General features: G+C 47.3%; 79 protein-coding genes (1 of these 79 running past the window's edge). 34 read left to right on the forward strand and 45 right to left on the reverse strand.

Features of this window, described 5'->3' with window-relative positions:
- Window positions 1-101: 101 nt before the first annotated feature.
- The 8 genes from BLV62_RS01610 to BLV62_RS01645 form a co-directional block, all read right to left on the reverse strand.
- Complete coding sequence (locus tag BLV62_RS01610) at window positions 102-530, reverse strand: SRPBCC family protein (RefSeq protein ID WP_089757968.1); 429 nt, start codon at window positions 528-530, stop codon at window positions 102-104.
- A gap of 60 nt (window positions 531-590) precedes the next feature.
- A complete protein-coding gene (locus BLV62_RS01615; protein WP_089757970.1) occupies window positions 591-1,472 on the reverse strand; it encodes a helix-turn-helix transcriptional regulator in 882 nt (293 codons plus the stop codon).
- Window positions 1,473-1,508: 36 nt separating this feature from the next.
- A complete protein-coding gene (locus tag BLV62_RS01620) occupies window positions 1,509-2,942 on the reverse strand; it encodes an arylsulfatase (RefSeq protein WP_089757971.1) in 1,434 nt (477 codons plus the stop codon).
- Between the two features lie 115 nt (window positions 2,943-3,057).
- Window positions 3,058-4,422: a Gfo/Idh/MocA family protein gene (locus tag BLV62_RS01625; protein WP_089757973.1), complete on the reverse strand. Its 1,365-nt coding sequence runs from the start codon at window positions 4,420-4,422 to the stop codon at window positions 3,058-3,060.
- Window positions 4,423-4,441: 19 nt separating this feature from the next.
- The gene (locus BLV62_RS01630; protein WP_089757975.1) at window positions 4,442-5,302 is read right to left on the reverse strand and encodes a sugar phosphate isomerase/epimerase family protein; all 861 of its coding nucleotides are present in this window, start codon (window positions 5,300-5,302) and stop codon (window positions 4,442-4,444) included.
- Between the two features lie 139 nt (window positions 5,303-5,441).
- Window positions 5,442-6,695, reverse strand: coding sequence for a YeiH family protein (locus BLV62_RS01635; protein WP_089757977.1), 1,254 nt, complete (start codon window positions 6,693-6,695; stop codon window positions 5,442-5,444).
- Window positions 6,696-6,720: 25 nt separating this feature from the next.
- Entirely contained in the window at window positions 6,721-8,139 is a 1,419-nt protein-coding gene (locus tag BLV62_RS01640) for a phytoene desaturase family protein (RefSeq protein ID WP_089757979.1), read from the reverse strand.
- Window positions 8,140-8,228: 89 nt separating this feature from the next.
- Entirely contained in the window at window positions 8,229-10,559 is a 2,331-nt protein-coding gene (locus BLV62_RS01645; protein ID WP_089757981.1) for a GAF domain-containing protein, read from the reverse strand.
- Window positions 10,560-10,697: 138 nt separating this feature from the next.
- Between BLV62_RS01645 and BLV62_RS01650 the strand changes: the two genes are divergently transcribed.
- Entirely contained in the window at window positions 10,698-11,264 is a 567-nt protein-coding gene (locus BLV62_RS01650; RefSeq protein ID WP_089757984.1) for a DUF1579 domain-containing protein, read from the forward strand.
- Window position 11,265: 1 nt separating this feature from the next.
- Here BLV62_RS01650 and BLV62_RS01655 read toward each other — a convergent pair whose 3' ends face one another.
- Window positions 11,266-12,129, reverse strand: a complete 864-nt coding sequence (locus BLV62_RS01655; protein WP_089757986.1) for a carbohydrate kinase family protein — start codon at window positions 12,127-12,129, stop codon at window positions 11,266-11,268.
- Window positions 12,130-12,197: 68 nt separating this feature from the next.
- Here BLV62_RS01655 and BLV62_RS01660 point away from each other — a divergent pair, with 68 nt between their 5' ends.
- The 3 genes from BLV62_RS01660 to BLV62_RS01670 all read left to right on the forward strand — a co-directional run bounded on the left by BLV62_RS01660 (window position 12,198) and on the right by BLV62_RS01670 (window position 17,786).
- Window positions 12,198-12,881, forward strand: a complete 684-nt coding sequence (locus BLV62_RS01660) for a VIT1/CCC1 transporter family protein (protein WP_089757988.1) — start codon at window positions 12,198-12,200, stop codon at window positions 12,879-12,881.
- Between the two features lie 47 nt (window positions 12,882-12,928).
- Entirely contained in the window at window positions 12,929-15,043 is a 2,115-nt protein-coding gene (locus tag BLV62_RS01665) for a type IA DNA topoisomerase (protein WP_089758170.1), read from the forward strand.
- Window positions 15,044-15,113: 70 nt separating this feature from the next.
- Window positions 15,114-17,786, forward strand: coding sequence for an alpha-L-rhamnosidase (locus BLV62_RS01670; RefSeq protein ID WP_089757991.1), 2,673 nt, complete (start codon window positions 15,114-15,116; stop codon window positions 17,784-17,786).
- Between the two features lie 63 nt (window positions 17,787-17,849).
- Here the strand turns inward: BLV62_RS01670 and BLV62_RS01675 are convergent, their stop codons facing one another.
- The 4 genes from BLV62_RS01675 to BLV62_RS01690 are packed head-to-tail and all read right to left on the reverse strand — an operon-like array spanning window position 17,850 to window position 23,854.
- A complete protein-coding gene (locus BLV62_RS01675) occupies window positions 17,850-20,303 on the reverse strand; it encodes a glycoside hydrolase family 95 protein (protein ID WP_211118319.1) in 2,454 nt (817 codons plus the stop codon).
- Window positions 20,304-20,332: 29 nt separating this feature from the next.
- The gene (locus BLV62_RS01680) at window positions 20,333-21,517 is read right to left on the reverse strand and encodes an AGE family epimerase/isomerase (RefSeq protein WP_089757994.1); all 1,185 of its coding nucleotides are present in this window, start codon (window positions 21,515-21,517) and stop codon (window positions 20,333-20,335) included.
- On the reverse strand, window positions 21,514-22,878 hold the full coding sequence (locus BLV62_RS01685; protein ID WP_089757997.1) for an MFS transporter: 1,365 nt from the start codon (window positions 22,876-22,878) through the stop codon (window positions 21,514-21,516). The genes BLV62_RS01680 and BLV62_RS01685 overlap by 4 nt, the downstream gene beginning before the upstream one ends.
- 49 nt (window positions 22,879-22,927) lie before the next feature.
- A complete protein-coding gene (locus tag BLV62_RS01690) occupies window positions 22,928-23,854 on the reverse strand; it encodes a YihY/virulence factor BrkB family protein (RefSeq protein WP_089757998.1) in 927 nt (308 codons plus the stop codon).
- A 60-nt stretch (window positions 23,855-23,914) separates the two neighbouring features.
- Here BLV62_RS01690 and BLV62_RS01695 point away from each other — a divergent pair, with 60 nt between their 5' ends.
- Window positions 23,915-24,727: a helix-turn-helix domain-containing protein gene (locus BLV62_RS01695; protein ID WP_089758001.1), complete on the forward strand. Its 813-nt coding sequence runs from the start codon at window positions 23,915-23,917 to the stop codon at window positions 24,725-24,727.
- Between the two features lie 58 nt (window positions 24,728-24,785).
- A complete protein-coding gene (locus BLV62_RS01700) occupies window positions 24,786-25,328 on the forward strand; it encodes a dihydrofolate reductase family protein (RefSeq protein WP_089758003.1) in 543 nt (180 codons plus the stop codon).
- 113 nt (window positions 25,329-25,441) lie between these two features.
- Here BLV62_RS01700 and BLV62_RS01705 read toward each other — a convergent pair whose 3' ends face one another.
- The 5 genes from BLV62_RS01705 to BLV62_RS01725 all read right to left on the reverse strand — a co-directional run bounded on the left by BLV62_RS01705 (window position 25,442) and on the right by BLV62_RS01725 (window position 34,309).
- Window positions 25,442-26,140, reverse strand: coding sequence for a DUF3823 domain-containing protein (locus BLV62_RS01705; RefSeq protein ID WP_089758005.1), 699 nt, complete (start codon window positions 26,138-26,140; stop codon window positions 25,442-25,444).
- Between the two features lie 11 nt (window positions 26,141-26,151).
- Window positions 26,152-28,023, reverse strand: coding sequence for a RagB/SusD family nutrient uptake outer membrane protein (locus tag BLV62_RS01710; protein ID WP_089758008.1), 1,872 nt, complete (start codon window positions 28,021-28,023; stop codon window positions 26,152-26,154).
- 20 nt (window positions 28,024-28,043) lie between these two features.
- Window positions 28,044-31,199, reverse strand: a complete 3,156-nt coding sequence (locus BLV62_RS01715; RefSeq protein ID WP_089758010.1) for a SusC/RagA family TonB-linked outer membrane protein — start codon at window positions 31,197-31,199, stop codon at window positions 28,044-28,046.
- 208 nt (window positions 31,200-31,407) lie between these two features.
- Window positions 31,408-33,252, reverse strand: coding sequence for a glycoside hydrolase family 2 protein (locus tag BLV62_RS01720; RefSeq protein ID WP_089758175.1), 1,845 nt, complete (start codon window positions 33,250-33,252; stop codon window positions 31,408-31,410).
- 19 nt (window positions 33,253-33,271) lie between these two features.
- Window positions 33,272-34,309 (reverse strand): glycoside hydrolase family 43 protein, encoded by a 1,038-nt coding sequence (locus tag BLV62_RS01725; protein WP_089758012.1) that lies wholly within the window; start codon window positions 34,307-34,309, stop codon window positions 33,272-33,274.
- Window positions 34,310-34,530: 221 nt separating this feature from the next.
- On the opposite strand from BLV62_RS01725, the gene BLV62_RS01730 reads away from it, so the two are divergent.
- The 3 genes from BLV62_RS01730 (at window position 34,531) to BLV62_RS01740 (ending at window position 40,822) form a co-directional block, all read left to right on the forward strand.
- The gene (locus BLV62_RS01730) at window positions 34,531-37,698 is read left to right on the forward strand and encodes a ligand-binding sensor domain-containing protein (RefSeq protein WP_089758014.1); all 3,168 of its coding nucleotides are present in this window, start codon (window positions 34,531-34,533) and stop codon (window positions 37,696-37,698) included.
- Complete coding sequence (locus tag BLV62_RS01735; protein ID WP_089758017.1) at window positions 37,680-38,459, forward strand: response regulator transcription factor; 780 nt, start codon at window positions 37,680-37,682, stop codon at window positions 38,457-38,459. The genes BLV62_RS01730 and BLV62_RS01735 overlap by 19 nt, the downstream gene beginning before the upstream one ends.
- A 134-nt stretch (window positions 38,460-38,593) precedes the next feature.
- On the forward strand, window positions 38,594-40,822 hold the full coding sequence (locus BLV62_RS01740; RefSeq protein ID WP_089758020.1) for a cation:proton antiporter: 2,229 nt from the start codon (window positions 38,594-38,596) through the stop codon (window positions 40,820-40,822).
- 170 nt (window positions 40,823-40,992) lie between these two features.
- Here BLV62_RS01740 and acnA read toward each other — a convergent pair whose 3' ends face one another.
- The gene (gene acnA / locus BLV62_RS01745) at window positions 40,993-43,752 is read right to left on the reverse strand and encodes an aconitate hydratase AcnA (protein WP_089758022.1); all 2,760 of its coding nucleotides are present in this window, start codon (window positions 43,750-43,752) and stop codon (window positions 40,993-40,995) included.
- 119 nt (window positions 43,753-43,871) lie between these two features.
- Here acnA and BLV62_RS01750 point away from each other — a divergent pair, with 119 nt between their 5' ends.
- Window positions 43,872-44,705 carry a class I SAM-dependent methyltransferase gene (locus tag BLV62_RS01750; protein ID WP_089758024.1) on the forward strand — a complete coding sequence of 278 codons (834 nt, stop codon included), beginning with the start codon at window positions 43,872-43,874 and terminating at the stop codon, window positions 44,703-44,705.
- On the opposite strand, the gene BLV62_RS01755 is transcribed toward BLV62_RS01750, so the two are convergent.
- From BLV62_RS01755 to cobA, 3 genes are read right to left on the reverse strand one after another with little or no spacing between them, the layout of a single operon-like run.
- Window positions 44,696-45,703 (reverse strand): MBL fold metallo-hydrolase, encoded by a 1,008-nt coding sequence (locus BLV62_RS01755; RefSeq protein WP_089758027.1) that lies wholly within the window; start codon window positions 45,701-45,703, stop codon window positions 44,696-44,698. The two genes, BLV62_RS01750 and BLV62_RS01755, sit on opposite strands and share 10 nt — an antisense overlap.
- Window positions 45,704-45,760: 57 nt before the next feature.
- The gene (locus tag BLV62_RS01760) at window positions 45,761-46,450 is read right to left on the reverse strand and encodes a Crp/Fnr family transcriptional regulator (RefSeq protein WP_089758029.1); all 690 of its coding nucleotides are present in this window, start codon (window positions 46,448-46,450) and stop codon (window positions 45,761-45,763) included.
- Entirely contained in the window at window positions 46,437-47,198 is a 762-nt protein-coding gene (gene cobA / locus BLV62_RS01765; protein WP_089758032.1) for a uroporphyrinogen-III C-methyltransferase, read from the reverse strand. Before cobA ends, BLV62_RS01760 begins: the two co-directional genes overlap by 14 nt.
- 187 nt (window positions 47,199-47,385) lie before the next feature.
- Here cobA and nirB point away from each other — a divergent pair, with 187 nt between their 5' ends.
- The 7 genes from nirB to BLV62_RS01800 all read left to right on the forward strand — a co-directional run bounded on the left by nirB (window position 47,386) and on the right by BLV62_RS01800 (window position 59,077).
- The gene (gene nirB / locus BLV62_RS01770) at window positions 47,386-49,878 is read left to right on the forward strand and encodes a nitrite reductase large subunit NirB (RefSeq protein ID WP_089758034.1); all 2,493 of its coding nucleotides are present in this window, start codon (window positions 47,386-47,388) and stop codon (window positions 49,876-49,878) included.
- A 21-nt stretch (window positions 49,879-49,899) separates the two neighbouring features.
- Window positions 49,900-50,265, forward strand: coding sequence for a nitrite reductase small subunit NirD (gene nirD, locus BLV62_RS01775; protein WP_089758036.1), 366 nt, complete (start codon window positions 49,900-49,902; stop codon window positions 50,263-50,265).
- A 79-nt stretch (window positions 50,266-50,344) separates the two neighbouring features.
- Complete coding sequence (locus BLV62_RS01780) at window positions 50,345-51,655, forward strand: alginate export family protein (RefSeq protein ID WP_089758039.1); 1,311 nt, start codon at window positions 50,345-50,347, stop codon at window positions 51,653-51,655.
- An 18-nt stretch (window positions 51,656-51,673) separates the two neighbouring features.
- Complete coding sequence (locus BLV62_RS01785) at window positions 51,674-52,960, forward strand: NarK family nitrate/nitrite MFS transporter (RefSeq protein WP_089758042.1); 1,287 nt, start codon at window positions 51,674-51,676, stop codon at window positions 52,958-52,960.
- An 11-nt stretch (window positions 52,961-52,971) separates the two neighbouring features.
- Window positions 52,972-56,445, forward strand: a complete 3,474-nt coding sequence (locus tag BLV62_RS01790) for a nitrate reductase (RefSeq protein WP_089758046.1) — start codon at window positions 52,972-52,974, stop codon at window positions 56,443-56,445.
- Window positions 56,446-56,448: 3 nt separating this feature from the next.
- Window positions 56,449-57,879, forward strand: coding sequence for a rubredoxin (locus BLV62_RS01795; RefSeq protein WP_089758049.1), 1,431 nt, complete (start codon window positions 56,449-56,451; stop codon window positions 57,877-57,879).
- A gap of 34 nt (window positions 57,880-57,913) precedes the next feature.
- Window positions 57,914-59,077 carry an MFS transporter gene (locus BLV62_RS01800; RefSeq protein ID WP_089758051.1) on the forward strand — a complete coding sequence of 388 codons (1,164 nt, stop codon included), beginning with the start codon at window positions 57,914-57,916 and terminating at the stop codon, window positions 59,075-59,077.
- Between the two features lie 128 nt (window positions 59,078-59,205).
- Here BLV62_RS01800 and BLV62_RS01805 read toward each other — a convergent pair whose 3' ends face one another.
- The 11 genes from BLV62_RS01805 to BLV62_RS01855 all read right to left on the reverse strand — a co-directional run bounded on the left by BLV62_RS01805 (window position 59,206) and on the right by BLV62_RS01855 (window position 77,919).
- On the reverse strand, window positions 59,206-60,510 hold the full coding sequence (locus tag BLV62_RS01805; protein WP_089758053.1) for an NHL domain-containing protein: 1,305 nt from the start codon (window positions 60,508-60,510) through the stop codon (window positions 59,206-59,208).
- Between the two features lie 30 nt (window positions 60,511-60,540).
- Window positions 60,541-62,376, reverse strand: a complete 1,836-nt coding sequence (locus BLV62_RS01810) for a RagB/SusD family nutrient uptake outer membrane protein (RefSeq protein ID WP_225889564.1) — start codon at window positions 62,374-62,376, stop codon at window positions 60,541-60,543.
- Window positions 62,377-62,393: 17 nt separating this feature from the next.
- A complete protein-coding gene (locus BLV62_RS01815) occupies window positions 62,394-65,819 on the reverse strand; it encodes a TonB-dependent receptor (RefSeq protein ID WP_089758058.1) in 3,426 nt (1,141 codons plus the stop codon).
- A gap of 111 nt (window positions 65,820-65,930) precedes the next feature.
- Complete coding sequence (locus tag BLV62_RS01820) at window positions 65,931-67,040, reverse strand: FecR family protein (protein WP_089758060.1); 1,110 nt, start codon at window positions 67,038-67,040, stop codon at window positions 65,931-65,933.
- Between the two features lie 10 nt (window positions 67,041-67,050).
- The gene (locus BLV62_RS01825) at window positions 67,051-67,590 is read right to left on the reverse strand and encodes an RNA polymerase sigma factor (protein ID WP_089758063.1); all 540 of its coding nucleotides are present in this window, start codon (window positions 67,588-67,590) and stop codon (window positions 67,051-67,053) included.
- Between the two features lie 315 nt (window positions 67,591-67,905).
- Window positions 67,906-68,265 (reverse strand): hypothetical protein, encoded by a 360-nt coding sequence (locus BLV62_RS01830; RefSeq protein WP_089758066.1) that lies wholly within the window; start codon window positions 68,263-68,265, stop codon window positions 67,906-67,908.
- A 259-nt stretch (window positions 68,266-68,524) separates the two neighbouring features.
- On the reverse strand, window positions 68,525-69,634 hold the full coding sequence (locus BLV62_RS01835) for an acyltransferase family protein (RefSeq protein WP_089758068.1): 1,110 nt from the start codon (window positions 69,632-69,634) through the stop codon (window positions 68,525-68,527).
- Between the two features lie 71 nt (window positions 69,635-69,705).
- Window positions 69,706-71,886: a GH92 family glycosyl hydrolase gene (locus tag BLV62_RS01840; RefSeq protein ID WP_089758070.1), complete on the reverse strand. Its 2,181-nt coding sequence runs from the start codon at window positions 71,884-71,886 to the stop codon at window positions 69,706-69,708.
- A 60-nt stretch (window positions 71,887-71,946) separates the two neighbouring features.
- On the reverse strand, window positions 71,947-72,876 hold the full coding sequence (locus BLV62_RS01845) for an endonuclease/exonuclease/phosphatase family protein (RefSeq protein WP_089758177.1): 930 nt from the start codon (window positions 72,874-72,876) through the stop codon (window positions 71,947-71,949).
- A 15-nt stretch (window positions 72,877-72,891) separates the two neighbouring features.
- Window positions 72,892-74,706, reverse strand: a complete 1,815-nt coding sequence (locus BLV62_RS01850) for a RagB/SusD family nutrient uptake outer membrane protein (RefSeq protein WP_089758072.1) — start codon at window positions 74,704-74,706, stop codon at window positions 72,892-72,894.
- A 15-nt stretch (window positions 74,707-74,721) separates the two neighbouring features.
- Entirely contained in the window at window positions 74,722-77,919 is a 3,198-nt protein-coding gene (locus tag BLV62_RS01855) for a SusC/RagA family TonB-linked outer membrane protein (protein WP_089758074.1), read from the reverse strand.
- A 277-nt stretch (window positions 77,920-78,196) separates the two neighbouring features.
- On the opposite strand from BLV62_RS01855, the gene BLV62_RS01860 reads away from it, so the two are divergent.
- Window positions 78,197-80,719, forward strand: coding sequence for a Kelch repeat-containing protein (locus BLV62_RS01860; protein WP_089758076.1), 2,523 nt, complete (start codon window positions 78,197-78,199; stop codon window positions 80,717-80,719).
- Here BLV62_RS01860 and prfH read toward each other — a convergent pair.
- Together prfH and BLV62_RS01870 are read right to left on the reverse strand one after the other, a co-directional pair.
- Entirely contained in the window at window positions 80,703-81,317 is a 615-nt protein-coding gene (gene prfH, locus BLV62_RS01865) for a peptide chain release factor H (RefSeq protein ID WP_089758078.1), read from the reverse strand. The genes BLV62_RS01860 and prfH overlap by 17 nt on opposite strands.
- A gap of 4 nt (window positions 81,318-81,321) precedes the next feature.
- Window positions 81,322-82,722, reverse strand: coding sequence for an RtcB family protein (locus tag BLV62_RS01870; protein ID WP_089758081.1), 1,401 nt, complete (start codon window positions 82,720-82,722; stop codon window positions 81,322-81,324).
- A gap of 433 nt (window positions 82,723-83,155) precedes the next feature.
- On the opposite strand from BLV62_RS01870, the gene BLV62_RS01875 reads away from it, so the two are divergent.
- The 5 genes from BLV62_RS01875 to BLV62_RS01895 all read left to right on the forward strand — a co-directional run bounded on the left by BLV62_RS01875 (window position 83,156) and on the right by BLV62_RS01895 (window position 89,576).
- The gene (locus BLV62_RS01875; RefSeq protein ID WP_089758083.1) at window positions 83,156-83,782 is read left to right on the forward strand and encodes a TetR/AcrR family transcriptional regulator; all 627 of its coding nucleotides are present in this window, start codon (window positions 83,156-83,158) and stop codon (window positions 83,780-83,782) included.
- 5 nt (window positions 83,783-83,787) lie between these two features.
- Window positions 83,788-85,104: an ABC1 kinase family protein gene (locus BLV62_RS01880; protein WP_089758085.1), complete on the forward strand. Its 1,317-nt coding sequence runs from the start codon at window positions 83,788-83,790 to the stop codon at window positions 85,102-85,104.
- Between the two features lie 72 nt (window positions 85,105-85,176).
- Complete coding sequence (locus BLV62_RS01885) at window positions 85,177-86,217, forward strand: sensor histidine kinase (RefSeq protein WP_089758088.1); 1,041 nt, start codon at window positions 85,177-85,179, stop codon at window positions 86,215-86,217.
- Between the two features lie 3 nt (window positions 86,218-86,220).
- Window positions 86,221-86,928 (forward strand): LytR/AlgR family response regulator transcription factor, encoded by a 708-nt coding sequence (locus BLV62_RS01890; RefSeq protein ID WP_089758090.1) that lies wholly within the window; start codon window positions 86,221-86,223, stop codon window positions 86,926-86,928.
- A 98-nt stretch (window positions 86,929-87,026) separates the two neighbouring features.
- Window positions 87,027-89,576 (forward strand): TonB-dependent receptor, encoded by a 2,550-nt coding sequence (locus BLV62_RS01895; protein ID WP_089758092.1) that lies wholly within the window; start codon window positions 87,027-87,029, stop codon window positions 89,574-89,576.
- Window positions 89,577-89,621: 45 nt separating this feature from the next.
- Here BLV62_RS01895 and BLV62_RS01900 read toward each other — a convergent pair whose 3' ends face one another.
- The gene (locus BLV62_RS01900) at window positions 89,622-90,353 is read right to left on the reverse strand and encodes a metallophosphoesterase family protein (RefSeq protein WP_089758094.1); all 732 of its coding nucleotides are present in this window, start codon (window positions 90,351-90,353) and stop codon (window positions 89,622-89,624) included.
- A 39-nt stretch (window positions 90,354-90,392) separates the two neighbouring features.
- Complete coding sequence (locus BLV62_RS01905; protein WP_089758096.1) at window positions 90,393-91,082, reverse strand: NUDIX hydrolase; 690 nt, start codon at window positions 91,080-91,082, stop codon at window positions 90,393-90,395.
- A 302-nt stretch (window positions 91,083-91,384) separates the two neighbouring features.
- Here BLV62_RS01905 and BLV62_RS01910 point away from each other — a divergent pair, with 302 nt between their 5' ends.
- The 5 genes from BLV62_RS01910 to BLV62_RS01935 all read left to right on the forward strand — a co-directional run bounded on the left by BLV62_RS01910 (window position 91,385) and on the right by BLV62_RS01935 (window position 95,125).
- Window positions 91,385-92,269, forward strand: coding sequence for a helix-turn-helix domain-containing protein (locus BLV62_RS01910; RefSeq protein WP_089758098.1), 885 nt, complete (start codon window positions 91,385-91,387; stop codon window positions 92,267-92,269).
- A 43-nt stretch (window positions 92,270-92,312) separates the two neighbouring features.
- A complete protein-coding gene (locus BLV62_RS01915; protein WP_089758100.1) occupies window positions 92,313-93,311 on the forward strand; it encodes an AraC family transcriptional regulator in 999 nt (332 codons plus the stop codon).
- Between the two features lie 76 nt (window positions 93,312-93,387).
- A complete protein-coding gene (locus BLV62_RS01920) occupies window positions 93,388-93,696 on the forward strand; it encodes a DUF1493 family protein (RefSeq protein WP_089758102.1) in 309 nt (102 codons plus the stop codon).
- A gap of 741 nt (window positions 93,697-94,437) precedes the next feature.
- On the forward strand, window positions 94,438-94,695 hold the full coding sequence (locus BLV62_RS01930; protein ID WP_089758105.1) for a hypothetical protein: 258 nt from the start codon (window positions 94,438-94,440) through the stop codon (window positions 94,693-94,695).
- 16 nt (window positions 94,696-94,711) lie between these two features.
- On the forward strand, window positions 94,712-95,125 hold the full coding sequence (locus BLV62_RS01935; protein WP_089758107.1) for a hypothetical protein: 414 nt from the start codon (window positions 94,712-94,714) through the stop codon (window positions 95,123-95,125).
- A gap of 834 nt (window positions 95,126-95,959) precedes the next feature.
- Here the strand turns inward: BLV62_RS01935 and BLV62_RS01940 are convergent.
- The 4 genes from BLV62_RS01940 to BLV62_RS01955 form a co-directional block, all read right to left on the reverse strand.
- The gene (locus BLV62_RS01940; protein WP_089758109.1) at window positions 95,960-97,093 is read right to left on the reverse strand and encodes an efflux RND transporter periplasmic adaptor subunit; all 1,134 of its coding nucleotides are present in this window, start codon (window positions 97,091-97,093) and stop codon (window positions 95,960-95,962) included.
- 8 nt (window positions 97,094-97,101) lie between these two features.
- The gene (locus BLV62_RS01945) at window positions 97,102-101,460 is read right to left on the reverse strand and encodes a CusA/CzcA family heavy metal efflux RND transporter (protein WP_089758111.1); all 4,359 of its coding nucleotides are present in this window, start codon (window positions 101,458-101,460) and stop codon (window positions 97,102-97,104) included.
- Window positions 101,461-101,533: 73 nt separating this feature from the next.
- The gene (locus BLV62_RS01950; protein ID WP_089758113.1) at window positions 101,534-101,923 is read right to left on the reverse strand and encodes a hypothetical protein; all 390 of its coding nucleotides are present in this window, start codon (window positions 101,921-101,923) and stop codon (window positions 101,534-101,536) included.
- 58 nt (window positions 101,924-101,981) lie between these two features.
- On the reverse strand, window positions 101,982-102,647 hold the full coding sequence (locus BLV62_RS01955) for a Rossmann-fold NAD(P)-binding domain-containing protein (protein ID WP_089758116.1): 666 nt from the start codon (window positions 102,645-102,647) through the stop codon (window positions 101,982-101,984).
- A gap of 153 nt (window positions 102,648-102,800) precedes the next feature.
- Here BLV62_RS01955 and BLV62_RS01960 point away from each other — a divergent pair, with 153 nt between their 5' ends.
- The 3 genes from BLV62_RS01960 to BLV62_RS01970 all read left to right on the forward strand — a co-directional run bounded on the left by BLV62_RS01960 (window position 102,801) and on the right by BLV62_RS01970 (window position 106,171).
- Window positions 102,801-103,514, forward strand: coding sequence for a pirin family protein (locus tag BLV62_RS01960; RefSeq protein WP_089758118.1), 714 nt, complete (start codon window positions 102,801-102,803; stop codon window positions 103,512-103,514).
- Between the two features lie 78 nt (window positions 103,515-103,592).
- Entirely contained in the window at window positions 103,593-105,107 is a 1,515-nt protein-coding gene (locus BLV62_RS01965) for a sensor histidine kinase (protein ID WP_089758120.1), read from the forward strand.
- 5 nt (window positions 105,108-105,112) lie between these two features.
- Entirely contained in the window at window positions 105,113-106,171 is a 1,059-nt protein-coding gene (locus tag BLV62_RS01970; RefSeq protein WP_089758122.1) for a response regulator, read from the forward strand.
- Here BLV62_RS01970 and BLV62_RS01975 read toward each other — a convergent pair.
- Both BLV62_RS01975 and BLV62_RS01980 read right to left on the reverse strand, forming a co-directional pair.
- Entirely contained in the window at window positions 106,168-106,551 is a 384-nt protein-coding gene (locus tag BLV62_RS01975) for a hypothetical protein (RefSeq protein WP_089758124.1), read from the reverse strand. The two genes, BLV62_RS01970 and BLV62_RS01975, sit on opposite strands and share 4 nt — an antisense overlap.
- Window positions 106,552-106,555: 4 nt before the next feature.
- Window positions 106,556-107,212, reverse strand: a complete 657-nt coding sequence (locus BLV62_RS01980; RefSeq protein ID WP_089758126.1) for a hypothetical protein — start codon at window positions 107,210-107,212, stop codon at window positions 106,556-106,558.
- A 277-nt stretch (window positions 107,213-107,489) separates the two neighbouring features.
- Between BLV62_RS01980 and BLV62_RS01985 the strand changes: the two genes are divergently transcribed.
- Window positions 107,490-108,053 (forward strand): HPP family protein, encoded by a 564-nt coding sequence (locus BLV62_RS01985; protein WP_089758128.1) that lies wholly within the window; start codon window positions 107,490-107,492, stop codon window positions 108,051-108,053.
- Here the strand turns inward: BLV62_RS01985 and BLV62_RS01990 are convergent, their stop codons facing one another.
- Window positions 108,054-109,433 carry a glycosyltransferase family 39 protein gene (locus BLV62_RS01990; RefSeq protein WP_168927807.1) on the reverse strand — a complete coding sequence of 460 codons (1,380 nt, stop codon included), beginning with the start codon at window positions 109,431-109,433 and terminating at the stop codon, window positions 108,054-108,056.
- Between the two features lie 412 nt (window positions 109,434-109,845).
- Between BLV62_RS01990 and BLV62_RS01995 the strand changes: the two genes are divergently transcribed.
- Both BLV62_RS01995 and BLV62_RS02000 read left to right on the forward strand, forming a co-directional pair.
- Complete coding sequence (locus BLV62_RS01995; RefSeq protein ID WP_089758132.1) at window positions 109,846-112,353, forward strand: cation-translocating P-type ATPase; 2,508 nt, start codon at window positions 109,846-109,848, stop codon at window positions 112,351-112,353.
- A 6-nt stretch (window positions 112,354-112,359) separates the two neighbouring features.
- Window positions 112,360-113,334, forward strand: a complete 975-nt coding sequence (locus BLV62_RS02000) for a 2-hydroxyacid dehydrogenase (protein WP_089758134.1) — start codon at window positions 112,360-112,362, stop codon at window positions 113,332-113,334.
- Here the strand turns inward: BLV62_RS02000 and BLV62_RS02005 are convergent, their stop codons facing one another.
- Window positions 113,335-115,343, reverse strand: partial view of an ABC transporter permease gene (locus tag BLV62_RS02005; RefSeq protein ID WP_089758137.1) — the 3' portion only. It continues 370 nt past the right edge of the window; 2,009 of the gene's 2,379 nt are visible here — the last part of the coding sequence; the start codon falls outside the window, past its right edge — the gene reads right to left on this strand; it ends in the stop codon at window positions 113,335-113,337.

The raw sequence follows: 115,343 nt of genomic DNA on the forward strand, positions 1-115,343 counted from the left end.
GAGGCGACCGGGAAAGGGATTACATATTCGTCTAAAAAAAGAGTACATAAAATTTCTGCAAAAAGAAATCCTATGTACTCATCAACAATAAAAATATCATTTTATGCTTCGGCCACTTTCTTCAGGCCTTCCAACACCATTTTCCAGTTATCAACACAGTGATCCGCGGTTTGCTGATCGCGGATATTGGATTGAGTGACCTTCAGGTTCGTGTAACCATTACCTTCGTCTTCCAGTTCATAAACAATGGTATTGTAGTTGTCGGGCTTATCTTCCCATCCTGAAGCCAGGTAACTGTATGAAAGCATTTTCTCTTTTTCTACCTGCAGGATAACGCCTTTTTCTTCATATCGTTTCCCTTCATATTCCCCTGAAAAAGTGATAGGACTGCCAGGTTCCCAGGTAGTGGTTACATCTGTACCAAAAAAGTATTGTTTAATTTCATCTTTATCTGTGGCCGCTTTCCAGACCCTGGATACAGGCGCATGAATGCTTGCATCCACAGACATTGACAAGTGTTGATTTTCCATGATCTTAATATTTTGATTCCGGTACAATAATACTTTAACGCCCCCGGTACCGATTGCATTTTAAGGATTTAATCTAACAGAATTGGGAGTAACGCCGAAACGTTTTTTGAATGCGTTGTTGAAGTGCTGGGGAGAAGTATATCCCAATTCATAGGCTATTTCAGCGGAAGTTTTACTGGTATCCTGTAAATACCGGTTTGCCAGTTGCAGACGTTGCCCTGTAAGGTAGTCGAAGATGGTTGTCTGGAATATTTCCTTAAAACCACGCTTCAGTTTATACTCATTCAACTGAACTATTTTTGCTATTTCTGTAAGGCCCGGCGGATCAGACAACCGGCTGTTGATCAGGTCCCGCACCGCGATGATCTTTTCTTTGTCGGCGCTGGTTTTAATGAAAGGGCTGGCAACCTGCGATTCGTAAGCGCTGGCCGACAGCACCAGCAGTTCAAGGCTTTTGGACAGCAGGAACAATTTGCGCAACGGGTCCTCATATTTGCAGCTTCTTATATCGTTGATCACTTCCTGTATCCTTATGGTAAGCCCGCTCCACCTGTCGGCCAGCATCACGCTTTTCCCCGCAAGTATCGCGTCCGCGAAGCGCTGCAACTGCTCGCTTCCATTTTGTGTATAAGCGATAAATTGCTCTACAGGGAACTGTATGCCGAATGTTTCTATCACTTTGCTTTTGGGGATGATCTCAATATCAAAACCTTTGGAGTACATCAGGTTATGATGACCGCCAATTAGATCATAATGCTGCCCCAGTTGTTTGTAGTTGAATGCATAATTCCCCTGAAGTCCGAAATGCAGCCGCACCACGTCGTTATCTGCGCTGGCAGTGAAAGGTTGCAGGTGGTCAAAAGACGTATGCGTATGGGTGAGCCTGATGTTATCGGTCCACCAATCAGTCATTTGAATTACCGGTCTTTCTTCTTTCTGCATAACTGCAAGATTACAAGATGTTTGCCAAAGCAGGAATTATTTTGTTGTGAAGAAAGGGAAAGCGGGCGACTCTTCATGCGCAGCTTTCATATAAGCTGCCATGCGTGCGGCGATTGCAGGATAGGCAGCAGCAAGGTCCTTTGTTTCTTTGGGATCTGCAACCAGGTCGTATAGTTCCACTGCTCCATCCGGGTTGCCTTTCGCCTGCAGCCTGACAGCCTTCCATTTCCCTTGCCTAACCGCCTGGCGCCCCCCGTTTTCATGGAATTCCCAGTACAGGTAAGGATGTTCCTTTTGCTTCCCTGCACCTGTCAGCGCTGGAACCAACGAAACGCCATCCGACGCTACCAGCATAGGACTGCGGCTTACCTGCGCCAATGTAGGCACCAGGTCGTAGAATGCGCCGGTATAAAGATTGGTGGTATTAGCCCTGATCTTTCCGGGCCATCTTGCGATGAATGGCACCCTGATACCTCCTTCGTAAAGATCTCTTTTAACGCCTCTCAGTCCTCCCGCGCTGTTGAAGAATCCAGGATCGGCCCCGCCTTCGGTATGCGGGCCATTATCGCTGGTAAAGATCACGATGGTATTCTTTTCCAAACCCTGCTTTTTCAACTCGGCCATTACCTCTCCCACATAGTTATCCAACCGGGTAACCATTGCGGCAAATGCGGCGCGGGGATACCGCTGCGAGGCATAGCCGGCTACCAAAGCGCCCGGTCCATAGTCGTCTCCTTTGTATGGCTGTTCCCCGAACATTGATTTGAATTGCTGGAAATCATCGTCGTCTTCCGGCAGCTGCAATTCCGCATGGGGCAGCGTATAGGTAAGCATCAGGAAAAAGGGCCTGTTCTTGTTTGCTTCCAGGAAATTGAGCGCGCTAACCTGGATCAGGTCAGGCGCATAAACTGCCATCGTATCCAGTTGCCCGTTCTCTTCCAGCACTACTTTCTCATCGTTATCCCATAAATGAGTAGGGAAATAACGGTGCGACTGCCGCTGGCAATTATAGCCAAAGAATTTATCGACGCCCTGCTTCAACGGGTCGCCGCTTGATCCAACTGGGCCTAAACCCCACTTCCCGAATACGCCGGTTACATAACCCGCCCGTTTCAGGACCTCCGGAAGGGTAATAGTATGCTCGGGCAGCGGTTCCTGTCCTTCCGGTTCCAATTCCTTGTTTCCCCTGATATAGGTATGGCCGGTATGCTTGCCGGTCAGCAGGGAAGCCCTGGAAGGCGCGCAAACAGAGGTGCCCGCATAAAACTGGGTGAAACGCATTCCCTGTTTTGCCAGCAGGTCGATGTTTGGTGTTTTGAATTTTTGCTGGCCGTAGCAGCTCAGGTCTCCATAGCCCAGGTCGTCGGCCACGATAAAAACTATGTTGGGTGTATTTGAATGCTGCTGTGCAAAAACTTCAAATGAAAACAGGCAGCTGCAAATGATTGCGATTATTGTCTTATTATTCATTGTCCGGGAAATAACGCCGAATATAGCCTTTTGAAAGGAAGAACGCAACCCGAGAAATAAAAAAACCGTCCCTACGGAGTAGAGACGGCCTGTTGTTTTAGTTGTGCCGGAGAAATTACATTGTGAATACTTTGCCCCCTACCATTACTTCCTGTGTTGTTTCATCAAAAGTTGCTTTCATACCGGTGCGGTAAGCGGCATTTCCCATGATCAGGGCAATGGAGTGAGAATAAGCTGCCTCGATAGGCGCGTTAGGTTGTTTGCGTTCGCGAACGCAGGACATCCAGTTATGTACATGTGCATTTGTTAACGAATCTACGCCGGTGTTGGCGCTGGTTACCGCTGCACCTTCCGAACTTAGGGTCATGCTGGGCAAAAGATTGGCATGCATTCCCATTTCCTGCGCTTCTTTTTCTGTAAGCCCGCCGGTTGGCGAGATCTTGTTGGTAGACATATCGATGGTACCGCCGTTGGAGTAATAGATCTCTTTGGTACCGCCGGCAGAGTTGTGGAAACGGCTGCTGTACATTACCTGGAACCCGCTGGTCGGATCGTTCTCAGGGCCATACTCGAACACGGCGGTGAGAGTATCCGGGTTTTTACGTCCATCTTTCCACATATAGATACCGCCGTTGGCTACCGCGCTGCGCGGATGTTTCAGACCGCTGAACCAGTGAACGGTATCGATCTGGTGGGTCATCCACTGGCCGAAAATGCCGGAAGAATAAGGCCAGAATAGACGGTATTCCAGGTATTTGCGCGGGTCCCATTTATCGGCAGGCCGGCCGGCCAGGAAACGTTTCCAGTCAGTATCCGATTCGCGGATGGAGTTTACCAGTTCCGGTCTGCGCCAGCGTCCCGGCTGGTTTACGTTCCAGGTCATTTCAACCATGGTGATAGGACCGAACTTACCTTCTTTGATGAAGTTGGCGGCAGAATGGTAGCTCGGGCCGCTTCTGCGTTGGGTACCTACCTGCATGATCTTACCGGATTCCTTTACCGCTTTCAATGCCTTGCGGGCATCTTCCATGGTTTCGGCAAACGGTTTTTCGCTGTATACATCGCATTTGTTCTTTACTGCTTCAATAGTATGGTAAGCATGCTGGAAATCAGCAGAAGCAATAAATACAGCGTCAAGATCCTTGATCTTATATAATTCATCATTATTCACACAAGCCTGCACACTATGTCCTGTCTTCTGTTCCAGGAATGCCTTACCTTCTTCCCTGCGCCTGTTCCAGATATCAGATACGGCGATAAGATCGAAGTTCAGCGCCTTGTTATTATTGAAGAAGGCAGGAAGCAAAGCCTGGCGCGCACGGTCTGAGAAGCCTACCAGGCCAACGTTCACGCGGTCGTTGGCTCCCAGGATCCTGGCGTAACTGCTGGCGGGCATCCCCATTGCACTGAGCGTCAGTCCCGCACCCGCGAGCAACGACTGCTGGAGGAATTCTCTTCTTGTTTTAGTTGATTCAGCCATATACGAAGTTTAGAAAGATTTATAAATTATATGCGGTTTTGAGTTGTTTATACAGGTAGTCGTACGCCGGTTTATACTGGGTTGCAGGATCTGTCCACCTGCATTCCATCATAATGCAGCCCTGGAAACCTATCTTATGCAATGCGGCAAAGTAAGGAGTGAAATCATCGCCCTCTACGCCGGGAGGCGTTCTTTTATCCCGTTCGGCAATATGGCAATGCACCAGTACATGGCGTGCCGCTATGATGCTTTCAGGCGATTCATTCTCTTTCAGCATATGATAGATATCGGCCGTCAGCCTGAAATTAGGATGGTTGATAGCAGTGACCACGGCATTTCCCTGGGCTAGTGTATTTATAAAATTGGTTTCACCGGAGTTGAGGTTTTCCATAGCAATGGTACGGCCGTATTTAGCCGCTACTACAGCCATTTTCCGGCAAAGCGTGATAAACTGCTTTACAGCCGCAACGCTGTCGGTACCCGGAGGGATCTTCCTGGCCTCTCCGCTGCCCAGTACAATGATCCTGATACCGGCAATGCGGGCCCGTTGCATAACAGTATCCACATAGCCCAGTACTCTTGCTTCGTTTACATCGGGACCAACCAGCTTCATTTCGCCGGGAATAAACACGTTACAGCTCTGTACTTTGCATTTGGTATGTTGCAGGGCTTTTACCAGTTCATTGAATTGAATAATAGTATTGTTGGGAGATAACACCCGCCTTACCGTTTCTTCCAGGTAAGTGAATCCGCTGGCGGCTGCAAGGCTGTCGCTGCTCAGGGATGCAGTAATTCCTATGGCTGGCAGTTTTGTTTGTGCATTCGATTGCAAATAAACGCCGCAACATAGACATAGGATCCATAACCGCCAATTTTTCATAACGTTTCAATATTTAAAATGGAAAAGTTGGATGCAGTTAAGATAATATCAATTGTGGAGAATTCAAAATCCCTTATTTGAACGCGAAGAGAAGAAGATGAAAGGTGGCGACATCGTTGTTATGTCGCCACCTTAGGATTTATGAGAAAAGCAGGTAAGCTAAAACCAAAGTTATCAACACATTGAATGTCTGGGCTATCAGGAACGCATATACCGGTTTCCGGCTTTCCACGGAGGCCAGGTCTTTAAAATTGGTTTCCAGGCCTATGCAGGTAAATGCCAGCGCAAACCAAAGTCCCTGCAGGTTTTTCAATGGCGCTTTCACTGCCGCCCTTGCGCCGCTGTCCAGGAAAAAAGAAAACACCAGGGAAGCGATCATAAAGCCTATCACGAACTTGGGGAAGCGCTCCCAGATCACTTTCAAAGTAGGCTTGGTGTCGGGATCGCTGGCATTGGGATTCTTGGTATAAGTCCAGTACACGGAGATGGCAAAAGCCGCGATACCCAATAATACGTTCTGGCTGAATTTCACAATAGTGCTCACTTTCAGGGCTGTTTCGCCCACCAGGGAACCCGATGCTGCAACAGCGCCTGTAGTATCGATACTTCCACCCAGCCACGCGCCTGTCACCGCTTCTGGGAACCGGAAATAATTAGCGATCATCGGCATGAATATCATCATCGGGATAGCTGTGATCAATACCAACGAAATAACCAGTGAAAGTTTTCTGGAATCTCCCTTGATCGCGCCCGAGGTAGCGATAGCCGCGGAAACGCCGCAAATAGACACAGCGCTGGATAGCATCATCGTCAGTTCATTATCTATCTTCAGTTTCTTGCATACCCAGAAAGAGAAATACCATACAGAAAAAACCACTACCAAAGCCTGTATCAGGCCCAGTTTTCCATCTTTCAGCATATCAGTGAACACGACTGTAGTGCCCAGCAATACCAGACCTATTTTTACAAAGAACTCAGAGGTCAGCGATTCCCTGAACCAGCCTGGAAGTTTGAAAAGATTTCCAACGAGCAACCCGATCACCAGGCTGAAGATCACTGCTTCAATCCCGTATTCGTTCACGGTAGCGTTGCCTGCGGCTATCAGTGCAATTGTGGTAAGTGCAAACACGGCAGGGAAGACGATCAGCATAGGTTTAACCGGCTTTCCGATCAACAGGGCGCCCAGTATGGCCACAACAAAAGAGAAGGCAAAAAGGACCACCATCTTCAAAAGATTGGCCGCTGTCAGCACCTTGCCAAAAAGATCGGCGCTGTCAGCCCATTTGTACTCCGGCACGGCGATCACAACGCCGGCCAGCGACAGGATAATGATTAAAAAACCAAGCGTAACGATCGCCCAGTCTTCTGGTAAATAAGACTTAACTGTAGGCATAAATAACAATTAAAATAAAGCGTAATCAGAAAATATCTTTTAATACGACGTTGGCTGCATGATACCCGCATAACCCGTGTACTCCCCCTCCCGGAGGCGTTGCGGAAGAACAGATGTAAATTCCTGTGGCGGCGGTGCGATAAGGCGTTAAGCTCAATGTTGGCCTGGTATATAGTTGTCCCAGGTCGCTTATTCCGCCATTGATATCCCCTCCCACGTAGTTCGGGTTATAGTTTTCCATTTCCACTGCGTTCATGGTATGCCGGGCCAGGATCAGGTCCCGGAACCCCGGTGCAAAACGTTCTATTTGTTTTTCGATGATCTCTGTCATATCCTTTGTACTGCCGTTGGGAACATGGCAATATGCCCATCCCGTGTGCTTTCCGTCCGGCGCCCGCTTATCTGCAATGCTTTGCTGTGAGAACAGTACAAAGGGCGCTTCACTGTGTTTCCCGCTGGCTGCCAGTTGTTCGGAAAGGGCAATTTCCTCGAAAGTGCCGCCCAGGTGTACGGTGATCGCTTTCCTGCATTCAGGGGCGGTGAACGGCACAGGGCCATCCAGTGCAAAATCTATCTTGAACACACCCGGGCCATACCTGTATTTTTCCAGCTGGCGGCGGTATCCGGCAGGGAACCTGTCGCCCGCTATCTGCAGCAGCTGTTTAGGCGTCAGGTCAAATACCACGGCTTTATGAGAGGGCAGTTGTTCCAGTGAAGTAACATGAAAACCGGTCTGTATTTCTCCGCCCAGCTGCCTGAAATAAGCTGCTAAAGCGTTGCCTATGGCCTGCGAACCTCCCACTGGTACCGGCCATCCGAACCGGTGCCCCGCTGCCGATAAAACCATCCCGATAGCTGCAGAGGCTATATTGGTGAGCGGCTGTATGGAATGCGCCGCCATCCCCGCCCATAAAGCCCTCGCTTCCGGCGTAACAAAACGCTTTGCCACCATGGATGCTGAGCGCAGGGCGTTCCAGCCGAAACGCGCCATCAGCAAGGGATGACCGGGAAACGAAAATGGCCCCAGCGCATCGGATGCAATCTCGTTCCAGTGATCTGCCACCGGCTTTATCAACTGCGTATAGGCGCCGCCGTCTGCTCCCAACCCCAGGGCTGTATCCTGTATCGACCGCGCTAACACAGCCGCTTTGCCGTTATCCAGCGGATGCGCCGCCTCGTACTCAGACCAGGCAAAACGCAACCCGAATTGTTCCAGTGGCAGCCGCGCAAAAAAAGGCGATCCCATAGCCATCGGATGCACGGCCGAACAGATGTCGTGCAGGAAACCAGGTAAGGTTACTTCGCTGGTCCGCATACCTCCGCCGATCTGCGGGCGCGACTCCACCATCAATACGCGGGCGCCCGACCTCTGCAGGGTAATGGCTGCGGCGAGGCCATTGGGCCCCGACCCTACTACAATTACATCATAATCTGTTGTTGCCATGGCTGATCTTTCCGTGCTTATTAGTCTACAAACTTAGTATACTAATCACGGTAATGCAAATTATTTTTAAGAAAGATAATATTTTTAAGCTACAACGAAGGTAATGCTACTCCTACTCTCAATGCTTTAAGCCCTGTAAGCCCCTGCAGATCTTCCAGTTCCAGTTCTTCCAGTTCAGGCAACAGGTCTCCCGATTCCTGGAGGTAGTGTATAAAGGGGATAAAATCAACCACATCATCGGCATCTGTATAGATCAGGGCAATTTTTCCCGGTTGGGTAAGCCGTTCTTCCGTATTGCGGATATGCACTTTATCTATCCGTTTTTTGATCATCTGGTAGCGGATATTATATGCGCCTTCCACATCAAAACGGCGTTCATCCGTACGGAAACTGATCTCGATAGGGTGATTATGTACGAATATTAACTGCGTGGTATGTAATTCCCTGGGCATTTCAGTCAACAGTGAATGGGTTAACCTGGCTATGGCAGCCATCGATGATAATTGCCACAGGCGGAGATCTTTCAGATGAAAGTGATTGAATTCTTTTGTTGGGGTGATGGATTGTCCTATATAAATATCGTATTCCACGCCATCTGTTTTGAATTTTTCGAAGTAACAGGGATACGATTCCTGCAACCTGTATTTATTGGTTTCCAGGTAATCGTTGATGGCATTGTTGATAAGCTGCATGGATAATTCCAGCTCGTTCTTGTTCACATGGCTATCCAGTTGCTGAAGGCAGGTATTGATCAACTGCCGGGAACCGGGCGCCTGCGAGGCAACGTGGTTCAGGTAAGCCACTGCTTCTTCTTCCAGGAACTGGTCTATATCGTTCTCTATCGATGTACTTAGCTGGTCCTGCTGCGCCATCTGCTGCCATTGCCGGGTATGATAGATCATTTCCCTCAACAGGTTATTATCCTGGTATGCCTGCAAAGCATCGAGGGTTTCAGCCAGTATGTGCAGGTGATTGTTGATATCTGCAACGATCGCTTTATTTCTTTCGGCTGTTGAGTTCCGGATGTCAATTGCGCCGTACAAGGGGTACACATCTTTGAAATGGATATTCCCCAATACCACAGGCAGGTTCCTTTTAGTGTGGTAGATATAGTTCCAGGCAACTTCATTGAATTTCCACTGCACGGATGGTTGTATGGAGGTGAACTTCTCCTTGATCACATTTTGTATCTCCATATTAAATACATCTACGTATATCCGTAGCAGTTGTCCAACCGGCGAAATGGCGGGTTCCAGCAGCGCCAGTACTTTTTCGTCAAATGTATGCCCACCGAACGTATGCACCGCCATCACTCCTACCGGTTCATGCAAATGAAAGATAGGCATCAGCGCCAGTGATTTTACTCCCAGCCTGCGGAAATGTTCCAGGAACGAGTAGGCTTTGCCGGTTTCCTGGTAAATATCTGAAGAGAAGAAGAAGATGGGTTTAGCGGCAAATGATTTAGCCTGCCGCTTAAACTCTTCCGGCGATAAACGGTGCTCACCCCATACTTCGAACAATACGCCGGTTCCGGCTTTCGCGAATCCGAACACCGGCTCGTCGTTCACCTTCAGGAAAGGGAACAGGTCAAATTCTATCTTGTTGTCGCGGACCAGCGATTTCAATGACTGGATCACCTGTTGATAACTCTGTTCATCCGTTATCCCTTTAGGAGATAACCTTACTTTCCGGATGTTGTTGATCGCTTCCTCTGCTGTTACATCCGTCAGCGTTATAATACACAAGCCCCTGAACATGAAAAGCGATAAAGGCAGCGTTTCTTCCAGTATTTCAAACCCGCCTCCTTCGCTGAGATGGGTATATAATTGAACGAAATCTATCACCGGGAGCGCCGACTTGGCAGTCACTTCCACCAGGTCTGTATTAATGTCTATCTTATAACACTGCATCAGGCCAGTGGTCTTGTTGATCCCCACATGGTACTGTTCTTTTTTAACAGGCGCCTGGAAGTTATAAAGTCGTTTCAGGATAAAAGAATAGATAAGTTGCAGGCGATCCCGGTAGTAATCGGCCGGGGTGCGCGACTCATCATCATAATTCTGCTCCCGCCTGTCGAGCAGGTCGTACAGCAGGTCTGTTCCATAGAAAACAACAGGCAGGAAAGGGAAGCTCAATCCCCAGGCCAACCTGCCTTCGCCTTCATCAACAGGCGATAAACAGGCGTAAACATGTTCCAGCAGGTTCCCATACTTCTCTATATCCTCTAATTCAATATCCCCGCTCCGTATCGACGCATCGTTGAACCTGGCCAGCGCTTCTTTATAAAGAAGCGATTTGACAGTCTTTTCTTCCGCCAGCCTTTTCTCCAGGTAATGGACAAAAGGTTTAAAAGAAATCGCTGCATCTATAGCCAACGGTTGCCCTTTGCTTGCAGAAACGTCCAGGATCGTTAATTGCATAATAGTTTGCTTTCCTTTTCAAAGTTAGAGAATCCCCGATAATTCATATAAACGTAAGAACCGGCTTTAACGATTCTTTTTATAAAAATCTTACATTGCAGAAAAACCCCTTTTCAAACAATCAAAAACATTACTCTTATGCGTAGAAAACTGCTTTTCTTCCTGGCAGTATCAGCCGTTCTTACCTGTCAAACCCTGAAAGCTCAAAACACCGGGGCTCCTGACCAGAACTGGATGGCCGCTATCACTCCAGGCCCGTTCCATCAGAAACTGGCCCAGCTGGAAGGTGATTTTACCTCCGAAACAACCGTTTGGATGATGCCGGATAATCCAATGAAAGCATCCGGCGACTGCACCAATAAAATGATCATGAGCGGGCGTTACCTCGAAAGCAAATATAACGGCAATATGATGGGTATGCCATTCGAAGGATTGGGCACACTGGGATACGATAATATATCCAAGTCGTTCGTCAACACCTGGATCGACAACCTAGGTACCGGTATCATGGTGTTGACGGGAAAAATGACAAGCGACGATGTATTGGAATTAAAAGGACAGATCACTGATCCTATGTCGGGCAAGGTGCAATCGATCAGGCAAACACTCAAATGGGTAGATGCCACCCATCATATCATTGAAATGTTTGCAGACATCAACGGGAAAGAAATGAAAACAATGGAAATTAAGTTGACTAAAAAATAAGTTATAACGGCAGCTGCCTGGTATCATATTCCGGGCAGCCTCCGTGGTAAGTAGCCACAAGAGCGCCTAAAGCATTTGCCAGCCGCAAACTGTCTTCAGGCGTTTTTTGTTGCCGCCGGGCATGCAGGAAACCCGCCAGGAAAGCATCTCCGCTACCAATTGTATCCGCCACTTTCACAGGCTTTCCCTGCTCCCTGAACAATGATCCATGCTGCAACAACATAGTTCCATCGCTGCCCATCGTTACCACGATCACAGGGATATTGAATTTATCTGCCAGCAAACGAAGCGCCGCTTCCGTTCCTTCAAAAGGCCGGTACCAGGAACTGATGTATACCAGTTCGTCGAGATTTAATTTCAGTATATCGCAATGCTGCAGCAACCAGGTGATAAATTCAGTGGTATAATGCGGCGCCCTCAGGTTAATATCCAGTACCCGGGCGCCGGCCTCCAGGATGAATTTTTCAAGCGTAGCGCGCGACACCTTATCCCTGGCGCATAAACTGCCGAAAACGAAATAATCGTTCCCTTTCATCACCGAAGAAGAATATTCAATAAAATCCCAGGCCACGGGGTATACGATATCGTATTTTACAGCGCTGGGATCTGTCATATCCGCATGTACAATACCTGTCTGGCGCTCCGCATCCACCTGCACATATTCCGTTGGTAACCCGTACCCGGAAAGTATCTCCAGCAACTGTTTGCCCCTTTCGTCATTTCCTACTTTTGAAACCAGCTTTACCGGTTCTCCCAGCTTATGCAGATGATAGGCTACATTCATTACAGCGCCGCCAGGCAAGGATTTGCCAGGTAACAGGTCCCATAACATTTCTCCGAAACAGACTACTGAAGTTTCTTGCATGCGATGATAATTTATCTGGCAAAATACAATAAAGCGACTATATTTATCCACCTATTTAAATCCAGTTTATGCACCAGGAAGAACATTTGAAGAGTTCTGATTTTATTACCGATATGGTGATCGGGATGAGCGATGGATTAACTGTTCCGTTTGCCCTCGCGGCAGGTTTGAGCGGCGCAGTATCAGACAATAGTATAATCCTTACGGCAGGTATTGCCGAAATAGTAGCCGGTTGCATTGCTATGGGCCTTGGAGGGTACCTGGCCGGCAAAACGGAGATAGAACATTACCAGAGTGAATTGAGCAGGGAATACCAGGAAGTGGATACCGTTCCGGAAAAGGAGATGGAAGAAGTGAAAGAGATCTTTGCTGAATATGGTCTTAGCACCCAGGCGCAGGAACTGATCGCAACAGAACTGGCCAAAGACAAAACCAAGTGGGTGAATTTCATGATGAAGTTTGAACTTGGCCTGGAAGCGCCTAACCCGGCCCGCGCCCGGAACAGCGCCCTTACCATCGGCGCTTCGTATTTTGTCGGGGGCCTGCTCCCTTTATCCGCCTATCTTTTTACCAATACACCTGAACAGGGATTGATAGGTTCTACCATCCTGACTGTTATCTGCCTCTTTGTTTTCGGGTATTTCAAGAGTAAGGTCACCGGTCAGCCGCCTGTAAAAGGCGCGTTTAAAGTAACCCTGATAGGGTTGCTGGCAGCAGCGGCGGCATTTGGTATCGCCAAACTGGTGTCGTAGCATTTCAGGTATTTATCCGACATTTGTTACCCAATTTTTTGATGAATATGAAAGTTTGTATTGCTGAAAAACCAAGTGTTGCAAGAGATATAGCAGAAGTGATCGGCGCGAAGGAACGTAAAGACGGCTACTACGAAGGGAACGGGTTTCAGGTAACCTGGACTTTCGGGCATTTCTGCACACTGAAGGAACCGCACGACTACTACGAGCAATGGAAATTCTGGAGGCTGGAAGATCTTCCGATGATCCCTCCCAGTTTCGGCATAAAACTTATAGAGAACAACGGCGTCCAGAAACAATTCCAGGTAATAGAGAAACTGGTACAGCAATGTGAAGAAGTGATCAACTGCGGGGATGCCGGCCAGGAAGGAGAACTGATCCAGCGATGGGTACTGCTGAAAGCCAAATGTACTGCGCCCATTAAAAGATTGTGGATATCTTCCCTTACTACTGAAGCCATCAAAGAAGGTTTCCAGAACCTGAAACCTGCAGAACAATACAATAACCTTTATGCAGCAGGCAGCGCAAGGGCCATCGGCGACTGGCTGCTGGGCATGAATGCCACCCGCCTGTTCACCAAAAAATTTGCAACAGGAAAAGTAGTACTATCAATAGGCCGCGTACAAACCCCTACCCTGGCTATGATCGTGCAGCGACAAAAAGAGATCAACGCTTTCGTATCGGAAGATTACTGGGAATTAAAAACTATTTACAGGGAAACAGAATTCACTGCAACCATCGACAGGCTTAAAAGCCAGGAAAAGGCGGCCAAAGGACTGGCTTACCTGAAAGAACATCCTTTCGAGATCACGTCTTTCGAGAAAAAGGATGGAAAAGAAGGGAACCCGCGCCTGTTCGACCTTACCTCCCTGCAGGTAGAAGCCAATAAAAAATTTGCCTTTACAGCCGACGATACGCTGAAATACATACAGAACCTGTATGAAAAGAAACTGGTCACCTACCCGAGGGTAGATACCACTTACCTGTCGGAAGACCTGCATCCCAAGATCGCGGGCATCCTGCAAGACATGACGCCTTACAGCGCGCTGACGGCGCCTATCCTCGCACAGCCGATACCGAAACTAAAAACGGTGTTCGATGATAAAAAGGTAACAGATCACCATGCCATCATCCCTACCGGCATGCATCCCGGCGGTTTGCCATTGGAAGAAAAACGGATCTACGACCTGGTAGCAAGGCGTTTCATTGCCGCCTTCTATCCTGAATGTAAGATCTCCAATACTACCGTACTCGGCAAAGTTGGCCAGGTGCCTTTCAAAGCTTCCGGTAAACAGATCCTGGAACCGGGATGGAAAGAAGTTTATGCCAATGATGTGAAAGAGAAGAAAGAAGGAGAAGAAGAAGAAAAGATACTTCCCATTTTTGAACCCGGGGAAAGTGGTCCGCATACGCCGAGGATACACCAGGGCAAAACTACTCCGCCTAAAGCCTTTACAGAAGCTACCTTGCTTCGGGCCATGGAAACAGCCGGCAAACAGGTGGACGATGAGGAAATGAGGGAGTTGCTTAAAGACAATGGAATAGGCCGCCCCTCTACAAGGGCCAACATTATAGAAACATTGTTCAAAAGGAAGTATATAGAGAAAAGAAAGAAGAATATATACGCCACCCAAACAGGTATAGACCTTATAGATACCATCCAATCAGAACTCCTGAAGAGTGCAGAGTTAACAGGCCAGTGGGAAAGAAAACTACGCCTGATAGAGAAAGGGGAATATGCCTCCGAAACTTTCAAAGAAGAACTGATCCAGATGGTTGTTGACCTGACGAAAGAAGTAAAGACCGCGCAGTATAAAACCATTACGATAGCGCCGGAAGCGCCGCCGGAACCAGAGAAACCAGTTAAGGAAAAAGCTAAGAGAGCGCCCAAACAACCGGTTTCACCGGAAGAACTGAATTGCCCGAAGTGCAAACAGCATCCGCTGAAAAAAGGCAATTCTGCATGGGGTTGCAGCAACTTCAATCAATGCGGTTTTAAAGTGCCTTTTGAAGTGGCAGGAAAAAAACTTTCCGATAAACAATTCAGCGACCTGGTGACTAAAGGAAAAACAGGAAAGATAAAAGGATTACAGATCCCGGGAGCCGGCGAAAAAGATGGTAAACTGGTATTGCAGGCCGATTTCAATGTAGGTATTGAGTAATGCCTTCCATCCAAAAATCATAAAAGTACAGGTAGAATCTATTATCTTGTTCAGCTAATTTTAGTTGAACATGCTTTCGCGATTCCAAATTTTGTTACTGGGCTGGTTGATATTCGTTGCCGGCACAACAACGGTAAAGGGAGCCGATACCTGCCTCCCCGCAGCGCTGAAATGCGAATACCTGCAAACACCGCTGGGAGTGGATGCAGCACATCCCCGACTCTCGTGGCTCCAGGCCGATAGCCGCAACGGCGCCCGCCAGACGGCTTATATCGTAAAGGTTGCCGCTGATCCTGCTGCGTTGCAAAGCAAACCGCTATGGACCAGCGGAAAGGTTAACAGCAGCGACAGGTTGATCAAATATGCCGGCAAACCCTTACAGCCATTTACCCGCTATTACTGGAGTGTAGAAATATGGGACCAGGACGGCAAGAAAACACCGGCCGTCACTTCCTGGTTTGAAACGGGAGTAGGCAAACAAGAGAACTGGAAAGGCGCCTGGATCAGCGATAATACCGACATTGCCATGAAACCGGCTGCGTACTACCGGAAAACATTTGGCGCAGAAAAGCAAATACTTTCGGCCCGCGCTTATATTGCCGCTGCCGGGCTATACGAACTGTTCATCAACGGGCAGAAAGCCGGCAACCACCGCCTCGATCCAATGTATACACGGTTCGACAGGCGCAACTTCTATGTTACCTACGATGTAACTTCTCTGCTGCAAACAGGCAAAAACGCCATCGGCGTGGTATTGGGAAACGGGTGGTATAATCACCAGTCTACCGCCGTATGGTTCTTCGATAAAGCGCCCTGGCGAAACAGGCCCGCTTTCTGCCTCGATCTGTATATCACCTACACAGATGGCAGCAAAGCTGTGATCAGTTCGGGCAAAGATTGGAAAACCTCCACAGGCCCTATCGTTTTCAACAGTATCTATACCGCCGAACATTACGATGCAAGAAAAGAAATACCGGGATGGAACACCACGCAATTTGACGACAGTAAATGGCATGATGTCATTTACCGCTCGGCGCCCTCACAGCATATCGTTTCCCAGCAACTTCACCCTATCGAAAACGTGGAAGAAATAGCAGCGCAGAGCATCAGGCAACTGAACGACACCACCTGGGTGTACGACCTGGGCAGGAATATTTCAGGCGTCAGCAAATTCACAGTCCAGGGTCCGGAAGGCACAGTGATCCGGCTGAAACACGGCGAGCAGCTGAATAAGAACGGTACGGTAGATCTTTCCAATATTGATGTACATTACCGGCCGACCGATAATACAGATCCCTTCCAGACAGATATCTTTATCCTGGGCGGTAAAGGACAGGAAACCTTTATGCCCAGCTTTAACTACAAAGGGTTCCAGTATGTAGAAGTAACCAGCAGCAAACCTTTAAAGCTGAAGAAAGAAGACCTGACAGGTTACTTCATGCACAGCAACGTACCTCCTGTTGGCAATATCAACAGTTCTGATACGATCTTAAACAAACTGTGGTGGGCAACCAATAATGCCTATTTGTCTAACCTTTTCGGCTACCCCACAGATTGCCCGCAGCGTGAAAAGAACGGCTGGACAGGCGATGCACAGATCGCCGTTGAAACAGGATTGTATAACTTCGACGGCATCACCATCTACGAAAAATGGCTGGCCGATCACCGGGACGAGCAACAACCAAACGGCGTTCTGCCAAGTATTATTCCGACAGGCGGCTGGGGCTACGAATGGGGGAACGGGCCGGATTGGACCAGCACCATTGCTATTATACCATGGAACATATACCTGTTCTATGGCGATACTACATTGCTCTCTGCATCTTATGAGCATATGCGCAGGTATGTGGATTATATCACCAGCATCAGTCCTACCGGTATAACCAGCTGGGGGTTGGGCGACTGGGTGCCTGTTAAATCCAAATCGCCGGTTCCTTTCACATCAACCGCTTACTACTACGCCGATGCGCTGATCCTGGCGAAAACTGCGAAACTGCTGGGCAAACAGGAAGATCATAAAACCTATATGGCGTTGGCCAATAAGATAAAAGACGCATTCAACAAAACCTACCTGGATGCTAATACCGGCGTGTATGCGGAAGGGTTACAAACTGAACAGAGCGCAGCCCTATATTGGGGACTGGTGCCTGATAACCTGAAAGCCAAGGCGGCAAAGGTATTGGCTCAAAGCGTGATCAATAACAATTATCACCTGGATGTTGGATTATTGGGAACCAAAAGCATCCTTAATGCACTGAGCGAAAACGGCTATGCAGATGTAGCGTACAAGCTGGCCGCACAACGATCTTTCCCGTCGTGGGGCTATTGGATAGTGAACGGTGCAACCACGTTGTTTGAGAACTGGGATATCAACAGGTCGTCTGATCTTTCCCGCAACCATATTATGTTTGGGGAGATAGGCGCCTGGATGTATAAAGGTATCGGGGGCATTTACCCGGATGAAAATGCCCCAGGCTTCAGGAATGTGAACCTCTCGCCCGCTTTCCCGGCAGAACTGGACCATTTCAGCGCCAGCCACGATGGTCCTTATGGCAGGATCATCTCTTCGTGGAAGCGGGAGGGTAAGAACATTGTTTATACCGTTACCATTCCGGCCAACAGTAAAGCGGTGATCAGGTTCCCTCAACAGGCGAAGGTATCTGAGAATGGAAAGGCTGTACCATTGCAGGCGGAGCGTTTAACCGTTGCTGCGGGCGTGCATACGTTTACCATTCAATCATAATTGCATAAAAGAAGGAAGGAAGATCAAAAAAATCTTCCTTCCTTCTTTTTTATGCAATTGTTGTTATCCCTTCACAATAGTATACCTCCCGCCTTTCTTAGTACTAAAGGTTAAGACGCCGTTGTTATAAGTATGCTTTACCACCTTGCCCTGCTGGTCTTTTACCACGCTGCCTTCAGGCAAGCTTATTTTGCAAACAGCCCCACTGGTAGATAAAATGGATAACTGATCTACCTGCCTGTTCTTCCAGGAGAAATCGAGTTGGAAACCATTCACTGCGCAGATACCTTTTATATTTCCGCTGGCAAACTGCCCGTCAGAAGGCAAAGCAGGAAGCAGGCGGATGACATTTTCCTTGCCATGGCTTTGCAGCAGCATTTCGGCAATACCGGCTACTGCGCCAAAGTTGCCATCTATCTGGAAAGGCGGGTGAGCGCAGAACAAGTTGGCATAAGTACCGGCGCCGGAGTTCATACTGATCTCGCTTCCTGCAACCGCTGGCGCCCATAATTCTTTCAGCATTTTATAGGCATGGTCGCCATCGCCCAGCCGCGACCAAAAAGCAATTTTCCAGGCCCTTGACCAACCGGTGCCTGCATCTCCCCTTCTTTCCAGGGTTTTACGGGCGGCAGCGGCCATTTCAGGCGTATCCCACGGCGTGATCTCATCGTAAGGATATAAGCCATATAACGGTGAAACATGGCGGTGATGAGGATCTGCTTCTTTATAATCTACCAGCCATTCCTGTACGCCTCCAAAAGAAGGACTTACCTGGTTAGGCGCTAAACGTGACACTACTGTTTTTACAGAATCGGCCCAGGCTTTATCCACATTGAGGATGGCAGCCGCTTCTGCACCGGCGCTTAACAGCTCCCTCCCTATCTGCATATCCATAGTCGGGCCCATACAGGTTTGTCCTTCACGGCCATCCGGCAATATATAGGCGTTTTCCGGCGAATTGGAAGGCGCTGTTACCAGCCAGTTATGAGAAGGCTCTGTGATCAGGATATCCCTGTAAAAATCTGCCGCTCCTTTCAGTAACGGGTATACGGAGCGCAGAAAAGCCTGGTCGTTCGTGTATTGGTAATGACGCCATAAGTGAGTGGCTACCCAGGCCCCGCCGGTTAAAGCGGAACCCCAGCTGGCGCCCTCGCCCGGCGCTGTAAAGCCCCATGGATTATAGATCACATGGGCCATCCATCCGCGTGCGTTATAATAAGTACGGGCAGTTTCTGCACCGAACCTGGCCATCTGTTTGGTTAAGGTGAACATGGGCTGATGACAGGCCGATAAATTGGTTACTTCTGCCGGCCAGTAGTTCATCTGCACATTGATATCGAGATGGTAATCGCCGTTCCATGGCGTCTGGTATTCTTCCGCCCAAAGGCCCTGCAAGTTGGCCGGCATCCCGCCTTCTCTCGAAGAACTGATAAGCAGGTACCTCCCGAAATTGAAGTACAGCGGTACCATGGCTGCATCTTTTCCTCCCTGTTGCAAACGTTGCAAACGCTCCATCACCGACAGGTTTTCAACAGCTTTATAGCTCCCGTCGTTTAAAGTGAGCTGGCATCTTTTGAACAATGCGCTGAAGTCCTTCACATGTGCGCTCAACATAGTGGCATAGCTTTTTGATGCCGCTTTGTTAACATCGGCCTTTGTTGCGGGCAACGGGTCAGGGCCCGGGGTTTCCACATCCGGCCAGTTAAGGTTGGTATGCGCTCCTATCACCAAAAGGCATTCATCTGCGTTCTGTATTTCCAGCTCATTGCCTGTAACTCGCTGCTTCCCGTTTTTATTGATCACTTTCAATACGGAAGCATATTTCACTCCTGCATCATCATTACCTCCATTCAGCGCGCCTGTTAATTCTACCATTCCGTCACGGGTTTTGATCTCCGCGCGTTCGCGGCGGAATAACCCGGTTCTGAAATTCAGGGCTCCCGGCCGGCTGGCCGATAAGCGCACCAGTATCACCTGTTGAGGAGCCGATACAAGCACTTCTTCCTTAAATGTAACGCCATTTTTCACCCAGGTAGTCCGGGTAATAGCGCTGTCCAGTTGCAGGATGCGCTGGTATTGCTGTGCAGCAACGGCGCTGTCCTGCCAGCGGATAAACAGGTCGCCCAGGGTCTGGTAACAACCGAACTTTACATTGGCCCCGGCTCCGAACCCGGAACCCGGACCTTTGCATACAAAGTATTTCTGCAGTACTTCCTGCGCTTCGATGTTTTTACCCGCCAACAGGAGTTCCCGTATCTGTGGCAGGTATTTGATCGCTTCCTTGCTGTTGGCGTCTTCAACGCCGCCAGACCACATCGAGATCTCGTTTAACACGATCCGCTCGGCGCCGGGGTTGCCAAATACCATAGCGCCCAACCGGCCATTCCCCACCGGAGAAGAAGCCGTAAAATGTTTTGCCGGTTCGTTAAAACGAAGCGTCAGATCAGATTGCGCAGATACCGAAGTAAAGCAGGCAATCATTATCGTTTGTAAAATGCTGTATTTCATGGAGATCATAGAGAGTCAAGATACCTAAAAAAGTGAAATTATGCCAATCGTTGCATCACATTGATACATGCCCTGCTGTTATGGTATGGACATTTCCAGGGCCCTACCTTGTGTTCGGGTATGAAAGTATAGTCATCACACCGTCCCCAATACCATTCTCCCCTTTCGTGGTCTGCCAGGTATTGGTCAATGAACTGCCAGACATCTGTTGCCGCCTGCCAGTATTTGTCATCCTTTTGCAGTTGCCAGGCATTGATAAATCCTACCAGCGCCTCCGCCTGCACCCACCAGTGTTTTTCTTTCACCAGTTCCCGGGATGCCGGCCGGTATTCGTACCACAGGCCTCCGTCTTTGTCAACTGCCTCCCTGATGGTAACATCGGCTATCTTCAACGCGAGGCGCTCATATTGCGCTACCAGCATGGGGTCGTTGATCTGCTTTGCTGAGTCAAGGAGCAGCCAGGCGGCCTCAATGTCGTGGCCGTACGAAATGGTATCTGAACGCCTTTCCCACTTCTCGTTAAAGAATAAATGAAGATGCCCGGTGTCCGGATCAATGATGCTTTGAAGAAAACGGTGCAGGAGCTTACGTATTTGTGCTGCCAGGTAATCTGATTTCCAGGCCGTGTATAAATTCGTATATGCTTCAACGATATGGAGGTGAGTATTCATTGTCTTTTGCTCGTTGGCGTCTTTATCGCTAAGGCGAAAATCCTCGGGCACCCGCCAGTCGGCGGTAAAGGCTTCAAAATAGCCGTCGTCTTTGTTGTCGTACCCCTGTTGTTCGATGGTATGAAACAACCGGATAGCCAAATCCAACGCCCTGTTATCTTTACCGGCCTTGTAATATTCGCTGCAGGCGTAAATCGCAAAAGCTATTGCATACAATTGTTTACGTGTTTCTGCCGGTTGCCCCAGGTAATTGACAGACCAGTAAACGCCGCCATTTTCTTTATCAATAAAATGCTTTTCGAAATAGTTGAAAGCCCGTTCCGCCATTTTCAAATCCCCCTCCCGCCCTGTAAAATTATAAGCGGCGGAAAAAGTCCATAATATTCTCGCATTTAACACCGCGCTTTTATCGGCTGTTGGAAATGGCTGGTTATCGTTACTTACCGCGCCATAAAAGCCGCCATGTTCTTCATCTGTTACCGTATCGGCCCAGAAGTCGAGTATCCCGTTCAAAGCGTGGGATAAGGATGTTATCAATGCTGTTGTTGTCATTTCCTGTTAGCCTGCAATTCAGATGTAATTGTATGAATCTTGTTTTCAGATAAAGGATAAACTGCTATCAGCAATGCAGATATGAATGCGCCGGCTGCGGGTAAAAAGCTCATCATATATACGATGCCCTGCATAGCTCCAGGCTCCTGCGCTTCGTTGGCCTTAAAGCCGAATGCGCCCAGCAGCCAGCCGGTAAGGGCGCCGCCGATGGTCCATCCGAATTTCTGCGACATAGAGGAAGAAGAAAAGATGAGGCCCGTTGCCCTGCGCCCGTTCTTCCATTCAGAATAATCCGCAATATCGGCATACATCGACCATAAGAGCGGGAATATAATGCCGGCGCAAACGCTTATCAGGAACTGGAAAACAAAGATCAGCATCAACTGTTGTTTATCCAGCCAGTAAAAAAATATACTCAGCAGGCCCGCGCCAAGCATGGCCAGCAGGTAGATGGTCTTCTTCCCCCATTTATTTCCTACTGCCGCCGCCAGTATTACCCCAATGATATTCGCAGCTTGCCCGGTAATAAGATAAAGTGTGGACCAGCTAATGTGTATATTGCCTGTTTCGAAGGCGATTGACTGCCCGACGAAATATTTGAAGTAGTAAATGGTAGCCCCATCTCTTACAGAATTAAAGACCAGGGCTGCAATACCTGCGCCCAGTAAGATCCACCAGGGGCGGTTTGCCAGCAGGTCTTTCAGGTCGTCTTTCAATGCGGGTTTAACTCCCGGGGTGGGAACCACTCTTTCTTTTACCCAACTGAAACAGGTAAGGAAAAGGATTACACAGATGAGCGCGATCGCTGACACTGCCCGCTGCCAGCCTGCAACTTCGGTACTCCGGCCGCTGAAATAATGTACCAGCGGCTCGATCAGCGCCAGCGCCACCAGGCTGCCTATAAACGCAAATGCCATCCTGAAGGCGGCTAATGTATTCCGTTCCCTGGCATCGTCGGATATTACGCCCAGTAAAGAAGCATACGGCACATTAATGAGGGAATAGACCATCATCATCAGCGAATAGGTAATGTAGGCATACACCAGGCTGGCCTGGGGGCCGAGAGAAGGAACTGTAAATGTGAGAATGCCTGTTAACCCGAACGGGATAGCCAGGTACAGCAGGTAAGGCCTGAACCTGCCGTAACGGGAAGTAGTACGATCTGCCAGTACCCCAACCACGGGATCAAACAAAGTGTCCCAGATGCGGGTGACCAGGAAAAGCGTACCTACAGCAGATGCTGCCAGTCCCATAATATCCGTGTAAAAGAATAGCAGGTATGTTCCGAAGAGCTTCCAGAACATTGAAGATGCCATATCGCCTAAGCCATATCCAACCTTTTCTTTTAACGAAATTCTCATGAACGTTGATTACAAAGCGGTCCCTATAATACTCATTTTTTTACAAGTATCATATTTCTGCATTTTGTAATTCATACCTGCTGGCATGCGGCCGGGGTTCTATAGGCCTGCCGGTCCTGTCGGCCCAGGCAAAAGTAAAACAGGCGCCGAAATAGAAAATAAGTGAAGAATAGAACATGAAAAGCAGCAACAGGACGGTAGACGCAGAGGCGCCGTAAATGCTGTTGATACTGCTGTAGGTAAGCATCACTTTAAGTACCGCTTTCCCTATGTTGAACAATATACTTGTTACAAACGCTCCTGTAACATTCACTTTCCACTTAGGCCGGCCATCGGGCAGGAAATGAAAAACGAGGAAGAACCAGATGGTCACTATGGCAACAGAAATTACATAATTGAGCGCACTGTTGTAATAACTGGCGATGGCTGGCAGGTATTGGTCAATATATTTGCCCAGGAAAGTACGGGCTGTTTCTGCGATAATGTCTATCAGGAAAAGTATGCCTGCAAAAACAATCACCAGTACGCCTTTCAACCGGGCCACCATGATCTGGCCAAAGGTTTGTTTTTGAGCGGGCCGCACTCTCCAGAGTTCGTTAAGCGATCCTTTTATTATTTTGAATAAAGTTGTGGCTACAAAAAGCAGGAAAATAAATCCGGCGATCGCGATGATCCAGTTCTGCGCAATACTTCTGAATGCTTTTAAAGTATTCAGGATGGCTTCCGAGGTCTCTTCCCCGAAATAATTTTCCAGCTGTATCATCAACCGTTGCCCTACATGCTGCACTCTGAATATCATCCTCAGTAACTGTATGATAATGATCAGGATGGCTGGCAAGGCAAAAGTGGTAAAGAAAGCAGTAGCGCCGGCCATACGCAGGGGGTCATTGGCCTGCAGTTGTTTATAGGCGTCCCTGAACGACAACAGGAACTGTTGCCATCTTGGTATCTGAGTATGAATTGTTTTGGTTTTCATTCGTTAAGGGCCCAATTTACTACTTAATTTCTTTATAGCACATTGATTATCTTTGTACTAATGAATGCAATAATTAAATATCCACACCCGGATCTGCAGGAAGCGGTAGACTATTACTGGTTCCATGAATTACCGCATTCAACACTTCAAACCTATAATATCCCGTTTTTACACCAGGAACTGATCATTAATTATGGCGATGGTTTTTCTCTCAGCAACGCCACTCACCAGTACCGGTATACGGAACAGGGAGAGCTTTCAGGATTGCTGCACAGTCCAACCATCACTTTGATCAAAGGAACCTACAAAGCGTTGGGTATTATGTTCAAACCTTTTGGACTGTACCGGCTGTTCGGCATATCTGCAACACAATTAATACGCCAACCTTTAACCCTGCAAAGCATCTGGGGACCAGCCGCTGCACTGCTTCTCAGGAAACTGTCTGACAGCCCTGCACCCGCAGAAAAACTGGATACCCTGGAAGATTTCCTGTTGCAAAGGATCAATCCCTTGCCTGTGCCTGACGAATTGCTGCAGTTGCAGCAACAGCCATCCACGAATAAAGGGTATATCCAGTCGTGCTTGTCGGCAGCCTTGCCAACCGCAAAGAAATATATTCACTATTGCAGGGAAACAGTAGGTTTTACCCCTAAACGCTTCAGCCATTTATGCCTGGTCAATGCCAGCCTGCAACAGATCGCCAGTCAACCTGCCATGTCGCTGACCGAGGTAGCATACGACAACGGTTTTTACGATCAATCGCATTTCGTCCGGGTATTCAGATCCATTACCGGTATTACCCCATCAGCCTACCGCAAGGCGGTAAGAGCCCAAAAAGTAAATTCCAGTTTTCCTAACACCATTTTCCTGTAAGCGGAAATTTTGTACAATTTTCTGCCGTCCCGATCCTTCAACTTTGCGAAAAAAAAGGATGAAGAAGGTAAAAGTTTACATCGCCACCAGCCTGGATGGCTGGATTGCCGACAAAGAAGGGAAAATTGAATGGTTAACCGGTTTCCCCAACCCAGAAGGTACAGATTACGGGTACAGCGAGTTCCTCGCCACTATCGACACCACCCTTATCGGGAATAGTACATACAAAGATATCCTTATCCTGAGCGAAGAATTCCCGTACCCCGACAAAACCAATTATGTATTCACCCGGAATCCGTCGCTGCAGGATACGAAGTATGTGCAATTCGTTCATACGCCGGCAGCCGAATTTGTGCGGGAGTTAAAACAGGGAGCAGGGGCTGATATATGGCTGGTAGGCGGCGGGTTGCTCAACGGCAGTTTGCTGGAAGCGGGGTTGATAGATGAGATGATCATTCATGTGATGCCGGTGATATTGGGAGATGGAATACCGCTTTTTGGAGGCGTTAATGTTAACATCGCGTTTGAGTTGTTGCGGCACAAAGTTTATAGTTCCGGTGTACTCGAACTTCATTACAAAAAAATAGGGCAACAGGTGTAGCGATTCCTGTTGCCCCGATGCAATTACAATCCATTCACTCCGGTTGCAAAGTATCCTGCAGTTGTAGTAGCGTTAGATGCTGCCTGATACCAATGCTTCCATGGCGAACTTCATTACTGCAACTGCACCTTTTCAACGGGAGTGAAGATCATATCTTCCACCCCACTGATCTTAACGCCAATCCTGGCATATACATAGTTCTGGGCAGGTACAATATCCGGCACATCCGCCTGCAGGCTGATGTTATTCGGATCGGTGATATCGCCACCGTTTACAACTGCATCCCTGATGTTGTTCTTTTTATCGGCGAACTGTGTTTTCGCCAGGTACAGCACCACCTGTTCTACATCCCTCGCATCCGTTCCTTTCAAGATCTGCTCCAGCTTGCAGGTAGCAGTTATCTTTTTGCCTGCGGCAGTGAACTTAGGCGTTCTGATCATGTAGTAAGGCAATACTTCGATATCCATTGTTTGGTTGCCTGTAATATTTACCTGGATGGTATCGGTGTGGGTAGTACCATCCTGCTTGGATTTGAAAGGCCCTTGCGACGCAGGGATCACCAGCTTGTAAGCGGCAGGGAAAAGCAGGGAAGAAAAACTTCCGTCCTGGTTTACCGCCACGTTAATAGGCACTTTGGTAGCCCATCCCGGTTCCCAGAGTTCAAAATATACATCCTGTTGGCTGACCCCGATCGCTTCACCATTGTAAACAATACGACCATTAAAAGTGCATGAAGGCGCAGGATAGTTATCTTTTTTACACGCACCAACCAAGATAACCAGCAACAACAGATAATAAGATTTAATACGCATACAATTACTTTTTACTGATTAGGATTTTTAACGATCAACGGGTTATTATTACGGATGTTATCATCGATAAAGGAGTAATAATTCCCTAACCTGAACTCGTGCGGCTCGGTCACTTCAGCAGGTTTAATTTTCCTGAACACCCATTTGCCGTTTGTCGGATCGCCGGGGTTGTAAACCTTGTAAGGAACCAGGCCAAACACCCTGGTACTGCTGGCGGTTGCATTTCCTATATCGGTTGTCAGATCGCCTGCCTGCCCGTTCCATACTTTATGTGCGATGCGCCAGCGTTTGTAATCCCACAGCTCATGTCCTTCGAACGCCAGTTCCACTTTTCTTTCATGCACTATCCTGTTGAAATTGATCTCTCCCGGTTGCAATGCTTTTACCAGTCCGGCCCTTGCCCTCACCTGGTTCATATAAGTAGCTGCCGTTCCTGTATTGCCCAGTTCAAACGCCGCTTCTGCTGCGTTCAGCAATACTTCCGCATAACGGTAACGGATCCACCAGACATCGCTTTGCGTACCGATCTGGCCTGAACCGGTTGTCGGGTCCATGTATTTACGTACGAAGAAACCTGTTTGTGCGCCAAATTCCAGCCTGTCTACAGGTCCGTCTACTCCTATTACCTGTACCCTTGCCCCGTCTACATCCACCACTTTACCAAAAGCGTCGCCACTTACAATACTGCCGTCTTTCTTTACAATTCCGCCATAGATATCTACTTTCTTGTTTTTAAACTCGGTGCCCGGTAAGATAACAGTGCCTGCCAGGCGGGCGTCGCGGCCTGCAAAAATATCAACAGGAGAAGTGTAGTATACATAATTGCCGTCTGTTGTATTGGTAACAAATGGCGCAAATGTATTGTCCAGCAACTCGAACGACTGTACGAGGTTCAGGGAAGGATTCAACCTTCCGCCCTGTTGTTCCTCTGCTGAAGTACGAGGCTGGTTCGCGAGCGTCCATCCCTGTACCTTACCGCTTTGTAATTTGAAATCCTTCACGAAAATGGCTTCAGGGTTGCTGTTCTTATCTGTAAAGAGAGAAGAAAAGTTTTCTGAAAGATTAGCTTTTCTCTGGTACAGGCTATAAGCGTTGCTCTTGATGATCTCTTCTGCCGCGGCCAGCGCTTTGGTATAATAGCCCGTGGCCATGGCAGCGGGGATGCCTACTTCGCCGCCGGGCAGGGATACCTGCGGCAACGTTGCGCCGTATTTCGCAATAGAGCCTGCATACAGCGCTGCACGGGCCTGTACGGCCAGTACAGCCCATTTTGTAGCGCGCGACTTGATATTTACCGCATCCGGTAACAGGTTCTTTATTTCATCCAGCTCCTTGATCACAAAATCATAGATCTCTGATTCCTTGGCGCGTGGTCTGCGCAGGTAAGTTGGGTCGTTTTTATAATCGTAGGTCATTGACTCCAGGATCAATGGAACGCCGCCCATTCTTTTCACCATATCGAAATACGCCACTGCTCTCAGGAAGCGGACTTCGGAAGAAAGACGCGTTTTAGCGGTTTCAGTGAGTTTATCTGCTTTCGCACACTTTTCCAGGAAGAGGTTTAATTCGCGTACATAGCCATAGTTCCAGGAGCCCCAGCTTCCATAACCGTAATAACGGTCGTGGTGCCGCCAGTATGACCCTGCTTCTGAAGCAAACCCTTCATCGAAGGCGGTGAAATCGCCCCAGTTTTCGATGGTCTGGAAATCAGGGTACCTGTCATACATATCTGCCACCACTGCCAGCACAATGGTACTGTCTTTCCATACCTGGTCGTCCAGCAGGATGTCGGTCGGGTCTTTACTGAGGAAATTATCATCCTTGGTACAACCCACCACACCAAGCAGCGCTGTAAGTAATATAAAGAGAAGGTTCTTCTTCATAATGTTTCTCATTTAGCATTTTAGAACGTAAGATTCGCGCCCACATTCACAAATTTGTTTTGCGGATACTGCAAACCGTTTGGATCAATAACTTCTGGTTCTACGCCCAGTTTATGCACATTGTCGATAGAGAACAGGTTATAGGTGTTCAGGTATAACCTTACTTTTTTAATTCTCGCACGGTCTAACCAGGCCTGCGGCAAGGTATAACCTACTTCCAGCGTTCTCAGTCTCAGGTATCGTACGTTCCTGATCCAGAATGAAGATGGTTTATTGTAGTTGTTATGGTCTCCTTTATTGAAACGCAATGCAGGATATTTACCAATCACCCACGGGCTGTTGATATCAAATGGGTCGGTACGGTAAGAACGCTCATCAAAGAATTGTTTCAGCAGGTTACCGCCGTTCTGGTAAGGCCATCTCATTTCCCAGTTCTGTTCGTAGGTGTACATAGAAGCACCGGAGAAGTCGGCAGCGAAATCGATGCCTTTCCACCTGAGGCCGAGGTTAATTCCATAGCTCACCGTAGGGTTCTGGCCTGTTGCATAACCGATAGGACGCATATCATAATCGTTTATCACGCCATCTCCATTCACATCTTTATAGATCAGGTCACCCGGCAATTGGGTACGGTTACCTTGGCCGTCGTTGTCTACTTTGTAGTTGTTGATCTCGTCGACCGACTGGAATTGCCCTACTACTTCATATCCCCAGTAAATGCCATTCCACCTGTTTTCGCCGGAGTTCCGGTAATGATCCCAGGAGTTGCCGAACCTTGGTTTGTATGAGTTCAAGAATTTCTTACGGGCATAAGAGAAGTTAGCGCCAACGGTGTAATCCAGTTTGCCTGCTTTTCCATTGTAAGCGGCGGAAATTTCACCTCCCACAACGGCGTCGCTGTTTACGTTTTCGTTTGGCAAACTGTAACCGATCTCGTTTGGTACCAGTACATCGTATTTGCTTCCCAATAAGCCGGAACGTTTACGGTAGAAATAGTCGATAGACCCTGTGATCTTTGAATTCAGCAAAGCGTAATCGATACCTACGTCGCCAATTTTGCTGGTGAACCAGGATACGCGGCTGTTAGGTACGCCTTTGTCTCTTGCGCCCCTGATAATGGTTCCGTCAGAAATAAAAGTAGAGGTACCATATTTATAACCTGCCAGGTAATCGAATGCGCCGATCCCTACATCATCATCTCCCAGTTCCCCGTATGATCCGCGGATCTTCAGGTCTGTCAGGAAGCTGCTGTTGCCGAGGAGATTTTTGGCAAATTGCTCTTCTGTGATCCTCCAGCCTCCGGAGATGCTTGGGAAGAAACCCCATCTTTTACCGGGAGCAAATTTCCAGGAACCGTCGTAACGGCCTGCCAGCTCCAGGTAGTATTTGTTGGCATAATTGTAATTCACCCTGCCGATGTAACCGATACGTGCTTCTACCCAGTCGGCATCGTTATAGGTATCCATATCGGCAAACTGCAGTAATGGCAAGCTGTTGTTCTTGGGCACGCTGTGTACCCAAACATCCAGTTCCCGCCTGGTGATCCTTTCTGTGATGAAGTTTGCACCAATTGTATGTTTGCCAAAGGTGTTGTTGTAGTTAACCTGGCCCTGTACCACGTTTTCCAGCACCTTGTGCGTACCGCGTTCGCGCCATGGGTTGGTGCTGCCGCCGCTGCGCCTGTAGCTGCTGTCGGCGTCGTTGTAAGTATACACGTCGTATGTATACTCATGGCCGTTCATCAGTTTATCTGCATAGTAGTAAGAATATCTTCCCTGCAGGGTCAAACCTTTCAGCGGTGTTTGATATTCTCCTGTAAAGTTGGTCTGCAATACTCTCCAATCTTCTGTCCAGTAACCGGAAATGGATTTGGTTTGTACCGCCCAGTTCTCCGTATTGTGTCCTATATCGTTAGGGTAGTTAGGATTATCGTTGGCATACGGGCGTTCGGTAGGCCGGTTGCGGAACAATGCAAAGCGCGGCGCCCAGTAGTCGTCGCCTCCCGGAACACCGGGGTTATCCCGTTCTTCGATACGGCCATTGATCTGTACCCCAACTTTAAAACGTTTGGCCACTTTGGCATCTACGTTACTCTGGATATTGGTACGATTGAAGCTGAATTCACGGCCCAGCACTGATTTCTGATCCAGGCGGGTTACAGAGAAGTAATAGTTGATATTTTCTGATCCGCCACTGGCACTGATATTGGCTGAAGTCTGAGGCGCATTTTTCTTGATGATGAAATCATACCAGTCGAAGCTCTGGAAACCTTTCTGCGTTCCGTCTTTCCATTTCTGCAATTCTTCCGGTTTGATGTCTGTTTTATGGTCCACGTTGATCTCAGATTCAACTTTACCCAACATCCATTCGTAAGCATTCACTGTTTTAGGGAAGCGCGACCAGTTCTGCCATCCCGTATAGGCGTCGACGTTAATGGTGTTCGGGCTGCCCAGTTTACCGCGTTTAGTGGTCACCACTACCACCCCGTTTGCAGCGCGTACGCCGTAAATAGCTGCGGAAGCGTCTTTCAGTACGGAGATGGATTCAATGTCATTGGGCGAAATGTTATTGAACTGACCTGCGTCTTTTTGTACTCCGTCAATTACATAGAGCGGGTTACCGAGGTTACGTATCTGGATATTTGCGCTGGCGCCGGGGCGGCCATCAGGCATCCTGAAAGATACGCCGGGCATTTTACCTGCCAGGGTAGCGCTTACAGTAGAAGCATGCACCCTTTCCAGGTCTTTGGATGTTACACCTGAAATAGCGCCGGTGATGGATTCTTTCTTTTGGGTACCATAACCTACAACAAGCACCTCTCCCAGTCCTTTACTGTCTTCGCTCAATTGCGGGTTGATGGATCTTTTGTTGCCAACTTTTAATTCCTGTTTATTGTAACCAATGAACGTGAATACCAGGACGGCATTTTCATCGGGCACAGTTACAGAATAGGCTCCTTTAGCATCTGTGGTCGTTCCTTTTGTGGTTCCTTTCACCGAGACTGTTACTCCTACCAATGGTTCATTTTTCTCGTCCGTTACCTTACCTGTAACGGTGATGCTTCCATTTGTTTGCGCTACCGAAACGCCAGGAAACAAACTTATCAGTAATAGCAGGCAACAGAAAGCCGCTATCACGCTCCGTATTACACTACGGACACGTAAATGTGATTTCATAACTGAATTTTTCTTGTCAATAAATCTTTAGAACTACATCGGGTTATAGACTGAGCTGATCTTCATTTCATTCGTAACGCGGAACACAGCCTATCTATTTACAGCGATTTTAATTTTGGTTGCATTGGTATCCGGCGGGCCACATCCCGCCGGAATTAAAAAAGACTCGATTCATCGATTGTAAGTGTTGGGGCACTTACTTATTCTACTATGGGTTCAAGGTTACCAATGCCGGATTGTATAATTTGCTTGCTACCTGTTTTAGTTTTTCAACTGCTACTTTCTGTACTTTCCTGTCATATGTCATCAACCCGTTCACTTCAACTTCCACGTCGGTTGTTTGCGTATAAACCGCTGCCGACAATCCCAGTTTGATCAACTGCTCCAGGCGGTCTGTAAACTGGCTGTATCTTTTGAACAGGTCGTTTTCATTTTTGAAGCTCTGGTAACCCCAGTTATCTTTCTGCTGCCAGCTATGCTCATTGATCGGCAAACCCAGTCCTCCGTATTCGCCCAGCACGATAGCGCGTTTATCGCCATAAACAGCCGGATCGGGCATCGCAGGTTCAGGATAGTTATGCAGGTCGATGATCTGTCCTACCGGGTAGAAGTTACCGCCGCTGGCTGTATTCACTAAACGGGAAGGATCTTTTTTCATGGTCCATTCAGCGATTTCAACTGTCTTGAACTGCCCCCATGCTTCGTTGAACGGCGTCCATACTACGATAGAAGGATAGTTATGCAATGCTTCCATGATCGCATTCCATTCTTTTCTATAATAGCCTTCTGATTCAGGAGTACGGTTCTTGTCTGTTGCCCTGTCGATAACGCCAGGCCTGTTTTCCCAGCCATTACCCAGGTCGCCGCTTGGCATATCCTGCCATACCAGCATTCCTAATTTATCGCAGTAGTAGTACCAGCGGGCAGGTTCTACTTTAATATGTTTCCTGATCATATTAAAGCCCATTGCCTTGGTTTGAACGATATCAAATTTCAGCGCTTCATCTGTTGGCGCGGTGTACAAGCCGTCGGGCCACCAGCCCTGGTCCAGCGGTCCGAACTGGAACACGAAACGGTTGTTCAGCAACATGCGTTGAACGCCGTTGGCATCTTTACCGATCGATGATTTACGCATTGCGAAATAGCTCTTCACTTCGTCGATCACTTTTCCTTTACGGCTTACTGTTACTTTCAGATCGTAGAGGAAAGGAGCGTCGGGCGACCATAATTTAGGTGAAGCGATCTTCAGGTTAGCGCTTTCGCCATTCACCTGGCTTTCGGCCACTTTATTGCCGCCGTCGAAAGCTGCAACTGTCACCACATCGCCCGGCTGGATGTTTTCCACCTGCGGAGCTACGGTCAGTGTTTGCTGATCAATATCCGGCGTTTGTTTGGTAGCCGCGATGTACGTGTTATTCACCGCTTCCGCCCAAACGGTTTGCCAGATACCGGTAACAGGGGTATACCAGATACCTTCAGGTTTATTCACCTGTTTACCCCTGGGTTGAGGACCATCGTCGGTCGGGTCCCATACTCTCACTACTATGTCTTGCGCCCCGCCCTTTTTCAGGAAGGAAGTGATGTCGATAGTAAAGGGATCGAAACCGCCTTCGTGCGAACCGGCTTCTTTACCATTCACGTAAACGGTAGTACGCCAATCCACTGCGCCGAAGTGCAATAAGATCTTTTTTCCTTTCATGGAAGATGGTATGGTCCAGGTAGTGTTGTACCACAGTTCCTGGTCCTTTCCCACAGTTTTGCCTACGCCGGAAAGCGCTGATTCTGCTGCAAAAGGCACCAGTATCTTACCATCCCAGCTGGCAGGCTGTTGCTGATCTTTAGGCCTGATGGCGTAGTTCCACAGCCCGTTCAGGTTTTTCCAGTTGTTATCACGCACCAGTTGGGGGCGCGGATACTCAGGCAATGTTGCAGTTGGCTTTACTTGCTCACTCCAGGTAGTGGTGATCTTACCCGGGACTATCTTCCAGTCCTGTGCATTTGCATTTAAAAACAACGCAAACGACAAGGCAGAAATCAGGTAGGCTTTTTTCATATTTGTACTTATCATTTTTCTATTCTCCCGAAGGTTTTCTAATTGGTTGATTAATGCTTACAGGTACTCCGAAATCAGGCATTCCATCGGGCTGCCAGTTGATCTTCTGGATACGTGGATTGCGATGTCCTCCGCACCCTTGTCCGGCTTTGGAATTGGCATGGTAAATAATCCAGTCTTCCTTTCCGTCGGGCGATTTAAAAAACCCGTTATGACCGGGACCAAATGCCCCGTTCTCTTTGTTGGTTGTCAGGTAAGGAGTTGGCATCTTGGTCCAATTGGCAGGATCAAGAGGATCGGCTCCTTTCTTTAGTTTTATAATGCCCAGTGCATAACTTTCTGTCCAGCAGGCACTGGCCGAATAAACCAGGAATATATCCCCTTTCGGGCTTTCGAGGATCTCAGGCCCTTCGTTCACGGGTATGCCATCTTTTTCCCAATCATAAATGGGGGCAGCTATTTCTACCCGGTGCGTTGCCATGGTCCAGGGGTTTTGCATACGTGCAATGTAAAGCCGCTGCAGGTTGTCTTTCCCGTTATGACCGCTCCAGATAAAATAATGCTGTCCTTTGTATTTGAAAACCGTTGCGTCCAACGCGAAATTATCGGCCGCCGGGTCTTTTAACTGTCCTTTATCCACCCATGTACCGGTGGTAGGATCATCTGCCTTGTTCTCCATCACAAACAGGTGTTGCGGATGTATGCTGTCAGACGACCCGGCTGTATAATAGATATACCAGGTATTATTGATCCGGTGCAATTCAGGCGCCCATATATCCCTTGCATTAGGTCCTTTGGCGGGCGGCGTCCAGATACGTACCTGTTTTGCTTTGCCCAGGTCCGACATTTTCCGGGTTTTATACATGACAATATCCACCCCGGTAGTATGCATATAATAATAAAAACCATTGTGACGGATCACCCAGGGATCGGGACCCGATTGAAGCAGCGGATTTCTGAAAAGGCTGGCGGTATCAGCCACCTGCTGCGCATAGGTGATCGATGGATAAATAATAAGCAATAATAGCAGACGTACGAAGAACATACCGCTGTTCATAACATGGATTTAAGTGTAAAAAGAACGCTTAAATAATTTTCTCAAAGAAAAGATTTCCTTTTCTTTTATGGTTATCATTTCATCTCAATTTTTCTTCTTTTTGTATCATTGTCTCATAACCGCATTTCCTGTTGAAAGGCATGTGAGAATGTCCTTTACGGGGAGGCTTTTGCAGGAAACAGGAAAACGATTAGCTTTAAGGTTTTGATAATCAATAAATCATGTGGAAAACAGGCTATGCCATACTTTGCATCTTGCTGCTGAATGCTGCTAAACTCTATGGCCAGTTCGCCGATGTGGTTCATTACCAGGTAGAAAACGGGCTTTCCCATAACGCCGTGATCTGCACGTTGCAGGACAGGCAGGGGTTTATGTGGTTTGGCACCCTTCATGGCCTGAACCGGTTCGACGGCTATACTTTCCGCAGTTTCCTGCGGTCTGACAGCACCGGCAGCCTGGGGAACAATGGTATTGTTTGTTTATACGAAGCTGCGAACGGGCTGATATATGTTGGCACCGAAGGAGGCGTATATATTTATAATCCGCGTACCGAAGAATTCAGGCAGCTGGATAAAAAAGTAAACGGCGTTATCAACGCCATCACCAACGACCTGCAGGGAAATATCTGGTTATGTTCATCGGGCAGCATCTTCCGCTACCAACCCGAAAAAAATGAACTAATCGCCGTACCAGGCTTTCCTTCCGCCACTTCCTTATGCCTGGGAGGCGATGGCAATATCTGGGCGGTATCCGCAGATGGACGAATCGCCGTGTATAACGCCGCCACCCGGTCTTTTTCCCAATATTCGCTTTTTGATCATTCCAGGCCCGTCAATTCCCACTGGGTACAAAAAATTGTTCCGGAGGGAAAGGACACCCTGCTCATCTGCACCACCAAGCAAGGAGTTAAATTGTTCGACATCCGAACATTAACCTACCAGGATTTCTTTTCCACCAGCCCCGAAGGCGATGAAATATACGCCAGGGATATATTAAAAAAAGAGCAGGACGAATACTGGATTGCCACAGAATCCGGCGTTTACATTTATCATCCGGCCGCTAAAACCACCATCAATCTTAAAAAAAAATACAATACTCCTTATTCTATTTCCGACAATGCCATCTATTGCCTGCTGAAAGACAAAGAAGGCGGAATATGGGCGGGCAGCTACTTTGGCGGCATCAACTATTTTCCTGTACCCTATTACTCTTTCGAAAAATTCTTTCCACAGCCCGGCACTCCTTCGCTTAGCGGCAATGCAGTAAGGGAGATACACCCGGATAAATACGGTCGTTTATGGATCGGGACAGAAGACGGGGGACTGAATTGCTACAATCCTGCTACCGGGCAATTCAAAAATATACAACCCAGCGCGCCTCCCGCTGTCGGATTATCGCATACCAATATCCACGGGCTGCTGGTAACCGGCGATTCGCTATGGATAGGCACTTTTGAGCATGGTTTGGATATCATGGATATCCGCACCGGAAAGTTTATCAAACATTATGAAAACGGTCCGGCCCCGCACCAGTTGAAAAGCAATTTTATTTATTCGCTGCTGCAAACCAGGAACGGCGACATCTATCTCTGCACCAGCTATGGTTTCCATAAGTATAACAGGAAAGACGACAACTTCGATGTGATCCGGGAACTGCCAAACTACGTTTTCTATATAACAGCATTTGAAGACAGTAAAGGAAACATCTGGGCAGGCGGCTCCAGGGACGGGGTATTTTTTTACAACCCGAAAACCCGCAGGAACCAGGTGTATGTACACCTGGATACCGACACCAGCAGCCTGGCCAACAACAGGGTAAACTGCATTTTCGAAGACAGCAAACACCGGATATGGGTAGGCACCGACGATGGACTATGCCTGTTCCTGCCGGCTACAGGTAACTTCAAACGTTACCGGCTGGAACACGGATTTATTAATACCATGATCTTCCGGATAGAAGAAGACAAAAGGCAGCGCCTCTGGATTTCAACGGCCAAAGGGCTGGCCTGTTTTGATCCGGCCAGCGAAAAAGCTACTGTATTCACCAGGGATAACGGGTTGCTGAACGACCAGTTCAACTATAACTCTTCGTACGTTGATAGCCTTGGTACTATGTATTTTGGCAGCGTAAAAGGGATGATCCGTTTCAATCCGGAGTCGTTCAAGGAAAACCATTTCAGGGCCCCTGTTTATTTCACCGGGTTGCAGATCTACGGGCGGGAAGCATTGGTAGGAGACGCGCTGAACAAATCCATTTCCTTTACAGATAGCATTGTGCTGGCGCATGACCAGTCGTCTTTCAGCATCGATTTTGCAGCGCTGAGTTATACATCGCCGAAAACGACCGCCTATGCCTATAAAATGGAAGGACTGGATGCCGACTGGACTTACCTCTCCACCAACCGGAAAGCATATTTTACGAAGATCTCGCCGGGTATTTATCATTTCCTGGTGAAAGCAGCCAGTAGCAACGGAAAATGGAGCGATGCCCCGAAATCGCTTTATATCAGGATACTCCCGCCATTTTACAGGAGTTATCCTGCTTATGCCGTGTATGTATTGTGTTTGCTGGCCATTATCATTTCCGTTATCCGCTGGTTCCATCAACGGGCCGTAGCCCGGCAGAAGAGGGAGATGGAACGGCTGGCCCATGAAAAAGAAAAAGAAATTTACCAGGCAAAGATTGAGTTCTTTACTCACATAGCGCATGAGATACGTACGCCCTTAACCCTTATCAAAGGGCCTATGGAAAAGGTTATCCAGCGGGTAGAAGAAGTGCCGCAGATCCAGAAGAACCTGCGCATCATGGAAAGGAATACCGACAGGTTGCTGGATCTGACCACGCAACTGCTGGATTTCAGGAGAACGGAAACGCATGGATTCAGCCTGACATTCACCCATACCAATATTTCGGAGTTGCTGAGAGAAATATTTACGCGTTTCACAGCGGCAGCGGAGCACAAGAACCTGGATTTCCAGCTGGATATGCCCAACACTCCTTTTTATGCCAATGTAGACGCAGAAGCGATCAACAAGATCATCAGCAACCTGCTGAACAATGCCATCAAGTATGCCGCTACCCGGGCATCCATGCACCTGTTGCAGATAAGCGAAACAGATACTACCTTTACGGTACTGGTTAAAAACGATGGCTATCTGCTGAGTACAGAAATAGCAGAAAAAATTTTCGAGCCATTCTTCAGGGTAAAAGCAACAGCCTCAGAATCCGGTGCTGGCATAGGATTGTCATTATCTAAAACCTTAGCCGAATTACATAACGGTCAATTGGTCCTGGCGCCGCATGAGGGGCCGTTAAATGTTTTTTCGTTAACATTGCCCATTAATCCTGGTACTACTGATAATTCGAATAAATGGACAACAAACCACTGATATTGCTAGTTGATGATAATGAAGAGATCTTATCTTTCATTGAAGAAGACCTGGAAGATAAGTACAAAATTATTACCGCCCGCGACGGCAAGGCCGCTATGGCCCTGTTGAAAGAACATCCCGTGCAGCTGGTGATCAGCGATATTATGATGCCCGAGATGGACGGGTTCGAGTTGTGCAGTGTTATTAAATCAGATTTTGAAACCAGCCATATTCCTGTTATCCTGCTCACCGCCCGGAATACCCTGCAATCCAAGATCGAAGGGTTGGAGATAGGGGCAGATGCTTATATAGAGAAACCTTTTTCGCCCGCTTACCTTCAGGTGCAGATTGCCAACCTGCTTACCAACAGGGGTAAACTGAAATCCTATTACGCCAACACCCCGCTTGTTCACCTGAAAAGCATGGCCTACACCAGCGCAGATGAACAGTTCCTGGAAAAATTGAACGATATAATCCAGCAGCATCTCGACAGTACAGAGCTGGATGTGGAGCAGCTGGCGGATTTCATGAATATGAGCCGGCCTACTTTCTACCGGAAAATAAAAGCAATATCAGATCTCACTCCCCATGAACTGATCAACATAGCCAGGCTGAAAAAAGCGGCAAGCCTGCTGGCAACCGGTTCGTACAAGATAAATGAAGTGGCGGAGCTCTGCGGGTTTGCTTCTCTCACCAACTTTGGAAAAAATTTTCAAAAGCAGTTCGGTATTCTTCCATCCAAGTACCTCGCGCAAATGCAGGCAGAGAAAGGAAATTAAAAGTTTGTCTTGATCGCCCGCCAGAAAAATAATATATTAGCGGACATCCATCAATTCCCATCGTTTGGCATCCGGCATAAATAAGTGCGGTCGTTTGTTGCTGCCATATACATTAAACCGAATTTTAGTACAGTATGCATTTACCACAATTGATCATTGACTTGGCGTTGATATTAGGAGCGGCAGGAATTATCACCTTATTATTCAAACGGCTGAAACAGCCGATGGTGTTGGGATACATCATCGCGGGATTCATCGTTGGACCCAACTTTCACCTTTTTCCAACCATTGCCGACAGCGAAGGGATCAAAACCTGGTCGGAGATCGGCGTAATCTTTTTATTATTTTCTTTAGGACTTGAATTCAGTTTCAAAAAACTGATGCGGGTAGGCGGTACCGCAGCTATCACCGCGTTTGTTGAAATTACCTGCATCACTATTGCAGGCTATTATGTAGGACAGTTGATGGGCTGGGGAACGATGGACAGCCTGTTCCTGGGAGGCTTGCTGGCCAGTTCTTCTACCACCATCATTATCAGGGCGTTTGAAGAATTAGGCATCAAAAAGAAACCATTCACCAAGATCGTATTTGGAGTATTGGTGATAGAAGATATAGTAGTGATCCTCATGATGGTGTTACTCTCTACCATGGCGGTTAGCCGGCAGTTCGAGGGAACCGAGATGATATTCACTATCCTGAAACTGTCTTTCTTCCTCGCTATCTGGTTCCTCGCAGGCATCTTCCTGCTGCCTACATTCTTAAAAAAAATGGAAAAGTATATCAACAGTGAAACGCTGTTGATACTCAGCATAGCGCTGTGCCTTGGCATGGTGATCCTCGCCACCCAGGTTGGCTTCTCCGCAGAACTGGGCGCATTTATCATGGGCTCTATCATTGCAGAAACCACCGTTTCAGAAAAAGTAGAGCATCTTATACAACCTGTCAAAGACCTGTTCGGCGCAATTTTCTTTGTATCAGTAGGGATGTTGATAGATCCAAAAATGATAGGCGAATATTGGGCGCCGGTACTTTGGGTAACATTGCTGACCATTGTTGGAAAATTTGTAAGCACGTCCGCCGGCGCCCTGCTGTCGGGTCAAACACTGCGACAATCCGTGCAGGTAGGTATGAGCATGGCGCAGGTAGGGGAATTTGCATTCATTATTGCCACGCTGGGTCTTTCGCTTGGCGTAACCAGCGACTTCCTTTTCCCCGTAGCTGTTGGCGTATCGGCTATCACCACCTTCACCACTCCTTACATGATCAAATTCTCCGTACCGCTATACGAATGGCTGGAACGCGTACTTCCTGAAAAGTGGTTAAATACCCTCAACAGGTATAGCGCCAGCTCCCAAACCCTGCAAGCCGACAGCGACTGGAAAATCGTACTGCGTAGCTATATCAGGGTGATCGTATTGAACAGCGTGATCATGATGGGAGTAATACTGTTGAACGTCTATTACATAGGCCCGTTTGTAATGAAATACATACAGAATGAATGGCTGGCAAGGATACTTTCTGTTTTGATCGGCATTGCGATGATGTCGCCATTTATCTGGGCGCTGATGATCCAGAAGATATCCAGCACCGCTTACAAGGCGCTGTGGCTGGACTCTAAATACAACCACGGTCCGCTGGTAGTAGTGGAAGTAGTGCGCAACGTTGTAGGCGTATTGCTGGTCGGCTTCCTTGTAAACCAGTACTTCCCCTTCTGGCAGGCGTTGCTGGGAACAGCTTTTATCCTCGCCTGCGTACTGATCGTATTACGCTCACAGTTGCAGAAATATTACGACAGGATAGAGCGCCGGTTCCTCGCCAATTTAAATGCGCGGGAAACAGCCGATGCAGGCAAATCCCCCCGCCGCGACCTGCTGCCTTGGGATGCGCAGGTATCTGAAATAGAAGTGAACCCATGGTCCACACTGATCGACAAACCATTGGTTTCACTGGAGCTGCGGGAAAAATACGGCATCAATATCGGGGCCATTAAACGAGGCGAAGTAACCATCTATGCTCCCACCCGCGATGAAAAAATATTTCCTCACGACACCCTCGTAGTAATAGGCACAGAAGAACAACTGGAAGAATTCGGGAAAGTGGTGGATACCCTGAACGTTATCCCCAACAATGCACTGAACGACGACAACGTAGGGCTCACCAGCATCATGGTCGATGAATATACAGGCCTGAAGGGGCAAACCGTACGTACCTCCGGCATCCGTGAAAAAACAAACGCATTGGTAGTAGGTATCGCCAGGGGCTCGGAAAAAATCCTGAACCCCGACTCTAACACCACCTTCCAATGGGGCGACGTCATCTGGCTCGTAGGCGACCGTAAGCGCATCAAAGACTTCCACATATAGTTCACGCAGAATGTTTCACGCAGAGAGGCATAAGAAGCAAAGAAGCATAAGAGATTTTGACCAGAGCGAATTTTAAGAAAGCAAAGGAGTTGAAGATTATGTTATAACACAATCTTCAACTCCTTTGCTTTCTTTTTTTCTTAAAACAATCTCTTATGCTTCTTTGCTTCTTATGCCTCTCTGCGTGAAACATTCTGCGTGAACCCCCTCGCGAGGAAGTCACGGAGCACATATTGCAAGATGCCGCCGTTCAGATAATATTCGATTTCGATCTCGCTGTTCAGCTTACATTTTACATCGAATTCGACAGGCGGTTCGCCGGAGCCGGGAATAGCTTTAACTTTCAGGACCTTACCGGGCGTTAACCCGCCTTCCAGTCCGGTGATATCGTATTGTTCGGTACCCGTTAAATTAAGAGAGGCCGCATTCTGACCATTCATATATTCCAGCGGCAATATGCCCATTCCTACCAGGTTGCTGCGGTGAATACGTTCGTAGCTTTCTGCGATAATCGCTTTTACGCCGAGGAGGTTAGTTCCTTTTGCCGCCCAGTCGCGGGACGAACCGCTGCCATATTCCTTGCCTGCCAGCACGATGAGCGGAGTGCCGCTGGCTGCATATTTAACGGAAGCGTCGTATACTGACAGTACAGTACCGGAAGGCATCAGGGTAGTGTAACCGCCTTCTTTGGGCGACAGGTCATTTTTCAGGCGCACATTCGCGAAAGTACCTCTTACCATTACTTCGTGGTTGCCCCTGCGGGAACCATAAGAATTGAACATACGCTGATCAATACCATGATCAAGCAAGTATTTGCCGGCAGGCGTGTCTGACTTGAATGAACCTGCAGGAGAGATATGGTCGGTAGTAACGGAGTCGCCGAGTTTCAGCAGCACCCTTGCCCCGGTAATATCATGGAGAGGCTCAAGCTGGCTGGAAATGCCTTTAAAGAAAGGAGCTTCGCGGATGTAGGTAGAATCGTTGCTCCAGTGATAGTTATTGCCGGTTGGCGCTAGTAATCCCTGCCACTGTTCGTCGCCATCGAAGATCACGCTATAGGCATTTTCAAAATCTTCCTGTTTTACGGCAGTTGCAATAGCCTGGTTAATTTCTTCCTGGGTAGGCCAGATATCGCGCAGGTATACAGGTTCGCCGTTCGGGTCGTAGCCTAACGGAGCGGTGAGGAGGTCAATATCTACCCGTCCTACAATCGCGTAAGCTACTACCAGCATCGGGGAAGCGAGGAAATTCATTTTCACCTGCGGATGTACTCTTGCTTCGAAGTTGCGGTTGCCTGATAATACTGACGCCACCACGAGGTTGCCTTTATCTACCGCTTCTGCTATTGCAGGCGGCAATGGTCCGCTGTTGCCTATACAGGAGGTGCAACCATAACCAACCACGTGGAAACGCAAAGCTTCCAGTTCTTCCAGGAGATTGGCGCGTTTCAGGTAATCGGTAACGACCCTTGACCCGGGCGCCAGGCTGGTCTTTACCCAGGGCTTTACCGTTAAACCGCGGCTGATCGCTTTTTTTGCTACCAGCCCCGCCCCTATCATCACGCTGGGATTGGAGGTATTGGTACAACTGGTGATTGCTGCAATAGTGATCGCGCCATCGCTCAATACATATTCTTCATTTCTCAGTTTAACGCGAACAGATTTCAGGTAATCTACCTCCACTGCCACATCTTCCAGCGGTTTCTGTATTTCGTAGGTGAACGTAGTTCCCGAACCGCCTTCCGATAACCAGGCAGTATCCCGGCGTTTGCCTTCAGGAGTATACATACGTTTATATTCTTTTCCCAGCAACGTCTCAAACTCGTTGCCCAGGTCTTTCACCAGGATGCGGTCCTGAGGCCTTTTCGGCCCCGCCACCGCGGCCTGCACTTTATTAAGGTCCAATTCCAGTATATCCGAATACGTGATATTTTCGTCGCCATTTCTCCACAACATATTTTGCCGGCAATAAGATTCGACCAGGGAGATCTGGTCGGCCGGGCGATTAGTGCGGCGCATATATTGCAATGTCTGGTCATCTACCGGGAAATAGGTAACAGTACAACCAAATTCGGGCGACATATTAGAGATCGTAGCCCGGTCGGGGACCGTCAGGTGATCCAACCCATCGCCAAATACTTCCACAAATTTATCTACTACGCCGTATTTACGCAGCAGTTCTGTAATAGCCAATACCATATCCGTTGCCGTTACCCCTTCTGTGAGCTTACCTGTTAATTTCAGGCCTATCACCTGCGGACAGGTAAAATAAATCGGCTGACCTAAAATAGCTGCTTCCGCCTCAATCCCGCCAACGCCCCATCCCAATACGCCGATGCCATTCACCATAGGCGTGTGCGAATCTGTTCCTACCAGGGTATCAGGGAATATCCAGCCATCGCGGCTGATCACTCCTTTAGCCAGGTATTCGAGGTTCACCTGGTGGCAAATACCCATTCCCGGCGGCACTACGGTAAAGTTCCTGAAAGCCTGCTGGGCCCATTTAAGAAGCTGGTACCGCTCTTTATTACGTTCATATTCATACGCCACGTTTTTCCTGTAGGAATAGTCAGTACCAAAAAAATCGACCTGCACGGAGTGGTCCACTACCAGGTCAACAGGAATTGCAGGGTTAATAGCAGCGCCGTCTTTTCCCTGCCGGATCACTTCCGCCCTGATAGAGGCCAGGTCTACAACGGCAGGTACGCCTGTAAAGTCCTGCATCAGTACCCTGGCAGGTTTAAACGGCACTTCCTTATCGGTTCCCCCGGGTGTCCAGTTCACTAATGTTTCCACATGCTCGTCTGTGATCGCGAAGTTGTCTTTATTCCGCAATACATTTTCCAAAAGGATCCTGATAGAGAATGGCAAACGTGATATTTGCTTTCCCTCCTGTTCTAATTTGCTTAGTAAAGCGATTTTTGGCTCCATAGTATCTGATTGAAGACATTAAAAAAACACTGCCCCGTCCATTTTGTTTATGAGGATACCAGTTTCCCCTGCTGCATCCCGGCATCCATATGAACTAGTTTATAACAAAGCGAAAGAAAATGACAGAAAAACTCAAAGTACGTGCCACCAGCAAACTGATTCTGGAAGCTGCGCTTCCCTTATACCACTCAACCCTGCAACAGCAATACATAAACGCAATTGATTTCAGCGAAACCAATCGTTTTTTTTATGAATTAAAACGCCGTTATCCACAGATCATAGAAATTGTGTTGTTGAGAAAATTCGGCATACGGCATTTTATCAGCGAAAGAATGAATGCCCACCCTGTACAACAGGCGATCATATTGGGAGCTGGCTTAGATCCGCTGTCGTTGTACCTGTTGGAGAATTATCCACAACTGCGGAAGATCATAGAAGTGGACAACGGAGATATTGCAGAGAAAAAAGCAATATATGACAGGATCTTACCTCAACAGACCTTAATTCATTTTGCGCCCTGCGATATCACAGATACGCCCTTACTCAGAAGCTTTCTTGCCCATAGCGGTTATGCTCCCGGACAACCCGCTATTATCGTATTTGAAGGCATCATACATTATATCCCTTCATCGGCTTTCCTGGATGTGATGCAGTTATTCAGGACGCCGGGGCATCATAACCAGGTAATGCTGGATTATTGTTTGGCAGGTGAGGATGTGCCCCTGGCTTGCCGGCCTTTGCATGAAGGAGTATTAGACATCCTGGCGGCCAACCTTCCGGCTCCGCTGAAAGTTTATAGCCGCCGGCAAATAAATGCTTTTCTCCAGGAACTGCATGCAGCATCGGTAGAACGGGAACCGCTGCCTCTCACAGAAAAGAAAAGAGGGCTGAAACCCGTACAGTTCAAGGCAGATGGAGAAGGAATTATAGAATTGTTAAATTTCTATATCTGATTCCACCATTTTTCGTTTGGCCAGTGATGACCGATCACAACAGGTTCGCCTATTTTCGGTGTGGTAACCGGGAGGTTAATGGCTTCAGCAGCCCTGGTTACACGGTCCGGCGACTCATTCCAGGGATGAGTGGATAAGGTGAATTTGCCCCAGTGAACAGGCAGCAGCATTTTCGCTTTCAGGTCTGTAGCTGCCTTCACTGTTTCTTCAGGCACCATATGAATAAAAGGCCAGTAGTCGTTATACTGCCCGTTTTCCAATATAACCAGGTCAAATGGTCCGAATTTCTCTCCTATCTCCTTAAAATGTGCATCGTAGCCCGAATCGCCGCCCAGGAACAGGTTATAGCCATATAACTGCAATACAAAAGAGACCCACAGGCTGCCGCCTCTCTTAAATCCCCTGCCGGAAAAATGACGTGCAGGGGTAGCTGTCAGGTGTACTTTGTCGGTTACCTGCTCGCCTTCCCACCAATCCAGTTCGGTGATCAGGTCGGGGGCGAAAATGCCTCTCAGGTCTTTGGCCACGCCCAGCGCCGTATATACCCTTTTCACCCTGGAGGTCAGCTGGCATAATGTTCTTTTATCAAGATGATCGTAATGATTATGTGTAATGATCAGCAGGTCTATTTCCGGGATGTCCTGGGGTTTATAAATATCAGATCCCGGGAACGCTTTCACCATGAAGCTGAAAGGAGCTGCGCTGCCGCTGAGTACAGGGTCCACCAATATCCTGAATCCTTCTATTTCTATGAAGTAGGAAGAATGACCGAACCAGACCAAAGTGGGTTCTTTGGTGTTCAGTTGTTTCAGATCTGTTTTTATTGCCGGCAGCGGAACAGGGGGTTTTACATTGGCAGGCCGTTGAAGGCTTTCCAAGAACATTTTGAAGTACGTGACATTCTCCGGCTTCAGGGGAGTCAGGTTAACATTCTGAAATGCCCCGTTCCTGAATTGCAGGGAATGTCTTATCCTATCAGCTGATGACTTTTGTTCCATATCTAAAGTTAAGAAGTGTTTTGCTGATAGGAAGGACGAATGGGAGAAGAAAATATTTTAAGTATGAGCCAATTGGGTCAGTTTCGGGACGTTGAGAATGGTGTAGTACTTTCCTGCTATCGCGATAAGCCGGGCTTCTATCAGTTCATTCAACACCCTGAAAGTGGTTTCAAAAGTGGCGCCGATATAGGAGGCCAGGTCCTGTTTATTCAGTTCAATATCAATAAACCCTTCTTTATTATAGCCAAACTGGCTTTCGAGCAGCAGGAATGCATTGGCCAGCCGGGCTTTTACGGGCATATGCACCAGGTTCCTCATCTGTTTTTCGGCTGTTTGCAGCTCATCAGCAAAAAAGAGGAGCAGTTCATACAGCAACCCCTGGTTCACTTTTAAGGAAGAAGTAAAAAATTCCATATCCACGAAACATACCTGTGTAGGGGCCATGGCGGTAGCGGAAACCGGGTATATGGCTTCCCGGGTGCCCATACCCCTGTGTCCTACAATATCGCCTTTCCGGGCAAACCTGATGATCAGTTCTTTATCATCGCCCCAGTGCTTATGTACTTTCACCAGGCCGTCGTAGACAAAGAAAATACCGTTTACCGGTTCGTTTTCCCGGAATAACAATTCCCCTTTTTTAAGCAGGTAGTTTTTATGTTGAAGGGCAATGGCCGGCTTCCATTCCTTTACAGCCCATCTGCAGAGCATACAGGTGTTGCCGTCGCAGCCTTCTTTATCTTTTTTCATGTAAACAATAACTGTTGTTTTGCTGATGTTTCAATCCCAGGTTCACTACGTCGCCCACTACGATGACAGCGGGATTGGTAATACCGGCGGCTTCGGCCCTGTAAAGGATGTCTTTCACCGTGCCGGAGATCACCCGTTGGCGACTGGTTGTGCCTTCCTGTATGATGGCAACAGGCGTGTCGCTTTTTCCATGGCTGGCAAATATGTCCATGATCTCTTCCAGTTTGCTCATCGCCATTAAAATTACTACCGTGGCTGACGACCGGGCCGCCAGTTCAATATCTCCGGATAGTTCTCCTGCCTGGTTGGTTCCGGTAGTGATCCAGCAGCTTTCTGCAATTCCGCGGCAGGTAACGGGGATCAAGGCAGAAGCGGGAACCGACAGGGCGCTGCTCACCCCGGAGATCACTTCTACCCCTATGCCCGCTTCATGGGCCGCGGCAATTTCTTCGGCCGCTCTCGCAAATACAAAAGGATCACCTCCTTTAAGCCGGGCAACATGCCCATAAGTATATGCCATGTCCACGATCAGGTCATTAATCCCCTGCTGGCTGATGCTGTGGCAGTTGTAACGTTTGCCCACGAAGCGGATAATAGCATCGGGGGTGGCGTATTCGAGCAGCGACTCGTTCACCAGCGCATCATATAAGATCACTTTTGCTTTACTGATGGTTTTAATGGCTTTTACAGTGATCAGGTCAGGATCTCCTGGTCCGGCTCCGATTAAAGATAGAAAGGGATTTGCCATAGAAAAACATATTATAATTAAAATTATTTAATAGATTTAACACTAAACACTATCAAATTTAAATGTTTTATCGCTAATTTTATAACCAACATCATACACACAAGCAGAAAATCAGCATCAAAACCCGAAATAATATTATATTAATTTATTTATAATATATCTTTTAATTGCTGTAAAATGTCTTTCCATGAAAATAGTAGTAATTGGAAATGGTATGGTGGGATATAAGTTTTGCGAGAAGATACTGGCAAAAAAATTACCTGACCTTCACCTCACTGTCTTTGGAGAAGAACCTCATCCCGCCTACGACCGTGTTCACCTCACCGACTGGTTTAACTCATCTACGGATCAACTACTGCTGGCATCTTCCGACTGGTATGCAGAAAACGGCATCCAACTGGAACTGGGAGACCCGGTTAAATATATTGATACTACGCTTAAAAGGGTCTATTCTGCAAAGAACAAAATACTGGATTATGATATCCTCATCTTTGCCACCGGTAGTGCAGCTTTCGTTCCCCCCATCCCGGGAGTGGACAAACAAGGCGTATTCGTATACCGGACAATAGATGATCTGCAAAAGATCAGGGCCTATGCAAAAAACGCTAAAAGCGGCGCCGTAATCGGCGGCGGCCTGCTGGGATTAGAAGCCGCCAAAGCGCTGCTGGACCTGGGCATCAACAATACTTCCGTTATAGAATTTGCTTCCCGCCTGCTCCCGAGGCAAATAGACGACCAGGGCTCCAATATCCTCAAAAACCAGCTCGCCGCCCTGGGATTACAGATCCTTACCAACAAACAGACCAGCGAGATCATAGGCGAACCCGCCATTACAGGACTTTCCTTCAAAGATGGCAGCACCCTGGACGCAGAAATTCTCGTCATCTCCGCCGGCATCAAACCAAGAGATGAACTGGCCCGCCTGGCCGGCCTGGAAGTAGGTGAACGGGGAGGCATTGTCGTAAATGAAAAAATGCAGACCAGCGATCCTTCTATTTACGCGATCGGCGAATGCGCCCTCGCCAACCAGATGATATACGGACTGGTAGCTCCCGGGTATGAAATGGCAGATGTAGCCATCGCCAATATCACCGGAACCGAGAAATCATTCACCGGTTTCGACATGAGCACCAAACTTAAATTAATAGGCGTAGACGTTGCCAGCTTCGGCGATCCGTTCACTTCGCCGGAAACCAGCACCTCTATCGTGTTTGAAGATAAGTTTTCAGGCGTCTACAAACGCCTGAACATCAGCAACGATGGCAAACAACTGCTGGGCGGCATACTGGTAGGCGATGCGGCAGACTATAACCTCCTGCTGCAAACCTGCAAAAACAAACTGGCACTGTCCGGCAACCCGCAAGACCTGCTGTTTACCAACCTGAAACCAGGCAATACCGCCAGCGCAGGCATCAGTCAACTGCCGGATGAAGCCATCATCTGCAGCTGCGAAGGCGTCAGCAAAGGAACCATCTGCGATAAAGTTACTGCCGGATGCGAAACCCTGGATGGCATCAAAAAAGCCACCAAAGCCGGTACCTGCTGCGGCGGTTGCGTACCGATGGTGAAAGACCTGATCAACACCACCCTAAGCTCTCAGGGCAAATATATCCGTAACGTGATCTGCGAACATTTCAATTACTCACGCCAGGAAATATACGACCTCATTAAGATCCAACACCTTTATTCTTTTGATGAAGTACTGGAAAAACACGGGCACGGCGAAGGCTGCGAGATCTGCAAACCGGTAGTTGCCTCTATCCTCGCCAGCTTGTGGAACGAAATGATATTGGACAAAGGAAATGATACAGCGCAGGATTCGAACGACCGTTACCTCGCCAACATACAAAAAGGCGGCACCTACTCTGTAGTTCCCCGCATCCCCGGTGGCGAGATCACTCCCGAAAAACTGATCATCATCGGGCAGATCGCAGCTAAATACAACCTCTATACGAAGTTAACCGGAGGCCAGCGCATCGATCTCTTCGGCGCTCACCTGGTAGACCTGCCGTATATCTGGGAAGAACTGATCGCCGCCGGTTTCGAAAGCGGCCATGCCTACGGCAAAGCCCTGCGTACCGTAAAAAGCTGCGTTGGCTCTACCTGGTGCAGGTTTGGCCTGCACGACAGCGTGAGCTATGCCATCCGCATCGAAGAACGCTACAGGGGATTAAGAGCGCCGCATAAAATAAAATCTGCCGTTTCAGGGTGTATCAGGGAATGCGCGGAAGCTCAATCCAAAGACTTCGGCATCATTGCTACCGAAAAAGGATGGAACCTTTACGTATGCGGCAATGGCGGCTCCAAACCTCAACATGCCGTACTCCTGGCCTCCGACCTCGACAGCGAAACCTGCATTAAATACATAGACCGTTTCCTGATGTTCTATATAAAAACAGCCGATCCGCTTACCAGGACAGCTACCTGGCTCAATAAACTGGACGGGGGAATCGACTACCTGAGAAACGTAGTGGTTAACGATAGTCTTGGCATTGGCGACCAGCTGGAAGCAGAGATGCAGCAACTGGTGAATAATTATAAATGCGAATGGAAAGAAGTGGTAACAACGCCGGCTCTCCGTAAGCGCTTCGCACACTTCGTCAATGCTCCTTCAGAAAAAGATCCTACTGTTCAATTCCAGGAACTGCGCTCCCAGAAGAAAGCCGCAGAATGGAAATAATTCACTCAAAATTTTAAGTTTATGTCTACTACTTCTCAACTCACAGCAACAAAATGGTTCCTGGCCTGCGATGTGACAGATGTTCCAACCAATGGCGGGGTTTGTGTTAAATATAATGAAACCCAGATCGCTCTCTTCTTCTTCGCAAGAAGGAATGAATGGTATGCCACTCAAAACCTTTGTCCTCACCGCCGGCAAATGGCGCTGAGCCGCGGTATGACAGGCACGGTAGCCGACGAACCAAAGGTTGCATGCCCTTTTCATAAAAAAACTTTCTCCCTGAAAACCGGCCAGTGCCTGTCCGATGAATCAGAATGCAGCATACAAACTTATCCTGTTAAAATAGAGAACGATAAGGTCTATATCGGGATCCCTGAACAGGAATAAAAGCGCAACCCGGCTGCTGGCAGGCAAACCGGGTTGCATAATTCAAAATGATGGTCTCATTTTAAAATCAACCAAAAGTATGAAAAAATGGTCATCCGGCTGTATATCCCTGATATTCCCCGGATTGCTCCTCTGTCAGCATGCCCATGCCCAGCTGACAATTGGAGCTCAACTCCGCACCCGCGCTGAGCTACGAGACGGACAAGGCAATCCTCAACCCCTCCATGCTCCCGCTGCTTTCTTCATTTCCCAACGCGCCCGTATCTCTACCTCCTTCAAAGCCCCACGGCTGCAACTCGGGCTGAGCATACAGGATGTCAGGGTCTGGGGCCAGGATGCCAGCACCATGAACAGGACCACCACTGCCGACAACAACGGCCTTATGATCCATGAAGCCTGGGCGGCAGTGGCGCTGACAGATACCGCGCATACGCCCAGCCAGTTATGGTTACAGGTCGGCCGGCAGGAATTGCGGTACGACGACGAACGGTTGCTGGGCAACCTCGACTGGCTGCAGCAAGCCCGCAGGCACGACGCCCTGCTGCTGAAGTTCAGCAGGCGCAGCTGGACCACCCACCTGGGACTGGCATTCAACCAGAATAAGGAAAATGCTGCAGGCACTGTTTATAACCCTGTTCCTCCTGGCAACTACCCGGGCAATACCAATGGAGGCAGCAACTACAAAAGCCTGCAATACCTATGGGTACATAAACAGTTCTCCTCCAGCGGCCTGTCGTTCCTTTTCCTCGCCGACCAGTTCAGTCGCTCGCACACCGACAGTACCGTCAAGGTCTGGGAAAATAAAACCTACAACAGGATCACTACAGGCCTGTACTATGCAGGACAACTAAGCAAGTGGCAGTATACTTTTTCAGCTTACTACCAGGACGGCCATAACGCCGTCGGAACCCGCATTAGCGCCTACCTGCTTTCTGCCAACATCAACTACCTGTTAAGGCAGAACGCCAGTATCGGCATAGGAGCCGATTACACAAGGCCCGACTTCGACCCGCTGTACGGAACGCCGCATAAATTCTGGGGAGCCATGGATTACTTCTATGCCGCCAGCCTTTTTGGTAATAAAGGATTGCAGGACTATTACATCAGGGGAAAAGTAAAGGCCAGCCCAAAGAGCAATCTAAGCGCCGCTTTCCATGAGTTTTATTCTGTTGCTGATATTCCATCCTATTCCAAAAATTTCGGGTTAGAGGCAGATCTCGCCTACAACTATACTATTACCCCTGTTGTGGGGCTGGAGGTTGGGTACAGTCATTTCTGGAACACGAATACGCTTACTTCACCAACAGTTAAAAATGTACCTAATGCGTCCGGCAACAGCAACTGGGCTTATGTGAGCCTGCTGGTACAACCTCAGTTCACTATTAAATAACTTCTAAACTTCCTGCTTATGTCTGCTCCGCTTAACGAGTTAAAAATATTCAGCATCCGCTCTGTGCAAATGCGCACTTTTCATATTACCTGGCTGATGTTCTTCGTCTGCTTTTTCGGGTGGTTCGGCCTGGCGCCGCTGATGCCAACTATCAGAACAGACCTTGGTCTCAGCAAGTCGCAGGTAGGAAACATTATTATTGCCTCCGTATCGGGCACCATCGTTGCCCGCCTGGTAATAGGCCGGCTTTGCGATATCTGGGGGCCGAGGCTTACGGCAATACGGTTGCTGCTGGTAGGCGCCGTTCCGGTTATGCTGGTAGGCCTGGCGCACGATTATACAACCTTTCTTTTATTTCGTTTGTGCATTAGCGTTATAGGCGCTTCATTTGTGATCACGCAATTCCATACATCGCTCATGTTCGCACCTGCCATTAAAGGCACCGCCAATGCGGTAACCGGCGGTTGGGGCAACCTGGGAGGCGGAGTTACCAACATGGTGATGCCGCTGATCTTTGCCGCTATAACCGGCTTTGGATATACGCCTGCGCAGGCATGGAGGTACGCAATGATAGTACCCGGCATAATGATGCTGATCGTTGCATGGCTCTACTACCGTTATACGCAGGACACGCCCGCCGGCAACTTCCGCGATCTCCCCTCCCACCAGCAAAAACAAAAAACTGACTGGAGCATACTGGCCGACTGGCGCGTGTGGGCGTTAACGTTTTCCTACGCTATGTGCTTTGGCATGGAGATCACATTCGACAACGTAGCCGCCCTGCACTTCACAGATTCTTTTGGCCTGGCCCAGGAACGTGCAGGCTTCCTTGCTGGTATATTTGGCTTCATGAACCTTTTTGCACGTGCCATCGGCGGCATACTTTCAGATAAGGCAGGTAAAAAATACGGTATGAACGGCAAGGGAAGGTTACTGGCCTTACTGCTGGTAGCGGAAGGAATAGGGCTGTTGTTCTTTGCGCAGGCAGGGTCGCTTACCATGGCCATAATCTCCATGCTTTCCTTTGCCTTTTTCCTCAAAATGGCCAATGGCGCCACCTACGGCATTGTGCCGTTCATCAACGAAAAAAATGTTGGCCTGGTGAGCGGTGTAGTAGGAGCCGGCGGCAACCTGGGCGGCATGATGTTCGGGTTCCTCTTTAAATCAGAGAACATCTCTTATGCCATGGCCTTCCGGTATATAGGCATTGTTGTGGTGCTGGTCGGACTTGTAGTATTAATCACCAGGTTTTATAAGTCGGCAGATCAACCTAAAAGAACGCTGGCTGTACCTGAATATTTATAATCCTTTAGTATATGCGCAACTCTTATAAAACTACTTGTTGTTATTGTGGCGTTGGCTGCGGGATCATCGTGCACAAAGACCGTGACGGGCAGCTGCAGGTAGAAGGCGATCCTTCTCACCCTGTCAATAAGGGCATGCTTTGCAGCAAAGGAATGAACCTGCATTATACAGTTATTGAAAAGGGCGACAGGCTGTTATACCCGGAGATGCGTTATCATAAAAACCTTCCCAGGAAACGGGTGACCTGGGATGCAGCGCTGGAAAGAACAGCAGCCGTATTTTCTTCCATCATAAAACGGTATGGTCCTGAAGCCGTAGCATTCTACGCTTCAGGGCAATGCCTCACAGAAGAATACTACGTTGTCAATAAACTGATCAAAGGATTTATTGGCAGCAATAATATAGATACCAATTCGCGGCTCTGCATGAGCAGCGCTGTTGCCGCCTACAAGATGGCGCTGGGAGAAGATTGTGTGCCCGGCACGTATGAGGATATTGAATTAACGGATTGCATTTTTGTTGCAGGCGCTAATCCTGCCTGGTGTCATCCTATCCTCTGGCGGCGCGTGGAAGCGGCCAAAGCCAGCAACCCGCGGCTGAAGATCATTGTCAGCGATCCCCGTGTTACCCCGAGCTGCTCCATAGCAGATCTGCATTTGCAGATCAATCCAGGCACTGATATCACCCTCCATCATGCCATCGGGAGAGCGCTGATCACCGAAGGATATATTGACCCCTCCTTTATAATGGATCATACCAACGGGTTTGATGCCTACAGGGAAAAAGTAATGCAGGTAAGCATAGATGAGGCAGCGGTACAATGCGGCATCCCCGCCGCTGCAATTTACGAAGCAGCAAAACTGATAGGAAAAGCTAAAGGATTTATGTCGTTCTGGACGATGGGACTTAATCAAAGCAGCGTAGGGGTACACAAGAACCTTAGCCTCATCAACCTGCACCTGATCACCGGCAAGATAGGCGTTCCCGGTAGCGGGCCATTCTCTTTAACCGGCCAGCCTAACGCAATGGGAGGCCGGGAAGTAGGCGGCCTGGCCAACCTGCTGCCAGCGCACCGCGTACTAAGCAATCCTGCTCACAGGCAGGAAATGCAGGAGTTCTGGAATAGCGGGCCTATCTCCGAAAAGCCGGGGCTTACAGCTACGGCGATGTTCGACGCCCTCCACGATGGACGACTGAAAGCCATCTGGATCATGTGCACCAACCCACTGGTTAGCCTGCCCGACGCCCGCTTTGCAGAAGCGGCCCTGGCTAAAGCGCCCTACGTGGTAGTGCAGGAAATATCCAGGAAACCTGAAACCATCAAATACGCAGACGTAGTACTTCCCGCTGCCGCATGGACGGAAAAAGAAGGCACCATGACCAATGCAGAACGCAGGATCACCTGGCTACCCAAGATAAACGACGCACCCGGCGAGGCCTTGCCTGATGCTACTATTATCTGCCGGTTTGCACAGAAAATGGGGTTCGAGGGTTTCGATTATCCCGATGCCGCCAGCATCTATGCAGAACATTGCAGAAGCACTATCGGCACCAACATCAATATCGGCGAACTGAACTACGACCTGATCAAAGAACAACGCAGCGTACAATGGCCTTATGTACATGGCGAAAGTAAAAAGAGATTGTTCGAAGATCACCAGTTCTATACACCTGATAAAAAAGCGCAGATACACAGCTTCGACGCGGACAACAGGTCGGAAAGCCTCAGCCCCGATTTTCCGTTCATCCTTACTACCGGCCGCATCAGGGACCAATGGCATACCATGAGTAAAACAGGAAAGGTTAATAAACTGAAACAGCATATCCCGGAAGCATTCCTAGAAATACACCCTGAAGATGCCCGCAGGTTGGGCGTTTCAACCGGCGATGTGGTGATCGTCAGCAATCCCAGGGGAAAAGTACAGGTAAAAGCACAGGTTAGCAATACCATCAAAAAAGGCGTAGTGTTCCTGCCAATGCACTGGGGACATATTGGAAGAAGTGATCTGCACAGGGCCAATAATCTTACCAGCACCCTGCTCGACCCTATTTCCCTGCAACCTGATTATAAATATGCAGCCGTTTCAGTTGCCAGATATGAAAAGCCTAAACAGAGGATCGTTATTGTTGGCGCAGGCGCAGCGGCTTTCGGTTTTGTAAAAACATACCGGGAGCTTAACAGCAAAGATGAGATCATCATATTCAGCAAAGAGAACCTGCCTTTCTACAATCGCGTTATGCTGCCCGATTACATCAACCATACCCAGTCATGGGACCAGTTGATAAAAATGAGTGAGAAGGAAGAAAAAGAAAATAATATCCAGTTGCTGAGAGGAGTAAGTATAGACTACATAGACAGGGAAGCAAAGTTATTGACAGACAGCAACGGGAAAGTGCATCCATACGATATCCTGATCCTCGCAACAGGCAGCCGACCTGCCACGTTGAAGGATGTGCCGCCGATAAAAGGAATATTCACCATGCGCACCAAAACGGATGCAGACCTGTTTAAGAAGCACCTGGTGCCGGGAAAAAAAGTGATGATTATAGGCGGCGGATTGCTGGGAATAGAGCTGGCAGCTTCGCTGAAAGAAATAGGTTACCCTGTAGGTGTTATCCAGCGCACTTCCCGGCTAATGGATAAACAACTGGATGCCATTGCAGGGCAGTTATTGTATGAAGAACTGGTAGACCGGGGGATAGAAATATATTATAACGATGAGATAGACAGGTTTGATGGGGATACCAATCTGAAAGGATTGAAAATGAAAAGCGGCAGGTATATTGAATGCCAGGCGGTGGTTATGTCTATAGGCACTGTTCCGAACATTGCGCTGGCGCAGCAGGCGGGGCTTGAGTGCAGCCGTGGCGTAATGGTGAACGATTACCTGCAAACCAGCGATCCGGATATTTTTGCGGTAGGCGAGATCGCTTCCTTTAATGGCGTGTTGTATGGTATTACGGCAGCAGCCGAACAGCAGGCCGCCGTTGTGGCAAAATACCTGAGCGGCGATATCGGCGCCCGTTACAATGGCTCCGTTTTCATGAATATCCTGAAAATGCACGGCGCCGACCTATGTTCCATCGGCATGATAGAAACGCCCGCCGACCCGGCTTACGAGGAAGTGGTGTTCATTGACAAGGCAAAACGTTATTATAAAAAATGTATCATACACCAGGACAAACTCGTAGGCGCTATATTGGTTGGGGATAAATCCGAATTCAATGAATTCAGGGAACTGATACAACAGCAAACAGAGCTTTCGGAAAAAAGATTGCAGTTATTAAGATCAGGGAAGAAAGCCACACCGGTTGCCGGCAAACTGGTTTGCTCCTGCAGCCAGGTAGGAGAAGATAATATCAAAGAAAAGATCACAGGAGGCTGCAAAGAGCTCGGGCAGCTGTGCAGGGAAACCGGGGCCGGTATGGGTTGCGGCAGTTGCAAATCGGAAGTTAAAGCTATTCTTGAAAAGGCGCTTGCATAGTATATGACCAAACGTTCAAAAATATTCACATTCAATTTCATGGGCGGTATTATCGCCCCCGGTCCATTGCTGCAATTGCTGAACATAGCAACAGACTGTCGCGCCACCAAGATCAGGCTGGGATTAAGACAACAATTGATCATTGAGATTCCTGAAGATCATTCTGCACGTTTTGTAAAAACATGCACGCAACAGGATATACAACTCAGCGCTACTCCCAACCTGGTAAGCTCCTACTTCGCAGACGGGCTCGTTAGTCAAAGCAGCTGGTTAAGTGAAGGCATTTATAAAGATATTTTCTCCCTGTTCGATTATACGCCAACGCTGAAGATCAATATATGCGACAGCCAGCAAACATTTGTCCCGTTGTTCACCGGGCATATCAACTGGATCATTTCTCCCGGCAAACACTTCTGGCACCTGTACCTGCGGCTGCCCGGCACCTCCCGGCTATATGCATGGCCGGAGCTGGTATATACCACTCATATACCCTTGCTCAGTAAAGCGGTAGAAACGCATATGCAAAATGGATGTTCGCTGGAAGAGATTTACCTGCTTATCCGGCAAAACTATACTTATATTTCCCAGCCCAGGGAAGAAGAACTGAACCTGCCTGCCTTCCACCTGCCTTATTACGAAGGATTTAACAAAGCAAATGATGCCTATTGGCTGGGTATTTACAGGAGAGATGAGATCTTTCCTATTGCCTTTCTGAAAGAAATATGCACCATTTGCCTGGAAACACATATAGGGCAGCTGTATGCAACGCCATGGAAGTCTATCATCATTAAAAACATCAATCCTGTTCATCGTTCCTTATGGGATTATATATTAGGAAAACATGGAATTAATGTCAGGCATGCCGCCAACGAACTGAACTGGCAGGTAGAAGATAATTGCGAAGATGGATTGATATTAAAACGGCATATCATCAGGTATTTCGACAAAGCAGATACCCGCACCTATGGCTTATGCTTTAGTGTCAGGATCAAAAAACCCGAAAGCCTTTTCGGGTCTATTGTTGTCCGGCGGCAAGGCAACCGCCAGAGCAGCGACCTGAAATACCTGCAACGTTACGATATCCTGCATACCAGCAATTTCGATGCGAACAATACCCAACTGGTACTTTTCAGGGAAGGCGTAACCAAAGAACAGCTGGGGCCTTACATCGTTGCACTGTGCAGGCAATTCTATGAACTCAGGAGCAACCAGGATATATTGTCCGACTACCTGGCTGCCCAGCAACTGGCAACAGTTGCTACCCCGGCATTGCAAGCCGCTTTCCAATGCAGAGACTGCTTTACGGTGTACGACCCTGAAGTTGGCGACAGTACCCAGGGTATCGCGCCAGGCACGGAATTCAGCGAGCTGCCCGAAGATTATTGCTGCGCCGTTTGCGGGGCGTCTTTAAGCAATATTATTCCCGTTCCTTAATATTTACTAACTTTGCAACCCTCATATTACCCGCATGTTAGCAGATATTCACAACGAGGCGGCGGCAACGAGGTACCGTATCGCAACTTCCGTTTTTTTCTTTATTTCCGGCTTAGGTTATTCGTCCTGGGCCTCCAGGATACCCTCCATACAACAACAGCTGCACCTGAATGATGCCCAGCTTGGCGCAGTGCTCTTTGCATTGCCCATTGGCCTGATCCTGACCATGCCCATCACCGGTAAACTCCTGGGCAGCTACAGCAGCCGCAAGATCATGGTGTTTGGAGCAATGGTATTTAACCTGGTATTGAGCCTGCCGGGATTCACCACTAACATCTGGCAACTGGCCCTTGTACTGTTCTGTTTTGGTTCAGCACGCAACCTGCTTAACCTCTCAATGAATGCGCAGGCAGTGCAGGTACAACAATTATTCCCTCAATCTATCATGACCACCTTTCATGGTATCTGGAGCATTGCCGGCTTCACCGGCGCCGCTATCGGTTACCTGATGGTGTCTGTGAACGTGGCGCCATCCTGGCACCTGTTCAGCGTCAGCTTGCTGCTGCTGGTATTTACCATCTACTATTATCCCCGGACTTTCCCGGATCAACCGGTTCAGAGCGCGGTAAAGAAACCGGCTTTCTCCCTGCCTGATAAATCATTATTAAGATATTCCCTTATCTGTTTCGCCTGTATGGCAACCGAAAATGTGATGTACGACTGGAGCGGTTTGTATTTCGAAAAAGTGGTAGGCACTACCAAACCAAGCGCTGTAGCCGCTTTCGTGGTATACATGGTGGCTATGACCTCCGGCAGGTTTGCCGGCGACAAGCTGGTGAAGCGGCTGGGCATACAAACCATCCTGCTGTATAGCGGCTGGCTGATCTTAACAGGCCTGATCCTGTCGGTTGGCTTACCGCATCCGCTTACTGCCGGTTTAGGTTTCATATGCACCGGGCTTGGCGTATCCTGCGTAGTGCCTTTGGTATTCAGCCTGGCGGGCAAGTCCAAAAACACCAATAGTGGTCAAACGCTGGCGGCTATTTCCACTATCGGGTATTTAGGATTCCTGGTAGTACCGCCAATGATCGGGTTTGTAGCAGAAGTTACCAGCCTGAGGATCTCTTTTGCCCTGATGACCATCTGCGGGTTGTTAATCGTAATGATGGCTCCGGGACTGGCGAAAGAAGAGAAGTGATCTTTTTTTAGGAATAATAAAGAAGGGCTGCCTTAAAAATAATCCCGGGTATCTGGTAAAGCGTATGTCGTTTTGCGCTTCCTCATCCGGGGTGCTTTTGGGGACAGCCCTTTCCAATTGGTCTGAGTTTATTCTGTGACTATCTTCCTGATACAGTTGTTATTTTTATCTATCACGTAGGCCACCCCTTTTTTATCAATAGCCACGCCGTTAGGACTGCTAAATGCCGCGGCTTCTCCCGTACCCTCTGTGTAACCCGCAGCGCCGCTGCCCGCCAGGGTTTTCACTATCCAGGTATTTGCCTCAATAAAACGGATACTCTGATCAGGGTTGCTGGTACTGCCATTCCAGGTACCGTTGCCGGCCACGTATATATTACCGTCGTTATCTACCCCCAGGCCCCATGGGCTGGCAAACTTCGCCGACGCGCCCGGACCGTTAACATACCCTGCACTTCCATCCTGCCCCGCGATGATAGATTTTTCGTAGGTATCTGCTTTGAAACGGGCAATTACGTTACTGCCGTTACAAGCCACATAAATATTCCCTGCTTTGTCAATACCGATACCTGCAGGCCAGGAAAGATCCGAAATCACATCCGTTTGTTGCCCGTCTTTCACTCTCCAGACCTTTCCGCCATCAACAGATGTATAATAAAGATCGTTGTTCCTTTTATCTACTGCTACCTCCCATGGCGGCTGCTGCGCCCAGGCCAGCACGGTAGCCATGCCATCCGGAGTGATTTTCCGGACGTCATAATTCACCGGGTCAACGGTATAGATATTTCCGTCTTTTCCTACCGCTAATCCATATGGCAGGTTAAAACGTGCAGCGGCGCCTTTACCTTCTGCAAAGCCGCTGTTACCAGGACTTCCGGCAAGCACGGATACCATGCCTGTGGTGTCGATTTTCCTGATGCAGGCATTTCCCGGATCTGCTACGTATACGTTTCCATCGTCATCCACATCTATACCCATACTACGGTACCATTCCTGCCCGTTGAAGCTGAACATGGCATCTTTTCCCACACCGTTGGCAAAACCTGCTTTTCCGTTACCTGCATAGGTAGTTACCTTGCTGGTAAAAATATAATTGAAATCGGAGCTGCTTACCACGCTGTCTTTCCCGATCTTCACCACCAGCTTTCCTGATCCGCATTTACGCGGCACCAGCGCCATGATCTGTTTAGTGTTGGCGTTAACGATGGCGCAACGGTTACCGTTAATGGTAACGATGATCTCTGAAGTATCTGAAGAGAAATTGTCGCCGGTAATGAGCACCTCTGTTGCCAGCCCTCCTACCGTTGGCGTATAATCGCTGATCGTCATCGGTTGCCCTGGAGCATGCGTCAGGTCTTTGTCTTTGCTGCATCCAGCTAAAACAGCAGCAGCGGCGATACCAATGAAAATATATGAATAAAGTGATCTGGTCATTGTAGTAAATTGAATGAACATTGAAAATTATTACCAGCCCGGGTTTTGCACCAATGAACGATCCCTTTCTATATCCTGCTGCTGGATAGGGAACAGGTACATCCTGTCGTTCCAGAACCTTTTCTGGAATAACGTTCTCTTGTAGAAGTCGGTGAATGCGAAGCCCAGACCATTATCGTTGGCATACACGTTCATACCGTAGATCGTTTGGTTTTCCGGTTTGCCCAGCAACTGCCGGCGGATCAATGTATAGAACCTGTCGCCCTCAAAGCAGAGTTCTACCTGCCTTTCGCGAAGGATATGCGTTCTCATTTTATCCTGGTTTCCGACAGCGTCGGGGTATACGGTTTCAATACCAGGAAGACCGGCACGGGTGCGGATCTTGTTCAGGTATAGCACGATATCAGGATTACCGGGATCGTATTCGTTCAACGCTTCAGCATAATCGAGGATAATTTCTGCATAACGGAGCAGGATATACGGACTTTTATACGAGCCGGCGTTCATAGCTCTCAGGTTATCGTCAGGGCTCACATACTTAGCTGGCAAATAACCTGTAAGGTCTTTGTTGCTGACGCTTTTCTGTCCTGATTTCCCGCTATAGTAAAATTCCTGTCTGCCACGCCCGTCGATGTTGGCATCAGAAGAATAATAGTTCTTGTCATCTACCGTTACCGCAGGGATCACCGGGCGGCCGTTGTAGCAGATATTGGCATAGAAACGCGGTTCGCGGTTGGCGTACATGCTCCAGTCGCCTTTCTTTTGCTCCCAGTAATTTTCACCATCCGCATTTACAAAACCTGTTTCCTTGTATTGAGAAGTATTGTCGGTGATCTCTTTACCATCTTTCATCCTGAAAGCGTCTACCAGGTTCTGGGTAGCATTGTACATATTATAACCCGCCGGACCGGGAGAAGAGCAGATCACCCAACTCCACCAGCTCCAGTTCATAGACCCAATAATGATTTCATCGCTCCACGACACCAGGAACAGGTCGCGTACCGACTTGTACGGATCGAAACTGGTTCCCCCGTTATCCAGGTTTGTGAAAAGTTTGTAATACCCTGAATCGATCACCGCTTTTGCCCTGGCAGCCGCTATGCGCCATTTGTTCTGGTCATAAGTTGCTGGAGCAAGCGGGGTACCATCCAGGTTTTTGAAATTGGCAAAACGCGGGTTGCCATTCCACAAAGGGCTGGCAGCGAGTTGCGCTACCTTGGCCTTTACAGCCAGGCAAGCTCCTCTCGTGGCCCTTCCGTTATTATTTGAACTGCTCCACACAAAAGGCAAACCGGTTGCAGCTTTGTCCATCATTTCGTTAATGAATGCTACACACTCATCGAACGTGGCGCGTGGAAACTTGTTGTAATCTTCGTCCTGGCTCAGCACTTCCGTTACTTTAACAAACGGGCCGTATTGGCGCAAGAGCATCCAGTAAAAATATCCTCTCAGGAAAATAGCTTCTGCCTTATACTGGCGTTTCAGGTCATCGCTCAACTGCTCCGGAGGCACTTTGTCTATATTTTGCTCGAAGATGTAGGATTTGCGGATAGCTGAATAATAGCCGCCCCAGTTGTAATACGACCAGTCGTTGGCGCTCCAGTTGCCGCCCACCATGTAACGGACAGTGGTTGTAGGAATAGCGCAGGAAATCTCATCCGACATCCCAATATTGGCATAGTCGCCACCTGCCTGGCGGGATGAATAAATATTGGCCAGGTAACTTTCTGCGTTATTCCTTGTCTTCCAGATCTGCTCGTCTGTCAGCAGGTTATCCGGCTTTTTATCGAGGTACTTGGTACAGGAGCTTAACCCGATACCAAGCAGGAAAAAGCATATATATTTCAATTGAAATCTGAACATCATAAAACTCCTTTTAAGCGTTAAAACTGGGCTCTGAGGCCTAACGTAACTGTTTTAGGGTAAGGATACTTGGCTGCGTTATTTCCTAATTCAGGATCCCACAGTTTAAACTTCGAGAAAGTAAGCATATTGGTAGCGCCGGCATATACCTGCAGGTTGCTGATACCTTTACGCTTCATATATGCAGTAATGATAGAATAGCTGAGTGTTGCCTGGCGGAGGCGCATAAAACTGCCATCCCTGATCCACCAGCTGCTGTTCACGTAGTTATTATCGCTGGTGCTGGCAATAGTGATCCGCGGGTAATGTACATCCTGGCTTGGATTGTCGGGTGTCCAGCGGTTTAATACATCGCTGATTATACCGGCCGGGAACTGGCCCATACCGGCAAACGGGACAACGCCCACACCTGCTGCGCCATAGTCGCTGAAACTGATATCGCTTCCGTTGGCCATGATCGCCACATCAGCCACACCAGCAAAAACAGCAGAGAGTTCAAATTTTTTGTAACCCAGGTTAAATCCAAATCCATACGACCATTTAGGCCAGGCACCTTTGCCCAGGTAAGTCTGGTCGCTGCCATCCACCCTGCCATCACCGTTCAGGTCTGCATACTTGATATCGCCCGGGTGTACGGTGCGGATCTGCGTCGGGCTTTTGTCCACATCGTCCTGGCTTACAAAAAGACCCAGGCTTTTATAGCCATACAGTTCCCCAAACATATGCCCTTCATACTGCTGGTAGGGATAAATAGCCTTTGGTCGATCTGCGTAGATGATCCGGTTCTTTGCATAGGTAACGTTACCGAATATACGGAGCGAAATATCTTTTCCTATCTGGTCTGTGTACTCAATGCTTCCATCAATTCCCTGGTTATTCATTTCCCCGATATTGCCAAAGATCTCCAGGTCCGAATACCCGCCTATCGGAGAAATGGATCTGCGAGCAACCAGGATGGCAGAACGTTTGTCTTTGAACGCGTCTACAATCAAAGTGAATTTGTTCAGCAAGCCGATCTCCAGACCGATGTCTGTTTTAGCTGATTTTTCCCAGGTCAGGTTTTCAGTTCCGATAACACTGGTAGCGATACCACCTGTGTAAACAGGCTGACCACCGCTGCCGAATGACTGCCCGCCGGCTCCGGAGTAATAGGTCAGGTAACCAAACCTGTTGGAGTTTATCTGGTCGTTACCTGTCATACCATAAGAAGCGCGGAGCTTTAACAGGGTCACTACTTTACTGATCGGATCAAAGAAAGATTCTTTAGAGATCACATAACCTACAGAAGCCGCAGGGAAGTACCCCCAGCGTTTACCAGGCGCGAAATTCTCTGAGCCGGTAGCTCCCATATTTAATTCGGCCAGGTATTTATCCATGTAAGAATAAGTTACCCTAGCGGCCGCACTCTGGTTCCTGAATGGAATAGATGACTTAAGGTCGCCTGCCGATCCAATCATCCTGTTCCTCATACTACCTACAAGGAGGCCGCCGATATTATGTTTTCCAAAACTCCTCTCATAAGTCAGGTTACCTTCCAGGTACATCATGCGTTCGCCGGAAGAAGAATAGGAATAACCCAGGTAGGTATCTCCACGTCTTACCAGTTCATAGTTCAGGCTACCATCAACGTTCCTGTCGATAGCCCTGTACAGATCATTCAACCCGGATCTGCGGTTATTGAATTCACTATAGGTATCAAAAGAGAAACGGGCATTGGCGCTTAAGCCTTCTGTAATGGCGTCCAGTTTCTGGTTAAGGGAGAGCACAGACTGGATAGAGGGTTTAAACTCCATGCTGTAGCCCGAGTTCTGCACCATATTGAATGGGTTATTACCGCCATTGTTGGCAGGTCCGGCCCATTTATCACCCGGGTATTTAACCGGGAAAGCAATAGGATTGGCTGAATAGGTTGCATACCAGATACCTCCTGCAGGGTAGCCGGGATAGCGGCTGTTCACCAGCATGGAGGCGAGGTTGAGCGATAGTACGGTTGTTTTGGTTATGTTCAGATCTACATTGCTCCTGAAATCGTAACGTTTGAAGTTCAGGTTGGGATAGTAATCATTCAGTTTCTTTACGTTGTATTGCCCGTCCTGGTTATAGAAAGACATAGACACATAATAACGCATTGCTTCGCCACCGCCGCTTACATTTACGTTGGCATTGGTCATGGAAGCCCAGTCTTTGTATACGGTTTTGATCCAGTTTACATTGGGGTACAGGTAAGGATCAAGGCCGCTCGCTGTTTTCTTTATTATTTCGTCGGTGTATATAGGGTTATTGCCATCGTTGGTCCGGGCTTCATTATATAATTTCATATAGTTTACGCCGTCCAGCATTTCAGGCATCCGGGTAAGCCCGCTGAAACCGGTTTCGGCTTTAGCGCCTACTTTAGGTTTACCGGCTACGCCCCGTTTGGTAGTGATGATCAATACGCCGTTGGCGCCTTTAGCGCCGTACACTGCTGTAGCGGAGGCGTCTTTCAGCAGGGAAATGCTCTGGATGTCTTCCGGGTCAATATTATTGAAAGCCCCGCCGTAGGTACTGTTCACATCATCGCGCTGCACACCGTCTACAATGATGAGGGGCGAAGTGCTGCCAACGAAAGTACCGATACCACGGATGGTAAAACTGGGAGCGTCGTATCCCGGTTCTCCGCCCCCGCTCTGCATGGAGATCACGCCAGCCACTTTTCCTACCAGGGCGTTCGTGAGAGAGGGAATGGGCGTTTTCATATCAGCCATATTAACTGTAGAAACAGCGCCAGTCACTGTTACTTTCTTCTGGTTCCCGAAACCTACTACCACTACTTCATTCAGTTTATCTACCTTGGCAGTTAACGTTACTTTCAGCGTTTTCTGGCTTACTACTTTCACTTCCTCAGGGTTCATGCCTATCATACCTACTTTAATGACATCATCTTTATTGGCTTTGATAGAAAATACTCCCATTACATCCGTAACCGTACCCTGTTTGCCGTTACTGAGAGAAACAGTAGCGCCGGGTAAAGGGTTACCATCTGGGTCCATCACCATACCTCTTACCAGCCAGGTTTCCTGGGCCGGGGCGGCAGCGTCGGGAAGTTTGCCTGTTTCCGGCGGCGCTGTTGCTTTTTTGTCGAGAACGATACGGTTACGTTGCAGTACGTAGTTGATGTTCCTTTCTTTGAAGATGTAATCCAGTACGTCGTTCAGTTGTGCTTTCTGGAAATTCAGCGTTATTTTTTCCCCATCGTTCAAAAGCTGGTTATTATAAACCAGGGTAAGGCCGGTTTGTTTTTTGATGGCCCTGAAAATTTGCAGCAGTGAAACGTCGTTACCTGTAATAGTAACAATAGATTGCAGGGAAGGCGTGTTATTCTGTGCAGCAACCGGAACGGCTGTCCATATACTACATAGCAATAGCAGTATCGCTATCCCTGGCCGATAGCGCATAGTTTTTCTCATTCGGGAATTATTACAAGTTAATTATGATGGCGTCGCAAAGGGTATATAACCTGTGCTTTCAGAATAACTACAATGAAATAATCTAAACGGGTGACATCAACGGAAAAATTTTTACAGGTGAACCTGTACTTCGTTGTTTTTTACTGTGAAATTCAGTTTGGCCGTTGTTTTCAGGTCAGATAAGAAATCTTCCAGTCTCTTCCTGTCCATCAACCCTGTCACGGTTTGACTGGCTGGCAAATCCTCCACCGCCGTAAACCTGATGCCGTAAAAGCGGCTGGCTTCTTCCAGCAGGGCTGCCAGGTTTTTGCTGTGGTAATAATAGATATCATCTTTCCAACTGAGTACTTCCTCTGGATCAAACCTGGAAGTAGAAAAACCTTCGCCATTAGTATAGTCGGCCTGGATGCCCGGCTTTAGTTCTTCCAGTTGTCCTTTCCTGTTATCCGTGATCACCTTTCCATCTACCAGCGCGGTTTTCACCTTGTTGGGCTGGTAAGTATTTACATTGAAAGAAGTGCCTAAAACCTGGATGGCGGTAAGAGGAGTGTTTACAATGAAAGGATGCCTGGCGTCGGCGGCTATCCTGAAATAGGCTTCTCCTTCAACAAATACTTCTCTTTTACCGGTAAAATGAAACGGGAAACGAAGCCTTGTGGAAGCGTTCAGCCATACTTCGGAACCGTCGGACAAGCGGATATGATAGGTTTGGCCGGCGGGTACAGATAAGGTGTTAAGGCTGGTATCCAGGGAAGCGTATTGCATGCTTCCCTTAGCGGCGTTAATAGTAGCGTTCTTAAGGGCAATAGTGTGTTGCCCGCTGTCGTCGGCCAGTTGAATGGTAGCGCCGTTACTTTCCAGTTGTACTGCTTTGTGGGTAACGAGGCTGGCAACGGGTATACTTTTTTCTTTCGGCGGTTGATGCAAAAACCAGTATCCGCCAACTGATAGCAGTAATAGCACTGCGGCGGCGGCCAGCAATTTGTATACCTGGAAATTAGTTTTCCGTTTGAATTTAATTCGCTGTAGCACGGCGGCAGAATCGATCCGCTGCAGGTAGGCGCTGGCGCCGAGGGCCTCTGCCTCCTGTTTCAGCAGCTCCCATTGCTGCCTGAAGCGCTCGTCGGTTTCCAGGCGCTGTTCCAGCTCCCGGGTTTCATCGACGGTTAGCACCCCGGTAAGATATTGTATATATAGTTCCTGTATAGATGACTGTTCCATGATTTGCTGCTTAATACTCCTTACTTACAAATGTCAAACGCAGGACTTTCAGTCCTCTTTTTAAATGAGTTTTGAAGGAGTTAATACTGATACCCATTTCATCTGCTGCTTCCTGGTAACGCTTTCCCTGGATGTACACCATTTGAATGGCTGATTTTTTCTGTGTAGCCATATCGTCTATGGCTGCCAGAACCTGTTTGTAATAATCGGGACTTCCTTCCTGGGAAGGCAAACAGGCATCGTCCTGCAATTGGGTAAATGCGTGTTTATGTCCCATTTCACTTTTCCGTTTTTTCAAAAAAGTCAGGCAGCGGTTACGTACCGACTGGAATAAATAGCCTTTTATTTCCCCGTTGAACTGGAGGTACAGCTTTTTATCCCAGATATCCATAAAAAAAGTCTGAACCAGGTCACTGGCTTCGTCCTCATCTTTCAGCAGCCAGAAGGCATTTAAACATAAGGGCCTGTGATACTTCAGAAATAGTTCGTCGTAAGCGTTGGCATCACCTTCCTTTAGACGTTGTACCAGTAGTGCATCTGAATAGTCCATGTAATAAAGAAAGCCTTAAAGTAAATTAATCATCTTACGTAATTCCATGACAGCATACTGAGTTGAGAGAAGTATTGCTTCTTCCATTGTTCACTTTATTGTATTGATTGCCTGGCATTTTGCTGCCATGATCTTGGTCGATTCTTTAAGTTAAGGTAAAAAGAAAATGGAAGAAATTGAAAAAAAAGAGAATAATTATTAATGGGGAGGAAGAGTGGGGTGAAGGACAATACTTGATAAATATTTGCAAAATGTTTCTCAGTTGTCAGGGGATCCTTTGAGAATCGCAAGTAGCCAACTGGATAACAAACAGATTTATAAGTGGATGTTAATTTTTTTCCGATATACTTCCTCAAGGTTGTTATAAGCGCCTTCCACATCGGGTATCCCGCTTGTCATAATTAAAATACTTTTTAACAAAGAGAGATGCAGATCTTCAACCGCTTTATCAGTTAGTATACGATTTACGAGGGTAATGTTATTTTGGGAAATGCACTCCTGTAAGAAGAGTATTAACTGCTTGTTTTTCTCTTTTAAAGAATCCCCTCCCGAAAAATAGCCAAAAAACACCCTTATAAAATCTATTTTTTCAATTCCGGTAGTTGCTGCCCGAAGGTTTTCAACCAATACAGGGCCAGACGACGCTTCTGCGAATTTCACACTAGGTTTAATCATTTTGATTCGATTATTTTTTTTTAATTATACATTATCCTGACCGTTTTAGAAGCCATCAGGCCCTAAGAAATAGCAGTATAGACACATGGATTAACAACTATGCCGGTAAGGCGTTAACAACTCATACAAATTTATCCATTAATACCAACGCTCCCAAAATTTAGGCATTAAAAAAATTTAACGCCGGAATTTACTTTGTAACAAAAAAGCCCCGGTAACATTACCGGAGCTTTCGTTTCACAGGGGTTTCAGTAGATAGTTATAATTTAAAAAAGATCTGTCTTTTATATAACCAGTAACAAAGCCCCCATTCAAGAGCCAATACTGTAAACGCTGAAATAAGACTGCCTAACTCCGTCGACCAACCTATTATACCCGTAAACCCTGTCACAAATATGGCAGTCGCCTTATTCACCCACTGGTGACCTACTGTTTCAAAAAACAGGTAGATGAAGATCGCATTCATTCCTACTACCGTGGCAATCCAGGCATACCTGCGCCGTTGCTTTACATCTACCAGCCAATACAGCAATGCCAGCAAAAGCATTACATAACCGCCGGACGCCAGTGTAAATGAAGCGGTAGCTATACGTTTGATAATAGGGGTTATTCCTGCAAAGTCCAACCCATACCCAAGCACTAAGCCAATTATTCCTGCAATAAGTAAAGTAGAGATTTTCCTGGAAGCGGAAAGATCGCTGATCAGCAACTTTCCCGCCAGCACGCCCCAGATAGTATGAGCGGCTGTAGGCACAAAATTGATGGTTACCCATCCGCCTGAATTGATCTTACCCATCAGCAACATATCCACCCAGGAACCAAAGTTATGCCCCTTCGTAAACAGTTCGTCATATCCCGGCAGCAAAATGAAACGATAAGCCAGATCGGTGGCCAGCAATAACAACAGGCTTACTGCCAGTTGAAACACATTGGAGCGGCGGATTATTAAGTAAGCGATAATGGTTGTTACAGACAATTGCGTCAGTACATTCCAAAGCTCCCAGACTAACCTGCCAGCATACACGCAATGTAAGGCCGTGCCAAAGATAAACAACTTTAAACAACGTAATGCAATATGTTTAAAGTTTTCTACCCAGCTTACGCCTTTTTTTGTCTTATAATAATAAGATATATACATCGCCGATCCCGCCATGGTCATAAACGCCGGCTGTACAAGGTCCCAGGCCCTTAACCCATTCCAGGGATGATGATGGAACTGCGCTGCGATCGCAGCAAAGATGCCGGTAGGATTCAGGTCATCGACCGAATCATATACCCGGGCCGCCTCGGCTGCCAGTAGTATCATGATCAGGCCCCGCATCACATCCAGCGACGCTAACCGTGTATTAGCATTGGTTGATAAATTCATTGTTCAGATTTATAGGGCTTAAAACTCCTTAAAATAATCGTTTTCCCTCAAAGAGGCAACAATTCCCTTTCTCATTCGGGCGCATGTACGCTGGCCCACCAACGCTTATCCGGGTACTCCGTCATCTCCAGCTCCAACACCCCTCCCTGCATCAGCTGCTGATGCGTAAAGAACGGCGCGTTGAGCACTTCCCCGTTTAACGTAGCTTTCCTGATATACTTATTAACAACCGAACAGTTCTTCGCAATAATTGTAAACTCTTTCCCCGATGGCAAGGCTATACTTACCTTGCTGAAAACCGGGCTGCCAATCGTATAAATAGGAATACCAGGCGTAACAGGGTAAAAGCCCATGGAAGAAAATACCACGAAAGCGCTCATCCCTCCCCCATCTTCATCTCCCGGTATCCCAAACACATTATCTTTAAACCAGAGATCCAGCAATTCCCTTACCCTTTTCTGCGTTTTCCATGCAGCGCCTACATAATTGTATAAATACGGGATATGGAAACCCGGCTCATTCCCCATCGAGAATTGTCCTACCAGCCCTGTAGCATCCGGGAACCGATGCCAGAATTCATACTTCGGCATCCCCAGTTCTGTGCGGAATAACTCATCCAGCCGCCGCTCAACCGCCTTTTCTCCATTCATCAGTTTTATCAACCCCGGTATGTCATGCTGCACCTGCCATAAATATGTCCAACCATTGTTTTCATCATAATATTCCCTGCCTCCCGGTCCTCCATCCAATGCCGGGTCTATTTCTATCCATGCCCCCTTCTCATCCTTCGGCATAAAAAATTTCTTCTCACTGTTCCAGAGATGCTGATAGTTCCTAGCCCGCTGGCTGAACAATGCGGCATCCCCCGGCTTCTTCAACGCTGCAGCCAGTTGCGCCAGCGCCCAGTCGTCATAACTGTGCCCCAACGTCACCGCTACCGCCTGGCGTTTTTCAAAGTCATGCACTTCTGCATGTGTCTCCGCTTCTCCCGGCGCCAGGGCAGGAAAATATCCGTGGGCATAGTAAAAACTGTCCAACGCCCCTGCCGGCCCATTCTTCCAGGGCAGCATAGTTGCCTGCAAAGCGTTCTTCTTCATGCCTTCATACGCCCGGTCCAGCGATCGGATCTTTAACCCTTTCCTGTAAGCATCCAGGAAAATAATGGTACTATGAAACCCATTCATGCAGGGATGATCTCCGTAGATCCTGGGGAATGTAGGCATCCAGCCGCTCTGCTCATACATCCGGACATACGACGCCAGCATCGCTTCTTCCTGCGCCGGGTTCAATATCATCCGCAGCGGATGCAGCGCCTGGTAAGTATCCCAGCAGGCGTCGTCTACATAGAACGGCTCATGGGTAACATTCACCTTTTTATTATAACCGCTGTAGTAAAGCGAATCTTCCGCGATATTCACCATCCTTGAATGACAACGGTACAAAGCTGTATAAAAAGACCTGCGTTGGGCAAGCGTCCCCCCTTCTACCCTGATCTGGTCTGTCACCTTCCGCCAGCACTCACGCCCGTGTTCACTGAAAGAATCGAATCCTTTATCATTAATTTCTTCATCAAATAAATGCCTTGCATTAGCCAGGCTTACGTAAGAAACAGCATATTTAAATGTAACGTCCGATGCGGCGCCATCAAACCTGATATACTGCAAGGTATCCGCTATGAGCCCCGTTACCGCGGCTGTGCTGAGCTGTCCGTAAAGGTATACAGGTACATCGTCGTGAAATAAGGTATAACCTGTGATCTGCTTACCATTTACCTGGTAACCATTGGATGCACAAATAAGATAATGCGTTGATTGTTTTGGAAATGAAAACCTGTACATCCCGGTTTTACGGCCGGGAGTGAATTCTACTGTAATACTATCGTCCAGCAACGTGGTTTTGTAATACCAGGGATGTATGATCTCAAGGTCGCGGTCGTAGGTTAATTTCTTTTTCCAGGTGTCGGGTTGCAATACTCCTATTGCAGGTTTCATCACAAACACTGTTCCCTGGTTATGCCCCACTACCTGAAGCGGGAAGCCGCTGATCTGGTCATCTGAATGGTCTCTCCGTATGGGGTACATCCTGATCATTTCATTAGGCAGCTGCATAACGGGGCGGGTAGGCTGCAACAACACAGCCATATTGCCGATGGTAGGATCGATATATTCTTCTGCGCCCTGTTTTTTCAGTCCTCCGCAGGCGCATAGAAATAACAATCCTGTTGCCAGAATAAATTTAAAAGGTAACTGCATAGGATAAAGAAGAATAAAACGGGCCTGCTGTTGCAGGCCCGGAGATTGTTGATTGTACCGTTATTTTTTCTTTCCCCATGTTACAGTTGCCATTACCGGGAAATGGTCTGATGGCACACGGGCTACATATTTGGAGAGCGATACTTCCTTAGGGAAATTAGCGCTGTTCTCTTTCTCTGTCGCTTCTCTTTCGCTGCGATAAGTATCTGTAAGGATACCATAACGGGTTACACTGAATTGTTTGGTCAGGAAAATATGATCGATACGGCTGTTGGTCTTGCTGTCTGTTTTAAACGCATTGAATGTACCATTCAGCGCATAACGGAAAGGACTCAGCTCATACGCATCTTTCAGCACGCCCGATTGTTCCAGCACGGCGTAGGAAGGACTGGTCTGATCCACGTTGAAATCTCCTGTCAGGATAACCGGCTGGTTATGGGTCATCTCTTTGATCTTCGCGAGGATGAGTTTAGCGCTCTCTGAACGTGCTGTTACGCCAACATGATCCATGTGTAAATTAAAGAAGAAGAATTTCAGACCTGTTTTTTTATCCTGGAACTGCCCCCATGAGCAGATCCTTGGTAACACAGCATCCCAGCCTTTGTTAGGTTTAGTGGTTTCTGTGGATAACCAGAAATCGCCTTTGTTCAGCAATTTGAACCTGTCTTTTTTGTAGAAGATGGCGGAGTATTCGCCTGCCTCTTTTCCATCGTCGCGGCCCACGCCGATATAATCGTAGTTGGGCATGCTGCCTTTCAGATCTTCCAGCTGGTGATGCAGGCATTCCTGCGTACCGAAAATATCGAAGTCGTGGAACTGCACCAATTGCGCTATCACCGGGTAACGCTGTTTCCAGCCGTTACCTTGCCGCGCATCGTCTTTATTATTGTCGTTGCGCATGTTGTAAGTAGCCACATTCATTTGCTGTGCAAAAAGACATTGTACACTGCATACCAGGGCAAGTGCCAGTAAAATGAACTGTTTCTTCATCTCTATCATTATTGGTTATTTGTTTTCCCAACCTTTGTTCTGAACAAGATTCGGATTTAACTGCATTTCGTTGTACGGGATCGGGTACAGGTATTTGTAATCTCCCCATTCTCTCTGCACATTATCCAACCATTTCACTTCTCCGTAAGTGCCGTGTGAAAGTTGCTGAGGATTCACCGAATTACCCAACTTAGGATTCACGTTCACATAAGTTACGCCAGGGATCTGGTTGGCAGGCAGATTATAATAGAAGCATACATCCGGCACGCCGTCTCCTGTCAGATCCATTGGTACATCCAATGCGGGCACGTAAATACCGTTCCATGACTGCAGCATTAACTCTCCGTGTTTCCATCTGATCAGATCAGTGAAACGATGACCTTCCAGCGCCAGCTCAATACCTCTTTCTCTCCTGATCTCCATGATCACCGGGTCAGTAATATCCGGGAAATATTTATCATGCATGTAGGTATCCAATACGGTTGGCTTGGCTGTAAGACCGCCTGTAATACCGGCGCGGGAGCGTAAAGCGCCAATGGTATTACTCCAGTCGGCATCTGAAAGATCGTTCAGTTCCGCTTTTGCTTCTGCATAGATAAGCAAAATTTCTGCATATCTCATTAAGCAGATGGAATTATTATTGGTACCGCCGCCATCGTATACCACGTCGTCCAGCGTCCATTTAATAGGCATATAACCGGTATATGAATAGGTAAAGGTAGATGATGGCGCTACTGTTTTACCATTATTGATACGGGTATAGCCGGGCGTACGGATAGTTTGTTTTAAACGCAGATCACGGTTCTGTGTTTCCTTTACAAACGGCAGGGTATCGTACCTGTCTGTATTTGTAAACGGCGTTCCGTCGATGTTCAGGTAAGTGTTTACAAAAGTCCTGGAGAAACTTAACCTCAAACCATACGTAGTACTGGTATACCACCAGTTGGCATCGTTCAGCGCGCCCAGGCTCGGATCTGCAACACAGGCCAGCATTACCTCCGAGGTAACAGGCTTGGGACTGATGAATAACTGGCGGTAAGATGCGGATGTTCCTCCGTTCTGGTTCAACGAAAACACTTTGCTGTCCATTACTGCTTTAGCCGCAGCCGCCGCATTTCTTAACATGCTGTCGGCGCCCGCCTGCAGGTTGTACGATTTCTGGTACTTCCTGAATGTTCCTTCAAACAAACATACTCTTGCCAGTAAACCGTACGCCACGTACTTTGTAACCTGGCTGGCAGTTGCATCTGTTGTCATCTGCAGGTTGGCCGTTGCATAGTTCAGGTCTGCGATGATAGAATCCATTACCTGCGTACGGGGAGTTTGTTTCTTATACAACTCTTCATCATTAATCCCCAATGGTTTTCCAACCCAGGGTACATCTCCGTATCTTTTTACTTTTTCAAAATAGAAATACGCACGGAAGAAGCGGGCCAGCGCCTGGTAATTGTTGCGCGTAGCTTCAGGCACCTTTGGATCATTATTATTAGCGATAAAGTAATTGATATTGCGCAGTACTTTCCAATCCCATCCTGTAGCGGTCCGGGAGTTATATCCATTCACGCGGATAAAGTCATTCACCGAGTTGATAACTGCATAATCCGCCAGCCCGTCGGTTCTGAACGGGTCGCCGATTCCCGGCAATCCATCATAAAAAGAGTAGGAATATAATTTCAAACCGTCTACTGTTCCGAAGATCGCATCTTTGGTAGCAGTGGACTGAGGAGTTTGATCAAGGTTCTTGGTGCAACTGGTGAAGAACACAGACAGTAATGCTATTCCTGCCACCCAGTTCCGGGAAATATATTGTTTCAATTTGAATACTTTCATGACTAATATGATTTATCAGAGGGTGATGTTCAATCCAACGTTCCAGCTTTTCAGGATCGGGTAGTTGTTACCGTTACCCGAGTTGCCGCTATCTGTAATGGTATCTGACCTGCGGATGCTTTCCGGATCGAGATCCCTGGTAATACGGTACATTGGCGACCATGACCAGATGTTCTCTGCTGAAACATACACCCTGGCTGCGTTGATCTTAGCTCTTGAAATCCATGATTTAGGAATATTGTAACCTATCTGCACATTACGCAGGCGGATATATGCAGCGTTCTGTAAATATTTGGATTGAGGCGGGTTCAGTACACCGGCGCCGTTCTGTGCTGTATAACCGCGGTATCTCGGGAAATAGGCGTCGGGATTGTCTTCTGACCAGATCTTTCCAACCTGTGATTGTGGCATATAGTTATAAGGCCTGTTGTACTGTCCCCAGAATACATCCGATTCACTGCCAGGCCACCAGTCCTGTTTCATCACTCCCTGGAAGAATACTCCTACAAAGAAATTGTTCCAGTCGGCGTTCAGGGAGATGCCGAAAGTATAGTGCTGGGCGCTGTCGCCGATGATGGCCAGGTCGCCATGATCTGCCAGGGTATTGGCTCCCTTGTTGATCACGCTGTCGCCGTTCAGATCTTTGAACTTGATGTCGCCCGGCAACCATTGACCGCTATTGGATGCTTTGAACAACGACTGCATTTTGGAGGCATAGGCTACGTTGTCTTTAGTCCAGTATCCGTCGTTTACATAACCCCAGATCTGGCCATAGCGTTGACCTGCATACCAGTCGGTCAGCTTGTTGTTGGTGTTGTTATACTTCGTGATAGTGGTACGGGCATCCGCCAGTGTTACTGTTACGTTATAGTTTAAGGGTTTGGAAGCGACGTTAAACTTGTCTTTCCAGCCGAGGGAGATCTCCCATCCGTTGGTTTTCAGGTCCGCGTAGTTTCCTTTAGGAACATCGGTACCGAAGATGGCAGGAAGGGTCTGGCCTACGGTGAACATGTTCTTGGTAACACGGTTGTAATAATCTCCCGTAAACGTGATGCGATCGTTCAGCGCTGCGAGGTCCAGGCCTATATCGGCAGTGGTAGCGGTTTCCCAGGTTAGTCCGTCGGGCAATACCACCGGTTGGCCGGTTTGCTGGTTCTTAGCCCCGTTGATAACGCGGCCGCTCTGCGAGATCTTTAGTTTTTCCTGGTACGCATAAGACTCGATGTTCCCGTTACCCAGCGAACCGTAAGAACCGCGGATCTTCAGGTCGGAGATCGCATTTGGCGACATTTTCCAGAAGGCTTCTTTATTCACTCTCCAACCTGCGGATACAGAAGGGAAGAATGCATAACGTTGGTTGGAAGGGAATTTGGAAGACCCGTCGTAACGGCCGTTCACTTCCAGCAGGTAACGATCTTTAAAAGAATAGTTCAGGCGGAAGAATTCTCCCATCACCGCCCATCTGTCGTAACCGCCATCGGTAGTGACGTTAGATCCCAGGGCCAGGCTCAGGTCTTTTGCATCCGGGTATACCAGCCCGTTGCGGGTTGTGGAAAAGCCTTTGAAAGTTGACATCTCGTAGTTCAAACCTCCCAGTATCTTGAAGTAGTGCCCTCCTTCCAGGTTCCTCTCATATTCAGCATAAATATTGGTAGCCGTATATAATGTTGTATTTGCTACGCGCTGAAGATCGTTGGTTGCAGCTCCCACGTAATTGGTAACACCCGGGGCAGGACTGTAAGGAACCGGCACCCTGATCCTCCTGTTATTGTCGTTGGTGTTTTGTACGGTGAAGTCGCCTTTCAGTCTTACCTGGTCTTTATAGATATTCGCAATAAAACCGGTGGTATTTCTGAATAATCTCCTGTTGAAATCAAACCCGTTCTTGCCGTATACAAAGTCGCCCACCGTATAGGCTGCCGATTGGGTAAGCGTTCCATCGGGGTTGAACAGCATGGAAGAAGGGTGCCCCTCATCTGCCAGGTTCCTCCAGATGCCGCCACCCTCGCCGGTGTTCAGCGGGTTATGGTAATCGCGGCTGCTGAATTCTGTATTATTATATACCTGTAAGAATGGGAATAACTGGATATTACCTTTAGCGCGGAGGTTATACATCCTGTAATCGTCGCTGTTATAACGGAATAGACCTCCCTGGCCGTAATACCTGCCTGTTACGTAGTAACTGGCTTTGCCGCTGCTGCCGGACACGGAGATGTTCTGATCCGTAGCTCCCAGGTGTTTTTTATATAAGAGGTCGTACCAATCGGTATTTCCATAATACACGTAGTTGCCGTTGATCAATTCTGTTTTAGGCAGGCTCGGATCATCGTTATGCGCTTTCATCGCATTCAGGTAATCGAGGCTGAAAGGTTGTGTTTTATTGATGTTGGTAGGATTCTGTGAATAATCGTTCCAGGCTGTCCATGCTTCATAGAAATTCTTAACATATTCATAGCCGTTAGAAACCATGTTTGGCACAGTGGTGGGCGACTTGGATGAATAATTGGAAGAAACGCTGATGGATGTCCTGTCTTTTGTTGGTGTTTTGGTAGTGATCAACACCACGCCAAACGCCGCCCTTGCACCGTAGATAGCAGCGGAGGAAGCGTCTTTCAGCACGCTCACGCTGGCAACGTCGGAAGGGTTCAGCATAGAAGGATCGCCTTCTACTCCATCGATGAGGATCAGGGCATTACCTCCCTGGCCAATAGATGTTACACCTCTTACATTATAGGCAGGTGAAGAAATAGGTTTGCCATCGCCGGGAATGAGGTTGAGGTTAGGGATCACGCCTTGCAGGCCCTGGCTGAGGTTGGGCAAAGGCCTGTTTTCGAGCACTTTCCCGGTTACCTGGCTAACGGCGCCGGTTAAGTTTACTTTTTTCTGCGTACCATAACCTACCACTACGAGGTCGTTCAGGCTGGTCACATTATCTTTTAATATCACCTGGAAACTGGTACGGTTGCCAACAGCTACTGTGTCGTTCTTAAAACCGATAAAACTAAAAATTAACCAGTCGTTAGCTCCTGCATTAAGCGTAAAATTTCCCTTTGTATCTGTACTGGTTCCGGAAGATGTTCCCCGGATCTTTACCGAAACACCTGGCAAAGGCTGCCCGTGTTCGTCGCTAACCTTTCCGTTAACGGTGTGCGACTGTGCCGCGCCTTGTACAACAATGCCCAGCAACAGTAAAGTGTGTAACCATCTTTTCATGGCGATAGTTTGTTTTAGTCAGGAATAATGAAATGAATAAACTCCCGGCAATAAACAAATGGAAGATTAACAGGCGGATTAATTGAAGATTAACAGGTGAATAAGATTGAAAAAAATATTTCTGAAGGATGCTTCATTATTTCTTAAAATAAAGATAACTTTATAACGACCGAATTTAAATCGTTAAGACTGTAATTTGCCACGTTGTTGAAAGCCGGAAGTACCCGCCATTTATTTTGAACAATTGAAAAAGTTATACGGAATCGAGAGGAAGCTTATGCTAAGATATGCTGCATTGCTGTTAATTTTACTATCTGCAAACCCGCTGTGGGCACAGGAGATATATGGATTGGAATTTGCCAGTAAAAATATTTCACAGGAAGATCGGACCTCCCTCGATCTCTTTCCTGCAAAACCTTTACCTGTCAAAAATTCATTCCGTTTATCCTTCGACGTTTCTTTTCTACCCTTCTTTAAATCCAATTTCGGCTATATTGTCAGGTTGCTGGATGATAAACAGCAGAATATAGATCTTATATATAATATGCATACACGGGCATTTGACCTGGTCACCGGCAATTGCTTCTCCGGCATCTCATTCAAAATAAACAGCAATTCGCTTTACCACCGGTGGAATAATATTGTGTTAGACTTTAACCTGTTACAACATAGTGTTTCCGTGACGGTTAATAACAGGTTAATAGGTACTGTTACCAACCCTGTTATTAATTGCAGGGAAGTAGATATCTCCTTTGGCGTTAATTCGCGGAAAGGCCGGAAAACATTCGATCTTCCGCCTATGCGCCTGAAAGATATACAGGTATTCAAACAGGGGAACCTGAAGCATCACTGGCCCTTAAATGAATTGCAGGGCAATTATGCACATGATGTTATCGCCAGGCAAACCGCCGCCGTAAAAAATCCTGTCTGGATACAACCGGCATCCAAGCAATGGCGCATGGAAGATTCGGTAGTGATCAAAGGACAAGCCGCTGTAACCCTGGACCAGTCTAACGAAATCGTTTTCGTAACAAGTACAGATTCAATCTACCAGTTCTCTCCTTTCCATCATAAGATCACTGCTACAGCACTTCAAACAGCACATAACATGCCTCCCGGTATCAGGGCATTTTATGAACCAGGACAGCAACAACTTCTACATATATTCCCCGATCAGCAACTGGCCAGTACCTACGACACCAGCAACAAAAGCTGGTCCCGTTCGTTCAGCCAGGGTGCAGTAACTACTTACTGGCATGCCAGCATGTTCTACTCCCCGTTCGATAGCGCCATCTACACATTGGGCGGATATGGAGATTTCAATTACAAAAATGAAGTGCAGAGATTTTCACCACGTTCAGGGCAATGGGAAAAGATAGGAACGGCGGGAGATTTTTTTACGCCAAGATACCTCTCTGCCACCGGCACCAATAAAGCAGGCGACTCCGCGTTTATCATTGGCGGATATGGCAGTTTAACAGGCGATCAGCTTCTGAACCCCCATGCGCTGTACGACCTGCTGGTATTTGATGTAAAACGCAGGACTTTCAAAAAGATCTACCAGCTTCCTGAACCGGAAGAAACATTTGTTTTCGCCAACAACCTTGTAATAAATACGGATAAGGAAGAATATTACGCGCTCACTTTTCCTAACGACAGGATGAAATCATCGCTTCAACTGATCCGGGGTTCGCTGCGTCATCCTGTTTACAAAAAAGTAGCCGCCAGTATTCCGTACAGGTTTTATGATATCCAGTCATCCGCCTATTTATTCTATTGCCCGCAGAATGATAAACTGGTAGCAGTTACTTTATTCACCGACACCAAAACAGCCGGCACTACCGTTAAAATATATACGATATTATTTTCTCCGTATGGCCTGGCGGTTCCTGTATCCATGCCGTTACTTCCGCCTTATATCATCCGGCTGATCTGGTGCATCAGCATAGGATTCGGACTATTTCTTGTATTCACAACGATAAGCTGGTTCAGGAACAGGAGATCCGCTGCCGCAATTCCAGTACCGGCGCCTGTTCCCCCCGAACCGAAAGAAGAACGAGCGGCTGATTCACCGGCCAAAGGCACACCGGCTATTGCAACAGCTATTAATCTATTCGGACCTTTTACAGTGTTGGATGCAGAGGGTAATGATATTTCAAGATCGTTTACCCCGCTGCTGAAAGAATTATTCCTGTTGCTCTATCTGCATACCGAAATGGGAAAAGGCGGCATTTCTTCCGAGCGGATCAACGAGCTGTTATGGCCAGGCCGCGCAGCCAAAGACGCCAAGAATAACCGGAGCGTTAATTTTGTAAAACTGAAAAGTTTGCTGGACAGGGTTGGAAATTATTCTCTCTGTAAAGAAAATGACCGTTGGATATTGCAACTCGACCCGGAGACCATACCAACAGACCTGAAGAACTTCCTCGAATGCAACGATCCGATCCGCATGGCTGCAATCCTGAACAAAGGAGGATTTTTGCCGGAAACAGAATATGAGTGGTTGGATAAGTTTAAAGCTACTATTGCGTCGGATTCAATACAGGCGTTATTGCAGCAACTGGAAAAAAGCGCTTCATTGCCAGATGACATTGTATCCATCTGCAACGCGGTATTATTGTCTGACCCGCTTTGTGAAGAAGCCATCTACTATAAATGCAAGGCGTTAATAAACATGAAGCAACATGCTTCTGCTAAAAAAATATATACCGATTTCACCAAGGCTTACCAAAATCTCTATGGTGAATCTTTTGATAAGCCTTACAGTGAAATGATAGATCAGGCTATAGCGGTTCCCTGATAACCATTACCGCTTCGCCTCTTTTCAATACATTGTGTTCCTGCCATTGTTCCTGTTGCTGTGCAACCAGGAGCTGCGACTGGGCCATAACGAATTTTTCTTTCAGGCGTTGCAGGCATAGCTGTTTGTTCTGCCATTGAGAACGGCTGTCGGATGCTACTACCTGCAAACCTGTTGGTTTATGAATTCCCCTCACGGCGGTTTCTGTTTTGTTCACATGTTGTCCGCCGGGGCCTGAAGACCTGCAGGTTTCAAACACCACGTCCTTTTCCTGCCATTGCCTGGAAGCCTGAACATCAGTGGCGCTGATACCTGCAAACCAGTTCTTGCGCTTGCAGAATTTCCTGTAAGGACTTTGGGCAATCCACTGAACAGTGCCCTGCCACTGCCGCAGGAAGGCATCAGGATCTTCGGCTTCCGCCAATAAAAGAGAAGAGAGCAAAGTACCGTTCAGGTCTCCTTTTTCGCTGGAGATCACCTGTATACTGATCCCTTTCTTTTTTGCATCTGCCATTATCTTTTCCTGCAACCTGGCCACAACCCTGGAACATTCTATTGGCCCTCTTCCGGAGGTTATCTGTATGATCACTTGTTTCATCTGTCTACTCTTTATACATTCTTACAATCTTTGGAAGAAAGCGGCCCTCGATGTTGACCAGTTCCTGCTGGGCGGCGATCACCGTTTCAATGTCCTTGTAGGCCAGCGGGTTCTCTTCCACGCTTCCTCCTATCAGGGTAACGCCGGCATCTGCCAGCATTTTCTTCAAAGCGGAAACAGTCATATTCTCCTTTGCCTTTTTCCGGCTCATACTTCTCCCGGCGCCATGAGACGCAGAGAAAAGAGAAGCGGCAACACCGGCGCCACTTACCAGGTAAGCGGGTGTAGTCATACTGCCGGGAATAATTCCCAGTTCGCCTTTATGCGCGGGCGTAGCGCCTTTGCGGTGAACGATCACCTGCCGGCCGTCCGGCAACTGTTCGTCCCAGGCGAAGTTGTGATGGTTCTCAACTTTGGCCAGCGGGCGCAAACCCAATGCACGAAGCAGGTTAATATGAATGCGGTCATGACATGCTTTCGCATAGTCGCCTGCCAGGTTCATGGAGAGCCAGTATTCCTGGCCAGCCTCAGAATTTAGATCCAGCCATGCCAGTTGTTGCGCCGATTTAGGCAGCTTGCAGGTATCCATCGCTATTTTCGTGTAATGTTGCGCGATAGCGGCGCCTAATCCGCGGCTGCCGGAATGCGACAACAGCGCCAGGTACTGCCGGGCAGGGATGCCAAGACTATTTCCTTCCTGCAGGGTGATGAGCCCAAATTCCACGAAGTGGTTGCCGGTTCCTGAACTGCCCAACTGGACGGCTGCTTTTCTTTGCAACTGCCGGAGCAAAGGAGTGGCGTTGAAGGCGGCGCTGTCCAGTACTTCATGTTCCTGCGTTATTTCTAATCCGCCTGTCATACCGAAATGCGTACAGTCTTTCAATGCCACTTTTACCTGGTACCCGAACCGTTTCAGGAAACTCTCTCCTTCATCGATGATCGAAAGCGCCATGCGGCAACCTATATCTACGCCTACTGCATAGGGTATCACGGCATTGTTTGTAGCCAGTACGCCGCCTATAGGCAATCCGTACCCTGTATGCGCGTCGGGCATGAGCGCTCCCTGTACCGTTACCGGCAACGACATCGCTGTTTCCATCTGTACTTTGGCGCTATGCTCTATGTCTTTGCCGCCGTAAATTTTCAGTTGCCCGGTTGTTTCAAGCAAACTGAAAGACTGAAAATTGCAGTCGAGCGGTTCATCCAGGAATGTTTTAGCGATAGCGCCAACAACAGGATCGGCCGCAAAAGCGTGAGGATCTTCTTTTATCTGCTTTAACAGGTGAATGACCTCGTCTTTCGACTGATGTTTAAAATGTTTTGAAAATATATTGATGACGAGGCTCCTGGCCTGGTCATTTGTATAACCTATTTTACTAAGTTCTTTTGTTTTTAACTGGCCCATATAATGGATGTATTCGTCCTTTCAGGACATGAGATATCTGCATCGGTTATAGCTTAACCGACAATAAAGGTCTGCTGTGGAAAAACCACAGGAATGCGCATAGAAGTGCCTGTATCAGGCAGCCGGGGTCATCGTATTAAATTATGAAATGGGCTGTTGCCTGATTAGGCAATAAACGCAAGAGGTGATATGTGAAGTTGTTCTGTCATGATTCCTTGAATTTTAAAAGTGATAGAATAAGGAATGCGGCGGCAAAGTTATATGATATATTCCAGATATTCTTTTTTCTTAACACTTTTTTTAATGACATTATCGAGCCAGATATTTTAACAATTTCTGCTTTAGTTATTCGTCTGTTAAATAAACGGGTTGATGTACCTTTGGGAAGCCCACTACGCGTAACCCGTTTTTATCAACAACAAAAACTTTACTCATGGATAAGCAATTGATCCGCAATGCCTATAAAACTTACTGGTTAGAAAACGGCCAGGCCCCGGTTTCTGTATATGCTTTATGCAAGATCCTGGACATCCCGGAAACCAGTTTTTATGATGTTTATGCCTCCCTGGAAGCAGTAGAAAAGGATATTTACCTGGCCATCTTCGAGCAAACACTGGATCAGCTGAAGGCCGACGAAACCTACCAGCATTACAATTCACAGGAAAAACTGCTGGCCTTTTACTTCCTCTGGGTGCAGAATATGAAGGCCGACCGCAGTTACCTGCTGTTGCAACGCAAACAGTTCAGGTTGCCCGACCTCTACAGGAACAAACTGGAAACCTTCCACAAAGCATTCAACGAATACGTGAGAACGCTGATAAAAGAAGGATATACCAAAAACGAGATCAAAGAAAGAAAATACATTTCCGACCAATATGTACATGGATTCTGGCTGCAGGCCCTCTTTGTACTGAAATACTGGCTGGATGATACCAGCGTTGGTTTTGAAATGACAGATGCCGCTATAGAAAAAGCGGTCAACCTCAGCTTCCAACTGATCAAATCAAACACTATTGACAGTTTGATAGATTTTGGAAAATTCATTTTTACAAGGAAATAGTGCGCATGAAAGAGCAATCCAATATTCCTACTTCCAAGGTAGAAAGAGCAGGAAGATTTGTAACAACAGGTCTGAAAGTAGGAACAAATTATATCAAGCATTACACCCGCAAACTCATTGATCCTTCTACTACAAAGGAAAGCTTGCACCAGGATAATGCAGCCGATATCTATGATACGTTGAGCAGTCTGAAAGGCAGCGCCCTGAAGGTGGCCCAGATGTTAAGCATGGACAAAGGCATGTTGCCCAAAGCATATACAGAGAAATTTGCCATGTCGCAATACAGCGCACCGCCATTAAGCGGGCCGCTCGTGGTGAATACCTTTGTAAAAACCCTCGGTAAAACTCCGGCACAGTTGTACGACAGTTTCGATATGAAAGCCTCCAACGCCGCTTCTATCGGGCAGGTACATAAAGCGGTGAAAAACGGGAAAGAACTGGCTGTAAAGATCCAGTACCCCGGCGTTGCCAACAGCGTAAAATCAGATCTCCGGATAGTAAAACCTTTCGCCATCCGGATTGTGGGGATGAACGAAGTGGATATGGATAAATACTTCGAGGAAATAGAAAGCAAACTGCTGGAAGAAACGGATTATAAGCTGGAACTCCGCCGGTCTATGGACCTTTCCGACGCCTGTGCGCATATTCCTAACCTGGTATTTCCTACTTACTACCCCGAATGGTCGTCTGACCGCATCATTACCATGGACTGGCTGCATGGCGCTCACCTGAAAGAGTTCCTGCAAACCAATCCATCCCAGGAAGTACGCAACAGTATCGGCCAGGCGCTATGGGATTTCTACCAGTTCCAGGTACATACGCTGAAACAGGTGCATGCAGACCCCCATCCGGGCAATTTCCTCATGCGCCCCGATGGCACAATCGGCATCTTTGATTTCGGCTGTGTGAAAGAAATACCCGGTGACTTTTATACCAATTACTTCTGCCTGATAGACAAAGAAATACTGAAAGATGAGCAGCGCCGGCATGAGATCTATACCAACCTGGAAATGATCCATCCTACGGATACGCCTAAAGAGATCGAGTTCTTCTCAGGGTTATTCCAGCATATGATAGACCTGCTCACCCTTCCGTTCACCTTGCCGGCCTTCGATTTCGGAAATGAAGCGTATTTCAACGAGATCTACGCCTACATGGACGAACTTTATAATATGAAGGAGATCAGGGAATCGAAAGTGGCCAGGGGGTCCAGGCATAGTTTATACATCAACCGGACCTATTTCGGGCTATATTCTATCCTGAGCGATCTGAAAGCCAATATTATTACAGATCCGGCCCGGATTGCACAGTTGCAGCGGTAATTAGTCGCCGTTTTATCCCCTTTGGTCGCAACTTGCTGGATTTAGCGCCTTCAAACCGCTAAATTCGCGGCCATGAAAAAAGAGTGGTACCAGCAAAAATGGGTGATATTTGCCAGGCATGCACTGGCCTGGCTGATATTATTCTCCCTTCCCTATTTATTGAAGCCATCCACAGATCATGGAGAGCATAACCGGGTAGACGAAAAACATCTCTGGGAAATATATGTCTATTGCGCCTTCATCTTCCTGATCATATTCTTTTATTTCAATGCCTGGGTGCTGGTGCCCCGGTACGTCTATAAAAAAAAGATCGCTAAATTCCTGGCGTTCGTGCTGGGTATACTGGCATTTATGTGCCTTTCCCGCTATGGTTTTGAGAAACTGGCGCTGAAACCGCATGAGATCGATATAAAACCTATTATCCTCTTCGAATTTTTCATCTTTATCTCTATATTATCTGCCAGTACAGCCTATAAAATGATCGACGATAAAGTCGTGCAGGAACGGCAGAACTCCGCCAGGGAAAATGAGAACCTGAAAACGGAGCTTTCTTTACTCCGTTCCCAGGTAAGTCCTCACTTTATGTTCAACGTTCTGAATAACATGGTATCGCTGGCCCGGAAGCGCTCCGACCTGCTGGAACCGTCGCTGATCAAGCTTTCTTCCCTCATGCGTTACATGCTTTATGAAGCTGATGAAGAAAAAGTACCTTTGCACAGGGAAATTGAATACCTTCAGAGTTATATCGATCTTCAGCAGCAACGTTTCGGGAAAAATGTGCAGATCAATGTGTCTTTAAATGCAGGTAACGATAATTTCGAGATAGAACCGATGTTACTGATCCCTTTCGTGGAAAATGCATTCAAGCATGGTACAGGAATGATAATGAATGCCGCTATCGATATAGAATTAAAAACCCGTGACAAAATGCTGTTTTTTTCTGTACGCAATAAATACGATGAAACTTCCGGTGAAATAAAGGATAAAACCAGCGGCATAGGCCTGAACAATGTAAAACGCCGCCTCAATCTCCTGTACGGGAATGAACATTTGTTACAGATCAACCGGCAGGATGGCTGTTTTATCGTATCCCTGCAACTAAACCTGCATTAACGCATGAAATGTATCGCAATTGATGATGAACCACTGGCATTAGACCTGCTGGAAGACAATATCAGCATGGTGCCTTACCTGCAACTGGTAGGCAAATGCAGCAATGCGTTCGAAGCCATCGCCATCCTGCAGCAGCAGGAAGTGGACCTCATTTTCCTTGATATACAAATGCCGGGGCTTACAGGGTTGCAATTCCTGCAATCGCTGGCGCATAAGCCTTTGGTGATCCTTATTACGGCATACGAAAAATATGCGCTGGAAGGGTTTAACCTGGACGTTACCGATTACCTGGTGAAACCGGTTTCCCTGGAACGCTTCTTCAAAGCCTGTAATAAAGCCAGGGAGTTATACCAGTTAAAAAATAACCATAAACCGTCTGCCACGCATCCTGATTTCTTTTTTGTAAACGTGGATTACAGCCTGCAAAAAATCGTGTTTGCTGATATTTTGTGGATAGAAGGACTGAAAGATTATGTACGCATACATCTGCGTAATAATCCGAAACCTGTTATAACACGCATCAGTTTTAAAAGCCTGGAAGAACAGTTGCAACCGGGAAAATTTATCCGCATACATAAATCCTATATCGTGGCTATTGCCGCCATCACCGCTATCAGGAAAAACAGCATCTTCCTGGATACCATTGAGTTGCCGGTAGGCGATACGTATAGGGATAGCGTTTACGCCATTACAGGTAAAACAAACCTCTAACCCTGTTTTTCGTAGCAACATTTTTACCTCTTATCTCATTTCTTATAATTATTTCAACCGGTAGATATAATTTTGCGCGATCTGAATTTTTATCTACCATGCAAAAAATCGCATTATTTATTGCCCTTGTTCTGCTGACCTTCAGTGCAGGCGCCCAGGCCCCTCAAATGGGTGGACGTATGCCGATGGGAATGGCCGGACATCTTTATGGGAAAGTTGTTGACCCTGATGGTAAACCTGTAGGCTACGCTTCTGTAATAGTACTCGCCAATCAAATGGACTCCGCTACCAAAAAAATGAAAGAAAAACTGGTAAAAGGCGCCCTTACGAAAGGCAACGGCGAGTTTAGCCTGGAAGACGTAGTAGCGCGCGGACCGATGAAGCTGCGCATTACCGCAACAGGTTATAAAACCTATGAACAGACGGTTAGCTTTCCCCCATTCGACAAAGACTTAGGTAACCTCAAACTGACTGTAAGCACTACCCAGTTAACAGGAGTTACCGTTACATCCACCAAGCCGGTTATGCAGATGGATGTAGACAAAAAAGTATTCAACGTAGAAAAGAACATAGTTAGCGCAGGCGGTACAGCCCTCGATGTAATGAAAAACGTACCTTCTGTAAACGTGGATATAGACGGGAATGTCAGTCTGCGTAACAGTACTCCGCAGCTCTACATTGACGGACGTCCTACTACCCTCACACTGGAACAGATCCCTGCCGACGCGATCGAAAGCGTGGAAGTGATCACGAACCCGTCGGCCAAGTACGACGCCAGCGGCGGTAGCGCAGGTATCCTGAACCTTGTTCTGAAAAAGAACCGCAAAACCGGTTACAATGGCAACCTGCGCGCAGGTGTTGACAAACGCGGCGCCCTTAACGGAGGCGGCGATTTCAACGTACGCCAGGGCAAACTGAACATCAGCGCCAGCGCTATGGGCAACCAGATGAAAAGCCGCACTAACGGTACTACCGAGAGAAATAACTTTGCCGACACTCCTCCTACTTTCATCAACCAGCTTAACAGCAACCGTACCGACGGAGGCTTCGTATTCGGCAAGCTGGGACTCGACTGGTTTGTAACCAACCGTACCACGCTTTCCATTGCCGGTATTAAAGTACATGGGAAGATGAACCCGAGCGAAACCATCGACATCAACACCGATACGCTTGGCAAAGCTTCTCCTATCCGTTCTTTCAGCCAGCGGAACTCCGAAATGAGAAATACCTTTAACGCCAATGGACTGGTTTTAGGTATGAAGCACCTGTTCCCGAAAGAAGGAGAAGAACTGACTGCTGATTTCAACTACTTCGGCGGTAAAAGCAATAACAACTCCAATTACCAGACAGACAGGTATGGCACAGGATCCAGCATCATCGGCAGCGATCTTCAACAGATCCTGGGTAATGGTAAAATGAGCTTCATCACCATCCAGACAGACTATGTAAAACCGTTTAAAGGAAAACTGAAACTGGAAACCGGTTTAAGGGCTGCTATCAGGAATACGAAAAGCATCTTCAACAACTACAATTTCGACTACGACAAGAACGAATATGTATTGTTGCCTGCTGCTTCCAATAATTACAAGAATACTGATAACGTTTATGCTGCTTACGCCAGCGTATCCAATACTATAGGCAACTTTGGCTATAAAGTAGGCGTAAGGGCGGAAAGCTCCAATTATACCGGAGACCTGTTAAACAACGGGCAGCATTTCAAGAATAGTTACCCGGTAAGCTTATTCCCTTCCATCTTCCTGAGCCAGAAACTGAAACATGACCAGGAATTGCAGGTAAGCGTAACCCGCAGGATCAATCGTCCTAACTTCTTCCAGCTGATACCGTTCACCGATTCTACCGATAAGTTGAACATCACGAAAGGTAACCCCGGCCTGATCCCTGAATTTACCCAGTCGGCCGAGTTATCTTATTTGAAAACGTTTAAGGGTAACAATACTTTCCTTGCATCGGTATATTACAGGCATACCAACAACCTGATCACCCGTTTCCTCACCAAGGAAAAAGACCCGGTGAACGGAAGCGAGATCCTGGTGAACACTTACATCAATGCTAACTCCAGCTACTCTGCCGGCGCCGAGTTAACATCAATGAATACACTGACGCCATGGTGGACTTTATCTACAAACGTCAACATCTACAATTCAAAGATCAATACAGATAATTTCAGCCTCTCGCAGGATGCGTTGTGGAGCTGGTTCGGTAAAGTGAACAGTTCATTCAAATTGCCGCTGAACTTTGAAATACAGCTGACAGGTACTTACCAGTCTAAGACCAACCTGCCGGTAAACGACAATAAAGGCCGCCAGGATGGCCCGCCGATGCAGCAGTCGCAGAATGCATCACAGGGTTATATTGCCAGCTTCTATGGTATAGATGCCGCAATTAAGAAGAGTTTCCTGAAAAACAACGCTGCTTCAGTTACTTTGAGCTTCAACGATATTTTCAGGAGCCGCAGGTCTGATCAGTATTCAGAAAGCGCCTACTTCACGCAATATTATAACAGGTTGCGCGACCCGCAGATGATCCGCCTGAACTTTGCTTACCGCTTTGGAAAGATAGATGCTACATTATTCAAGAGAAAGAATATGGGAGCGGGTATGCAGGGCATGCAGGAAGTTATACAATAAGAAGTTGTCTCGTTTAAATTAAAGCGCCGGAATGCTGGATTCTTCCTATGCATTCCGGCCTTTTTCGTTTGGATAAAGCGTTTGCACTACATCGCTCTGCCAGATCTCCTTTGTATCCACATTCATGGCAGATATGCGGCCTTTGAATGCGGCGCCGGTATCGATGTTATGTACGTTGACGGCAGTCATGGGGCGCGTTTGCCCATAGTTGGTAACAGGCGTATGGCCAATATAGATCTCTTTGAAATTCGCCAGTCTTTTAGGGTACCTGTCGGAGTCTGGCGGTATGCTGGTATCCATTGCCAGCGCCAGTTCCCATAAACTCCTGTCCCAGTACAGCATCGGTTCAAATCTTTCTTTGGCTGGACCGTGGGTCGAGGTATAGCCTGCATGTACAAACAACCTCCCCTGTGCATCAATGTAGAAAAGCCGCATATGGTTAAAGAATTCAGTGTGCCGGAGGCGCTGCTCCGGAGATAGCTTATTGAAACTGGCGATGGTAGCCAGTCCTCCATTCCGCACCCAGGATTCTTCGGGCATAATGCCCATAAGCCAGGATTCGCACCAGGCGTCGTGGTTTCCTTTTATAAAATAACAGGTGTGCTGTTTGTCGAGCTCCATCAGGTAAGAGATAACTTCGGCCGATTCAGACCACCCATCTACATAATCTCCCAGGAAGATCAGTGTATCCGTTTCCGTTGGCGCTATCTTTTCTACCAGTTGTTTTAAAGCTTTCAGAGCGCCGTGTATGTCACCTATAACGTAGGTTGCAGACATGTTTCTATTTTTAATTTATTGATTCTTATTATTTGTATATTACTCTTGTTCCGGCGTACTGATATGAAAACTATTTTTCTTCAGGTGTTTATTGAATTTATATAGTTCCGGGTGCCGGTTTTTAAGGCCTTCCCGTTTGGTACCTGTGTTTACAATATAGCCGGCATCCAGTATCTTTCTCCTGAAATTCCGCCTGTCGAGCTTCATTTGCAGGATACATTCATACAGTTCGTGCAATTCGGTGATGGTGAATAATTCATCCAGCAGTTCGAAGCCAACAGGGTAGTACAAGATCTTCGATCTCAGGCGTTGCAAGGCCGCCTCAAATATCTGTTGGTGATCGAAGCCCAATACCGGTAGTTGTTTTACATCAAACCATTTCACATCATTGGCCATAGTACCGGCAACGATACCGAACTTGGAAGGATTGATCAGTGCGTAGTAGCCAACGGCAATTACGCGCCCCCTCGGGTCTCTTGCCGGATCATCGAAGGTATACAACTGTTCCATGAATACCTCCTTCATGCCCAGTTTGGTAAGAAGAATGCGGGCACAGGTATCCCGCAGGGTTTCCTCCATTTGCAGAAAGCCTCCGGGCAAGGTCCATTGATCTTTGAATGGCTCCTCCTTCCTGTTCAATAATAATACGGATAAAGTATTATCATGGTAGCCGAAAACTACCAGGTCTACCGCCAGGGAAGGGTTTTTATACTCATGAAAAGCTTTCATATTATTTCGCGTCACCTTAACGCTAAGTAACAAAATAATTGATTGCTAACCAAGTGGAGCGTATAGAGATATGCCGACGGCAGACTGAGAGCCAGTCCGCCGGTTCACGGCATACAGTTGTGGCGTGTCTTGAAATGGATAACAGATGGGGAGATATAGTTGAACGTGTAACCGAAACAGTGAACAGGTAAACCGTTTTCCTGTTATTATATCTTTCCGCACCATAACAGGAGCTCTAAATTAATGAGTATCAATGCACCGAATCAGCACAAATCAGGAATATCGTGTCATAAAACCGGGATATGAAAACAACTATTAAAACGATCAGCAGCTATGAATACAAGAAAGATTTCCTACCGGGGATCAGCGGCCAGGTATTACAGAACAATGAAAATATCCAGGTATATGAAATAGAAAACTTCCTGAGAGAGACAGTTATTCCCGCAAGTCCCTACCGGGTCAGCTTTAATTTCCTGCTTTTTGTGAGAAAGGGAAGCATAGTCCAGTTCCTCGAGAATGAAGAGCATGTTCTGACCTCCGGCTCTATACTCCTGGTAAAGCAAGGCTGCGTAACCACAACCTTAAAAATATCGGCGGATGCAACGGGTTATATCCTGATCTATGAAAATGATGTTATACAGCGCATAACCTTGCAACAACGGCTGCTTACCTTTTCGTTCGTACATCCGCATATCCGGTTAAGCAGCGCAACAGGAAAATGGTTAAGCCAGCTCCTCTACCTGATGAAAACGGAATTAGCTGACAGCCGGAATGACATCAATACCAGTATAAGCCTGTTGAAGGCGGTATTGTATAAGTTGCTGCAGGAAGCCGAGCAGGTACCGGCAGCTATTAACCGCAACCTGGATATTACGCTGAGGTTTAACGAATACCTGCAGGAAGATCACCAACTTTACAAGTCGGTAAGTCATTATGCCCGGCGACTGAACATTTCGGAGAGCTACCTGAATAAATGTGTTAAGAGTATAACTGGTAAGCCACCCAAACAATGCATCAACGAGATAAGTATACAACATAGTATATTATTATTGCAGGATCAGACCAGGGATATTGCCAGTATCGCCTTTGAGCTGAACTTCCAGTCTACCAGCTATTTTACACGCCTGTTCAGGAAAGTAACAGGTTTATCGCCTACCGACTACAGAAAAAAAATGGCTGCGCCATAATCAGCTTTTAGTATATTTGAAATGCTATAGTCATGTAAGAGTAATGCCAGGACAACAAAAACCACAACGAAACTGGAAAGTCCGACAGTTAGCCAATATAGATGCCACCAAAAATCCGCACTGCGACACCAACGATTCCAATGGCCCATCTAAAGCGGCTCCGAGGATAACGGAAACGGTTGAACGTTACGAACAGCTCTCCTATGAGACGCTGGAAAAAGGCTGCTACCTGGTATCCGTTGACGTAGCATCAAAACAGGACCATACCTATCATTTCGACAGAAGCCGCAGCAATGGCTTTTATTGTCTTTCATTTACCACTATCATTTTTTCTGAAACAGAGAGAACAGAGGTCTGCAAGTTCTACAATGACATGTATGTTTATACATACCAACTTCCTGTAGGAACAGTATTAAATGCAAGAGTATTTTGTTTCACGAAAGAATGGTTGAATACAAGATTAGATCTTGCCAAGATCGACGAAGAATCGGCCCTGGCAAAGATCCTTAACAGGTCTTCCGTCTTTGCTTCATTGGTTATAGACCCTTTACATGATCAGTTGCTGAATGAACTGCAGGAATTATTGAATGCAGAAAGCAGGTCGCCTCTCTTTGATCTTTTATTACGCAAATCAGCCTACCCGCTCATATGCCAGTTGCTCCAGGTACTTTCGCAAAAAGAACGGCCTATGTTATCGGCGCCGGCAGCGTATAGAGAAAACATTGCCACTATTGCCCAATACCTGGATACTCATTTAAAAGACGGGTTTCCCGGCATTCCTTTTCTGGCCCGGATAGGTCATATGAGCACAGCTACAATGCGCAGGCAATTCCCCCTGCACAGGGGTTTCTCAGCATTTGAATATTACCGGCAGCGACAATTGGATTATGCATTTGATAAGTTACAGGAGAAAGGCAGCATTAAGGAGCTTTCCACGGAGTTAGGGTTTAATAACCCGTCTAATTTTACGAGGTTATTCAAGGAGCATTTTGGGTTATCGCCGGCGGAGTTCAGGAAGAGGGCGAAGAATGGAGGGGTGTAGGTTTTATTAGTATTTAATTTGGACTGCATATAACTCTGGTCCTTATCTCACTACAACCGGTTGTTAAAACAAGAAAATGAAAGAAAAGATATTTGAAGACCTTGTCGCCTTTTTACATGAACAATCTGGTGCTTTTGACGTGCCCATAACGCTAAACACCTCCATAGAAAATGATCTCGGTATAACCGGTGAGGATGGTGAAGAATTGATTGTAAATTTTAGTAAGCGGTACAACATAAATATTGACAACTTCTATTTCATGAAATACTTCAATCCTGAACCGTTTATTTCTAGGATACCTGATGAAGTAAAGATTCTGACGGTTAATCATCTTATGAAAGCGATAGCTGTAGGTCGTTTAGCCGATGATGTGATAGATAGCTAATAAATCTACGAAAAGAAAACAATGCTTAAACATTACTATTGGTACTTTTTTTATAAGATGTATAGATTGGCCGAGAACGCACCGTCTAGATGGTGGAGTGAATGGAAGGCAATATTATTTGTATCCGTACTTGAAATAGTGGCGCTAATGACACTTGAAGGATATTTCTCAATTATATTCAAGCATGACATTCTTCCTGGATATGACAATTTAGTAACAATTTTACCGGCTGTTGTAGTTACTCTGTTTAACTACTTTTTTTTCCTGCACCACAACAGATGGAAATCATATATTAAAGAACTTGATAAGCAAAGTAGCAAGCAGCAGCTCATAGGTGGATTAATTGTTTGGTCACTAGTCTTTCTAATTTTTGCAAACCTGGTTTTCATGTTTTTTCTAATGAGTAGAATAAATTGGTCGTTATATCGATAACGGTATTAGCCGTCACCAAACAGCGAGAAGGAAGTTGACATACTTAAAATCTGGATAAAAGATGGAGGCGCTCGAAAATTCCTATAATTGTATCTATTCGGTGAATGCAGTAGCCCCGGTTCTAAGTTATCGTCTTGATAAAATGGAAAAGATGAATTAATCTACAATAAAAACGAGGTTATTCATTGTATTAATATCCTCAAAACAGCGCCCCATGGCCAATACACTTACTTTTGTACAAGTTCACTATTATCTCCTGATATTTGCTTCTATTTTGTAAAAATTCATGGTAAATAGGTTTGTCAATTGATGATATCTGAAAAAGACCAGGTCCGGGCTTCAGCAGATAATTCAATATCCCCCGTAAAAGCAGGATTAAATCTAGCAATGGGCCTTTATGGGTTAGAACTTAATCCGATGACGGCTGCTTTATATTTTGGTATGGATGCTTTTTATCCAGGAGGTTGGGTAGGCTATGCGAACGATTATGAGCAGTTGCAGAATGCGAATCAACAGATACTAGGAAATAGATCTATAACAGCTCCGTTTGGAGCGTTAAAGCAATAACGGTTAATTTGAGTTTATGATGCTTAAAAATGGGTATAAATATTTTTTTTATAAGATGTATAGATTTGCTGAAAATGCACCGTCTAGATGGTGGAGTGAATGGAAGGCAACGTTATCGTTAAGTGTCCTTGAAATAATGCTACTTATGTCATTGGAAGGATACTTTTCAATCATATTCAAGAATGATATTGTTCCTGGAGACGATAATTTCGTAACAATTACACAAGCAGTTGTAATTGGAATATTCAATTATTATTTTTTTCTACATAAAGACAAATGGAAGATGTATGTTAAAGAATTGGATAAGCAATCCAGAAGGCAGCAGTTTATAGGAGGACTAGTTGTTTGGTCACTGGTCTTTCTAATTTTTGCAAATCTGGTTTTCATGTTTTATCTAATGAGTAGAATAAACTGGTCATTATATCGGTAACTGTATTAGCCGTCACCAAAACAATGAACGATTAAAATAGCATGAAAACAAGGCGACAATTATTTGCATATCGGAAATTGGCAGGTTAGAATCTTGACAATAAAACAAATATTGGCAAAACAGCAATATTTAACATCCTACAATTAAACCGTAGCAGGTTATAATAAAGCATCAATGGTAAGTACATATTTCAAAATGCCCCGGAGGTTGGCAGGCTATGCAAATGATTATGAACAACTGCAAAAAGCGAATCAACAAATTTTAGGCGAAAGATTTATAACTGCTCCGTTTGGCACCTTGAAACAATAACAATTTATAGGCCTATGAAAAATGGCTATAAATATTTCTTTTACAAGTTATATAGGTTTGCGGAGAGAGTACCTTCACCTTGGTGGAGCGAATGGAAAGCCGCATTATACTTAAGTGTAGTCGAATTTCTATTTTTAGTATCTCTCGAGGATATCTTTTAATCCTTTATTGAGTTCATATTATCAAAAATCTTTCAACATTCCTTTAGTTCTTTCCTTGCTCGGAATTAATTATGTATTGTTTTTACATAACAACAAGTGGAAGTTGTATATTAAAGAGTTGGATAAACAATCCAGGAAGCAGCAGTTGATAGGCGGAATAATCGTTTGGTCTATAATATTGTTAATTTTTTCAAATTTAATCTCCATGTATCACCTTATGGGTAAAGTATACAAGCCTTTGTATCGATAAAGGAATTTCCCATAGTAAATGGAAGGAACCTCAGGCAATACCTACGGCTCCTTCCATCTATCTCGCTACAAGCTAAACCGGTATTCCGGGAAAATGCCAAACAAAGAATCTCCCCTACTCCTCCCCGCTATTCTTCATCTTCATCAACAACGCATACGCATTCTTCGTCACTATCTGCTGCCCCGCCGAAACACCCGATTTAACTGCCGTAAATCCATCATTGGCCGGACCCGGTTCCACAGGTGTCATCACAAAGGTATTTTTGCCCTTTACCACGAAAACATAAGACTTTTCATGCCAGCTTACCAGGGCATCGTCTGGCACCGCGGTAATATTATCGCTGTTCAGCTCTATGATAGCATTCATATACATCCCGGGTAACAAACGCTTATCATACTTATCGAAATGGCAGTGTACTTCCGCCGTACGGTTATCGTCCACATTACGGGTGATCAGGTGAATCCTGGCAGTATACTTCTCTTCCGGGTTGGCATTGGTGTAACAGATCACCTTTTGATCCGGCGCCAGGTTGATCACATCCTTTTCAAAAACTGTAAGACTCAAATGCAGGTCTGCCGGGTCCATCAGGTCGAAGAGGATATCGGACGGGTTCACGTAACGGCCGATATTTACGTTCACCTTGGAAACATAGCCGCTGATAGGTGCATATACATTCACCTGCCGGCTGATAGTTTGTTCTGTAAGCGTTGCCGGATTGATGTTGATCAACTGTAGTTTCTGGGCCAGCGAACGAGCCATTACCTGCTGGCTTTCATACTCCGACCGCACCTGCTGAAACACCTTATCGCTATTGATCTTCGTTTCGTTCAGCTCCTTCTGCCTTTTGTAATCCGCTTCCAGGAACTTCAGGCGGCTCCGGGTAACCAGGTAATCTTCCTGCAGCTGGATGTACTGGGGATCTTCCAGTGTCGCCATAACCTGGCCCTTTGCGACCTGCATGCCGGGCAAGAGGTTCATCTTCTTCAAATATCCTCCCATCGGCATGCTAACGGATACGATGTTCTGCGGCGGTACGTCTATCACCCCATTTACCTTGGTAGTGGTATGCATATCCTTTGTTGCAACGGCGCCAATTGCCAGGTCTCCGTTCTTAAACTGCTCGTCTGTCAACTGCACCTCGTTGGAAGGCAGTTCTTCCGCTACCGCTTTTGTTTCCGGTTGTTTATCGCCGCTCTTGCAGGCAAACAATCCGCTTATGATCAATACTGTTAAAAATGAATTTTTCATACTGCTTATTAATTAGCTCCGCTGAGTTTTTCAACGGTAATAGCCGACTGGTTTAATTGTTCGATTACATTGAAATAGCTGCTGCGCAGGTCTAGCGACTGGTTCACCAGTATCACCCATTCCAGGTAGCCGGTATCGCCGCTCTGGAAGCGTTTATTGGCTGCGTCTATAATAGTAGTGGCATTGTTCAGCAATACTGATTCATACCTGCTTAATAATTCCCGGTTCCGTTGGTACGTTTGTAACGCCTGCATCAACCGGGTTTGTGTATGCTGCCTGGCAGCTTCCCACTCTTTGGCCCGTTGCTGCACCATTACATTGGTAGCCCTGATCTTCGCACGTTGCCCGAAAGTGAATATAGGAACGCTAACGCCTACACTAACTGCTGAAAACCTGTCGTTGCCGCTGAAATATTTCTCTTCGTCCCCTACCCGCTGGTAACCGATTATGCTCATATTGTTATACCCTACGTTGAAACCAGGCAGCAGGCGGCTTTTCTCCAGTTTATATTCCAGTTGCCCCTGGGTGATCTGTTGCCGGTAGATCTTCAGTGCAGGGTATTGTTCCAGCGCCGTGGTATCAGGCGCCTGCGTTAATGTATAGATCACCGTATCGGAAACCGGTTCCAGCGGTTCGCGGGTGTTCAGCAACATCCTGAATTCCTGCAACTGCACATCATAATCAGTTTTTAATAACGCCAGTTGGTTGGCTATTTGCCAGCGTTGGTTTTCGGCAGTTGTTTTTTCGAGCAGGTCTGTTTCTCCCACTTTAAATTTTACTGCCGCCTTTTCCATGAACGCCGCATAAATACTATCCGCCTCCTGCAACAATTTAGCCTTGCGTTGTAAAACCAGCAGGTTATAAAACCGCTCTTTCACCGCAGCCTTCAGTTCCAGCTCCCGCTGCTGCGTTGTGGATTTGCTGATATCGATGTTGATATTGTTAATATCCCGCTGGTGTTTATAGACCGTTGGGAATTGTATGCCCTGGGAGATGGTGAAACGGTTATCGTTCGCTATGCTGTTGATCTTCCCGTATTCGCCTTCTATATTCGTTTTGTCGATATCCAGGTTGCTTTTCTTCAGCGACTGGTAGTATTTCTCGTTCAACCTGGTAGCCTGTACCTGAAGATTGTTTTTCATCGCCAGGTCAATACTCTCCTGCAAGGTAACAGGGGTTTGCGCATTCAGCAATCCCGGAATAAACAGCAGCAATAGCAACATTGCCTTGCCAGGCTTCAATGTTAATCTCTTCTTCTTCTTTTCCATCATAACATATAACAATGGCAATACAAATAATGATAAGAGAGTTGAAACGATCAGTCCTCCTATTACTACGGTAGCCAATGGTTTCTGCACTTCGGCGCCGGCGCCCTGGCTTACAGCCATCGGTATAAATCCAAGCGAAGGCACAAGGGCCGTCATCAACACTGCTCTTAATTTTGTTTTCGTGGCGTGTACCACTATCCTTGGCGTATCATGCCACCCTTCTTTACGCAGGCGGTTAAATTCTGATACCAGCAATATTCCGTTCAGTACCGCTACCCCGAACAAAGCAATAAAACCAACGCCTGCAGAAATACTGAAAGGCATATCCCTTATCCACAAAGCGAGGATGCCGCCAATGGCCGACAATGGAATAGCTGAATAGATCAACAGTCCCTGCTTCACAGAATTGAAAGCGAAGTAAAGCAGTAAAAAGATCATGATCAGCGCTACCGGCACAACGATCGTTAAACGTTGCTTAGCCGCGGTCAGGTTCTCAAAAGATCCGCCGTACACAACATTATACCCCAGCGGGAGCTTCAAATGCTGCTGCACTTTTGCCTGCAGCTCCTGTACTATACTCTGCACATCCCGTCCGGTAACGTTGAATCCAACAATGATCCTCCTTCTCGTGTTTTCACGCTGTATCTGGTTAGGACCTTCTATTTCATTGATAGCCGCTACCTGCGAGAGCGGAATTTGCATCCCCGTTGGCGTTGGGATCAACAGGTTCTGAATATCGCTGATCTGCTTTCTCGACTCGCCAGCCAACCTCACTACCATATCGAACCTCTTCTCGCCTTCATAAACAAGCCCCGTACTTTCTCCTGCAAACGCGGTATTGATCACCCTGTTCACATCATTGATGTTTAACCCGTACTGGGCTATCGCATCCCTGTCATACCTGATCACTACCTGCGGCATACCTGTAACCGTTTCCACGTACAGGTTAATAGCGCCATCTACCGTTTTGATCACTTCTCCCAGCTTATTGGCATAGAGGGCCAGCGTATCCAGGTCTTCCCCGAATATTTTGCATACCACATCCTGCCTTGCTCCTGTCATCAGCTCATTGAAACGCATCTGGACGGGGAACTGGAATCCTACACTGATACCGGGGATAACTGACAGCGCTTTTGTCATCTTTTCTGATAGCTCCGGGAAAGAGCTGGCGGAAGTCCATTCCTTTTTCTTCTTCAGTATCACCATCATATCGCAGGCTTCCAATGGCATAGGGTCTGTAGGAATTTCGGCGCTTCCTATCTTGGTCACAATTTTCTCTATTTCCGGGAACTGCTTTAATAATATTGCAGAAGCGCGTTGCGTAGCATTAATGGTAGTATGAAGATTAGCTCCTGTCAGTAACCGCGTATCTACAGCAAAATCCCCTTCTTCTAGTTGCGGGATAAATTCTCCTCCCATCCTGCCTAATATCACCAGGGCGATGGCAAACAAACCCAGTGTTACCGCCATTACTGTTTTAGGGAACTTCAATACCCGTTGCAAAACAGGTTGATAACGTCTTTCCAGCCATACTACCATCCGGTCGGCCAGGGTAGGCTTATGACTGATCTTTTTGCTGAGGAACAACGCGCTCATCATCGGTACATAAGTGACCGACATGAGGAATGCGCCAAAGATGGCGAAGGAAACCGTATAAGCCATTGGTTTGAACATCTTCCCTTCTATACCCTGTAAAGAAAGAATAGGGATATAAACAATAAGGATAATGATCTGGCTGAAAACAGCAGAATTGATCATGCCTCCCGTCGCATTGTTAACCTCCTTATCCATCGTTGGCTGATCAATATTTTTAATATTCCTGAAAGCCTTGGAATGGGTGAACCGGTGCAGGATAGCTTCTACAATGATCACCGTTCCATCCACTATCAGCCCGAAATCGATCGCCCCCAGGCTCATAAGGTTGCCGCCCACACCAAACTTATTCATCAATATCACTGCAAACAACATGGATAGCGGTATCACTGAAGCGACTATCAATCCCGCCCTTAGGTTCCCCAAAAAGAACACCAGCACAAATACGACGATCAGCGCGCCTTCCGTAAGGTTGGTTTCTACGGTGCTGATAGCGTTGTTCACCATTTTTGTACGGTCCAGGAACGCCTCGATCTTTACCCCCTGGGGTAATGATTGCTGGATCTGTGCAATTTTATCTTTTACTCTTTTGATAACGGCAGAAGAATTTTCTCCTTTCAGCATCATTACCACTGCTCCCGCCACTTCTCCTTTATCGTTAAAACACATGGCCCCGTAGCGGATAGCCGATCCGTACTGCACTGTTGCCACATCGCGGATCTGTACAGGCACGCCGTTCGGCAAGGTTTTAACCACTATCTTCTGGATATCTTCCAGGCTGGTAGCTAACCCTTCGCTCCTGATGTATAAAACGGTAGGTCCCTTTTCGATATATGCGCCGCCTGTGTTTTCATTGTTCTTTTCCAACGCCGAAAATACATCTGCTATGGTGATGTTATTTGCTTTGAGCTGGGCGGGGATAACGGCTATTTCATACTGTTTCAGTTGTCCGCCAAAACTGCTTACGTCCGCAATACCGGGCGTACCAAGCAATTGCCGCCTTACTACCCAGTCCTGCAATGTTCTCAGTTCCATTGGTCCGTATTTGCCTTCATAGCCGGGTTCGGGCCTCAGTACATACTGGTAGATCTCTCCCAACCCTGTTGTTACAGGCGCCATTTCAGGCGATCCCGCTCCTGCAGGTATTTCCTGCTGCACCTGTTGCAGGCGTTCTGCAATCTGTTGCCGCGCCCAGTAAACATCCGTTTCATCGTTAAACACAATTGTAACCAGCGACAATCCAAATCTCGAAAAGCTCCTGATCTGTTTCAGCCCGGGAATATTGCTGCAGGCCTGTTCTACAGGAAAAGTGATCAGCCGTTCTACGTCCGGCGCTCCCAACGATGGGGATACTGTAATTACCTGTACCTGGTTGTCTGTAATATCTGGTACGGCATCAATAGGCAAACGGGTCACTTCATAAGTTCCCCATCCGATCAATGCCAATACAAATAGCCCAATTACCAGCTTGTTCTTAATAGAAAAGCTGATGATTCTATTCAGCATAAAATCTTCACGTTAATAAAAAAATAAAATCAATACGAAACTTTCCATACCGGGTTGCAATATGGTTATACCTTTATGCGATCAGCTCCTGCGGAGGTCTGAAAAGGCTGCTGATAGCCGGTTCGGGAAGGTTATGGTCTTTTAATACAGGATAGTGCAGGTTAACAGGTTCATATGTTACCGCTTTGATGTCTACCACTTTCGCCAGCGGTACGAATACCTGTTGTAAGGAATGGCCATCGATATGTTTATAAGGCAATTGCCTGTCCATTTCCTGGTCGTTGTCCCCGTCGTCTTCTAATTGATAATGTATGCTCAGGAAATCGCCGAAACCAATATTCGGGTTCAGCGCGCGGTGATACCGGTAGTGCGACACCAATGCCGGCAACCGCAGTAACTGGTTGAAAGCACTGTCGTGTAAAATAAAAAGAAACAATAATATGTATGCACCGCGTTTTGCCACGGGGCAAATATATAACAAAAAAAGCGGCGCTTCTGCATATTTTATAAGCCGCAGGCACTCAGCTTTTCGCCGCAGCCTTCTGAATATCGGCAACTTCCAGCACCCGTTCAGGGTATCCGTGCAAGGTAACGTTGATCATGGCTTTTCCCAGTTCCGGCAACCGGACCACGTAACCGGGCGCCAACTGCCTGGCGATAGGATACAGCCAGCTGATCAACTTATAAAAACCGTGGGTATGCTTCATGCCGTCCCCCGGTTTGATAAAGGCCGGCCTGAACATATATGCCGCCTTAAAAGGCATTTTCAACAGGGCATTCTCTGTTCTTCCTTTTACCCTTGCCCACATCTGCTTCCCTTTTTCTGTACTATCTGTTCCTGCGCCCGAAACATAACAGAAGGTCATTTCAGGGTTCAGCACCACGAGGGTTTTAGCCACTTCCATAGTCAGGTCGTAGGTCAGCTTTGTATAGGCGGCTTCTTTCAGGCCTATGGATGAAACGCCCAAACAGAAATAACAGGCGTTGTAATCATGCAGCCTGGCGGCTATGGGCAGCATATCCAGGAAGTTTTTGTGGATAATCTCCTTCAGTTTTGGATGCTTCACTCCGCAGGGCCGGCGATTGATCACCAAAACTTCTTTAACATCCGGGTGTTTTAAACACTCGTGCAACACGCCTTCTCCAACCATCCCTGTACTTCCTGTTATAATTGCTCTGATCTCCATAGGAAAGAAAAAATTTAGTTAAGTCGAAAGCAAATAATCGTGCCAATCGCTCCCTTACCTGCCAGGCTATACGCAGCGTGTTCTTACTGCTGTGGCTGCCTTCAGATGTTACCTGTATTTTAAATACCTTTGAACCTAAATTTAAAACAGAATATGAAAATTCAGCTTTTTCCTGCAAACGACAGAGGGGTCAAAGATATCGGCTGGCTAAAAAGCAACTTCTTCTTTAGCTTCAACGATTACGGCAATCCTATGCGCAGCGCCTTCGGTACCATCCAGGCATTCAACGACGACTACGTAGAAGCAGGCAAAGGCTTCGGAATTCACCCGCATGTGAATATGGAGATCATTTCCATCCTCCTGCAGGGAACCATGAACCATAAAGATACCATGGGATACAGTACCGAGATCACCGCCCCTGCCGTTCAGATCATGAGCGCAGGAAGTGGGCTCCGGCACGAAGAATATAATATTGGCAACGATGAAGTGAATTTCCTGCAGATATGGATCTCTCCCAAGTTGCAGAACATTGCTCCGCGTTACCAGCAAAGAAGTTTTCCTAAAGAAAAAAGAATTAATAAACTGGTAACAGTGGTATCCAACGAAGAAGGATTGCAACATTGCTGGATCAATCAAAACACGAAAATTTCGCTGGGTTATTACGAACAACCGGAAAGCCTTACCTATACTTTCCAGCCTCAAAATAAATGTTTATTCATTTTCTTAATTTCCGGCAGTTTAAGGGTGCAGGATCAGGGACTGCAACCCCGCGATGCCATCGGGATCTGGGAAACAGGAGAAGTGTCATTGAAATGCGCCGATAAAACAGAATTTGTCATTATCGAAACGCCTATCAACCAGAAATAAATAATTATTTACAGGTAGTTTTTATTCCGGAGAGAATCAGTAAATTTATTAGACCTCGTAACGGATAATTGCCTGTATATGCTTAACGCCCAACACCAGCATTACCTAGGTTTCGATGTTCTCTTTAATCTGGCCGCTATTGGTATCATAGTTACAGATGATAATGACAACATCCTGATGATTAATCCATTCTTACTTTCGCAGTCAGGATATGCGGAAGAAGAAATTACAGACCAGCCTATTCACCAACTGGTGTTGTGCGAGGGCAGTGAAAAATTTATCAGGCGAAAAGACGGCAGCCGGTTTCCGGCCGAAGTAACCGTTACTCCCCACGCAACCCCTGAAGGTCCGCTGCATATCATTCATGTTACTGATATCTCCGACAAAAAATCCATAGAACAAACGCTGAAGGACCTGCAACAGCAGAAAACACAACTGGCCCTGAAAGAAAAGGCGTTGCAGGATGTGAACAGCGTGTTCAATAATCTTTGGAGCAATGCCGGCGCCATGATCATTGTTACCAATGAAGAAGGCTATATCAAATGGTTTAACCCCGCCGCCGAAAGGATACTGGGTTATAAAGCCAGTGAAGTGGTTGATTTCTGTACGCCCATGATCCTGCACGACAAAGAAGAAATAGCGCTCAGGGCTGCGGAGTTCTCCAAACAACTGAACCAGGAGATCCCCGCCGGCCTGGAAACCCTGCTGATCAAAGCCCGGCTGAACCTGCGGAACGAATACGAGTGGCAGTACGTAAAAAAAGACGGTACCACGCTCCCCGTTTCCCTGGCCGTATCCGCCCTGCGCAACGGGAGCGAGATCAATGGGTACATGGGCATAGCCATTGACCTGACCCCGATCAAACAGGCGGAATCAGAACTGCGGGTAGCCCTGGAAAAAGAACGGGACCTCAATGAACTGAAATCCCGCTTCGTATCCCTGGCCTCGCACGAATTCCGTACGCCGCTCAGCGCCATTCTTTCTTCCATCTATCTTGTTTCTAAATATGAAGATCCTGCAGATGTTGCCAAACGTACCAAACATATTCAACGTATCATTTCTTCCGTTAACTCGCTGACCGATATCCTTAACGACTTCCTCTCCGTTGGCAAGATCGAAGAAGGAAAGATACAGGTGCACATTACCGAATTTGACCCCGGGCGGCATATTGGCAACATCCTGCATGAAATGGAAGGACTTAAAAAATCGCATCAACAAATTTATTACGCCCATCACGGGCCTCCGTTAGCCGTACTCGATCCGACACTATTGAAACATATTGTTATGAACCTCGTCTCAAATGCCATTAAGTTTTCGCCCGACAATGCCATTATCTCCGTTCGCAGCTCCAGTACGGATAACTTCTTCCAGCTATCAGTCAAAGATAAAGGGATAGGCATCTCGGTCGCCGACCGCCAACATCTTTTCGAAAGGTTCTTTCGGAGCGAACAGGTCGCCAATATCCAGGGCACAGGCCTTGGACTTCACATAGTAGCCAAGTACACAGAATTAATGAATGGACACATCACCTGCAACAGCGCCCTTGACCAGGGCACAGAATTCCTCATCACCATCCCCTTCCCTAAAAACTAGTTTCCATGCAGAAGATATTATTAATCGAGGACAACCAGCTCATTTGTGAAAATGTTGCCGAGATCCTGGAACTTGCCAACTACCAGGTCATTACCGCCGCAAACGGCAAAGAAGGAGTGGCAAAAGCCCTGGAACACCAGCCCGACCTCATTGTATGCGACATCATGATGCCCGTACTGGATGGGTACGGCGTATTGCATATGCTCCACAAGAACCAGGCTTTGCAAACCACGCCTTTCATCTTTCTCACCGCCAGATCTGAAAGAACGGATATGCGTAAAGGAATGGAAATGGGAGCAGACGATTATATCACCAAACCGTTCGACGGCTCAGAATTGCTGAATGCCATTGAAAGCCGGCTAAAACGGTGCGCCGAGATCCGTAAGGACTCCGTGTCGGGCCTGCAGGGGCTCAATATACTGCTGGCTGCCGGGAAAGGAGGGCAACAGCTCGATCTCCTGAAAGAAGACAGGAATATCCATCTCTTCAAAAAGAAACAGGCTATTTACAACGAAGGCGGCAGACCCGAATACTTGTTCTACCTGCTGGAGGGTAAAGTAAAAACCTACAAACGCAACGATGAAGGTAAGGAACTGATAATCGGGTTGTATAATAAGGGCGATTTCTTTGGTTACAACGCCCTGCTGGAAGGCGGCAGCTACCAGGACTATGCAGAGGCGATGGAAGACTCCAGGATCGCTATGATCCCGCAGCAGGATTTCGAGCAGCTGATAGGCAGCAATCCCGAAGTCATGGGCCGTTTTATCAAGTTATTATGTAAAGAGATGGCGGAGAAAGAACAACAGCTGATCAGCCTTGCCTACAGCTCACTGAGGAAAAAAGTGGCGGAAGCCCTGTTATTGCTGGAAAGAAAGTATAACGCTTCCGGAAATAAGAACTTCACCATAGATATCAGCCGCGAGAACCTGGCTGCAGTGGCCGGCGTAGCAAAAGAGTCGCTGATCCGGACATTGGGAGATTTCCGGGACGAACAGCTCATCACGTTAAAAGAAGGACAGATCGCCTCCCTGGCAGTAAAAAAATTAGCGGGAATGATCAATTAGCTGTTGATGCTAAGGAATTTCAGGAAAGAAGTTTTCAGGTTTTCATAGTCCATTACCATCTTCGTTACATCCTCTTTCAGGGAAGAATGATCGTGTGGCGATGGGCCGTGAGCATTATTCTCCAGCCAGGCCAGTTGTTCCTTTATCTCATGCCGCAACAGTACAATAGCTTCTTCCCGGCTCAGCATCTTTAACTGGAAAGCTTCCGCTTCTTCAATGAAACCCCGGTCGGCCGAGTTATTCACAGCATCCGCCAATTGACGTATCAATTGTGCATTATCTGTTCTTAACGCCTGCAATATCTTCAGCCACGTAGCACAGGCAAGCGCCTGGTCTTCGCTGATCAAATTATTGCGCCCGCCCGAAAATAGGTTGTTCATAAATCTAGTTGTAATAGGTTTGCAACGTATGCAGCATCTTCGCCTCTTCCCAATTTCTCAGCAGCAAACAAACCCTTTGTTGAGTGCTGTATAAATGTTTGACTTCTTCCAATAATGCTCCAAGCTGCTCATTGCCTATGGCATTGGGAACCTGCGACAGGTAATCGTCCAGTATATTTACCATATTCCGGGTCTGCGCTACGCACTCTTTCAACAGTCTGTGCACTTTCATGATATGATCGTACTGTTGGGTGATATAGTCCGCATCCTCTTTCTGCTGTTTTAACAACGGCGCCAACTCATCTTTCAGATTCCGCAATACAACGTTATTGCATACAGTAAGCTCCTGGTAATAATGAACGATCAGGTCAGACACATCATTGGGGTTCTGCTGGATCAGTGAATAGAAGCCTTCCATCCTGGACAATATCTTTGCCGCCTGGGGCATGGCCTGGTCTTCAATACAACTGTGCAGTACCGTTGCGTAGCTCATATGAAAGTCTAACGACGGTATTTTCATATCCAGCAACGGTCTGATCCTGGCTTGTTTGCTATACTGTTTGTATATAAACCCGCCGTACTTCTTCAATTGCCTGATTGGAAAGAAAAGGAACCCTTCGCAGAATTTTTTTTGCCTCGATGTGATACTATTTTGAAACATGTCATTCCATTTTGAGAGATAAGAATAGGTATCACCGCTGTCCGGACGGTGATACCTCCAAACCGCACCTGTTCATTGAGTCTTGCCCCAGCTATCACTGTTGCGCAACAAAATTAGAACAGGTTATATCTTCCATCAATGACAATCATTATACCAACCCATGATCCTCGTCACCGGGGTTGATGACGGCGGTCACCGCCTCCCCGGTTAGAAACAAGATAATCAGGGTGTTAGCTTTTATTTTAAGGCAGGATGGCTTAATTTTGCGCCGCTAAATATGAAACATAAGATCAGGCGTGGTATCCGTGTAGCCAGGTACGTAGTATACCGCGAAACATTGGTAGACAAACAAAATATATTCTGGTCCTTTATTGGAGCCTTTATAGGTATTGCAGCAGTTGGTTTGTTAAGTCATTATTACCTGCCGGCAAAGGATAATCTTTTCCTTATAGGCTCTTTCGGCGCATCGGCCGTATTGATCTACGGGCATACGCAAAGCCCGCTGGCCCAGCCCCGCAACCTGGCAGGAGGGCATATCATCAGCGCCATTATCGGCGTAACGGTACGTTATTTATTGCCATGGCCTGAATGGGAATGGCTGGCCTGTTCGCTGGCAGTAGCTTTATCGCTGATCGCTATGCAGATCACCAAAACCGTGCATCCCCCCGGCGGGGCCACTGCATTGCTGGCCATAGCCGGATCGCCCGCCATCCGTAAACTGGGGTTCTGGTATGTACTTTCCCCTGTTGCCAGCGGCGTGGCTATCCTGTTGCTGGTAGCGGTTATTGTTAATAACCTGACGTCTATACGCCAGTACCCGGATAAGGGCAAATGGTGGTAATTAACGCGGGGGCTGATAGTTCAGGCACCTGAAAACGAGGAATTTCCGCACTACCCTGCCCTGTTGTTTCACCACTATCGGCGGCAGGGGCGTAATATGATCAAAGAAAGGGTCCAATTCTTCCACGAATTCCATCTCGTCTTTATCATCATCCACATCCGTGAGGGAATTGATGAAGATAGCATTCCGGCCGGCCAGCGCCTGCAGGTTGGTACCTATAAAATCGAACTGCAACGCGTTTTCGCCGATAATATTCTTTGAATACACCATCTTTCCCAGGTACAGGTTCAGTATGGCGCTGGTTTTATAATCATCTGCTGAAAAAATAAAGTCGGCAGGGTATTCCTGCTCCAGTTTTTCCACACCCTGTACCAATCCCTTCCATCCTATCATTGTATCATCCGAATGAATGGGAACGGGGTAAAACAGTACTTCAATAGCCAGAACCAGGTGCACCGCCAGGGCGGAGATCCACTGCCAGCGTAGATGCCTGAACGTTAGCCAGGCGCTTGCCCAGATCACCCCGGTTATGTAAGCCGGCATCATCCAGTTGATCTTTACCCAGTAGACCGGCGATATGATGAGAAAAAGCAGGAAAATGGGGAGAAAAAAGCACAGCAGGAATAATTGCCTGGCAGGTATCTTCCCTATTCTCCAACCAAATTTCTTCATCCCTTTATACAGGTAAAAAAACAACGCAAAAAACAGCACCGGCAACAGCAATGCCGCCTGGTGCCCTATAACTCCAAAAAAATCCAGGGGCCTGAAAGCCCAGTCATCCGCCCGCTCCGACGACTGAAAACGGAAAGAGGCCAGTTTATGGTGCACATTCCAGATGATAACCGGGGAAATAGTGACGAGGAACACCAGGATACTGAGATAGAACCAGGGAGATGCCAGCCATTTTCTATGCTCCCGGCTCAGCAACAGGAACAATACCGCTCCTCCCGGCAGGAACAAAGCCGTGTATTTGCTGTCGAACGCCAGTCCCATAAGCAGCCCTGCCAGCAGCCAATACCACTTTTTAGCCTCAAAGACCGCTTTGTACGTGGCGATCAGCGACAGGGTCCAGAAAGCCATCAACGGCACATCCGGGGTAGAAACAAGCGATAAAATAGTGATCATCAGCGTTGAGCCCATAAACAGGAGACTGTTCCAGGCTTTCCGCTGCGAAAGGAACAGGGTGCTCAACTTGTAAAATGAAAGCAGGGTAACAAAAGTGACCAGGCTGTCGGCTAGTTTGATTGCCCATACATGTCTTCCCAACAGGTCCGTAGCCCCCCTCAGCAACAAAGCTATGGCGGGAGGATGATCGAAATAAGATAAAGCAGGATGCTGCCCGTAAAAATAATAATAGGCATCCTGGGGCATTGGCCCCATAATGCCTATAAAGGATAATCTTAACAGCAATATAAAAACAATGGACCAAAAAATCCACTGACTGGTTCGTATATAGGCAGCAAAGCGAAACCCCAAAAATGATTCATTCATCTAGTGCGACAGTTATCGAGTGACTGTTGTACCTCAAGCATTGTGCCGTACAGCCCGGCATCTTAAAGCTATTACTTATAACGGTCAGGACCAACTAAAAGTTGCAACGCCGGCGAGGCGTTGCAGCATACTCGTATTGGGATTAACGTTAGAGTGATGAAAATAGTACAGGCACTTTGAAAGTCACCGGCTGCAGGAACGATGGCTATAATCATCAATATGAGGAAATCTTTTGACAATAGCGGCAAAAGGATGATGGGAGAAAAAAGTTGTAAATTGAAAAAGAACAAAGAAACCCTACATGGCAGCAAAGATCAATCTACCAGCTGAGATCAAAGGATTGGATAATGCCGCGGTAACTGCCTCCAGGCAGCAATACGGCGCCAATACCCCTCCCAGGCCGCCTGAAAACCCTTTCCTGAATGTTATTAAGGAAATACTGGGCGAACCCATGTTATTACTGCTCATCGCGGTAACTATCATTTATTTCATCACCGGCGAGTATGGGGAGGCTTATTTTATGTTGCTGGCAATAGGCATCGTATCAGGCATATCCTTTTACCAGGATAACCGCAGCCGCAAGGCCCTGGAAGCGCTGGAAAAATTAAATGAGCCGTTGAGTAAAGTGATCAGGGAAGGAAAGCTGGCAAGCATCCCAACCAGCGAGATCGTATGCGGGGATATGCTGTTGGTTTCTGAAGGCAATACTATCAATGCCGACGGCCGCGTAGTGTATAGCAACGATTTTACGGTGAATGAATCCGCCCTGACAGGCGAAACATACGCAGTTTCAAAACAGGCTACGGGTGATGATTCGGCAGTTTTCAGCGGCACCCTGGTAGTATCGGGCATGGCTATATGCGAAGTGACCAGCGTTGGCGCCCATACGAAGATCGGGCAGCTGGGCGCTGCAGTGCTTTCTATCAAAGAAGAGCCTACGCTCCTGCAGCAACAGATCACACAATTTGTGAAATGGATGGCATTTGCAGGTGTAGCCGTATTCCTGGCAGTCTGGATCTACAATTTCATCCTTAGTAAAAATATTACAGACAGCCTGCTGAAAGGACTCACGCTGGCCATGTCTATCCTCCCGGAAGAGATCCCCGTTGCTTTCACCACTTTCATGGCGCTGGGTTCCAGGCGCCTGATGCAGATGGGCATTATTGTAAAGAAGATCAGGACGGTAGAAGCCCTTGGCAGCGCCACCGTGATCTGTACAGATAAAACAGGTACGATCACCGAAAACAAGATGCAGTTGCAGGCTGTGTATTCTTTTGCCGCACGCAAGGCCTACGACGCGGAACACTTCCCCGCCGACGTAGTCACCGCCGCAATGTGGGCCAGCGAGCCTGTTCCTTTTGATCCTATGGAGAAAACATTGCATGCAGCATACGAACGCCTGGCGGAAAAGGATGAGCGCCCGCAATATAAAATGGTGCACGAATACCCGCTGGAAGGCAAACCACCGATGATGACCCATGTGTACGACCACGGTTCCGGCGAAAAACTGGTTGCCGCGAAAGGCGCGCCGGAAGCGATCTTCCAGGTTTGCGGTTTATCCGCCGGCGAGAGATCGGAAGTGCAGCAACAGGCCGATAAACTGGCAGCAGAAGGATACAGGGTACTGGGCGTGGCTGCCACTTCCTTGCAGGGCGACAACTATCCCGAAAAACAACAGGACATCGTTTTCTCATTTATTGGCCTGGTTGCTTTTTACGATCCTCCTAAAACAAACATCAAACAGGTATTCGATCAGTTCTACAATGCCGGCATACGCATCAAGATCATTACAGGCGACAACAGCGTTACAACCCGCGCAATAGCGAGGCAGGCGGGGATGCAACAGGCAGATACCGCTGTGGATGGCGACATGCTGGTAAAAATGAACGACGCTGACATGAAACGAACCCTGGAAAAGGTGAACATTTTCACCCGCATGTTCCCTGAAGCTAAACTGGCGGCTGTTAACGCATTGAAAGAAGATCATGAAATCGTGGCCATGACGGGCGACGGCGTTAATGACGCACCCGCCCTGAAAGCTGCGCACATAGGGATTGCCATGGGCAAAAAAGGAACGGAGATCGCCAAACAGGCCGCATCTCTGATCCTGGTGAACGACGATCTTTCAGGGATGGTGGATGCCGTTGCCATGGGCCGGCGGATCTATACCAATATCAAAAAGGCCGTACAGTATATTATTTCTATCCACATCCCTATTATCCTTACTGTTTCACTCCCGCTATTCCTTGGTTGGGTATACCCCAATATCTTTACGCCGGTACATGTTATTTTCCTGGAAGTGATCATGGGTCCCACCTGTTCTATTGTATACGAGAACGAACCGATAGAACCCAACGCCATGCAGCAGCCACCAAGGCCGATCACGCAAACATTCCTTTCGTTCAGGGAAATGAATATCAGCATAATACAAGGATTAATTATTACGGCAGGCGTACTGTTTGCCTATCAATGGAGCATAGGGGAAGGTTATTCAGAAACAGATACCCGCAGCATGACCTTCACTACCCTGGTATTGGCCAACGTGCTGCTGACGCTGGTGAACCGCTCTTTCTATTACTCATTCATCCGCAGTATGCGCAACCATAACAACCTGATGGTAACAGTGATCGTTCTTACCTTAATTTTACTGGCAATAATGCTGTACTTCCCGCCGGTTACAGCATTCTTCAGTTTAGCGCCATTAGACAAGCAAGAGCTGCTGGTTTGCGGCACAGTTGCTGCGGTATCCGTACTATGGTTCGAAGTATTTAAAGCGATCCGGAGAAGCAGACATAAAGTAAAAAATTAGTTTGATATGAAAGTATTTGCAACGAGGATAATCCCGGCAGCAGGCCTGGAATTACTGGAGAAAGCAGGACACACAGTCACTCAATGGACCGAGAACAAAGAAATGACGGTTGAAGAACGTATTGCCTACTGCAAAGATCATGATGCGCTGCTGTTTGCAGGAGGCAGGAAAATCGACAGGCCATTGCTGGAAAACTGCCGGCACATGAAAGTGGTTAGCCTCTTATCTGTAGGCTATGATAACGTAGATCTCAAAGCCGCAACAGAACTGGGCATCCAGATCACCAATACGCCGGGCGTATTAAGCAATGCAACAGCAGATACCGCGTTCCTGTTGATGCTGTCTGCCGCCCGCAAAGCATTCTTCCATCATAAGAGGATACTGAACGGCGAATGGAATTTCTCTACTCCCACCGCTAACCTGGGTGTGGATGTAGAAGGGAAAACGCTGGGCGTCTGGGGACTTGGCAACATCGGGTATGTGATGGCCCAACGGTGCAAGGCGGCTTTCGGGATGGATATTATTTATCACAACAGGCGCCGGAACGAAAAAGCAGAAAAAGACTTACAGGCCAGGTATGTATCGTTCGATGAACTGTTGCAGCAGAGCGATGTTCTGAGCGTGCATGTAAACCTGACTGCCGAAACCAGGGATAAATTCAATATGGAAGTTTTCAGGAAGATGAAGCCTACCGCCATCTTTATTAACGCAGCAAGAGGAGGCATTCACAATGAGCCCGACCTGGCAGCGGCTATCGAACAAGGGATCATCTGGGGCGCCGGGTTGGATGTTACCAACCCTGAACCAATGCAACCGGATAATCCCTTATTGCAAATGCCTACGGTTGCTGTACTGCCGCATATCGGTTCGGCTACGCAGGAAACCAGGAATGCAATGGCAAGAGTAGCAGCCGAAAATATCATTGCAGCCCTGGCCGGCAAACCGGTATTAAACCCGGTGAACCATCTTTACACTTTGTAATTATTCGCTCTTCAGGTTATGGATAGGGTTCGACAACGCCGCCCTGACTGATTTAACGCCAACGGTAAGTATCACCAGTACAAACGTCAGTAATACCGGCCCAAAGAAGTTGTATGGCCCTATCTGTATCTTATAAACGAAATCGTCTAACCACCTGTTCATAAAATAATATGCAGGCGGTATAGCTATCACCAGGGCAACAGATAACAGGTAAATGAATTCCCGGGCGAAGATCCACAGTATATTATCAACGCCCGCTCCTAATACCTTCCTGATACCTATTTCCTTCTTTTTTCGTATAGCCATGAATGATACCAGGCCGAATACGCCTATGCAGCCAACCAGGATAGCGAGGAAAGAAAAAACCTGGTTGAACTTCAACAAGGTAATATCCGTACTGTACATGTATTTGATATTCTCATCCAGGAAATTGTAGCTATACATTTCATCGGGGTACACTTCTTTCCAAACCTTTTCTACAACTGGCAATACCTGCGTCAGCTGGTAAGGATCTATGCTCACCGCGCAGGTATAGTAACTGCTTAGTTTACTGTAAAGACAGGTAGGTAATATCTCGCTATGGAAAGTACCGGCATGAAAATCTTTTACCACCCCGATAATCTGTGCTGGTTTATTGTTGAGGGCAACTGTTTTTCCAAGCGCCTGTTCAGGAGAAGCGATCTTTACTTTTTTAACGAAGGTTTCGTTTACCAGGATACCATTCACAGAATCACCGGCATATAGATTGCGGCCTGCAAGCAGCTGAAGCCCGAAGGTAGAAAGATAGCCGGTATCTGCAGCTTTTACGTTTACTGAAAAAGCTGATTCCGGCGGTTGGTTATCAAAAGTCACAGAGGTAGAATTGCTGTTTGAAGACATGGGTGCAGCATAACAGGCGCTTACCGACTTCACCCCGCTTAGCCCTTTCAGTTTATTGCGCAGGGCGGCAACAGCGTTCGCTTTGTCTTTGCCCGGTATATCCAGCAATACGATCCCGGATTGTTTGAAGCCCAGGTCGCCCCTGATAGCAGATTGCAACTGCCTTGAAATAATAGTGGTACAGCTGATCATGAAAAGTACAATGGCAAACTGGCCTACCACCAACATTCTTCTCATAGAAAAACCTCCACTGGCAGGCTGCTGGAAATGCCCCCTCATTACCTGTACCGGTTTAAGCCGTGCCAGGATACTTCCCGGGAAATAACCTACCAGCAGGGATATTACCAGTACCATAGCGCTTACAAATAAAACAAAAGGATATTGATATAAAGCTGTAAGGCTGATGGATGTCTGGCAGAAATCATTGAAATAAGGGAAGACAAGTAATACAACCAGCAGCGACAAGACCACTGCAATAACAGACAACACGAATGCTTCTACGAGGAACTGCCAGCGGATCTGGCTATCGGAACTGCCCAATGCTTTACGCACCCCTGTTTCTTTCTGGCGGAAGAAGATCTGTGCAGTAGAGAGATTGATAAAGTTAATCGCTGCTGTTAGCAGCAGGAACAGCCCGATCACCGCCAGTCCCCATAATTGTTTCTTCTCAATATCCCCATCAAACGTAAGGTTAAAATGAATATCTTTTAAGGGTTGCAGTTTTAATTGCAGTGTAGTGTTCTTATCGGGATTATATTGTTTTACAAACCTTGGGAATTCATTGTCAACAGTTGCCGCCTTCACTCCTTTGTTCAGCAGCACAAAGCATTGTACGCCTCCTGAAATAGCCGGCCAGCTGCTGTCGCTTGCCATCCATGGCTGATCGGTCTTATAGTTCTCGTAAGATACAAACAGGTCGCGCTGGTTTACCGAGTTAGGCGGGATATCCTTGAGTATCCCTGCAATGGTCAGCAGTTTTCCATCTACCATAATATTTTTCCCATAAGCGTCGCCTGCCGGGAATAATCTCCTGGCTTCCTTCTCAGTGATGGCCACGTTGCCGGGTACACGAAGTACACTGGCATCTCCTTGCAGGAAGGGATAGTTGAAGATAGAGAAGTAAGAAGGTT

This window comes from Chitinophaga terrae (ex Kim and Jung 2007) (assembly GCF_900107795.1).
Classification (GTDB): Bacteria; Bacteroidota; Bacteroidia; order Chitinophagales; family Chitinophagaceae; genus Chitinophaga; species Chitinophaga terrae.

Coding starts and splice junctions, on each gene's coding strand:
- BLV62_RS01760 (WP_089758029.1), bottom strand. CDS start 46,450: ATGAAAAAAGATAAAGAAGGCTGCGACGGCAACACCTGTATGCTCTGC.
- BLV62_RS01710 (WP_089758008.1), bottom strand. CDS start 28,023: ATGAAGAAGAACCTTCTCTTTATATTACTTACAGCGCTGCTTGGTGTG.
- BLV62_RS01895 (WP_089758092.1), top strand. CDS start 87,027: ATGCAAAAAATCGCATTATTTATTGCCCTTGTTCTGCTGACCTTCAGT.
- BLV62_RS01625 (WP_089757973.1), bottom strand. CDS start 4,422: ATGGCTGAATCAACTAAAACAAGAAGAGAATTCCTCCAGCAGTCGTTG.
- BLV62_RS01975 (WP_089758124.1), bottom strand. CDS start 106,551: ATGAACAACCTATTTTCGGGCGGGCGCAATAATTTGATCAGCGAAGAC.
- BLV62_RS01885 (WP_089758088.1), top strand. CDS start 85,177: ATGAAAAAAGAGTGGTACCAGCAAAAATGGGTGATATTTGCCAGGCAT.
- BLV62_RS01790 (WP_089758046.1), top strand. CDS start 52,972: ATGCGCAACTCTTATAAAACTACTTGTTGTTATTGTGGCGTTGGCTGC.
- BLV62_RS01835 (WP_089758068.1), bottom strand. CDS start 69,634: ATGAATTTATCAACCAATGCTAATACACGGTTAGCGTCGCTGGATGTG.
- BLV62_RS01850 (WP_089758072.1), bottom strand. CDS start 74,706: ATGAAAGTATTCAAATTGAAACAATATATTTCCCGGAACTGGGTGGCA.
- BLV62_RS01910 (WP_089758098.1), top strand. CDS start 91,385: ATGAAAACAACTATTAAAACGATCAGCAGCTATGAATACAAGAAAGAT.
- nirD (WP_089758036.1), top strand. CDS start 49,900: ATGTCTACTACTTCTCAACTCACAGCAACAAAATGGTTCCTGGCCTGC.
- BLV62_RS01740 (WP_089758020.1), top strand. CDS start 38,594: ATGCATTTACCACAATTGATCATTGACTTGGCGTTGATATTAGGAGCG.
- BLV62_RS01825 (WP_089758063.1), bottom strand. CDS start 67,590: ATGGACTATTCAGATGCACTACTGGTACAACGTCTAAAGGAAGGTGAT.
- BLV62_RS01705 (WP_089758005.1), bottom strand. CDS start 26,140: ATGCGTATTAAATCTTATTATCTGTTGTTGCTGGTTATCTTGGTTGGT.
- BLV62_RS01780 (WP_089758039.1), top strand. CDS start 50,345: ATGAAAAAATGGTCATCCGGCTGTATATCCCTGATATTCCCCGGATTG.
- BLV62_RS01960 (WP_089758118.1), top strand. CDS start 102,801: ATGAAAATTCAGCTTTTTCCTGCAAACGACAGAGGGGTCAAAGATATC.
- BLV62_RS01635 (WP_089757977.1), bottom strand. CDS start 6,695: ATGCCTACAGTTAAGTCTTATTTACCAGAAGACTGGGCGATCGTTACG.
- BLV62_RS01820 (WP_089758060.1), bottom strand. CDS start 67,040: ATGGAACAGTCATCTATACAGGAACTATATATACAATATCTTACCGGG.
- BLV62_RS01970 (WP_089758122.1), top strand. CDS start 105,113: ATGCAGAAGATATTATTAATCGAGGACAACCAGCTCATTTGTGAAAAT.
- BLV62_RS01680 (WP_089757994.1), bottom strand. CDS start 21,517: ATGACAACAACAGCATTGATAACATCCTTATCCCACGCTTTGAACGGG.
- BLV62_RS01905 (WP_089758096.1), bottom strand. CDS start 91,082: ATGAAAGCTTTTCATGAGTATAAAAACCCTTCCCTGGCGGTAGACCTG.
- BLV62_RS01935 (WP_089758107.1), top strand. CDS start 94,712: ATGATGCTTAAAAATGGGTATAAATATTTTTTTTATAAGATGTATAGA.
- BLV62_RS01735 (WP_089758017.1), top strand. CDS start 37,680: ATGGACAACAAACCACTGATATTGCTAGTTGATGATAATGAAGAGATC.
- BLV62_RS01785 (WP_089758042.1), top strand. CDS start 51,674: ATGTCTGCTCCGCTTAACGAGTTAAAAATATTCAGCATCCGCTCTGTG.
- BLV62_RS01660 (WP_089757988.1), top strand. CDS start 12,198: ATGCACCAGGAAGAACATTTGAAGAGTTCTGATTTTATTACCGATATG.
- BLV62_RS01840 (WP_089758070.1), bottom strand. CDS start 71,886: ATGCAGTTACCTTTTAAATTTATTCTGGCAACAGGATTGTTATTTCTA.
- cobA (WP_089758032.1), bottom strand. CDS start 47,198: ATGGCAAATCCCTTTCTATCTTTAATCGGAGCCGGACCAGGAGATCCT.
- BLV62_RS01955 (WP_089758116.1), bottom strand. CDS start 102,647: ATGGAGATCAGAGCAATTATAACAGGAAGTACAGGGATGGTTGGAGAA.
- BLV62_RS01985 (WP_089758128.1), top strand. CDS start 107,490: ATGAAACATAAGATCAGGCGTGGTATCCGTGTAGCCAGGTACGTAGTA.
- BLV62_RS01860 (WP_089758076.1), top strand. CDS start 78,197: ATGCTAAGATATGCTGCATTGCTGTTAATTTTACTATCTGCAAACCCG.
- nirB (WP_089758034.1), top strand. CDS start 47,386: ATGAAAATAGTAGTAATTGGAAATGGTATGGTGGGATATAAGTTTTGC.
- BLV62_RS01755 (WP_089758027.1), bottom strand. CDS start 45,703: ATGGAACAAAAGTCATCAGCTGATAGGATAAGACATTCCCTGCAATTC.
- BLV62_RS01630 (WP_089757975.1), bottom strand. CDS start 5,302: ATGAAAAATTGGCGGTTATGGATCCTATGTCTATGTTGCGGCGTTTAT.
- BLV62_RS01930 (WP_089758105.1), top strand. CDS start 94,438: ATGATATCTGAAAAAGACCAGGTCCGGGCTTCAGCAGATAATTCAATA.
- BLV62_RS01870 (WP_089758081.1), bottom strand. CDS start 82,722: ATGGGCCAGTTAAAAACAAAAGAACTTAGTAAAATAGGTTATACAAAT.
- BLV62_RS01875 (WP_089758083.1), top strand. CDS start 83,156: ATGGATAAGCAATTGATCCGCAATGCCTATAAAACTTACTGGTTAGAA.
- BLV62_RS01815 (WP_089758058.1), bottom strand. CDS start 65,819: ATGAGAAAAACTATGCGCTATCGGCCAGGGATAGCGATACTGCTATTG.
- BLV62_RS01855 (WP_089758074.1), bottom strand. CDS start 77,919: ATGAAAAGATGGTTACACACTTTACTGTTGCTGGGCATTGTTGTACAA.
- BLV62_RS01700 (WP_089758003.1), top strand. CDS start 24,786: ATGAAGAAGGTAAAAGTTTACATCGCCACCAGCCTGGATGGCTGGATT.
- BLV62_RS01610 (WP_089757968.1), bottom strand. CDS start 530: ATGGAAAATCAACACTTGTCAATGTCTGTGGATGCAAGCATTCATGCG.
- BLV62_RS01805 (WP_089758053.1), bottom strand. CDS start 60,510: ATGACCAGATCACTTTATTCATATATTTTCATTGGTATCGCCGCTGCT.
- BLV62_RS01670 (WP_089757991.1), top strand. CDS start 15,114: ATGCTTTCGCGATTCCAAATTTTGTTACTGGGCTGGTTGATATTCGTT.
- BLV62_RS01750 (WP_089758024.1), top strand. CDS start 43,872: ATGACAGAAAAACTCAAAGTACGTGCCACCAGCAAACTGATTCTGGAA.
- BLV62_RS01890 (WP_089758090.1), top strand. CDS start 86,221: ATGAAATGTATCGCAATTGATGATGAACCACTGGCATTAGACCTGCTG.
- BLV62_RS01685 (WP_089757997.1), bottom strand. CDS start 22,878: ATGAGAATTTCGTTAAAAGAAAAGGTTGGATATGGCTTAGGCGATATG.
- BLV62_RS01690 (WP_089757998.1), bottom strand. CDS start 23,854: ATGAAAACCAAAACAATTCATACTCAGATACCAAGATGGCAACAGTTC.
- BLV62_RS01725 (WP_089758012.1), bottom strand. CDS start 34,309: ATGAACAGCGGTATGTTCTTCGTACGTCTGCTATTATTGCTTATTATT.
- BLV62_RS01650 (WP_089757984.1), top strand. CDS start 10,698: ATGCGTAGAAAACTGCTTTTCTTCCTGGCAGTATCAGCCGTTCTTACC.
- BLV62_RS01845 (WP_089758177.1), bottom strand. CDS start 72,876: ATGAAGAAACAGTTCATTTTACTGGCACTTGCCCTGGTATGCAGTGTA.
- BLV62_RS01620 (WP_089757971.1), bottom strand. CDS start 2,942: ATGAATAATAAGACAATAATCGCAATCATTTGCAGCTGCCTGTTTTCA.
- BLV62_RS01940 (WP_089758109.1), bottom strand. CDS start 97,093: ATGAAAAATTCATTTTTAACAGTATTGATCATAAGCGGATTGTTTGCC.
- BLV62_RS02000 (WP_089758134.1), top strand. CDS start 112,360: ATGAAAGTATTTGCAACGAGGATAATCCCGGCAGCAGGCCTGGAATTA.
- BLV62_RS01730 (WP_089758014.1), top strand. CDS start 34,531: ATGTGGAAAACAGGCTATGCCATACTTTGCATCTTGCTGCTGAATGCT.
- BLV62_RS01900 (WP_089758094.1), bottom strand. CDS start 90,353: ATGTCTGCAACCTACGTTATAGGTGACATACACGGCGCTCTGAAAGCT.
- BLV62_RS01720 (WP_089758175.1), bottom strand. CDS start 33,252: ATGAAAAAAGCCTACCTGATTTCTGCCTTGTCGTTTGCGTTGTTTTTA.
- BLV62_RS01640 (WP_089757979.1), bottom strand. CDS start 8,139: ATGGCAACAACAGATTATGATGTAATTGTAGTAGGGTCGGGGCCCAAT.
- BLV62_RS01995 (WP_089758132.1), top strand. CDS start 109,846: ATGGCAGCAAAGATCAATCTACCAGCTGAGATCAAAGGATTGGATAAT.
- BLV62_RS01965 (WP_089758120.1), top strand. CDS start 103,593: ATGCTTAACGCCCAACACCAGCATTACCTAGGTTTCGATGTTCTCTTT.
- prfH (WP_089758078.1), bottom strand. CDS start 81,317: ATGAAACAAGTGATCATACAGATAACCTCCGGAAGAGGGCCAATAGAA.
- BLV62_RS01830 (WP_089758066.1), bottom strand. CDS start 68,265: ATGATTAAACCTAGTGTGAAATTCGCAGAAGCGTCGTCTGGCCCTGTA.
- BLV62_RS01810 (WP_225889564.1), bottom strand. CDS start 62,376: ATGATGTTCAGATTTCAATTGAAATATATATGCTTTTTCCTGCTTGGT.
- BLV62_RS01800 (WP_089758051.1), top strand. CDS start 57,914: ATGTTAGCAGATATTCACAACGAGGCGGCGGCAACGAGGTACCGTATC.
- BLV62_RS01695 (WP_089758001.1), top strand. CDS start 23,915: ATGAATGCAATAATTAAATATCCACACCCGGATCTGCAGGAAGCGGTA.
- BLV62_RS01655 (WP_089757986.1), bottom strand. CDS start 12,129: ATGCAAGAAACTTCAGTAGTCTGTTTCGGAGAAATGTTATGGGACCTG.
- acnA (WP_089758022.1), bottom strand. CDS start 43,752: ATGGAGCCAAAAATCGCTTTACTAAGCAAATTAGAACAGGAGGGAAAG.
- BLV62_RS01715 (WP_089758010.1), bottom strand. CDS start 31,199: ATGAAATCACATTTACGTGTCCGTAGTGTAATACGGAGCGTGATAGCG.
- BLV62_RS01945 (WP_089758111.1), bottom strand. CDS start 101,460: ATGCTGAATAGAATCATCAGCTTTTCTATTAAGAACAAGCTGGTAATT.
- BLV62_RS01665 (WP_089758170.1), top strand. CDS start 12,929: ATGAAAGTTTGTATTGCTGAAAAACCAAGTGTTGCAAGAGATATAGCA.
- BLV62_RS01980 (WP_089758126.1), bottom strand. CDS start 107,212: ATGTTTCAAAATAGTATCACATCGAGGCAAAAAAAATTCTGCGAAGGG.
- BLV62_RS01615 (WP_089757970.1), bottom strand. CDS start 1,472: ATGCAGAAAGAAGAAAGACCGGTAATTCAAATGACTGATTGGTGGACC.
- BLV62_RS01645 (WP_089757981.1), bottom strand. CDS start 10,559: ATGCAATTAACGATCCTGGACGTTTCTGCAAGCAAAGGGCAACCGTTG.
- BLV62_RS01920 (WP_089758102.1), top strand. CDS start 93,388: ATGAAAGAAAAGATATTTGAAGACCTTGTCGCCTTTTTACATGAACAA.
- BLV62_RS01915 (WP_089758100.1), top strand. CDS start 92,313: ATGCCAGGACAACAAAAACCACAACGAAACTGGAAAGTCCGACAGTTA.
- BLV62_RS01990 (WP_168927807.1), bottom strand. CDS start 109,433: ATGGGGCCAATGCCCCAGGATGCCTATTATTATTTTTACGGGCAGCAT.
- BLV62_RS01795 (WP_089758049.1), top strand. CDS start 56,449: ATGACCAAACGTTCAAAAATATTCACATTCAATTTCATGGGCGGTATT.
- BLV62_RS01675 (WP_211118319.1), bottom strand. CDS start 20,303: ATGATCTCCATGAAATACAGCATTTTACAAACGATAATGATTGCCTGC.
- BLV62_RS01880 (WP_089758085.1), top strand. CDS start 83,788: ATGAAAGAGCAATCCAATATTCCTACTTCCAAGGTAGAAAGAGCAGGA.